Origin of the sequence: Advenella sp. S44 (genome assembly GCF_002810445.1) — a bacterium.
GTDB lineage: Bacteria > Pseudomonadota > Gammaproteobacteria > Burkholderiales > Burkholderiaceae_B > Advenella.
In genome coordinates this window covers 1-114,536 of sequence record NZ_NEXS01000010.1, presented here as the reverse complement: position 1 = coordinate 114,536, position 114,536 = coordinate 1, and the positions used below count along the sequence as shown (strand labels likewise).

105 protein-coding genes, 1 other RNA gene and 1 pseudogene (1 of these 107 running past the window's edge) are annotated in these 114,536 nt (G+C 54.7%); 49 read left to right on the top strand and 58 right to left on the bottom strand.

Translation table 11 applies throughout. The features are described 5' to 3' along the window. Window positions 1-505: the start of an FAD-dependent monooxygenase gene (locus CAP48_RS17025; RefSeq protein ID WP_100698920.1), read on the bottom strand. Its footprint begins 653 nt before the window's first position; 505 of the gene's 1,158 nt are visible here — the first part of the coding sequence; the start codon lies at window positions 503-505; its stop codon lies beyond the left edge, outside the window. A 590-nt stretch (window positions 506-1,095) separates the two neighbouring features. Between CAP48_RS17025 and CAP48_RS17020 the strand changes: the two genes are divergently transcribed. Further along, the gene (locus CAP48_RS17020) at window positions 1,096-1,578 is read left to right on the top strand and encodes a MarR family winged helix-turn-helix transcriptional regulator (protein WP_100698918.1); all 483 of its coding nucleotides are present in this window, start codon (window positions 1,096-1,098) and stop codon (window positions 1,576-1,578) included. Window positions 1,579-1,634: 56 nt separating this feature from the next. Here CAP48_RS17020 and CAP48_RS17015 read toward each other — a convergent pair whose 3' ends face one another. Beyond that, window positions 1,635-4,526: a c-type cytochrome gene (locus CAP48_RS17015; RefSeq protein ID WP_161495292.1), complete on the bottom strand. Its 2,892-nt coding sequence runs from the start codon at window positions 4,524-4,526 to the stop codon at window positions 1,635-1,637. Then, on the bottom strand, window positions 4,523-5,002 hold the full coding sequence (locus tag CAP48_RS17010) for a (2Fe-2S)-binding protein (protein WP_100698914.1): 480 nt from the start codon (window positions 5,000-5,002) through the stop codon (window positions 4,523-4,525). Before CAP48_RS17010 ends, CAP48_RS17015 begins: the two co-directional genes overlap by 4 nt. 279 nt (window positions 5,003-5,281) lie before the next feature. On the opposite strand from CAP48_RS17010, the gene CAP48_RS17005 reads away from it, so the two are divergent. From CAP48_RS17005 to CAP48_RS16990, 4 genes are read left to right on the top strand one after another with little or no spacing between them, the layout of a single operon-like run. Continuing rightward, window positions 5,282-7,561 carry a xanthine dehydrogenase family protein molybdopterin-binding subunit gene (locus CAP48_RS17005; protein ID WP_100698913.1) on the top strand — a complete coding sequence of 760 codons (2,280 nt, stop codon included), beginning with the start codon at window positions 5,282-5,284 and terminating at the stop codon, window positions 7,559-7,561. Window positions 7,562-7,582: 21 nt separating this feature from the next. Then, window positions 7,583-8,407: an alpha/beta fold hydrolase gene (locus tag CAP48_RS17000; RefSeq protein ID WP_100698911.1), complete on the top strand. Its 825-nt coding sequence runs from the start codon at window positions 7,583-7,585 to the stop codon at window positions 8,405-8,407. Window positions 8,408-8,465: 58 nt separating this feature from the next. Further along, window positions 8,466-9,512, top strand: a complete 1,047-nt coding sequence (locus CAP48_RS16995) for a 2,5-dihydroxypyridine 5,6-dioxygenase (protein WP_100698909.1) — start codon at window positions 8,466-8,468, stop codon at window positions 9,510-9,512. After that, window positions 9,505-10,125 (top strand): N-carbamoylsarcosine amidohydrolase, encoded by a 621-nt coding sequence (locus CAP48_RS16990; protein WP_100698907.1) that lies wholly within the window; start codon window positions 9,505-9,507, stop codon window positions 10,123-10,125. The genes CAP48_RS16995 and CAP48_RS16990 overlap by 8 nt, the downstream gene beginning before the upstream one ends. A 197-nt stretch (window positions 10,126-10,322) precedes the next feature. On the opposite strand, the gene CAP48_RS16985 is transcribed toward CAP48_RS16990, so the two are convergent. Genes CAP48_RS16985 through CAP48_RS16955 form a run of 7 tightly spaced genes read right to left on the bottom strand, consistent with a single transcriptional unit; the run spans window position 10,323 to window position 16,184 of the window. Further along, window positions 10,323-10,964 (bottom strand): CoA-transferase, encoded by a 642-nt coding sequence (locus CAP48_RS16985; RefSeq protein WP_242444540.1) that lies wholly within the window; start codon window positions 10,962-10,964, stop codon window positions 10,323-10,325. Window positions 10,965-10,993: 29 nt separating this feature from the next. After that, entirely contained in the window at window positions 10,994-11,668 is a 675-nt protein-coding gene (locus CAP48_RS16980) for a 3-oxoacid CoA-transferase subunit A (protein ID WP_100698903.1), read from the bottom strand. 27 nt (window positions 11,669-11,695) lie between these two features. Beyond that, window positions 11,696-12,910, bottom strand: coding sequence for a 3-oxoadipyl-CoA thiolase (pcaF, locus tag CAP48_RS16975; RefSeq protein WP_304529025.1), 1,215 nt, complete (start codon window positions 12,908-12,910; stop codon window positions 11,696-11,698). Window positions 12,911-12,947: 37 nt separating this feature from the next. Then, window positions 12,948-14,210, bottom strand: a complete 1,263-nt coding sequence (locus tag CAP48_RS16970) for a CaiB/BaiF CoA-transferase family protein (RefSeq protein ID WP_100698901.1) — start codon at window positions 14,208-14,210, stop codon at window positions 12,948-12,950. 29 nt (window positions 14,211-14,239) lie between these two features. Continuing rightward, the gene (locus tag CAP48_RS16965) at window positions 14,240-15,211 is read right to left on the bottom strand and encodes a tripartite tricarboxylate transporter substrate binding protein (protein WP_100698899.1); all 972 of its coding nucleotides are present in this window, start codon (window positions 15,209-15,211) and stop codon (window positions 14,240-14,242) included. 57 nt (window positions 15,212-15,268) lie between these two features. After that, the gene (locus CAP48_RS16960; protein WP_100698897.1) at window positions 15,269-15,703 is read right to left on the bottom strand and encodes a MaoC family dehydratase; all 435 of its coding nucleotides are present in this window, start codon (window positions 15,701-15,703) and stop codon (window positions 15,269-15,271) included. A gap of 10 nt (window positions 15,704-15,713) precedes the next feature. Beyond that, the gene (locus CAP48_RS16955; protein WP_100698895.1) at window positions 15,714-16,184 is read right to left on the bottom strand and encodes a MaoC family dehydratase; all 471 of its coding nucleotides are present in this window, start codon (window positions 16,182-16,184) and stop codon (window positions 15,714-15,716) included. Between the two features lie 260 nt (window positions 16,185-16,444). Here CAP48_RS16955 and CAP48_RS16950 point away from each other — a divergent pair, with 260 nt between their 5' ends. Continuing rightward, window positions 16,445-17,206 (top strand): IclR family transcriptional regulator C-terminal domain-containing protein, encoded by a 762-nt coding sequence (locus CAP48_RS16950; RefSeq protein ID WP_100698893.1) that lies wholly within the window; start codon window positions 16,445-16,447, stop codon window positions 17,204-17,206. Window positions 17,207-17,562: 356 nt separating this feature from the next. Here the strand turns inward: CAP48_RS16950 and CAP48_RS16945 are convergent, their stop codons facing one another. The 3 genes from CAP48_RS16945 to CAP48_RS16935 are packed head-to-tail and all read right to left on the bottom strand — an operon-like array spanning window position 17,563 to window position 20,482. Further along, the gene (locus CAP48_RS16945; RefSeq protein WP_100698891.1) at window positions 17,563-18,948 is read right to left on the bottom strand and encodes a saccharopine dehydrogenase family protein; all 1,386 of its coding nucleotides are present in this window, start codon (window positions 18,946-18,948) and stop codon (window positions 17,563-17,565) included. A gap of 40 nt (window positions 18,949-18,988) precedes the next feature. Next, window positions 18,989-20,092, bottom strand: coding sequence for a carboxynorspermidine decarboxylase (locus CAP48_RS16940; RefSeq protein WP_100698889.1), 1,104 nt, complete (start codon window positions 20,090-20,092; stop codon window positions 18,989-18,991). 6 nt (window positions 20,093-20,098) lie between these two features. After that, window positions 20,099-20,482 carry a helix-turn-helix domain-containing protein gene (locus CAP48_RS16935; RefSeq protein WP_100698887.1) on the bottom strand — a complete coding sequence of 128 codons (384 nt, stop codon included), beginning with the start codon at window positions 20,480-20,482 and terminating at the stop codon, window positions 20,099-20,101. 370 nt (window positions 20,483-20,852) lie between these two features. Between CAP48_RS16935 and CAP48_RS16930 the strand changes: the two genes are divergently transcribed. Further along, window positions 20,853-21,284, top strand: a complete 432-nt coding sequence (locus tag CAP48_RS16930) for a carboxymuconolactone decarboxylase family protein (protein WP_100698885.1) — start codon at window positions 20,853-20,855, stop codon at window positions 21,282-21,284. Between the two features lie 274 nt (window positions 21,285-21,558). Here CAP48_RS16930 and CAP48_RS16925 read toward each other — a convergent pair whose 3' ends face one another. Beyond that, window positions 21,559-22,269 (bottom strand): TerC family protein, encoded by a 711-nt coding sequence (locus CAP48_RS16925; RefSeq protein WP_100698883.1) that lies wholly within the window; start codon window positions 22,267-22,269, stop codon window positions 21,559-21,561. 475 nt (window positions 22,270-22,744) lie between these two features. Between CAP48_RS16925 and CAP48_RS16910 the strand changes: the two genes are divergently transcribed. Beyond that, window positions 22,745-23,380, top strand: a complete 636-nt coding sequence (locus tag CAP48_RS16910; protein WP_100698877.1) for a carbonic anhydrase — start codon at window positions 22,745-22,747, stop codon at window positions 23,378-23,380. A 217-nt stretch (window positions 23,381-23,597) separates the two neighbouring features. Here the strand turns inward: CAP48_RS16910 and CAP48_RS16905 are convergent, their stop codons facing one another. Together CAP48_RS16905 and CAP48_RS16900 are read right to left on the bottom strand one after the other, a co-directional pair. Beyond that, window positions 23,598-24,395, bottom strand: a complete 798-nt coding sequence (locus CAP48_RS16905) for a 2OG-Fe(II) oxygenase (protein WP_100698875.1) — start codon at window positions 24,393-24,395, stop codon at window positions 23,598-23,600. Between the two features lie 27 nt (window positions 24,396-24,422). Continuing rightward, window positions 24,423-25,160 (bottom strand): 2OG-Fe(II) oxygenase, encoded by a 738-nt coding sequence (locus CAP48_RS16900; RefSeq protein ID WP_100698873.1) that lies wholly within the window; start codon window positions 25,158-25,160, stop codon window positions 24,423-24,425. Between the two features lie 590 nt (window positions 25,161-25,750). Between CAP48_RS16900 and CAP48_RS16895 the strand changes: the two genes are divergently transcribed. The 6 genes from CAP48_RS16895 (at window position 25,751) to CAP48_RS16870 (ending at window position 34,182) form a co-directional block, all read left to right on the top strand. Further along, window positions 25,751-26,269, top strand: coding sequence for a sigma-70 family RNA polymerase sigma factor (locus CAP48_RS16895; RefSeq protein ID WP_100698871.1), 519 nt, complete (start codon window positions 25,751-25,753; stop codon window positions 26,267-26,269). Between the two features lies 1 nt (window position 26,270). Further along, the gene (locus CAP48_RS16890) at window positions 26,271-27,275 is read left to right on the top strand and encodes a FecR family protein (protein ID WP_161495291.1); all 1,005 of its coding nucleotides are present in this window, start codon (window positions 26,271-26,273) and stop codon (window positions 27,273-27,275) included. Between the two features lie 74 nt (window positions 27,276-27,349). Continuing rightward, on the top strand, window positions 27,350-29,785 hold the full coding sequence (locus CAP48_RS16885; RefSeq protein WP_100698867.1) for a TonB-dependent siderophore receptor: 2,436 nt from the start codon (window positions 27,350-27,352) through the stop codon (window positions 29,783-29,785). Window positions 29,786-30,235: 450 nt separating this feature from the next. Then, complete coding sequence (locus CAP48_RS16880; protein WP_100698865.1) at window positions 30,236-31,390, top strand: TRAP transporter substrate-binding protein; 1,155 nt, start codon at window positions 30,236-30,238, stop codon at window positions 31,388-31,390. Between the two features lie 204 nt (window positions 31,391-31,594). Beyond that, complete coding sequence (locus tag CAP48_RS16875; RefSeq protein ID WP_100698863.1) at window positions 31,595-32,218, top strand: TRAP transporter small permease subunit; 624 nt, start codon at window positions 31,595-31,597, stop codon at window positions 32,216-32,218. Further along, complete coding sequence (locus CAP48_RS16870) at window positions 32,215-34,182, top strand: TRAP transporter large permease subunit (RefSeq protein WP_100698862.1); 1,968 nt, start codon at window positions 32,215-32,217, stop codon at window positions 34,180-34,182. Before CAP48_RS16875 ends, CAP48_RS16870 begins: the two co-directional genes overlap by 4 nt. Window positions 34,183-34,233: 51 nt before the next feature. On the opposite strand, the gene CAP48_RS16865 is transcribed toward CAP48_RS16870, so the two are convergent. Genes CAP48_RS16865 through CAP48_RS16855 form a run of 3 tightly spaced genes read right to left on the bottom strand, consistent with a single transcriptional unit; the run spans window position 34,234 to window position 37,351 of the window. Further along, a complete protein-coding gene (locus tag CAP48_RS16865) occupies window positions 34,234-34,641 on the bottom strand; it encodes a TfoX/Sxy family protein (protein WP_100698860.1) in 408 nt (135 codons plus the stop codon). Continuing rightward, complete coding sequence (locus tag CAP48_RS16860) at window positions 34,638-35,522, bottom strand: ATP-binding cassette domain-containing protein (protein WP_242444539.1); 885 nt, start codon at window positions 35,520-35,522, stop codon at window positions 34,638-34,640. Before CAP48_RS16860 ends, CAP48_RS16865 begins: the two co-directional genes overlap by 4 nt. Continuing rightward, complete coding sequence (locus tag CAP48_RS16855; protein WP_100698858.1) at window positions 35,519-37,351, bottom strand: glycine betaine ABC transporter substrate-binding protein; 1,833 nt, start codon at window positions 37,349-37,351, stop codon at window positions 35,519-35,521. Before CAP48_RS16855 ends, CAP48_RS16860 begins: the two co-directional genes overlap by 4 nt. A gap of 416 nt (window positions 37,352-37,767) precedes the next feature. On the opposite strand from CAP48_RS16855, the gene CAP48_RS16850 reads away from it, so the two are divergent. The 9 genes from CAP48_RS16850 (at window position 37,768) to CAP48_RS16810 (ending at window position 49,037) form a co-directional block, all read left to right on the top strand. Next, complete coding sequence (locus CAP48_RS16850; RefSeq protein ID WP_100698856.1) at window positions 37,768-38,697, top strand: hypothetical protein; 930 nt, start codon at window positions 37,768-37,770, stop codon at window positions 38,695-38,697. Next, on the top strand, window positions 38,684-39,325 hold the full coding sequence (locus tag CAP48_RS16845) for a TetR/AcrR family transcriptional regulator (protein ID WP_100698854.1): 642 nt from the start codon (window positions 38,684-38,686) through the stop codon (window positions 39,323-39,325). Before CAP48_RS16850 ends, CAP48_RS16845 begins: the two co-directional genes overlap by 14 nt. Before the next feature lie 20 nt (window positions 39,326-39,345). Continuing rightward, window positions 39,346-41,019 (top strand): thiamine pyrophosphate-dependent enzyme, encoded by a 1,674-nt coding sequence (locus CAP48_RS16840; RefSeq protein WP_100698852.1) that lies wholly within the window; start codon window positions 39,346-39,348, stop codon window positions 41,017-41,019. A gap of 13 nt (window positions 41,020-41,032) precedes the next feature. Beyond that, complete coding sequence (locus tag CAP48_RS16835) at window positions 41,033-42,295, top strand: D-amino acid dehydrogenase (protein ID WP_100698850.1); 1,263 nt, start codon at window positions 41,033-41,035, stop codon at window positions 42,293-42,295. A gap of 70 nt (window positions 42,296-42,365) precedes the next feature. Next, window positions 42,366-43,961 carry an ABC transporter substrate-binding protein gene (locus CAP48_RS16830; protein WP_100698848.1) on the top strand — a complete coding sequence of 532 codons (1,596 nt, stop codon included), beginning with the start codon at window positions 42,366-42,368 and terminating at the stop codon, window positions 43,959-43,961. 7 nt (window positions 43,962-43,968) lie between these two features. Further along, window positions 43,969-44,910 carry an ABC transporter permease gene (locus tag CAP48_RS16825; protein ID WP_100698846.1) on the top strand — a complete coding sequence of 314 codons (942 nt, stop codon included), beginning with the start codon at window positions 43,969-43,971 and terminating at the stop codon, window positions 44,908-44,910. Window positions 44,911-44,919: 9 nt separating this feature from the next. Beyond that, complete coding sequence (locus CAP48_RS16820; protein ID WP_100698844.1) at window positions 44,920-45,828, top strand: ABC transporter permease; 909 nt, start codon at window positions 44,920-44,922, stop codon at window positions 45,826-45,828. Continuing rightward, a complete protein-coding gene (locus CAP48_RS16815; RefSeq protein ID WP_100698842.1) occupies window positions 45,825-47,507 on the top strand; it encodes an ABC transporter ATP-binding protein in 1,683 nt (560 codons plus the stop codon). The genes CAP48_RS16820 and CAP48_RS16815 overlap by 4 nt, the downstream gene beginning before the upstream one ends. 57 nt (window positions 47,508-47,564) lie before the next feature. Next, on the top strand, window positions 47,565-49,037 hold the full coding sequence (locus tag CAP48_RS16810; protein ID WP_100698840.1) for an amidohydrolase family protein: 1,473 nt from the start codon (window positions 47,565-47,567) through the stop codon (window positions 49,035-49,037). Window positions 49,038-49,100: 63 nt separating this feature from the next. On the opposite strand, the gene CAP48_RS16805 is transcribed toward CAP48_RS16810, so the two are convergent. From CAP48_RS16805 to CAP48_RS16790, 4 genes are all read right to left on the bottom strand, one after another. Further along, window positions 49,101-49,919 (bottom strand): sterol desaturase family protein, encoded by an 819-nt coding sequence (locus CAP48_RS16805; RefSeq protein ID WP_100698838.1) that lies wholly within the window; start codon window positions 49,917-49,919, stop codon window positions 49,101-49,103. Between the two features lie 49 nt (window positions 49,920-49,968). Beyond that, window positions 49,969-51,342, bottom strand: a complete 1,374-nt coding sequence (locus tag CAP48_RS16800) for an MFS transporter (protein WP_100698836.1) — start codon at window positions 51,340-51,342, stop codon at window positions 49,969-49,971. A 479-nt stretch (window positions 51,343-51,821) separates the two neighbouring features. Next, on the bottom strand, window positions 51,822-53,105 hold the full coding sequence (locus tag CAP48_RS16795) for an iron-containing alcohol dehydrogenase (RefSeq protein ID WP_100698834.1): 1,284 nt from the start codon (window positions 53,103-53,105) through the stop codon (window positions 51,822-51,824). Between the two features lie 3 nt (window positions 53,106-53,108). Continuing rightward, window positions 53,109-53,810 carry an alpha/beta fold hydrolase gene (locus tag CAP48_RS16790; RefSeq protein WP_161495290.1) on the bottom strand — a complete coding sequence of 234 codons (702 nt, stop codon included), beginning with the start codon at window positions 53,808-53,810 and terminating at the stop codon, window positions 53,109-53,111. A gap of 172 nt (window positions 53,811-53,982) precedes the next feature. Here CAP48_RS16790 and CAP48_RS16785 point away from each other — a divergent pair, with 172 nt between their 5' ends. After that, window positions 53,983-54,696 (top strand): GntR family transcriptional regulator, encoded by a 714-nt coding sequence (locus CAP48_RS16785; protein ID WP_100698830.1) that lies wholly within the window; start codon window positions 53,983-53,985, stop codon window positions 54,694-54,696. Window positions 54,697-54,829: 133 nt separating this feature from the next. On the opposite strand, the gene CAP48_RS16780 is transcribed toward CAP48_RS16785, so the two are convergent. Both CAP48_RS16780 and CAP48_RS16775 read right to left on the bottom strand, forming a co-directional pair. Next, window positions 54,830-55,441, bottom strand: a complete 612-nt coding sequence (locus CAP48_RS16780; protein ID WP_100698829.1) for a LysE family translocator — start codon at window positions 55,439-55,441, stop codon at window positions 54,830-54,832. Between the two features lie 97 nt (window positions 55,442-55,538). Then, entirely contained in the window at window positions 55,539-56,465 is a 927-nt protein-coding gene (locus CAP48_RS16775) for a DMT family transporter (protein WP_100698827.1), read from the bottom strand. 377 nt (window positions 56,466-56,842) lie between these two features. On the opposite strand from CAP48_RS16775, the gene CAP48_RS16765 reads away from it, so the two are divergent. The 4 genes from CAP48_RS16765 (at window position 56,843) to ligD (ending at window position 62,688) form a co-directional block, all read left to right on the top strand. Beyond that, the gene (locus tag CAP48_RS16765) at window positions 56,843-58,120 is read left to right on the top strand and encodes a bifunctional O-acetylhomoserine aminocarboxypropyltransferase/cysteine synthase (RefSeq protein WP_100698823.1); all 1,278 of its coding nucleotides are present in this window, start codon (window positions 56,843-56,845) and stop codon (window positions 58,118-58,120) included. Window positions 58,121-58,402: 282 nt separating this feature from the next. Then, window positions 58,403-58,831, top strand: a complete 429-nt coding sequence (gene arsC, locus CAP48_RS16760) for an arsenate reductase (glutaredoxin) (protein WP_100698820.1) — start codon at window positions 58,403-58,405, stop codon at window positions 58,829-58,831. 125 nt (window positions 58,832-58,956) lie between these two features. After that, a complete protein-coding gene (locus tag CAP48_RS16755; RefSeq protein ID WP_100698817.1) occupies window positions 58,957-60,072 on the top strand; it encodes a Ku protein in 1,116 nt (371 codons plus the stop codon). A gap of 33 nt (window positions 60,073-60,105) precedes the next feature. Then, complete coding sequence (gene ligD / locus CAP48_RS16750) at window positions 60,106-62,688, top strand: DNA ligase D (protein WP_100698815.1); 2,583 nt, start codon at window positions 60,106-60,108, stop codon at window positions 62,686-62,688. 10 nt (window positions 62,689-62,698) lie between these two features. On the opposite strand, the gene CAP48_RS16745 is transcribed toward ligD, so the two are convergent. The 5 genes from CAP48_RS16745 to CAP48_RS16725 form a co-directional block, all read right to left on the bottom strand. Further along, window positions 62,699-64,126 carry an efflux transporter outer membrane subunit gene (locus CAP48_RS16745; protein ID WP_100699204.1) on the bottom strand — a complete coding sequence of 476 codons (1,428 nt, stop codon included), beginning with the start codon at window positions 64,124-64,126 and terminating at the stop codon, window positions 62,699-62,701. A 93-nt stretch (window positions 64,127-64,219) separates the two neighbouring features. Continuing rightward, complete coding sequence (locus CAP48_RS16740; protein WP_100698813.1) at window positions 64,220-65,092, bottom strand: HlyD family secretion protein; 873 nt, start codon at window positions 65,090-65,092, stop codon at window positions 64,220-64,222. A gap of 3 nt (window positions 65,093-65,095) precedes the next feature. Beyond that, window positions 65,096-65,317 (bottom strand): DUF1656 domain-containing protein, encoded by a 222-nt coding sequence (locus tag CAP48_RS16735; RefSeq protein WP_100698811.1) that lies wholly within the window; start codon window positions 65,315-65,317, stop codon window positions 65,096-65,098. Then, a complete protein-coding gene (locus CAP48_RS16730) occupies window positions 65,301-67,343 on the bottom strand; it encodes an FUSC family protein (protein ID WP_100698808.1) in 2,043 nt (680 codons plus the stop codon). The genes CAP48_RS16735 and CAP48_RS16730 overlap by 17 nt, the downstream gene beginning before the upstream one ends. Then, window positions 67,340-67,831: a MarR family winged helix-turn-helix transcriptional regulator gene (locus CAP48_RS16725; RefSeq protein ID WP_369806371.1), complete on the bottom strand. Its 492-nt coding sequence runs from the start codon at window positions 67,829-67,831 to the stop codon at window positions 67,340-67,342. The genes CAP48_RS16730 and CAP48_RS16725 overlap by 4 nt, the downstream gene beginning before the upstream one ends. 192 nt (window positions 67,832-68,023) lie before the next feature. On the opposite strand from CAP48_RS16725, the gene CAP48_RS16720 reads away from it, so the two are divergent. Both CAP48_RS16720 and CAP48_RS16715 read left to right on the top strand, forming a co-directional pair. Beyond that, window positions 68,024-68,629 (top strand): SagB/ThcOx family dehydrogenase, encoded by a 606-nt coding sequence (locus CAP48_RS16720; RefSeq protein WP_100698806.1) that lies wholly within the window; start codon window positions 68,024-68,026, stop codon window positions 68,627-68,629. A 99-nt stretch (window positions 68,630-68,728) separates the two neighbouring features. Then, window positions 68,729-69,340 carry an NADPH-dependent FMN reductase gene (locus CAP48_RS16715; RefSeq protein ID WP_100698804.1) on the top strand — a complete coding sequence of 204 codons (612 nt, stop codon included), beginning with the start codon at window positions 68,729-68,731 and terminating at the stop codon, window positions 69,338-69,340. Between the two features lie 72 nt (window positions 69,341-69,412). Here CAP48_RS16715 and CAP48_RS16710 read toward each other — a convergent pair whose 3' ends face one another. Further along, window positions 69,413-69,745 (bottom strand): SMR family transporter, encoded by a 333-nt coding sequence (locus CAP48_RS16710; RefSeq protein ID WP_192871358.1) that lies wholly within the window; start codon window positions 69,743-69,745, stop codon window positions 69,413-69,415. A gap of 323 nt (window positions 69,746-70,068) precedes the next feature. On the opposite strand from CAP48_RS16710, the gene CAP48_RS16705 reads away from it, so the two are divergent. Further along, window positions 70,069-70,806, top strand: a complete 738-nt coding sequence (locus tag CAP48_RS16705; RefSeq protein ID WP_100698800.1) for an aldolase — start codon at window positions 70,069-70,071, stop codon at window positions 70,804-70,806. Window positions 70,807-70,922: 116 nt separating this feature from the next. On the opposite strand, the gene CAP48_RS16700 is transcribed toward CAP48_RS16705, so the two are convergent. Together CAP48_RS16700 and CAP48_RS16695 are read right to left on the bottom strand one after the other, a co-directional pair. Next, entirely contained in the window at window positions 70,923-71,906 is a 984-nt protein-coding gene (locus CAP48_RS16700) for an alpha/beta fold hydrolase (protein WP_100699202.1), read from the bottom strand. 52 nt (window positions 71,907-71,958) lie between these two features. Further along, the gene (locus CAP48_RS16695) at window positions 71,959-72,945 is read right to left on the bottom strand and encodes a tripartite tricarboxylate transporter substrate binding protein (RefSeq protein WP_100698798.1); all 987 of its coding nucleotides are present in this window, start codon (window positions 72,943-72,945) and stop codon (window positions 71,959-71,961) included. Between the two features lie 195 nt (window positions 72,946-73,140). Here CAP48_RS16695 and CAP48_RS16690 point away from each other — a divergent pair, with 195 nt between their 5' ends. From CAP48_RS16690 to CAP48_RS16670, 5 genes are all read left to right on the top strand, one after another. Then, window positions 73,141-74,094 (top strand): LysR substrate-binding domain-containing protein, encoded by a 954-nt coding sequence (locus tag CAP48_RS16690; protein ID WP_100699201.1) that lies wholly within the window; start codon window positions 73,141-73,143, stop codon window positions 74,092-74,094. A gap of 233 nt (window positions 74,095-74,327) precedes the next feature. Further along, window positions 74,328-75,773, top strand: coding sequence for a cytochrome ubiquinol oxidase subunit I (locus CAP48_RS16685; protein ID WP_100698796.1), 1,446 nt, complete (start codon window positions 74,328-74,330; stop codon window positions 75,771-75,773). Then, the gene (gene cydB, locus CAP48_RS16680; RefSeq protein WP_100698794.1) at window positions 75,763-76,770 is read left to right on the top strand and encodes a cytochrome d ubiquinol oxidase subunit II; all 1,008 of its coding nucleotides are present in this window, start codon (window positions 75,763-75,765) and stop codon (window positions 76,768-76,770) included. The genes CAP48_RS16685 and cydB overlap by 11 nt, the downstream gene beginning before the upstream one ends. A gap of 106 nt (window positions 76,771-76,876) precedes the next feature. After that, complete coding sequence (locus tag CAP48_RS16675; RefSeq protein ID WP_100698792.1) at window positions 76,877-77,035, top strand: DUF2474 family protein; 159 nt, start codon at window positions 76,877-76,879, stop codon at window positions 77,033-77,035. A 244-nt stretch (window positions 77,036-77,279) separates the two neighbouring features. Next, the gene (locus CAP48_RS16670) at window positions 77,280-78,272 is read left to right on the top strand and encodes an adenosine deaminase (RefSeq protein ID WP_100699200.1); all 993 of its coding nucleotides are present in this window, start codon (window positions 77,280-77,282) and stop codon (window positions 78,270-78,272) included. A gap of 74 nt (window positions 78,273-78,346) precedes the next feature. Here CAP48_RS16670 and CAP48_RS16665 read toward each other — a convergent pair whose 3' ends face one another. From CAP48_RS16665 to CAP48_RS16635, 7 genes are all read right to left on the bottom strand, one after another. Next, window positions 78,347-79,462 carry a PHB depolymerase family esterase gene (locus CAP48_RS16665; RefSeq protein WP_100698790.1) on the bottom strand — a complete coding sequence of 372 codons (1,116 nt, stop codon included), beginning with the start codon at window positions 79,460-79,462 and terminating at the stop codon, window positions 78,347-78,349. 241 nt (window positions 79,463-79,703) lie between these two features. Further along, the gene (locus CAP48_RS16660; protein WP_197707285.1) at window positions 79,704-81,551 is read right to left on the bottom strand and encodes a bifunctional chorismate-binding protein/class IV aminotransferase; all 1,848 of its coding nucleotides are present in this window, start codon (window positions 81,549-81,551) and stop codon (window positions 79,704-79,706) included. Between the two features lie 20 nt (window positions 81,552-81,571). Then, a complete protein-coding gene (locus tag CAP48_RS16655; RefSeq protein WP_100698788.1) occupies window positions 81,572-83,545 on the bottom strand; it encodes an iron ABC transporter permease in 1,974 nt (657 codons plus the stop codon). Further along, window positions 83,542-84,567: an iron-siderophore ABC transporter substrate-binding protein gene (locus CAP48_RS16650; protein WP_161495289.1), complete on the bottom strand. Its 1,026-nt coding sequence runs from the start codon at window positions 84,565-84,567 to the stop codon at window positions 83,542-83,544. Before CAP48_RS16650 ends, CAP48_RS16655 begins: the two co-directional genes overlap by 4 nt. A gap of 7 nt (window positions 84,568-84,574) precedes the next feature. Next, window positions 84,575-85,342: an ABC transporter ATP-binding protein gene (locus CAP48_RS16645; protein WP_100698784.1), complete on the bottom strand. Its 768-nt coding sequence runs from the start codon at window positions 85,340-85,342 to the stop codon at window positions 84,575-84,577. A gap of 284 nt (window positions 85,343-85,626) precedes the next feature. After that, complete coding sequence (locus CAP48_RS16640; protein ID WP_100698782.1) at window positions 85,627-86,649, bottom strand: amino acid ABC transporter substrate-binding protein; 1,023 nt, start codon at window positions 86,647-86,649, stop codon at window positions 85,627-85,629. 126 nt (window positions 86,650-86,775) lie between these two features. Further along, a complete protein-coding gene (locus CAP48_RS16635) occupies window positions 86,776-87,429 on the bottom strand; it encodes a VTT domain-containing protein (protein ID WP_100698780.1) in 654 nt (217 codons plus the stop codon). Between the two features lie 174 nt (window positions 87,430-87,603). Here CAP48_RS16635 and CAP48_RS16630 point away from each other — a divergent pair, with 174 nt between their 5' ends. The 4 genes from CAP48_RS16630 to CAP48_RS16620 all read left to right on the top strand — a co-directional run bounded on the left by CAP48_RS16630 (window position 87,604) and on the right by CAP48_RS16620 (window position 89,681). Continuing rightward, on the top strand, window positions 87,604-88,182 hold the full coding sequence (locus CAP48_RS16630) for a DJ-1/PfpI family protein (RefSeq protein ID WP_100698778.1): 579 nt from the start codon (window positions 87,604-87,606) through the stop codon (window positions 88,180-88,182). A gap of 137 nt (window positions 88,183-88,319) precedes the next feature. After that, window positions 88,320-88,751 (top strand): glutathione S-transferase N-terminal domain-containing protein, encoded by a 432-nt coding sequence (locus CAP48_RS20500; RefSeq protein WP_369806370.1) that lies wholly within the window; start codon window positions 88,320-88,322, stop codon window positions 88,749-88,751. Beyond that, window positions 88,666-89,016 carry a hypothetical protein gene (locus CAP48_RS20495; RefSeq protein WP_242444553.1) on the top strand — a complete coding sequence of 117 codons (351 nt, stop codon included), beginning with the start codon at window positions 88,666-88,668 and terminating at the stop codon, window positions 89,014-89,016. Before CAP48_RS20500 ends, CAP48_RS20495 begins: the two co-directional genes overlap by 86 nt. Before the next feature lie 122 nt (window positions 89,017-89,138). Then, the gene (locus tag CAP48_RS16620) at window positions 89,139-89,681 is read left to right on the top strand and encodes a copper chaperone PCu(A)C (RefSeq protein ID WP_161495288.1); all 543 of its coding nucleotides are present in this window, start codon (window positions 89,139-89,141) and stop codon (window positions 89,679-89,681) included. Here the strand turns inward: CAP48_RS16620 and CAP48_RS16615 are convergent. From CAP48_RS16615 to CAP48_RS16570, 10 genes are all read right to left on the bottom strand, one after another. Beyond that, window positions 89,668-91,062 carry a chloride channel protein gene (locus tag CAP48_RS16615; protein ID WP_242444537.1) on the bottom strand — a complete coding sequence of 465 codons (1,395 nt, stop codon included), beginning with the start codon at window positions 91,060-91,062 and terminating at the stop codon, window positions 89,668-89,670. The two genes, CAP48_RS16620 and CAP48_RS16615, sit on opposite strands and share 14 nt — an antisense overlap. A gap of 4 nt (window positions 91,063-91,066) precedes the next feature. Beyond that, window positions 91,067-91,921: an alpha/beta fold hydrolase gene (locus CAP48_RS16610; protein WP_100698772.1), complete on the bottom strand. Its 855-nt coding sequence runs from the start codon at window positions 91,919-91,921 to the stop codon at window positions 91,067-91,069. 53 nt (window positions 91,922-91,974) lie between these two features. Continuing rightward, entirely contained in the window at window positions 91,975-92,655 is a 681-nt protein-coding gene (ybgF, locus tag CAP48_RS16605) for a tol-pal system protein YbgF (protein ID WP_100698770.1), read from the bottom strand. A 76-nt stretch (window positions 92,656-92,731) separates the two neighbouring features. Then, a complete protein-coding gene (pal, locus tag CAP48_RS16600; protein WP_100698768.1) occupies window positions 92,732-93,220 on the bottom strand; it encodes a peptidoglycan-associated lipoprotein Pal in 489 nt (162 codons plus the stop codon). Window positions 93,221-93,252: 32 nt separating this feature from the next. Next, entirely contained in the window at window positions 93,253-94,533 is a 1,281-nt protein-coding gene (tolB, locus tag CAP48_RS16595) for a Tol-Pal system beta propeller repeat protein TolB (RefSeq protein ID WP_100698766.1), read from the bottom strand. A gap of 119 nt (window positions 94,534-94,652) precedes the next feature. Beyond that, window positions 94,653-95,855 (bottom strand): cell envelope integrity protein TolA, encoded by a 1,203-nt coding sequence (gene tolA / locus CAP48_RS16590; RefSeq protein WP_100698764.1) that lies wholly within the window; start codon window positions 95,853-95,855, stop codon window positions 94,653-94,655. Between the two features lie 46 nt (window positions 95,856-95,901). Next, window positions 95,902-96,339 (bottom strand): ExbD/TolR family protein, encoded by a 438-nt coding sequence (locus CAP48_RS16585; RefSeq protein ID WP_100698762.1) that lies wholly within the window; start codon window positions 96,337-96,339, stop codon window positions 95,902-95,904. Continuing rightward, window positions 96,339-97,022 carry a protein TolQ gene (gene tolQ / locus CAP48_RS16580; protein WP_100698760.1) on the bottom strand — a complete coding sequence of 228 codons (684 nt, stop codon included), beginning with the start codon at window positions 97,020-97,022 and terminating at the stop codon, window positions 96,339-96,341. The genes CAP48_RS16585 and tolQ overlap by 1 nt, the downstream gene beginning before the upstream one ends. Window positions 97,023-97,027: 5 nt before the next feature. Next, window positions 97,028-97,438, bottom strand: coding sequence for a tol-pal system-associated acyl-CoA thioesterase (ybgC, locus tag CAP48_RS16575; protein ID WP_100699197.1), 411 nt, complete (start codon window positions 97,436-97,438; stop codon window positions 97,028-97,030). 56 nt (window positions 97,439-97,494) lie between these two features. Beyond that, window positions 97,495-99,237, bottom strand: coding sequence for a proline--tRNA ligase (locus CAP48_RS16570; RefSeq protein ID WP_100698758.1), 1,743 nt, complete (start codon window positions 99,235-99,237; stop codon window positions 97,495-97,497). A gap of 63 nt (window positions 99,238-99,300) precedes the next feature. Between CAP48_RS16570 and CAP48_RS16565 the strand changes: the two are divergent. Further along, window positions 99,301-99,909: pseudogene (locus CAP48_RS16565) on the top strand (RNA pyrophosphohydrolase); the annotation flags it as partial. Between the two features lie 450 nt (window positions 99,910-100,359). Here CAP48_RS16565 and CAP48_RS16560 read toward each other — a convergent pair. Next, window positions 100,360-101,271 (bottom strand): NAD(P)-dependent oxidoreductase, encoded by a 912-nt coding sequence (locus CAP48_RS16560; protein ID WP_100698756.1) that lies wholly within the window; start codon window positions 101,269-101,271, stop codon window positions 100,360-100,362. Between the two features lie 171 nt (window positions 101,272-101,442). Between CAP48_RS16560 and CAP48_RS16555 the strand changes: the two genes are divergently transcribed. The 4 genes from CAP48_RS16555 to CAP48_RS16540 all read left to right on the top strand — a co-directional run bounded on the left by CAP48_RS16555 (window position 101,443) and on the right by CAP48_RS16540 (window position 103,261). Next, on the top strand, window positions 101,443-101,856 hold the full coding sequence (locus CAP48_RS16555) for a hypothetical protein (RefSeq protein WP_100698755.1): 414 nt from the start codon (window positions 101,443-101,445) through the stop codon (window positions 101,854-101,856). Next, complete coding sequence (locus CAP48_RS16550; protein WP_100698753.1) at window positions 101,856-102,170, top strand: cell division protein ZapA; 315 nt, start codon at window positions 101,856-101,858, stop codon at window positions 102,168-102,170. The genes CAP48_RS16555 and CAP48_RS16550 overlap by 1 nt, the downstream gene beginning before the upstream one ends. Before the next feature lie 54 nt (window positions 102,171-102,224). Continuing rightward, window positions 102,225-102,406: non-coding RNA, 6S RNA (gene ssrS / locus CAP48_RS16545), on the top strand. A gap of 51 nt (window positions 102,407-102,457) precedes the next feature. After that, entirely contained in the window at window positions 102,458-103,261 is an 804-nt protein-coding gene (locus tag CAP48_RS16540; protein WP_100698751.1) for an SIMPL domain-containing protein, read from the top strand. Here the strand turns inward: CAP48_RS16540 and lgt are convergent. Next, the gene (gene lgt, locus CAP48_RS16535; protein ID WP_100698749.1) at window positions 103,218-104,012 is read right to left on the bottom strand and encodes a prolipoprotein diacylglyceryl transferase; all 795 of its coding nucleotides are present in this window, start codon (window positions 104,010-104,012) and stop codon (window positions 103,218-103,220) included. The two genes, CAP48_RS16540 and lgt, sit on opposite strands and share 44 nt — an antisense overlap. 111 nt (window positions 104,013-104,123) lie before the next feature. Between lgt and CAP48_RS16530 the strand changes: the two genes are divergently transcribed. Together CAP48_RS16530 and msrA are read left to right on the top strand one after the other, a co-directional pair. Then, window positions 104,124-104,462, top strand: coding sequence for a c-type cytochrome (locus tag CAP48_RS16530; protein WP_100698747.1), 339 nt, complete (start codon window positions 104,124-104,126; stop codon window positions 104,460-104,462). A 271-nt stretch (window positions 104,463-104,733) separates the two neighbouring features. Next, window positions 104,734-105,270, top strand: coding sequence for a peptide-methionine (S)-S-oxide reductase MsrA (msrA, locus tag CAP48_RS16525; protein WP_242444536.1), 537 nt, complete (start codon window positions 104,734-104,736; stop codon window positions 105,268-105,270). A 208-nt stretch (window positions 105,271-105,478) separates the two neighbouring features. On the opposite strand, the gene hppD is transcribed toward msrA, so the two are convergent. Continuing rightward, on the bottom strand, window positions 105,479-106,594 hold the full coding sequence (gene hppD, locus CAP48_RS16520) for a 4-hydroxyphenylpyruvate dioxygenase (protein WP_100698743.1): 1,116 nt from the start codon (window positions 106,592-106,594) through the stop codon (window positions 105,479-105,481). A 137-nt stretch (window positions 106,595-106,731) separates the two neighbouring features. Between hppD and CAP48_RS16515 the strand changes: the two genes are divergently transcribed. Together CAP48_RS16515 and CAP48_RS16505 are read left to right on the top strand one after the other, a co-directional pair. Continuing rightward, on the top strand, window positions 106,732-107,208 hold the full coding sequence (locus CAP48_RS16515) for an Lrp/AsnC family transcriptional regulator (protein WP_100698741.1): 477 nt from the start codon (window positions 106,732-106,734) through the stop codon (window positions 107,206-107,208). A gap of 698 nt (window positions 107,209-107,906) precedes the next feature. After that, window positions 107,907-109,061, top strand: a complete 1,155-nt coding sequence (locus CAP48_RS16505) for a hypothetical protein (RefSeq protein ID WP_100698737.1) — start codon at window positions 107,907-107,909, stop codon at window positions 109,059-109,061. 92 nt (window positions 109,062-109,153) lie between these two features. Here CAP48_RS16505 and CAP48_RS16500 read toward each other — a convergent pair whose 3' ends face one another. The 5 genes from CAP48_RS16500 to CAP48_RS16480 form a co-directional block, all read right to left on the bottom strand. Then, window positions 109,154-110,509 carry an amidase gene (locus tag CAP48_RS16500; protein ID WP_100698735.1) on the bottom strand — a complete coding sequence of 452 codons (1,356 nt, stop codon included), beginning with the start codon at window positions 110,507-110,509 and terminating at the stop codon, window positions 109,154-109,156. Between the two features lie 55 nt (window positions 110,510-110,564). Beyond that, window positions 110,565-111,248: a DUF2848 domain-containing protein gene (locus CAP48_RS16495; RefSeq protein WP_100699195.1), complete on the bottom strand. Its 684-nt coding sequence runs from the start codon at window positions 111,246-111,248 to the stop codon at window positions 110,565-110,567. 80 nt (window positions 111,249-111,328) lie between these two features. Next, window positions 111,329-112,642, bottom strand: a complete 1,314-nt coding sequence (locus CAP48_RS16490; RefSeq protein WP_192871353.1) for an MFS transporter — start codon at window positions 112,640-112,642, stop codon at window positions 111,329-111,331. Between the two features lie 496 nt (window positions 112,643-113,138). Beyond that, window positions 113,139-114,065, bottom strand: coding sequence for a LysR family transcriptional regulator (locus CAP48_RS16485; protein ID WP_100698731.1), 927 nt, complete (start codon window positions 114,063-114,065; stop codon window positions 113,139-113,141). A 220-nt stretch (window positions 114,066-114,285) separates the two neighbouring features. After that, window positions 114,286-114,536, bottom strand: a 251-nt coding sequence (locus tag CAP48_RS16480; RefSeq protein WP_153045722.1) for an integrase core domain-containing protein, incomplete at its 5' end; no start/stop codon positions are given.

The window sequence follows — 114,536 nt, the reverse complement described above, 5'->3', positions numbered from 1 at the left end:
GCGTCTCGCGAATTTTTGAATAAATGCCATCGGCGCCGATCACAATGTCTGCCGTGACCCGCGTGCCGTCGGCAAAACCCAGTTGCACCTTGTCACCATCGTCGTCAAGCGTTTCCAGTTTTTTGCCAAAGTGGACCGTGCCTGGCTTAATGCTGGAAATCTGCAGGGCGTGCATGTCGCCACGGTGGATGGTGATATAAGAGGCGCCGTATTCTTTTTTCGCCCAGGCGCCCAGTGGAATGCGGGACAAATAGTCGCCACTCTGACCATCGCGGCTGAACCAGAAATCCGGATGCGAACCCATTTGCTCCAGCTGTTTTTCCAGTCCCATGCGGCGAAACACTTTCATGGCGTTGGGGCCGACATGGATGCCGGCACCCAATCGAGAAAATTCAGGTGCCTGTTCGTACACTTCAACGTCAAAACCTGCTTTTTGCAATAGGGTTGCTGCTGCTGCCCCGCCGAGACCTGCTCCGACGATGGCAATTTTCACTGTATCTTTCATTACTTTGCTCCTGACTATCCAATTCAACATCATTTCTAACAAATAAGAGTGTACACACTTAAGTTGGGAAATAAAACAGAATCGAATTGGGGTTTACGAGTATGCGAGCCAATTTGATGTAATAAAAATAAACAGGGCGTTGTCTGTCACAATATGAATTTAAGCAGGCGATGGTGCCTGTGCCCTCAGGTTCAATTCACAACTGAAATTTTCCGATGATTATCAATGGAAACAACAATACCCGTATTGAATTTGGCTGTTGATGCCGGCCGCGTGCAATGGCAATGGCGACCGCAGTGTCAATGACGTGTGCCCGCGTCACCGCCTCAAATATTGGCATTATTAACGCGCTTTATGTCCGGCTAATGATGATTGCTATATACTATTAAATAGTGTGTAAGCTACAAATGTGCATTCAAACCCGGCCATCGCTTGCGGTTTTTCGGACGCGATGGCTTCATGGGCCACCGGTCACGCTGCCAGGTGCATGTATCGCCAGCGGGTATACTTAATAATCAGTAATATCGAGTGACAGTTTTAGATGCACCAACATTACCGCTTAACTATGTCAATAAACGAGCAGCCGAACTATGTCCAAAAAACACGAGCAACCTGAAGCAGAAGCAGAGCGTTCCAGCGCGCCGTATGATGTAACCCAGCAGGTCGGACACTTATTGCGCAAGGCGGTGCAGCGTCACACGGCCATTTTTCAACAGAATGTGGGCGATGACCAGCTGACGGCCATTCAGTTTGTCACGCTGTGCGCCTTGCGGGACCGAGGGCGCAGTTCCCAGGCGGAGCTGGTAGAGGCCACAGCGATTGATCAGGCGACCATCAGGGGTATCATCAACCGCCTGAAAGCGCGCGGCCTGATTGCGCTCTCGCCTGGCAGGCTGGATAAACGCAAAGTGATCGCCAGCCTGACTACCGAAGGCGAAGCGTTGTTGTCGCGCACGATTCCGCGTGCTCGGGAAATCAGCCGGCTGACCATGGGAAGGCTCAATCCTGCCGAGCAGGTGGCTATTGTGTATTTATTGCAAAAGATGAACGCCAGCGGTCTACACGGCGAATAAGCGACCAGCCCGGAATGCCGCCTGGGTAAAGGCCTGGCGGCATATTTTGACCGCCGTCAACGGTGCCCGGGCTGTTGCCTGATATTCGCAATTTTTTCACGCAAATCATTCCAGGCTGGTTTGTCCGGCGCAAAGCGGGCGCGCATGTACTGCAATAGAGATTCCATTTGCGCATCACTCATGCTGTTTTTGAACCCAGGCATTGAGCTTAAGTTTGCCTGTGCCGGTTGGGTAATGCCATGCATCAGCACTTGGATCACATTGTCCGGGTGGTCGCTGTGCAGATTGCTGTTCAGGGCAAGCGAGGGCCGCGCGCCAAATAATACCGGTCCGCTGCCTGAATCGTGACAGACCGCACAGGCCCCGTTAAATAGCGTTTCGCCTGGCATCAGTCGCGTCTGTTCACTCGTCTGGCTGGCCGCCTCCAGCCTGGCGGCCATTGCAGCATGACTGCTTTGCGATTCGGCTGCCGCCGGATTCAGGCTGGCCAGGTAATGGGCCATGGCCTGCACATCGGCTTCGGGCAGTTGCGCCAGTCCCGCAACAACCGGTCCCATCGGCCCGGCGGCGACCCCATGCAACGGAGAATAGCCGGTGCGCAGATACTGAAACAGTTCCTGTTCTGTCCACGGGATCGGAGAGGACGACAGCTTGTTAAGCGCCGGCGCTTCCCAGTTGTCGGCAAAGCCACCGGCCAGAAAGTTATTCTTCCCTGATTTTTCGGCACCCAGCGCATTGCGTGGCGTATGACAGGCGGCGCAATGTCCACTGCTGTTTACCAGATAGGCGCCGCGGTTCCAGAGCGGACTTTTCTCGGGATCTGGCGCGTAGGCTTGCCGGTCCCGGTGAAACAGCATATTCCACCCTGCAATCAGGGGTCGCAGGTTCATGGGGAAGGGCAGTTGCGTTTGCTTATTTGGCGCCGCGATTGCCGGCTGGGTCATCAAATAGGCATAAAGCGATTGCAAGTCTTCATCGGACATTTTTGCGTAGGCGGTATAGGGAAAGGCCGGGTACAAATGCTTGCCGTCACGATGAATGCCTTCACGCATGGCGCGTTCGAACGCTTTATATGACCAGGCGCCGATACCGGTTTCCCGGTCTGGTGTTATGTTGGTTGTGTAGATGGTACCGAAGGGTGTCTCCAGCCCAAGGCCGCCGGCGTTAGTCTGTCCGTCCGGCGCCGTATGGCACACCATGCAGTCGCCGGCAATGGCGACCAGCCGGCCGCGCTCAATCGCCTGCGCGGAAAAAATGGAAGTGTCGACCCGACTCACGGGCGGGATGCTGGGACGCCACGCTGCGGCAACCACAAGGGTACTGGCAGCGGCAGTCATCAGGCCCCCCAGCCAGCTTTTACGCCAGCGTCCGCTGCGTTTTGATGGTTGCTGCGCGTCCAGAGACAGTGTGGGCAGGGTGAAGGGCGTTTCGCGGATGCGCAGCCCGGTCGCGCTATAGATGGCATTGGCAATGGCCGCCGCTGCGGGCAGTTCCACGCTAGGGCCCCAGGCAACGGGCTGATCCAGCGAGCGCGTGCTGTTGACAACCTGTACCTCCGGCAGCGCCACATCGCGTGGCTCATCTTGTGCATGCGATGCGGCGCTGTTGCTATATCCTGCCTGTCCTAAAAGCGATTGCGTCCATTTGCCCAGGCGGTCTTTGAGGGCACGCTGCGCTTGCGGGGTACTGGCAGACGGCGCTTGTGTGTGGTTGGCGTCATGACCCACCGTCAGCTTGCTTACCGAAAGCGCGCCGCTGCGCGAATCCACGGCCAGTTCAACGGCCCAAGCCGACCACATTTCCTGGGGTGGATTCCTGTCGTTATCAACGATGTGGCTATAGGCGATGCCGCGACCAAGGCCTGTTGCTTTCGCTGTCGGAACAGCCGGGGCCCCTGTGTCCCAGCCGGCCTGTTGTGCGACCCGCTTGATCAGTTGCTGCCCCCGGTCGCTGCTGATCTGTTCCAGGCGGGCTTGTACGGGATCCAGCTGATGAATCCCGCAGTATTCGTCGAAGTGCGATTCCTGCGCAAAAACCGTGGCCGCCATGTAGCTGTATGGATCGGTGGTGACCAGGTTGGTATCGCTTGTGGCGACGGGCGCGGTGCCATACTCGGTGAGCAATGTCATGCCGCCAATCGACGTATTGTCCAGACCGCATAAACGGCCGGCAATGGAAGGGCCGCGCGGGTCCAGGGCATTGATGCGCCATTGCTGCAGGTCGCGCGGGCGTTGTCGTTCGCCTGTGGCACCATGCTGTTCGTTAACGTCCAATGCTAGTGGGGCGGGAGCATGAGCGGCCTGAACGCGGACCGGGTGGTGCAGCCCCCAGGCCAGAAGCGCGGCTTCAACCGCCGTCTGCAGGCCATCGTGGGTTTGCTCGCCATGCTGCACAATCCTGACAGACTCGGGCGACAGTCCCAGCAGCGTCGCCAGTTCATGTTCAAGCGCCGCAGTGCGACAGGTGTTAACCCAAACTGTAATCTGATCGTTCTGATGCCATGCGATGGCCCAATCGGGAGTATCGTTTGCCTGATGGTTTTTCCATTCATAGCGGGTCGCAGACCGGACCGTGTCCGCTGTCGCTGCGGTGGCCGGTTGCTCTCTTGTTGTTTGCAACTGAGCACCGGACGCAAGCGGCGTAAGCCAGCTTGCGTCAAGCAATGCGCAGGCCTGCTGTGCCTGCGCGCGCTGGGCGGCCACGACGCCGACAAAGCTGCCTCGGGCGACGCAATGAACCACGCCCGGCACGCGGGCGGCGCGCTCGCTATCGAGCGACTGCAATTGAGCAACATGGTTTGTTTGAATGTCTTGTGCCCAGTTCGGCGGCCGCAGTACGACACCGTGTAGCAGTTGCGCGCCCGACGGTACTGTCAGATCCGTATAGCCATTGTTGTGCGGCAGGGGGCTGGCGCCCGAAGCGGCCGGCGTAGCCAGATCCTGGCTCATGGCTGCCTCCTGACCGCTGCAATTGCCGCTGCCATGATTTCCACATGGGTGCCGCAACGGCATAAATTATGACGCAGTTCGTTACGAATTTGTCCTTCACTGGCCTGGGGATTGCGGTTCAATAGGGCCTGCACCGTCATGATCATGCCGTTGAGGCAGTAACCGCATTGCGCAGCCTGGTTATCAATAAAAGCCTGTGCAACGGCATTGGGTCGGCCATTTTCGCTGAGTCCTTCAAGGGTGGTCACCTCGCGTTCTTCGATAACACTGACCGGAATCACGCAGGCGCGCGCAGCCACGCCATCGACCAGGACCGTACAGGCGCCGCATTCGCCCAGCCCACAGCCGAATTTGGGGCCGTTGAGTGCCAGGTCATTACGCAGGACATAAAGCAACGGGGAGTCAGGCTCGACTGACACGGTGTGGCTCTGGTTGTTGACCGATAGGATAAAGGGGCGGGCAGAGGTAGGATTCATATTCATTGCGCAAGAGGTGTCAAGCAATAATAAGTTTACACACTTTAATTATGAGATCAAACAAAGAATTTCGCGTTAGGGGGCAAGCATGTATCAACTTGTTATTTTCGCGGGTTTTCACTAGTTTTTCCGAAATATAACGAGAGTTTACACTGCGAATTATGCATTGTTCCCGATTTTTTGCAAGATCGGTGTTTCCTGTTTAATCATTTCTATATAGCGTGTACACTTTAGTTAACCCTTTTATCCAAACACGCATGATCCGGATACCTGCTAAAAATGTATAAGGCACCTCGCACAGAGCAACAACGGTTATTGGAGTCTGTCGGCACGTTGCTGATATTGCGTACACCTGCCGTGCCTGCGCCGCCTGCGCCGGGACAGCCCGGCGTTGTGTCTTCCTATTTGCAGGCGTATGACGATATATTCGTGGCGGTTTCCGAGCAGGGATGGATCAGGGCTTTCTGCGGACATGTTGATCTGGGGACTGGTATCCAGACTGCGCTGGCGCAAATTGTTGCCGATGAACTGGATGTGCCAATGGACGCGGTCCAGATGGTGCTGGGGCACACCGATGCCTCGCCCAACCAGGGGCCGACCATTGCCAGTGCTTCCATTCAGATTACTGCCCAGCCTTTGCGCCGTGCCGCAGCGCAGGCCCGCCATATTCTAGTGGATCTGGCGGCAAAGAGGTGGAATGTCAGTGCTGCGCAATTGTTTGTCGTTGATGGGCAAATCCGATCGGCCCACGGACATGCTATTGACTATTGGTGTTTGCTCAAAGGCAAAAAATACCGCGAGTATTTGCAGGACGAGGTCCGGGTCAAGCCGCCCGAGGCGCTGAAAATTGTCGGGCAATCGCAACCTCGCGTGGATATTCCTGCCAAAGCGATGGGCCTTTTCGAGTATGTGCATGATGTGCGCGTGCCGGGCATGTGGCATGCCCGTGTGGTGCGTCCTCCGTATGTCGGACGTGACACCGGCAGCTTCATCGGCCACAGTCTGATCGCCGTTGACACGGCTTCGGTGCAGCACATCAGTTCCGATATCAAAGTCATCGTCCAAGGCGATTTTATTGGCGTGGTGGCGCGCCGCGAAGAACATGCCATCCGTGCGGCGCAGGCGCTCAAAGTCCAATGGAAGCCGATTCCAGCGCTTGAAGATCTGCGCGACCTGCAGGCGGCCATCCGGCGCCAGCCTATGACCGAACGCATCTTGCAGGATACGCAAGCCGAGCACGTGCCACTGCCGTTGGCCAAAGCCGACTTGAAACGAACCTATGTGTGGCCGTACCAGATGCACGCATCCATTGGGCCTTCATGCGCTGTTGCAGATTACGGCGCCGGTCATGTCAGGGTCTGGTCCGGTTCGCAAAATCCGCATATGTTAAGAGTGCATCTGAGCCAGCTCAGTGGTCTTGACGAAGCGCAGATTGAGATTATCCGCCTGCAGGCTGCAGGCTGCTATGGCCGCAATTGTGCCGATGACGTTTGTGCCGACGCACTGCTTCTTTCACAGCACGCCGGTGTCCCGGTTCGTGTGCAGTTGAGCCGCGAGCAGGAGCATGGCTGGGAACCCAAGGGTGCTGCGCAGCTGATGGACGTGCAGGGCTCGATTGATTCACAAGGCAATCTGCGGCATTACGACTTCACTACGCATTACCCATCAAACGATGGACCGCTCCTGGCGCTGTTGCTTACGGGCAAAGAACCGGCGTTGCCACGCAGTCTGCAAATGGGTGATCGCACCGCAGTGCCGCCTTATGACTATCCGAGCCAGAAAATTGTCTGCAACGATATGGCAACCATTGTGCGCGCCTCCTGGCTTCGGGGGGTCTCGGCACTGCCCAATTCATTTGCCCATGACTGCTTTATTGATGAACTGGCGTTCGAGGCGCAGGCCGACCCGCTGGCATTTCGCGTGAAAAATCTATCGGCCGACAAGCGCGCCCAGGAGTTGCTGCTGGCTGTGGGCGAGCGGGCGCGCTGGCAGCCCGGTAAGCCCGGCAGCAGGGGAACGCCCGATGCTGATGGATGGCTGCACGGACGAGGTGTATCTTACGCCCGCTATATTCATTCCACGTTTCCCGGATTTGGTGCAGCCTGGTCAGCATGGGTTGCAGATATCAGCGTCAATGCCCGTACCGGTGAGATCCGGCTGAACCATATCGTGGTTGGTCAGGACACCGGGCAAATGGTCAATCCTGCGGGGGTACGTCACCAATTGCATGGCAATGTGATCCAGGCGCTCAGCCGGGCCCTGTATGAACAGGTCAGTTTCGATGCCAACGGCACCGTACAGGCAGAGTGGGGTGCCTACAAAATTATTGACTTTACTGCCGTTCCACCTATTGAGGTCGTATTGATGGACAGGCAGGATGAGCCGCCCATGGGGGCCGGTGAGTCGGCCTCGGTGCCCGGCGCATCCGCCGTGGCTAATGCCTTGTTCGATGCCTGTGGCTTGCGCTTTTACCAGGCGCCGTTTACGCCCCAGGTCGTACGCGAGGCGCTGCAACTGGCCGGTCTGAACGGCGCAATACCTGCGCTGGCCGGCACGTAATTTTTATTTAAGGGAGATTGAATGAGTCATTATCTATATGGCGCCAATATATCGGCCAATGGTATCCGGCAGCATTATCTGCGCTATGGCGGTAACGAAGGTGAAAGGGCGAATCGTCCTGCGGTCATCATTATTCCGGGCATTACCAGCCCGGCGGTGACCTGGGGGTTTGTTGGAGAGCGCTTTGCCCGCCAGTTCGACACATACATACTGGATGTCCGGGGCCGAGGCCTGAGCGAGGCGTCCGATACGCTGGATTACGGTCTGGACGCCCAGGCTGCCGATGTGGTTGAGTTTGCCAAAGCCCTGGGCCTGAGCCGTTATATCCTGATCGGTCACTCCATGGGCGGGCGTATCGGCGCACGTGCGGCCAGCAGTGCCCCTGCAGGTCTTGAGGCGTTGGTCATGGTAGACCCGCCGGTCTCGGGTCCGGGCCGCCGCGCCTATCCGGCCAAACTGCCCTGGTATGTCGATTCCATGGCCATGGCTCGCAAGGGGTGCGACGCCGAAGCGATGCGCGCCTTTTGCCCCACCTGGACGCAAGAACAACTGCAACTGCGGGCCCAATGGCTGCATACCTGCGATGAGCGAGCCATTATCCAAAGCTTCAATGATTTTCAGAATGATGACGTCCACGCCAACTTCCCGCAAATCAAGGTTCCGGTCATGTTAATGACGGCAGAGCGCGGCGATGTAGTCCTTGATGAAGACGTCCAGGAAATCTCGGCACTGATTCCAGGGCTGACGGTTTCCAGGGTCAATGATGCGGGACACATGATCCCCTGGGATAACGAGGCCGGCTTCTATGCCGCCTTTGGCGATTTCCTGGGAGCCCGGCTCGATTGAGCCTGCCGCACCCGTGCTGCGGGCCAGGCCGGCAGCACGCACTTTCATGAGGACTATTATGGCAGTAAGCGATTACCAACTTATCGAGGCATGGCAAAAGGTATTGACCCTGTCCAATCTTGAAGCCGGGCAGACCGTTACGATCCTGACCAGCACATCAACGCATCCGCAAACCCTCTCTTGCGCAACCATTGCAGCGCACTCGAAGGGCGCTATTGTTAATCGGCTGGATTTGCCGCCGGTCAACGCAGAAAAAGCATTAAGCCGCGACGCGCTGGCCTATTTGGGCACCACACCGCTGACCGGCAATAAGGCGGCCATTGCTGCGCTCAAGGCCAGCGATCTTGTGCTGGACCTGATGACCTTGCTGTTTTCACCAGAACAAAGTGAAATTCTTGAAAGCGGCACCAAAATCCTGCTGGCCGTGGAACCACCGGAAATTCTGGTTCGTACAGTGCCTATCGAAGCAGACCGCCAGCGCGTCAAAGCGGCCTCTGCGCTGATTGCCAAATCGCAGCAAATGCATATCACTTCCGAGGCTGGCACCGATTTGCGTTGCCCGCTGGGTGAGTTTCCGGCAATCAGCGAGTATGGTTATGTTGATGAGCCCGGGCGCTGGGACCACTGGCCCAGCGGCTTTACTTTGACCTGGCCGAACGAAGGCGGGGCCACAGGGCGTATTGTGATTGATAAAGGCGATATCTTATTGCCCCAGAAAAAATACGTTGCCGATCCCATTATCCTGACGGTGGAACAGGGTTACGCCACCCGTATAGAAGGCGGCATCGATGCCCAGTTGCTGGATGAATACATGAAGTCCTTCAACGATCCGGAAGGCTACGCCATTTCCCATATCGGCTGGGGACTGCAACCGCGTGCGTATTGGTCCACACTGGGTCTGTATGACCGCGAAAACACGATAGGCATGGATGCACGCGCCTTCGAGGGGAATTTCTTGTTCTCCCTGGGCCCCAACAACGAGGCGGGCGGCAGCCGAACCACGGCATGCCATATTGATATTCCCTTGCGTCACTGCACGGTCAAACTGGATGGCGTGGATGTCGTGCGTAACGGCAAGGTACTGGACGGGGGCGGTAATGAGTAAGGACGATTCGGTCTATCAGCAACAGGGCTTTGGCGCAGAGCTTCAACCCATTGCGCCCTATGGTCTGCTCATCATCGACCTGGTCAACGGCTTTGCTGATCCCGACGTGTTTGGCGGCGGCAATATTCCCGAGGCGATCGAGAACACGCAGAAGCTGCTGCAAACAGCGCGCGAGCAAGGCTGGCCTGTGGCTCACAGTCGCATTGTGTATGCAGACGATGGCGCCGACAATAATATTTTCAGTATTAAAGTTCCCGGCATGCTGGGCTTACTTGAAAATGAACCCAATAGCCAGATTGTGCCGCAACTGACACCGGCGCAGGGCGAGCTGATCGTACGCAAGAATGTGCCATCGGCGTTTTTCGGCACGTCGCTGGCCGCCTGGTTGACTCAGCGCGGCGTCAAAACCCTGCTGGTTGCAGGTGCTGTCACCAGTGGTTGCGTACGTGCTTCGGTGGTGGATGCCATGCAACTGGGATTTCGCCCGTTGGTGGTCGCCGATTGCGTGGGCGATCGTGCCCTGGCACCGCATGAGGCGAACCTGTTTGATATGAAGCAGAAGTATGCCACCGTAGCGGATCGGGAGCAGGCGATGCGGCTGGTAGGGGTGTAATAGTTCACCAGCCCGCCGTCGTGTGGCACTTGACTACTGATCCTGTTGATCAGGCTCTATAAAGAAAAAGGCTGAATATCAGCCTTTTTCTATGTGTCGGGGTATTTGCTCTTCATGCCGGCAGGGGGTGGAAGCTGAGTTTTCATATCAAGCGCATTCTGGCGCTCAACCCCGGCATCGGCAGTCGTCTGCCTGCTTCAGCAGCTATAATTCCCGATGCCAGCGGGCGCTGGCTGCAGTGCAAAACCCAATCGCCTCGATAGCTCATCCAGGCTTGTTCCTGGAGCCAGTTCCAGCACGGTGGGAGCAGCGCCTGAAAGCGCAAAGACAGCAAGATCTGTGTAAAGACGTTTTACAACGCGTGCGCCTGTTAATGGCAGTGAGCATTGCTCAACGAGCCTCGGTTGCTGGTTCTTTCCAAAAAGATTCATCATGACAAATACACTACGCGCGCCCACGACCAGATCCATCGCCCCGCCAGGGGACGGCAAATTTGCGTCTGCGCCAGTGGACCAGTTTGCCAGATCTCCCGCAGCGGACACCTCAAAGGCGCCAAGTATGGTGATGTCAAGATGTCCGCCGCGCACCAGCGCAAATGAATCCACATGATCCACAAAATGGCCACCGGAAGCGAGACTGACTGTCTTGCGTCCTGCATTGATCAGGTCAAAGTCTTGCAGGCTGCCATCAACAATCGGGCCGGATCCGATAATGCCGTTTTCAGTATGGACGATGATCTCGTCCTGCGCCATAAAATAGTTTCCCACCAGTTCAGGCATTCCAATACCGAGATTGACCACTGCGCCGGGGAAAACGTCTTGCGCGACACGTCTTGCCATATGTTCTCGAGAAACAGTTTGCCACTCGCTCATTGTGTTGCCTTTTTAATATTGATCACTCTTTGAACAAAAACGCCCGATGTCACAATGGTCTCGGGGTCCATCATGCCCAACGGAACCACATCGTCGACTTCTACGATGGTGGTTTTTGCTGCCATGCACATGACCGGGCCAAAGTTGCGTGCAGTCATGCGGTATTGGAGATTGCCCCACCGGTCGGCATGACGTGCCTTGACCAAAGAAAAGTCGCCAGTTAAGGCGTGTTCAAAAATGTAGCCACGGTCTCCGATCACACGGGTCTCTTTGCCGTGTGCTAAATCAGTACCGAAGCCAGCCGGTGTGAATATTCCACCCAGGCCTGAGCCGCCCGCACGAAGCCGTTCAGCGAGCGTGCCTTGTGGAACGCACTCCAGCTCAACTTTTCCCTCTCGATGCAGGCCCTCGAAAACATGAGATTCCCAGGAGCGGGGGAATGAACATATCATTTTTCTGACACGACCCGCGGCCAGGAGCCTGGCCACGCCCAGCAGAGCGTTGCCGGCATTGTTGTGGACCAGTGTGAGGTCTGTCGCGCCATGCTCGAGTAACGCGCTGATAAGCAGGTCCGGTACGCCTGCGCCACTGAATCCCCCCACCAGGATCGTCGCCCCATCGGGAATGTCATTGACAGCTTCAAGCGCGCTGTCGCATATTTTATTAATCACGGCCTGCTCCCATGTCGCTGCGATCGTTCACACTCGTTCCAGCACGAGTGCAATACCTTGCCCCACGCCGATGCACATGGTGCAAAGTGCATAGCGTCCGCCGCTCCGGTGTAGCTGGTTGACTGCCGTCATTGCCAATCTGGCGCCGGACGCGCCTAGCGGATGGCCCAGGGCAATGGCGCCGCCGTTTGGATTGACATGTGCCGCATCGTCAGCCAAGCCGAGATCACGTGTCACGGCCAGCGCCTGCGCGGCAAATGCTTCATTGAGTTCGATCACATCAATATCGTTTATATGCAGACCGGTCAGGGCAAGCACCTTGCGTACGGCAGGCGCAGGACCAAAGCCCATGATTCTGGGTTCAACACCTGCGAAAGCCATGCCAACGACACGGGCTCTGGGCTCAAGGCCATATTTTATTGATGCATCGCCAGAGGCAAGCAGCACGGCACATGCGCCGTCATTGACTCCGGATGCATTTCCGGCGGTGATGGTGCCATCGTTCCTGACAATTGGCTTGAGTTGTGCAAGCTTGTCCAAACTTGTTTCACGTGGGTGTTCATCGCGAGTGACAATGGTCTGTTCAGATTTTTTGTTGGAAATGGTAACGGGTATAATCTCCTTGTCGAACAGGCCGGCAATGATCGCCTGGGTTGCTCGTTGTTGACTGCGAAAGGCAAACGCGTCCTGGTCCTGACGGGAGATGCCAAATTGCGTTGCAACGTTTTCGGCAGTTTCAGGCATTGAGTCGATGCCAAAGTTCTGTTTCATCAGCGGATTGACGAATCGCCAGCCCAGCGTGGTGTCGAACATGTGTTGCTGACGGGAAAACGGGGTAGACGCCTTGCCCACGACATACGGTGAACGCGACATGCTCTCGACACCCCCGGCAATCATCATATGTGCATCCCCGCTTTTGATCGCGCGAGCCGCTGTACCAATGGCGTCCAGCCCGGAAGCGCATAGGCGATTCAGTGTAGAGGCGGGCACCTGGACCGGAAGGCCTGCCAATAATGTGGCCATGCGGGCGACATTGCGATTGTCTTCGCCGGCCTGGTTGGCACATCCTAAGATGACATCATCGATTGCCGACCAGTCAATCTGCTCATTTTTCTGCATCAGGGCCGCAATGGGCATGGCGGCCAGGTCATCGGTGCGCACCGTGGACAGTGCTCCGCCATAGCGTCCAAAGGGCGTGCGAATAGCGTCGCAAATAAAGGCGTCTTGCATCAGATTGCTCATGAAATCTCTCTTTTCAAAAATTGGATTTACGCGCTGCTCATATCACGCATGATTTGCGTAATTGAGCCAGCTCCTCATCGTCGACATTCAATAGCTGTTGCAATATCTCATCTGTATGTTGGCCAACGATAGGAGGAGGCAGGTCGTAAGTCGGGGGTGTACTCGTCAATCGCAGCGGGGAAGCGGCGGCACTGATACGGGCGCCATCTTCGCGTTCCAGATCGACTTTTAACTTGCGATGGATGACCTGTTCGTTCTGGAATACCTGCTCATAGTTGTTGATGGGACCGCAAGGTACACCGTTTTTCTCAAGCTCTTCCAGCCAGTCGGCTGAGCTGCGGGTTTGCATGGTTTGATTCAGATTGACGTCAAGGCGCTCCCGGTTGACTATGCGGCCCGTGACTTTGGTGAAACCGTCGTCGCTGGCAAGATCAGGACGATCGATGACGGAGCAGTAGCGTTGCCACTGCTCGTCATTGCCGATAGCGATGATGATGTGGCCGTCATGTGTGGGATAAACACCATAGGGGACCAGGCTCATGTGGGCGTTTCCCATTCTTGCAGGCACATTGCCACTGGAAAAATAGCCCGTAATCTGGTTGCTGCCCAGGGCCACAATGCAATCGAGCAGTGACATATCGATATATTGACCCTGACCCGATTTGTTTCGGTGATTGATCGCCGCTAGCACCGCAATAGTGGAATACATACCGGTCATGATATCGGCCAGGGCGATGCCCACTTTCTGAGGGCCCCCGCCCGGAAGACTGTCTTTTTCTCCGGTGATGCTCATCATTCCGCCCATGCCTTGGAATACAAAATCGTAACCGGGTCGATGCGAATAGGGGCCATCCTGACCAAAGCCTGTTATAGAGCAATAAATGATTTGGGGATTTTCCTTACGTATGGATTCGTAATCCAGCCCGTATTTTTTTAAGTTTCCGACTTTAAAATTTTCTATAAATACGTCGCTTATTTTGGCCAGCCGTTTGATCAGTGCCTGGCCTTGCTCAGTAGTGATATCAAGTGTCAATGAACGCTTTCCGCGGTTGGCTGCAGAATAGTAAGATGAGTCTGCAGGCCTATCCGTTTGTTGACCAGGTAGCCAAGGAGGGCCCCAGGCTCGGGTATCGTCGCCGTTTCCCGGCCGTTCGATCTTGATTATCTCGGCCCCGAGGTCGGCTAAATTTTGTGTACACCAAGGCCCGGCAAGAATACGCGTCAGATCGAGCACACGGATATTTGATAGGGCCTTATCGTCGCTGCCTTTTCCAGACTGATTAAGAATATTCTTCAACATGGTGTTTTATCCTGTTAATACTAATTCTGTTATTTCGGAAGGGTGATATTGGCCTGCTGGATGACTTCCGACCATTTATCGATTTCCTTATTTATATAAGCATCAAATTCTGGCTGTGGCATGTTTCCCGGTGTTGCGCCCAGCGTGGCAAATTGCTTTTTGATGTTTTCAGATTGAAGAGCAGTCCTGACATCGCTTGAAATTTGCTCCAGCACAGCGCCCGGGATGTCTTTTGGTCCATATAAGCCGAAAATTGAGACGGCTTCAAAGCCTTTCACCCCAGCCTCGGCAATCGTGGGCGTATCCTCAAGTTGAGGGACCCGCTCTTTTGAGGTCACGCCAAGTGCACGCAAGGCCCCGGACTGGATATGGGCCAGGACACCTGGCACCGAATCGAACATCACCGGTATCTGGCCGGCCAGCAGATCGTTCAGGGAAGGGGCAGCGCCGCGGTACGGGATATGGGTTAACTTAATTCCCGCCATGTGTGCAAACAGCTCACCGGATAAATGGTTGGCGCCACCTATTCCGGCGGAACCAAAATTGATCGACCCCGGCTTTTCTTTGGCTATCTTGATCAGGTCCTGTACGGTTTTTGCCTCGAAATTTTTATTGACGACCAATACATTAGGCACTGACGCTACCATGGCGATATTGCTGAATGCCGCCTTGGTGTCATAAGGAATCGTGTCCTTGAGCAAGGTGGGGTTAATGATATGGTGTGTGGCAGTAACCATTAATCTATATCCATTTGGCTTACTACGGGCAACATCCGCAGATCCAATCGTGCCGCTGGCACCACTTTTGTTTTCAATAACGACTGGCTGATCCCATTTTTCGGACAACGCTTTGCCCAAGTGCCTGGCAAGCACGTCTGTGGTGCCGCCGGCAGGAAACGGAACAACGATGGTCACAGCTCTATCGGGATAGCTGGCTGCCGCTGCGGCGGTACACGCTAAAGCAGCAAATACCCAGCCGACTATATAAATTATTTGTTTCATGACGTGTCTCCAGAATAAGAATAGGGCCGTCAGGTAGACGGCACGGGTTTTACGCTTCTAAGCGTCAGAAAATTCCACCATGGCTTCTCCTTCAGCCACGAGCGTATTTTGCTGGTTTGTTACTGCAACTGAGACAACAACCCAGTGGGCTTTTTCCGTTTTCTTAATAATTTTGACTACCCCATTGGGAGTGATCGTGTCGCCTGGTTTCACTGGAGACTTCCAGCGTGTTTCCAAACGGCGATGAGTGCCGCCAAGTGGCAATGCCCAATCGGTCATCATTTTGGTGATCAGGCTGAAGTTGGACATGCCATGCATGATGATTCCGCCGAAATTTGTCTTGCCAAAGTCCGACTCCATGTATTTATCATCCCAGTGCAGGGGGTTGTAATCCAGAGATGCTTCGCAGAATTCCCAGATTGTTTCACGGGTCGGTGCAAAGGGCGTTCCTTTGATTTGCAGGCCTTCTTTGATGTCGAATGTATTTTCCATGTCTTGTTCCTTACATCGGTCGGATAGTCCAGCCACGGCCGGAGCAAATAACTTCGTTGTTGTGGTTAAAGAAAACGTTGTCATGAATGGCAAATAAACGATTTCCTTTGATGAACTTGTCTAGCGCGCGGGCTTGCAACGTAATGACGTCTCCCGGACGGGCCGGCACGTTGTAGCTCCAAGACTGGCCTGCGTTAATCGTTCCCGGGCTGCGCATCCAGTCGTCGTTGGGCGTGCATGAAAACATGAGCAATACATGAATGGAGGGTGGTGCGATCAGACCTCCCCATTTGGTTGTTTTGGCGTAGTCCTCATCCACATACAAAGGATTCATGTCGCCTGTTGCTTTACATAATTTGTGGATCGCTTCCTTTGTCAGGGTGTACGGGATTGTCTCGCGTGGGGCACCGGGGACGATATCGTCCCAGATCTTCCGGGCTGTATTGCCTGCCCAAAAATCGGTGTCGTACTTATATTCCATATATGCCTCCGGTATGAATGAACGAAATATGCTGTTATTTAAAACAACCGCTAGGCGGTTGTTGATAACCGCTGTACGAACTATTCTAGATAGCTTTATCGGACGTGTCAATGGTATAAATACACATTTGTTTTGCATTTCAAGAAAAAAGTGGACGATACGATGCCCGATATGACCATACAGATGGGCCTATTGCTTCTATTGGGCGGGGCTGTCGGGTATGCTAGACGGCTTTAAATGAATGAGCAGGAGAGTGGAATATGGCGAGTCCGGATAGTGAGTCATTCGTGCGCACCTTTGCACGGGGATTGCAGGTGATTGAGTCGTTGGGTCGCAGCAAACTGGGGATGAATATCGCGGGTGTTGCCGAAGATACCGGATTGAGTCGGTCAGTTGTCAAACGCTACCTGCTTACGCTGACAGATCTCGGCTATACCAGTACCGTGGGGCGAGGGTACGCACTCACGCCCAAAGCGCTCAATCTAGGGCTTTCTTATTTTTACTCTTTGCCGTTTTGGCGGCAGGCACAATTGGAGCTGGAGGAGTTGTCCCAATCCATTCAGCAATCATGCGCGATGTCGATCCTAGATGGAAACGAGATAGTCTATGTAGTCAGAATCCCGACCTATAAAATTCTTCGATCCAGTCCGACGCTGGGCAGCCGTCTGCCGGCCAATGCGGTTTCCATGGGGCGGGCGCTGCTGGCCGAATCGGAGCAGGAAGTTATCGACGGTTTTCTTGATACCGCACCACTTAAGCGACTGACGAACCAGACTATTACCGACCGTGAAAAGCTGCGCGCTGAAATCGAGCGGACTAGAGAGCAGGGATATGCGTGGGTCGATGCAGAGCTAGATGAAGCGATTTGCGGTTTGGCTATTACCGTGAAAGATCTGGAAGGCAAGGCACTGGCCGCGATCAATATAAGTCTTCCTGCTGGCCAGATTACCCAGGCACAGGCTGTCGAAAAATATTTGGGACCATTGCGGCGCACTGGGTCTACGATCCGCTCGGCCTTGTGAGCGTCATTATGGCTCTCCCCCGCCCCCGTACGCCATCTATAGCCGGTGGCCTGAGGAGGAGAGCTGCGCGTACCAGCGTATCGTCAATCGATAACGATGTGTTTAGCTATCAGATTGACCTCTACGAAAGACAAAAGCGGGGCGGGATATCTGGAATCGGCTCAAAAAAATCGGAGCCCATTGTGCGTCAACTGGCGCTGTTACAGCGGTCACTTCCGGACGCGTATGAAGCGTTGAGGATTGAACTGACCCTTCATTCGAATGAGCAATGCGTCCCGCGAATCACGGCGTCAACCCCGGCATGGGTGGTTGGGGGTCGACGCTTTCTTTACTGAATGGATATTATTGCCAAATAATCAGCCGGTCAGGCTTTGGCGCCCTGTCATCATGTCATGTTGATGGGATGCCGGGTTTTTTGCAAGCACGGCCTGCTCTTCGGAAAAATAGTCAAACGCTACCGCATCGTCTGCCGCTGCTTCTTTGTCCAGCATCAACAGCTCCTTTTGCGGCTCCAGCACCCGATCGCCTTTGGCGTCACACACCCGCGTCACAAGTCCCATCCGGTTCATCAGCTCAATGAACGGCGCCGGGTCAAGCTCTTCTACATTGACCATGTGTCCGACATCCCATATGCCATCTGCAATCAACATGGCGGCTGCAACAACGGGCACGCCTGCTGTGTACGAAATAGCCTGACTGCCGACTTCTTCGTAGCTTTCTTCATGATCACAAATATTATAGACAAGTACTTCCTGGGCCACACCATTTTTCGTGCCCTTGACCAGGTCACCAATGCAGGTTTTTCCCGTGTATCCCGGGGCCAGAGATGCGGGATCCGGCAGCACCGCCTTGACCACTTTGAGGGGAACAATCTCGTCCCCTTCCGCAGTACGTATCGGTTTTTCCGACAGCAAACCCAGGTTTTTCAGGACGTTGAAAACATTGATGTAGTGGTCGCCAAAGCCCATCCAGAAGCGGATGTTGGGAACGCCCAGGTGTTTTGACATCGAATGCAGCTCATCATGTCCGGTCAGGTATGTCGTGTGCGTGCCAACCACGGGCATCTCCCACTGCTTGCTGTGCTCGAACATATGGTTGGCTTTCCAGCGGTTCTGCTCCCATGACCAGACGGTAGAGGTGAACTCACGGAAATTGATCTCCGGATCGAAATTGGTTGCAAAGTATCGACCGTGGCTGCCGGCGTTAATATCGATAATGTCGATCGAGTCAACCTGATCAAAATAGGTGTCCAGCGCGAAACGGCCATAGGCGTTGACAACGCCGGGATCGAACCCAACGCCCAGCAATGCGGTGACGCCGGCATTTTTGCAGGCATCGCGTCGTTTCCATTCATGATTACCGTACCAGGGAGGCGTTTCACATACTTTATCGGGATCCTCGTGAATGGCGGTATCCAGATAGGCTGCGCCCGTTTCTATGCAGGCGCTCATGACTGACATGTTCAGAAAAGGCGAGCCAACATTGATGACAATCTGGCTGCCGGTTTCGCGGATCAACCTTTTGGTCGCTTCAATGTCCAGGGCATCCAGCGCGTGCGCCTGCAGGCGGCCCGGACCATGCTTGCTGCCTTTGTCGCGGATAGAGGTAATAATAGCTTCACATTTGGCCACGGTGCGCGATGCGATATGAATGTCGCCAAGTAAAATATTATTCTGTGCGCATTTGTGTGCTGCGACGTGGGCGACGCCGCCGGCGCCGATGATAAGTACGTTGCGTTTCATTGGATAATCCCCCAGTTTTTTAATGACAGACAGCGCTGGCCTAGGACAGGCTGCTGACGTAGTCGTCAAAGGAAAAGTCGCGCACTACGCGCACGGAACCATCTTTATCCTTGATGGCAATGGAAGGCATATGAATGCCGTTGAACCAGTTTTTCTTCACCATAGTGTAGCCACCGGCATCGCCAATCGCGATGCGATCGCCGATTTTCAGGGGCTGGGCAAAGCGGCCTTCGCCGAAAATATCTCCCGCAAGGCAGGTTTTACCGCAGATTGTGTATTCATGCTCGCCGTTGCCATCGCCGACTGGCGCGGTTTCCCGGTAAATCAGCAGATCCAGCATATGCGCTTCGGTAGAGCTGTCAACAATTGCTAGATGCTTTTCATTGAAGACAATATCCAGAACGCTCACCTGTAGCGTCGTGCTGTGACGCACAGCAGCCTCTCCGGGCTCCAGGTATACCTGAACGTTATACTGCTGCGCAAATTGGCGCAGCCGCTCGCAAAACGCGTCCAGCGGATAGCCTGCTGCCGTAAAGCTGATACCGCCGCCCAGACTGACCCACTTAAGATGAGGCAGGATGGCGCCATAATTGTTTTCCACCTGCGTGAGCAATTGGTCGAATCGTGCAAAGTCACCGTTTTCACAATTGTTATGAATCATCACTCCATCGATTTGATCGAGCACCGACAGAATACGCGCCGGGTCGGTCTCGCCTAGTCGACTGAACTGGCGGGCCGGATCGGCCAGGTCAAAGCCGGCGCAACTGACACCCGGATTCAGACGCAGACCGACAGGCTTGCCGGCTGCAGCTGACGCAAAGCGTGTCAGCTGACTTATTGAGTTGAAAATGATTTTGTCGCAATTGGCAATCACTTCATCTATTTCATGGTCTGCAAACGCCACACTGTAGGCATGCGTCTCGCCGCCAAATTTCTGAAACCCGAGCTTGACTTCATACAATGATGACGATGTCGTGCCGTCCATATGTTCGCGCATCAGATCGAACACTGACCAGGTGGCAAAGCATTTGAGCGCCAGCAGTACTTTGGCGCCGGATTGCTCACGAATGTAATCAATAACCTGGAGGTTGCGCAGCAGGGCAGATTTATCGATCAGGTAATAAGGAGTAGAAAGCGTTTGCATGGTGTATCAGGTGTCAGCAGCTGTCATAGCTTGTGAATTCATAGAAGTCCCTTTTTGATGGGGTGGTATTTTCTTGCCCAGCCGTTCCACCAAAATGGGGGGCCGGTCGGTAAATGTGGCCACGATCTGCAGCTTCCCGCCAAGGCTTTCGATGTAGTGCTGCAAAGTGGACACCAGCATGTCGCTGCGTTTCTCTATGCGCGAGATCGTGCCCTGACCGATATCCAGTGCGATGGCCAGGTCTTCCTGGGTGTGTCCGGTTGCCTTGCGCAAGTCTTTGAGCGTTCCAACAACCCGCGCCGGCAGTTGTTCCGGTCGTGAACGCTTTTGGTCTTTGCCTGCCTGGCGATCAGAACAAGGCATCGACTCTTTGCAGGATTTTTTGGGCATGGTTTGGCCTTTGCATAAAGAAACGTGCATGGGTGCGGTATCGGGCCCGATCTTGCGTATCGGGATTCCCCCAGCAATAGCATCATAGTGTGGCAATCTTAAAAATGCCTGTTGCGTGCATCTTAAGGGGCTCAATGATATATGCTTTCAAGTGAATATGCAACCGGAGGCATATTTAGTCATCGAAAGTACGTGGCCTGGGCACATTCATGGCCTATTGCATTTGTTGATTCTTGACCCTGTGCGCCGGGCCACCGCTTCGCTATAGTGCTCACTTTACTTGCTGGCCCGGCGCGAGCGCATTTCGCAGGCCTTTAGGCATGGGATGTGATTGCCAGCGTCGGTCGGCCCTTATCCGGAGATTGTTTATATGAATACCCTTCGCTTGTCGTACTGGACGCTGTCACCCGAGGCTTACCAAGGCCTGCAGGCTACCAAAAAGGCGGTGGAAAAGAGCAGCCTTGGCAAGCAACTGATCGGGTTGGTATGGTTACGCATGTCACAGATCAATGGCTGCGCTTTTTGTCTGGAAATGCATACCCGGGAACTGCGAACCGGGGATATCACCGATGCCAAGCTCGATAGCGTGGCCGGATGGCGTGCCAGCCATCGCTTCAATGATCGCGAACGTGCGGCGCTGGCATGGACCGAGGCGCTCACGCATGTGGATCGCACGGGCGCGCCAGATGATGATTTTGAGCGGCTCAAGTTGCATTTTAGCGATGCGCAAATTTCCGATTTGAGTTTTGCCATTGCCTTGATGAGCGCATTCAACCGTCTGGCCATTAGCATGCGCCAATAGAGCAAGGCTTCAGGCAAAAAAATGACATCTGAAGTCATGCAGATGTCACTGAGTGCATTCAACCGTTTGGTCATCGACATGGGCCAGAAATGCAGGTTTTATGCAAAAAAATGACATCTGAACTAATGCAGATGTCATAGTAGAAAACGGCCGTGATTTGCCGAAGCACTTAGCGCTATCGGCCTGGTTATTGGATTGCGGCCGGTCTTAATGGCCGAGATCCGTTGTGCGTGATCAGGCTTGTAAAACAAGCCCTTGCGCGCACAACGCAGTATCAGATGCTGCTAAGGGCCGCTGCTTTTTTACGTTTGGCGATTGTGCGTCCCACCACCACGATCAGCACTGCGCCGATAATTTCCGCAGCCAGCTTGACCGTTGCCGAAGGCTCACCAAAACGTTCCACAATGAAGATATCGGTAATTAGCATGCCGCCGGCAATCCAGCCCAGCAGTGCGGCGCCAAGCAGCACGACGCTTGGGAAACGGTCAATCAGCTTCAGAACAATTGTGCTACCCCAGATAATGATAGGCACGCTGACGATCAGGCCGAAAATCACCAATCCGATCTGGTGCTCCGGATTCGCGCCCTGGGCCGCACCGGCAATGGCGATGACATTGTCCAGGCTCATTACAAAATCGGCAATGAGTATCGTCTTGAAAGCAGAGAAAACTGTTGTGCCGCCCTGGATATTGCCATGCGCATCCTCTTCCGGAATCAGCAATTTGATGCCGATCCATAGTAGCAGCAGGGCACCGACGATTTTCAGGAAGGGTATAGTCAGCAATGTCAGCGCGAAAGCAATGAGGGCGACCCGAAGGACAATGGCGCCGGCGGTGCCCCAAAGAATACCGCGCATGCGTTGTTTGGCCGGCAGGTTGCGGCAAGCCAGCGCAATGACGACGGCATTGTCGCCGCCAAGCAGAATATCGATCATGATAATCTGGAAGACTGCTGTCCAGCTTAGTGTCTGTAATAGTTCAAGCATAATTCACCATGAATCCGTCTAATTGAATGTTGGAATGGAACGGATCGGGCGCCTGCCATGCCGGTGAAACCCAAAGGCACACCGGAAGACTGAGAGGAGCATCAGACAAAACAAAACGGCCTGATCCGCAAGGACACAGGCCATTCACTATCAGAAGATGGACCTTGCCCTTGATGGCAAGGTCTTGCTGCAACATGGATGTTGCCCGGGCACCGGGCGTCTGCGAATAATTGCATGACAGCCGTAATGACGATGCGGCGGAAGAAGCTACTCCCCTTGATGATTCAAAGTATAGCCGCGATAACGGTGCTGTCAAGTTTTTTTTTCGTGGTTTTTTGTGCTTTGACCGGCATTTTTTTCGCGTTCATTCGGGATATTCATGGTTTCTGATGAACCGATAGGGCATTTGGCACCCTGGGAGCAAAAAAAATAAGAGTAAAATAATCACACTTTTAATTTTGAACGCAGGATGAATATGTTCCCCCCACGATTGACCGACGGCTATGTTTCTTTTCTTCATGGCCGGCTTGAACGCGAGCGCGCCCGATATGAACAGCTTGGACAAAGTGGCCAGCATCCCGAAATCATGGTCATCGGCTGCGGGGACTCACGGGTGGCTCCCGAGACCATTTTTGATGCAGGTCCGGGTGAAATGTTCGTGGTGCGTAATATTGCCAATCTGGTGCCGCCCTGTGAGCCCGATGTCGAAACGTCGTATCACGGCACCAGTGCCGCCATTGAATTTGGCGTCAATGCGCTACAGGTCAAACATATTGTCGTATTGGGTCATGCCAGTTGTGGCGGTGTCGCAGCCTTTGCCAACAAGGCAGCTCCTTTGACCAAGCGCAATTTCATCGGTAAATGGATGTCGCAGATTGCACCGGTTGTAGACCGGCTCGGGCCACCCACGCCAGATAGCCAGGGCTGGATCCGGCAGCTGGAGTGGGCTGTCGTCGAGTACAGTCTGGCTAACCTGATGACATTCCCGGCGGTAAGCGAACGCGTAGAGGCCGGGACCCTGCAACTGCACGGTGCTTATTTCGGTGTCGCTACAGGCGTGCTGTTTATACGCGATGCCGAATCAGGCGAGTTCGTGCCTTATTCAGAATAATAAGACCCAGGGGGATCCCGACCGAAGCGGTTGAATACTCCTGACTGTGGCACAATTGAACACAGTCGCCCTTTGATACGCCGAACCTTCAACCACGCTCGTCTTCGACGACGCCATCATCAGTAAAGCTCATCATCAGTAAAGCTCATCGCCAACAGCGGTCTATATCAATCAGGCCTATCGTTTGCCGGCACGGTTGCTTTGCCTTGGTTTGCCATCAGGACAGATCGCCGTCAAGTCGTGTGCCCTGAATATGCAGTTGCCCATGGTCGTTATCGGGCGCATGATGGAAAAAAAGCGCCAGCCCAATGCGTTGGCCGCTGCGTACACGACTGACGCCATGTTTCATATTGACGCGGTAAAAGCCCTTGCTTCCCTTGAAGGGACGGTGCCCTGTGCTCATGATGACGACATCACCCTGCCGTAGCGACAGGACAATGGGGCGTGACTGCATGCGTGGACGCTGTTCTGTCATGACCAGCTCGCCACCACGAAAATCCCGCTGCGGATCGCTCAGCAGCAGTGCTGCTTGAAACGGGAACACGAGCTTGCCGTTGTTGCGTTGATGCAGGGCGATATACTCTGATTCCTGTAATCGGTGCAGATGCGACAGTTGCTTGTTCTGATCGGCATTGCTGTTAGACTGAAGAAAGCGCGCCAGTGTGTCGGGATAGTGGTGGCCGTGCCCCAGTATGTTGTTCCATCGACTAGCGATGGGTGCCAGATGGTGATAGAGCTGCTTGCGCAAAATAGCGAGCACCTCTGGCATTGGGTCATTAAAAAAGCACAGCCGGCCGCCGCCCGGTGCGCACGGTGTCAACAAAATGTGGTGTCGCGCCAGGTCATTTATCTGTCTATTTAACGGCTCGCTGATCTGGTCGCTTAATGGGTTGGCCAGGGTCTGAACCTGAGCCCTGGACAACAATCCGGGCAGCAGGGCGTAGCCTTCGTCGTCCAGGTCAGTCGCGATGCGAGCCCAGTCCAGCTGATTTATTCTGTGTGTGAGGGTAGTCATGGGAACGCCTTTGAGGAAGCGATTCGCCTAACAGGCATCATGGAAAATGACTCCCAATGTGTTACGCCTGCCGCTGTGCACGACGCTCACGCCGTGACGCATCATGACTTTGCGAAAGCCACCGCGCTTGCCGGGCGCAGGTCGGTGATTAACAGTGAAAATAAGCGCATCGCCTTGCTGCAGCGGAATGACTTCTGCTCGCTGGCTGGCTGCGGCGGTTTCCGTCATGACGAACTGGCCGCCGGTAAAATCCCGTTCTGGTGCAGACAGCAGAATCGCCACCTGCAAAGGAAAAACATGGTCGCCATATAAGTCCTGATGCAGGCAGTTATAGTCGCCTGGCCCATATTGTAGTATCAGCGGGGTGGGCCGGGTCTGGCCGGCAGCATGGCATTGCGCCAGGAACGTATCCAGCGCTGGTGGGTAATGCACATTTAATTTGAGTTGCTGGCTCCAGCGATTGGCGATTGGGGCAAGATGCGGATAGAGTCGTTGACGCAATTGGTCCAGCACGGCGGGTAGCGGGTAGGCAAAGTACTTGTATTCACCGCGGCCAAATCCATGACGGGCCATAACGATACGACTTCGATAGGCTTGTTCGCGGTCATAGCCGGCAGCGAGCGCTTCACATTGGTCAGCGGCCAGCAGGCCTGGCAAGATCGCATTGCCGTATTGGTTTAGTGAATACTCAAGTGCGCACCAGTCTGCGTTCTCGATCGTGGCAGCGCAGCTTGCTTGAAGTTTATTGGATCCGCGTCCGTTCATTGTGTCCTTATCCAGTTCGTTTCTATCTTGGCCGATCCAGTTCCGTTCGTCCCTGGCCCGTTCCTTCCTATATTGTTGCTTCCTATACTGTCCGTTCTGACTTGTCCGTCTCAGTCCTGTCCCGTTCCCTTTCCCCCTTTTCCGTTAGCTGCACCAATACTCATACGCGCTGGCGAACCAGGAGCCCCGATAGGGCTGTTCGTGCCGGGCTGGGTAGGCCGCTTGCGTGGGAGCGACGGCAATATACAGAGTGTAGACAGCGCGTTGCAACCCGACAATCCGCTACTTGCGATTGAAATAGGAATAAGACAAAAGACAAAATCAGGGGTAAACATATGACACTTGACGTTATTCCGTATGAAATAAGTGTCGATAATAGGTGGTTTTCATGCCTGCCATCTTAACCGCATGATTTGAGGCCAAGCGCAAGTCCCGGAGCCATTTTATCGGTACTCATAAGAGTGTCGTATAAATGTATATGGTATGTAGGCAACACAAATCGCTTTCATTAACGATAAAATTCAATCTATAATGAGAATCATTATTATTTAATCCGATGTTGCCAACGCCATTGCTGGAGCCGATTCCCAATGTCCAATTTGCTTTCGACCGATGATATCGGCCTGCTTTATGTACAGCACTATCCATGGCTGGTACGGTGGCTGCACCGTAAGCTGGGCAGTTCCCATGACGCTGCAGATTTTGCTCAGGATACGTTCTGTCGTTTGCTAGGCAGCCCGGTTCCTGTCCTGCGCGAGCCTCGTGCCTGGTTGACGACCACAGCCGTGCGCCTGATGATCGATGATTCGCGCAGCCGTATGGTAGCCCGGTTGTTTTGCGAGTCCTGGGTTCATGTGCATGGGACGGATACGGCGCCTTCGGCAGAAACAATAGTCCAGGCGGCGCAGACACTGGCGCTGGTCAGTCAGTGGCTGGAGACCTTGCCGCCGAAGGCGCGAATGGCGTTTCTCATGGTGCGGCTCGAAGGTCAGACACATGCGCAGGTCGCTGCACACCTTGGTGTGTCTGTCAGCCGCGTGCGTCAGTATCTGTCTGCTGCACTTTTGCAATGTTACACACTGGTTTTTAGCGATGCGGGCGTTGCGTAGCATGGGAAATTCGGTCGCTGATCTTTTGGCGCGGGACTGTGAACCATCTGCCGAAGTTGTCGCGGTTGCAGCGCAATGGTTCGTACGGCTACAGGAAGCGGATGTGAGCGAGCAGGAGCGCGCGCAGTGCCGCCAATGGCGACAGGCAGATGCCACCCACGATCTGGCCTGGCGACGGCTGGAGACATTGTGGCGCAATTTCGACGATCTGGAAGGAAAGGCTGCCGAGCCGGCTCAGGCCGCCATGGCAAATCTGGCTGCACAAAAGCGCGGCAAACGTCGGGTAAAGCGAACACTTGGCGCAGCTATTTGCTGCGCTGGCGTGGCAGTGTTGCTGTCTGAAGTGATGCATCTGCATTTGCTGGCCGACCACCACACCGGTCTGGCCCAGCGTGAGATAGTGACGCTTGCGGACGGCAGCGAACTGACACTGGATGCCCGCACTGCCGTGGACGTGCGATATAGCAGCACCGAACGCAGGATCGTGTTGCGGGACGGTCAGATTCTGGCTCAGGTCAATCATGATCGTGATAACAGACCTTTTATCATTCAAACAGAGCAAGGGACGGCGACAGCTTTGGGCACCCGTTATACCGTGTCGTTGCTGGGTAACAAAACACAAGTTAGCGTAATCGAATCCAATGTCAGAGCTTGCCCGCAGAGCAAGCTGCCTCCAGCATGTGCAGATTTGAAGCGGGGCCAGAGCGCTACGCTGAGTGCTGACACCGTATCTCGGATGGAAACGTCGGGGTACAGCGATCCGGCATCATGGGCACAGGGTTATCTCGCTCTGGATAATCAGCCGCTGAGCCGGGTGCTGTATGTGCTCAAGGCGTATCACATGGGGGTGATGTGGTATGACGAGAGAAAACTGGAAGGTATTCGGGTTTCGGGCGTAATCCCGATTGATGACAGCGGACAGGCGCTCAATATTCTGGGTCGGACGCTGCCAATTGAGGTTCGCCAATATATGCCATGGGCCGTGACCATAACAAAGAAAGAATAATGCCGATTCGGCCTGTCACTTTGCGATTGTGATCCGTCATAACTTATACACAACGCAAAAACAGTGAGGGGTCTATGAGTTTCAAAAACAGAAGTTCTCGGCTGGTGGGCAGCTGCGCAGGCGTGCTGGCGCTTTTATGCCTGGGCACACAGGTGGTTTTAGCACAAGATGGTTCAACAGAAGTGTTGCAGGAGTACCGAATTGCTGCGGGGCCCCTGACCCGGTCAATTAACCAGTTTGTGCTGCAGTCTGGCGTAGCGATGGTTTTTCCTTCCTCCTTGACGGCGGGCAGACAGGCGCCTGCACTCCATGGCCGCTATACTCTTGACGAAGGCTTCAGCCGACTACTGCAGGGTACGGGCTTGCGGGCAATCCGGCAAGATAACAACACGTATAACCTGGTGGCAAGACCCCGGCAGCACAGTTCGGTGGGGGCCGAGCCTGCTGTGGCGACATTGGACTTGGTGTATGCCATTGACGAAATGTACAGCCGTACGGTGGACGGCTATATCGCAGTGAACGATGCGACGGCCATGAAAACCCCTGTGTCTTTGCTCGAGACTCCACAAACCGTCAACGTGGTGACCAAAGACCTGATTGCCGCCCAGGGGGCGCAAAGCGTGACTGATGCCGTACGTTATACGCCTGGTGTGCTCGCCTCCTTTGGCGATAGCGATACACGTAATGATGTACTTCACAGCCGTGGTTTTTATCTGAAACAGAATTTGAATGGGTCAAAGCTGCCTTTCGGCGCGTACAGTGCCGCGATGTTGCGCATTGAACCGTATGGGCTGGAACGGATTGATATCCTCAAGGGCCCGGCGTCTGTCATGTACGGACAAAACACACCTGGCGGTATCGTGAACATGATGACCAAACAGCCGCTGGATACGCCCATGCATGAGATCACTGCTAGCGTTGGCAGTCATGACCGCAAGCAGGGCGCCTTTGACTTTACCGGCCCTATTGACGAGGAGGGGCGGTTTTCTTATCGCCTGACCGGACTCGCACGCGATGGCAACGGCCAGGTAGATGAAGGGTTTGACCGTCGTGTCTTTATTGCGCCATCCCTGAGCTGGAAGCTGGGTGAAGGCACGCGCCTGACAGTGTTTTCTCATTATCAGCAGGACAAGACGCTGACCGATTACATGGCGCTGCCGGCTGTCGGTACCCTTTATGACAGCCCTTACGGCAGGATTTCACGGACCGAGAACCTGGGGCAGCCGAATTTTGATGGGTATGAGCGCAAGCAAATGGCGCTGGGCTATGAATTCGAACATGTAATCAATGATATTTTCACGCTGCGTCAGAATCTGCAGTACAACAAGGTCGATGTGACAATGCAGGCCAGCCCTGGATACATGCTGGATCCGACATCGCGCTATCTGAGCCGAGTGGGAACGCGTGGGCGGGCCCGGGCCAACGTGCTCTCGGTCGATACGCATCTGCAGGCAGATTTTTATATGGGCGCGGCGCGACATACGGTCCTGGCCGGCGTTGACTATATGAACCTGGATGATGCATACAAATTTTCCTCTGGTCCATATGACCGGCCCCTGGATATTTTGGATCCCGACTACAACGTGGCGTCTCCCGACCTCATCCCACGTATTGATTACAGACAGACCCGAGAACAACTGGGCGCGTACCTTCAGGACCAGATACGGTGGAACCGTTGGGTTGCCACCCTGGGCGCCCGTTATGACTCCGCACATTCGCGTACGTTAAACCAGATACCCGCCAATGTTCGGGCCAAACAGCAGGAAACGGCTTGGACGGCAAGGGTAGGGCTGGCTTACCTGTTCGATAACGGCATGGCGCCCTACGTCAGCTACAGTACCTCTTTTGAACCAGAAGATGGTACCGACTTTTCGGGGGCCCAGTTCAAAGCGATGCGTGGCAAGCAGATCGAAGCGGGAATCAAGTACCAACCGACAGGGCGCAAGAGTTTTATTACCCTGTCGGCGTTCGAAATCAGGCAACGCAATATGACCACGCCCGATCCGGAGCCAATGCATTCCGGTTTCCTGGTGCAGTCAGGTGAGGCACGTGTGCGCGGGATCGAACTCGAAGCCAAAGCCAATATTAATGAGTCTCTGGATATGATTGCTTCGTATGCCTATCTGAATTCGAAGATGGTCAACGCAAATCAGGACGCTACGGGCCGCACGCTTCAGGGTAAATCACTGGAACGAGTGCCGCGTCACCAGGCGGCGTTATGGATGGAGTACAGCCCATTTTCAGCATTGCATTTGGCAACCGGCTTGCGATACCAGGGATCAAATTTTGGGGATGCTGATAACACGCTGGCACTGCCGGCAAGAACGCTGGTCGATGCATCTATCCGTTATGATGCCGAGCATTTTTCTCCCAGCCTGAAGGGCATGACGCTGCAGTTGACCGCCTCCAATCTGTTCAACAAAACGTATATTGGCTATTGCCTCAATTCCCTTCAATGCTTTTATGGCCAGGGGCGTAAAGTGCATGCGTCTGTACGCTATAAATGGTAGGTAACCTACCAATCTGACGGTTAAGGGCTTGGCAGGTTATCCGTGCTTTTTTAAATCTGCGCGGGAAATTCATGCTCCGTTGACAATGACGCTTTTGGGCAGAGCAGACGACGGTTCAGTTGCTGTTCAAAAATGATCTGCAATCGTCCAGCGCCGTGTGCAGGCATGGACGAGGGGCATGGGGTTTTCCTGGGGATATTGCAATTGTAATCGCATTGCCGGACCGCCAGGGCTGCTCTTGTAGCCCGTGTCAGGAATCGGCAGCGCGTATGGCGAGCTGACGTCAGCGGCGCACACCGAAAGTCAGCAAATTACAAGTGTGCTTACAGCTAACTGAATTTTCTTGACAACGCTGGATTCTGTGCGTATAAACTTCATTGCAGTCGCAGTTTGTAACATGTATGAAAAACGATAAACAATGAATAGATTACAGGTACAAAGGAGACAATTATGATAAATCGCATCGCGAAAAAACGTCAGACAGCAACGCCAAAATCATCACGTCGCAGGTTTCTGGGAGGAGCAGCAGCCGGTTCGGTCGCCGCGGCGGGGATGGGATTTCCAGCCATTGTGAGTGCACAGACACCCATTAATTTCCGTTTTCAGAGTACCTGGCCGACTGTCGATATTTTCCATGAGTATGCCAATGATTTTGCAAAAAAAGTCAATGACATGACCGGTGGTGAACTTAAGATTGAAGTGCTGCCTGCGGGGGCGGTGGTGCCTGCTTTTGCCTTGCTGGATGCGGTGTCCAAAGGCACGCTGGATGGCGGACACGGTGTATTGGGTTACAGCTACGGCAAGCAGAACGCACTGGCCCTCTTTTCGTCAGGGCCGGCATTTGGCATGGACGCCAATATGCTGTTGTCCTGGCATAAATACGGTGGGGGCAAGGAACTGCTGGCCAAGTTGTATGAATCGATTGGCGGCAATGTCGTATCTTTTCTGAGTGGCCCTATGCCAACGCAAGCGCTGGGCTGGTTCAAAAAACCCATCGCGAAAGCAGATGACTTGAAGGGCCTGAAGTTTCGTACCAATGGGCTGGCCATTGATTTGTTTACAGCCATGGGGGCGGCCGTGAATGCGTTGCCCGGCGGGGAAATTGTACCAGCACTGGATCGCGGCCTGCTGGACGGTGCCGAGTTCAATAACGCATCGTCAGACCGGCTGCTGGGTTTTCCGGATGTGTCGAAGGTCTGCATGTTGCAAAGCTTTCACCAATCTTCCGAGACATTTGAAATTACCTTCAACAAGGACAAATACAATAGCTTGCCCGACAAAATGAAGGCCATTATTCAGAACGCAGTCGAAGCGGCCTCGGCTGATATGTCGTGGAAAGCGATTGACCGTTATTCCCAGGACTATATCAAGCTCAAAACGGAGGACAACGTCAAGTTCTACAAGACGCCGGACGCCATCCTGCAACAGCAATTGACGACCTGGGACGACATCATCGCCAAGAAAGCGGAAAACAATGCGCTGTTCAAGGAGATTGAACAGTCGCAGCGTAAGTTTGCCGAGCGGGCGGTGGCCTGGGATATGGATACCAACAACAATCGCCGTATGGCCTACAACCATTACTTTGTGAAGAAGGCAGCGGGCTAGCCACCCGACAGATCGCGCCGGCCAGACGTGCCGGCGCCGGTTCCTGTCGCGTCGGGGGCTGGCCGCTATGACCGGATGATGTCTGGATTTGCTTGCTCTATGGCAGATGCAGTGCGATCGTTGGAAATTGCCTCAGCCGCCCATGAATGACAACCCGTATTCGGCGCGAGGGATTGTTCATTGCTCTGTCCCAGGAGTTTGTTCATGAAAAGAGTTCTCCACCGTATTGATCAGGTCAATACCTGGATCGGACAGCTGTTCGGTTGGTGTGCACTGATCCTCACGCTGTTTGTCACTTACGAAGTTTTCTCCCGCTATGCCTTCAAAAATCCGCACGCCTGGGCATTTGATGTCATGAATATGTTGTATGGCGCCTTGTTCATGATGGCGGGCGCCTATACATTGGGCAAGAACGGCCACGTGCGCGGTGATGTGCTCTACGGATTCTTTCCACCACGCCTGCAGGCACTGCTTGATCTCCTTCTGTATATCTTATTTTTCTTCCCCGGCGTCATTGCCCTGGTGTGGGCTGGATATAACTATGCGTCCGAGTCTTTTGCCATCAATGAGCATTCCACGATTACAGCAGACGGCCCGCCTATTTATCCATTCAAGGCAATCATCCCCATTGCCGGTTTTGCGCTGATCACACAGGGCATCGTCGAGGTTGTACGTTGTGTGCAGTGCCTGCGTGATGGCGACTGGCCCTCCCGGGATATTGACGTTGAAGAGGTCGATGTCGATAAACTGAAAGACATGGTCAATGTGACAGATGCCGATATCCAGGAAGCCGACAGGTACATCGCAAAACAAGGGGATAAAACATGAGAAAAGAGGCCTGGTTTGGTATCAGTATTCTGATTGCGATTGTGGCGGCCCTGGTTATCTTTATGCCCGCCCCTGCCGATATTACCAATGGTCATCTGGGGCTGTTGATGCTGGCATTAATTGTGGTCACCATCATGCTGGGTTTTCCCACGGCATTCACGCTGATGGGCATGGGCGTCATATTCACGCTTTTTGCCTATCGGGCCATGGGGCCCAAGCTTGCCATAGAGCAGACACTCGACTTGATGGTGCTGCGCACTTACGCCGTCATGACAAATGATGTACTGATTGCCGTTCCGCTGTTCATTTTCATGGGCTATCTGGTTGAACGCGCAAATCTGATCGAAAAGCTATTCAAAAGCCTGCACTTGGTAATGGCCAAAATTCCCGGTTCGCTTGCTGTGGCAACTGTGATTACCTGCGCTGTGTTTGCAACAGCTACCGGTATCGTTGGGGCCGTGGTCACGCTCATGGGTCTGCTGGCTTTGCCGGCTATGCTCAAGGCAGGGTATGACGTCAAACTGTCGGCGGGTGTGATTACTGCAGGCGGCTGCCTCGGAATTATGATCCCGCCTTCGGTATTGTTGATTGTGTATGGCGCCGTGGCGGGGGTATCGGTCGTCAAATTATATGCGGCGGCGTTTTTCCCGGGTCTCATGCTTGCCGGCATGTACGTGTTGTACATTATTATGGTGGCAAAAATAAAACCTGCCTGGGCGCCTCCCTTGTCAGAGGAAGACCGCCGGATCCCGTTGCCCCAACTTGCTGACACCATCAAAAACAGTATCAGCAACAAGGCGCTCCCGGGCTTGCTGCATGCCCTGAAGGGCGAGCGCAATAGCGGCATTCCGGTCTCTGCCATACTGAAGCAACTGTTTATTACCCTGATTCCCGCCCTCATGTTTGCCTGCGCGATTGGGCTTAGCTACAAACTGTCACTGCCCACCACACAACAGGCCAGCACGTTGACGGAGCTAGGCTCGCTTGATGCGCCGTCAACGGTACAGTATGCGGGTTCGTTGCAGGAGCCGGAAGGTTCAGGGCTGACCGAACCACCAGAGTCTCTTGCAGAGCCGCCTGGTGCCTCACAGGCTGAACCCTCGGCAGGCGTTTCCGAGCCGCCGGGGACGGTAGCGGAACCTCCGGGCGTCACGCCCGCCAATTCTGAACAGAGCGCAGTAGCGCCTTCCAGCGAGACGGGGGCAGACGCGCCAACGGTGCCGCCCACTTTCTGGATGGTGTTTGCCGCCGGGCTAGTGCTGATGATTGCTTTCTACGCCTGGTTCACTTTTGTCCGGCTGGAAATTTTCAAAATGCTGCTGGCGTCGTTTTTCCCGCTGGCAATTATGATTATGGCGGTACTGGGCAGTATTGTCTTTGGCTTTGCTACGCCTTCGGAAGCAGCGGCCATGGGAGCTTTTGGCGGCATCCTGCTGGCCCTGTGCTACCGACGGTTGAATATGCCCATGCTCAAGGAATCGGTCTATCTGGCGGCAAGAACCAGCGCCATGGTGTGCTGGCTGTTTGTCGGCTCCAGTATTTTCTCTGCCGCTTTTGCGTTGCTGGGTGGCCAGGAAATCATCAACACCTGGGTCGTGTCCATGGATCTGACGCCACTGGAGTTTATGATACTTGCGCAAATCGTGATATTTTTGTTGGGCTGGCCGCTGGAGTGGACAGAAATTATCGTTATTTTCATGCCGATATTCCTGCCGTTGCTGGCGCATTACAATATTGATCCGCTCTTTTTCGGTATTCTGGTTGCGCTGAATCTGCAGACTGCATTTCTTTCACCGCCCGTTGCCATGTCGGCATTTTATCTCAAAGGCGTCGCGCCCCCTCATGTGACGCTGAACCAGATATTTATGGGAATGTTGCCCTTTATGGGGATACAGATATTGGCATTGATTCTATTGTATATATTCCCAAAAATAGGTCTGTGGCTGCCGGAAGTACTGTATTGACAATGGTGTGCTGACCCAGGGCTGTCGTTGATCCGGGTCAGCAAGTCTGCCTCACTTGCGTCGCCGGTATTGAGCCGCTGGTGAGCCTGCTGACGGCTTGCTCTGCTTCTTTTGCGGCACGCGTGCCGCCGCTTGCAGCCCCAGTTGCGCCCATTCCAGTATTTGTTGTCGATCATCCAGTATCGGTTCAGGCGGCGCGTAAAATGAAAGCGCGATTGTCTTGCTGTCGCCGTTTGATTTTTGCCTGGTATAGGTCAGTGGCGGGCAATCGGATTTGTCGAATTGTGCCTGGGTATGGCTGTCGGACTTGACATAGAATCGGTTCTCGCTACTGACGATCGCAAACATCTGTCCCTCAAAGTACAGCCCGACACTGCCGAACATTTTGCGGGTGGTAATGGGCCCCAGGGGTGTCAGCATATCAAGCACATACTCAAGGAAGTCTCTGGAAACGCTCATGGTGTTTCGGCGTCAGTCGTAAAAAAACTGGCGACATATTCGTCTGCGGGATTTTCCGCCATCTCTTGCAGGCTGCCGCTTTGAATCAGACTGCCCTGATTTAGCAGGGCAACGGTCCCGCCCAGCGTCCGAGCTTCATCCACATCATGGGTAATAAACACAATTGTCTTGTTCAGTCGGTCTTGCAACTCCAGCAGCAGAGCCTGCAGCTTGCGCCGAATCAGGGGATCGAGTGCCGAGAAGGGTTCATCCATCAGTAGAATGTCGGTGCCTGCAGCGAGCGCACGCGCCAGGCCGACACGCTGACGCATGCCGCCTGAAAGCTCATCATAATAATGCGTTTCGTAACCGGACAGTTCCATTTCGTTCAACCAGTAGCGCGCCTGCTCTGCGCGCTCCCGCTTGGGCACGCCACGTACCCGCAAGGCAAATTCGGCGTTCTGCTGTACGGTGAAATGAGGCAGCAGACCGAAATGCTGAAAGACCATGGCGATGCGCTTTTGTCGGAATTTCTGCAGGTCGGGAATCGAAAGTGCCGTCACGTCCACATCCTGAATCTGGACCGTTCCTGTGTCCGGATCAATCAGGCGATTGATATGGCGCAAGAGCGTGGACTTGCCCGAACCGGATAAACCCATGATGCAATAAATGCCGTTTGAAGGGATTTCCAGGTTGATATTTCTTAATGCAACATGACAGCCGGTTTTCGCGGTAATTTCTTCATTGTCCGAACCTTGTTGCAGCATCGTCATGGCTTTGCTGTGGCGGTCGCCGAATACCTTGTTGATATTCTGAAGACGAATAAAATGTTTGTCTATGCCGGGACTGCCTGCTCCGGTTGGCACGGTGGCTGCGGTATTGTCAATGGTTTCCGTACTCATCGCGTTCTCCTGCGGTTGCCGTAAGCCTGGGTTATCCGATCAATAATGACGGCAAGAATCACAATGGCGCTGCCAGCCTGCACCCCCTGGCCGACATTGAGGGTCTGCACGGCCTCCAGCACTTGTTCGCCAAGGCCCGGGGCGCCAATCATGGATGCCAGCACCACCATGGAGAGCGACATCATGACCGCCTGGTTAATACCCGCCATGATGCTGGGCTTGGCCAGTGGCAGAATAACCCAGCGCAGCATCTGCCAGCGGTTGGTGCCGAACGCCGTACCTGTCTCATGCATTTCGCGACTGATTTGCAGGATGCCCAGGGCGGTCAATCGGATCAGCGGTGCAATGGCATAAATGACAGTTGCGAACAGCGCAGGCACATTGCCAAGGCCAAACAGCATCAGCACCGGGATCAGATAGACAAAGCTCGGCATCGTCTGCATCACGTCCAGTACCGGCTGCAACACGCGGTAGAAGCGCGGGCGCCCGGCAACAAAAATCCCTATAGGTATTCCTATAACGACTGTAATAATGACAGCGCATATCAACAGCGCCAGCGTTTGCAGCAACGCAATCCATAAACCGAAAGCACCAATGACGTAAAGCCCGATAGCGCACAATGCCGCGAAAATGATAGAGCGTGTGCTGTGCCAGGCGAGCACGGCAGTTAGCACAATCAGCAGCCATGCCGGAATTGCCGAGAGCGCCTGTACCGTAGGACTGAGCAAGTAACGGGTTAAAAAACCGCTAACCTGCCGAAATGATTCCCCGTAGGTTCCCACGACCGACTTGAGTCCGCTGTTCAGTTTGTTCTGGATGGACCAGTCAGGAAAAATGCTGCTTGCCGCCGCCGTCTGTCCGGTCCATGCGTGTAATCGGGATGCCGCCTCGGGGCTGACCCATTGCTCCCATACTTGCGGGTTTTCTTTCAGGAATCGTTCCGCCTGCTGCGTGCCGTCGCGCTTGTTTTCGGTCATTTGCAAAATGGCGCCGTTAAGCTGATCGGCAGAAAACTGTATTTTTTCAAAGAACTGCATCAGCTGCGGATTTTGCTCCTTGAACGGTGTGGAAACGGCAATAGACAGATTCGATATGGGAAAACCGGTAACGCAATTTTTATCGCTGTCTTTCTCAAGCAGGCTCTCCCAGCATTCCGATTCGTTTTCGGGAAACTGCAGCGCCTTAAATTTGTACTTGGCCATCAGCCCTGTCGGCTGCCAGTAATAAAAGAGCAGAGGTTTTTTCTGCTCATAAGCCGAGGAAATTTCTGCATCCAGCGCGGCGCCGGTGCCGGGATGGACATTATCGAAAGTACGATCCAGGCCGGTTGTGCGCAGCAGGCGGGTGTTGAATATTTCACACGTCCAGCCAGAAGGGCAATTCATAAAGCGAGGCTTGGGACCGCTTGCGGAATCCAGAAACAGCTTGGAAAACTTTTCAAGGTCCTTGTAGGAGCGAAGCTGCGGATTTTCCTCCCAGACATAATCTGGCACATACCAGCCCTGCTGGGCTCCGTCTTTGAGCGTATCGCCCACCATGGCGGCCTTATTCTCCTGCAGGGCCTTGTTCATGATGTCGGAGCGGCCAACCCACACTTCTCCAATAACCTGAATATCATTCTGCGACAGCGCATTTTCCTGAGCCGGGCCAGAACCGGGTATTTCGCTTGTCTGGCATTGATAACCCCGTTCGGCAATCAGACGCAAAACAGCGCTTGTGAACTGGCCGCTTTCCCAGGTCAGCGACGCAAATTTGATCGGACTATCGCACGCAGCAAGGGCAGGAGCAGAAATAAAGAGCAAAAAGACAAAAACGATGTGCTGTAACATTGGCCGAACCCTTGCAGTTTGCTTGACTTCTTAATTACAACTGGCATTTGCGGATGGCGCAAGGCTTTAGCGGCATATTGACGTAAATTGGCATCATTTGTCTGCGTTGCTTTTGCTCTATTTTGTCAGATCCGACTGTAAGTCGAGAACAAAGAGCATGGCGGCTTTTGATCCAAATCAGGGGGTAATCGGAAGCAGTTTTTTGCGTAAGGGTTTTCCGAATTTGCACGAGATTTTTCCTTTTTTATCTCGTTCTGTTTTGCATCTATTCAACGTTTTCATGCGGGTATTTCCCTAGAAAAATACGCTTGTTATTTCGATTGTCATGGTGTTAGTATTTTAATATGACCACCCGGTCACATTTTGCCAGGCGTGCCTTTTATTGCCGCCAAATGACACCAAGCAATGGATCTTTTATGACAATTGGAATAGCCGCCAGCGGTACCAATGCGGGCGAATCAGTGCTTGCTGCAGTGCGTGCCGCAGAATTGCTCGGTAGAGGTGCTATCGGCGGCTTTGCCGTATTTTCCGTGATGCTGGACGATGGAAAAGTTCACCACTGTACAACCCAAACCGGTGGGGTGACCCAATTGACGATTCCGGATGAGTGGCTGCTTGCTACACGCGCTGCGGCGATCTCCAGCGGCCCTCATAGGCCGGAGCCGCTGCAACAATTCCTTCCGGGCATTGATGACATCGGTCTGGTTACTGGACATCGCCTGCCCAATCTCGCGGGAGGCGATGGCGAGCCCTTGAATCAGTCTGTGCTGCGCAGAATGGCGGACGGACAGACGCCGCAGCATTCGGTCGATGTCGTGCTCAAAGCCAATAGCGAAAGCGATGCCGGTCTGATCGCAGTTGATGCGCAAGGGTGTATAGGTTGGGGAAACAGCCAGCGGGTCGCAGCCAGGGCGGATCTTGGCTGCGTTCATCGCCGCGAAGGCGACAGGCAACTGGCGTTACAGCATAACTCAATTTACTTTATGCACGGAACAAAGGATGCCGTGGGCAGTCTTGCCTGGGAATGCCTGGGGGGCGCCGCGGGCCGATATCAACTTCTGTCGATGGGGCAAAGGGTATCTTTGCGAACGGCACAAAACGATGCAATCCATCTGGATGCCGACGGAAAGATACGTCTGATCGAAACGGCCAACCCGCAGGCGTCCTATTTGGCCGGTCGTTTTACGGCCATTTACCTTGGTACGCCAGTCTGGCGTGCCGGCTGCGTCATCGGTCATGCCATCAGCGAGCTGATCGCACAAGTAGAGGATGGCATCGTCCTTGAGAGTCTGGAGCCGGTCTCTGCCATGGTCGTCATAAGAAGGTCAGCGAATGTCTCGTCGTAAAAATACCGAGAGAAGACTGTTGAATGCGCTGGAAGAACAGATTACGGAAACTGGCATGGTGGGGGTGGGAATCAATGCAGTCGCCAAACGCGCAGGAGTCAGCAAGGAGCTGATCTATCGCTACTTTGACGGTATGCCGGGACTGTTGCTTGCCTGGATGCAGGAGCAGGACTTCTGGACAGCCAGGGCTGGCCTTCTCAAGGATGAGGAGTCCAGCCAGCAAACGCCTGCGGCGCTGATTCTGTCAATGCTTCATGCCCAGATCGAAGCGCTTGCCCACAATGAAAGCCTGAGGGAAATTCGGCGCTGGGAGCTCATTGAACTAAACGAGGTTACTGAACAGCTGGCGCAGCGGCGCGAGAAGGCGGCAAGGTCGTTCATTGATCGGGTAGACGGTTTGACGCAGGATCTGGACGTGCCGGCGGTCGTCAGCATTATGTTGGCAGGCGTGTTGTACATGATGTTGCGATCCAGAACAGAAAGCCATTTCCTGGGTGTGTCGTTAAGGACAAACGCGGGCTGGCAGCGGCTATATGCTGCACTTGAGCAGATCATTCAGGCCGGTTTTCCTGAAAATCTGCGTACTCAGGCTTTGGCCGATCTTGAGCGTGTTAAAGGTTCAACGTAAATTCAGGGAAGCAGAAAATAATGCAAAGAGCAGCGGATGTATTGATTGAGGTTTTGAAGGCGCATGAGATAGACAGGGTATTTTGCGTACCCGGCGAGAGCTATTTGAATGTATTGGATGCGCTGGCGGACTATGTCGGCATTGACGTGGTGACATGTCGCCATGAAGGAGGCGCCGGTTTCATGGCGATCGCTGACGCACGCTTGACTGGCCGTGCTGGTGTCGCAATGGTCAGTCGGGGTCCCGGGGCAATGAATGCGGCGATTGCGGTACATACCGCGCAACAGGATGCGGTACCGCTGGTGCTCTTTGTCGGACAGGTCGAAAGGGCACATCGCCATATGGCCGCCTTTCAGGAAGTTGACTATGGACAGGTGTTTGGAAGCATGGCCAAATGGGTCATTGAAGTCAATGACGCGGACCAACTGGCCGATCGTGTTGCCAGCGCGTTTCATTACGCCTGCAGCGGCACGCCGGGGCCTGTTATTGTTGCGTTGCCAGAGGATATGCTGGAAGACATGGTAGAGGGCGAAAGGGGCTATCGCCTTCCCTTACCGGCAGCCGCGGCTTCGGATTCATCGCTCAAACAGGTTGCCAGTATGATCGCCAAGGCACGCCGGCCGCTGATTATTGCCGGCGGATTGCTTAAGAACGAGGAAGGCCAAAGGGCGCTGCAGTCCGCAGCCGAGGCTTTTGGCATTCCCGTTGCGACAGCAGTAAGGCACGCCGACCTGCTAGCCAACGATCATCCGCTGTTTGCCGGGCACTTGGCCTATGGCGCGCCGGCTGCTCTGGCCCAGGCGGTCGGTCAGGCAGATCTGGTCATCGCGGTCGGTACCCGACTGGGCGACGTGACAACTCAGGGATACGTTTTCCCAGCGGCGCCGCATCCGGCCCAGCCATTGGTTCATGTATGGCCGGACGCATCTGCATTGGGGGCGTTGCGCAAGACAGACGCAGGCTTGGTGGCTGACCCGGACACCTTTCTCATGGACTTGCGCAAATTCGCGCCCGCAAGCAGAGATCCGGACCATGAGGCCTGGAGCAGGAAACTGCATCAGGTGGCGCAGTCGCTGGCCGATTGGCACGGGCCCGGCGATGCCGAAGACGGTGTGGTATTTTCCAGTGTCGTGCAGGCGGCCAATCGTTTGCTGGCCGATGACGCGATTATTACGATCGACGCAGGCAATTTTGGTGGATGGGTGCAACGTTTATTGCGTTTCGGAGGAGGCAGGAAAATGGTAGCACCGTCTTCCGGAGCGATGGGATATGGCGTACCGGCCGCCGTTGCGGCGAGCCTGCGATATCCGGAGCGGCAGGTTGTCTGTTTCGTCGGCGACGGCGGATTTATGATGACAGGCAATGAGCTGGCCACCGCCATTCAGTACGGCGTCAATCCAATACTTGTCATATCCGATAACAGTGCCTACGGCACTATTCGCATGCATCAGGAAAAACATTTTCCTGAGCGTGTGAGCGCCACGGGGTTGCGCAATCCGGATTTCGCGGCACTGGCACGAGATTTCGGCGCATTGGGCATTAGTGTCAATGATAGCTCGCAAGTTGACGAGGCGTTGCGCACCGCGCTTGCAGCCAGGCAGCCGACTGTTGTTTCGGTCCGAACCAGCCTGCAATATATTTCTGCGTCAGCGACGATTGAGAAATTGCGCGAACGTGCAAACTCAACGCGATGATGGCGGAGTCAGCATGCATATTATTGTGATTGGTGCGGGTATCATCGGCATGACAAGCGCCTATTATCTGGCAAAAAAAGGTCATCGAGTTACGGTGGTCGACGCCAACGCTGGGCCAGGCCTGGCCACGAGCAACGCCAACGGCGCCCAGTTGAGCTACAGCTTTGTGGCACCGCTGGCTGAGCCGGCGGTTCTGCCCAAATTGCCGGTATGGCTGTTCGATGCCGAATCCCCGTTGTCATTTCGTCTGCGTGCCGATCCACAGCAGTGGAGCTGGGCCATGGCATTTTTGGCTGCCTGTCGTAGGAAAACAAGCCAAAAGACGACAGAGGAGTTATTGGCGCTGGGCCTGTACAGCAAGCAAATGGTGCACCAGCTGATTGCAGACGAAATGCTGCAGTTTAACTTCAGCAACTGCGGAAAACTGCTGGTGTATCAGGATCCCGGTTCGTATGAGTCAGCCAGAAAGCAGATGGACTATCAGGCCAGCCTGGGGTCTGTCCAAGTCGCGCTGGACCGAAATGGGTGTCTGGAGCTTGAACCGGCGCTGCGGGGTATTCAGGACAGAATTGCTGGCGGTATTTTCACACGCAGCGAAGATGCCGGCGATTGCCAGGCACTGTGCCTTGAGCTGGAACGGACGTTGCGTGGCGGGGCGGCCAAAGTGGACTTCGTCTACGATACGCAGGTATTGCGAGTGCAGCACAAAGGCGCCCGCGTCGTGGGGCTGGAAACACCGGCAGGCGATATGACAGCAGACGCCTACGTAATCGCCAATGGGATTGGTGCGCAAACACTGGCCCGGCAGGTGGGATTCAATCCCCATATTTATCCGCTCAAGGGTTATAGCCTGACTTACCAATTGACAGAGAAAAGTGAGGCGCCTCTCGTTAGTGTCAGTGACGTGCATAACAAAGTGGTATACGCAAGACTGGGTAACCACCTGCGTGTTGCCGGAATGGTGGACATTGGCGAGAACTCCTCGCAGATCAGTCCCCGGCGTATTGCCAGCCTCAAATTGGCAGTAGGCCACTATTTACCCGCATTGCGCCCGGCTGGCGAGCCACAGGCATGGGCAGGCTTGCGACCAGCGCGTCCCGATAGCAAGCCGTTGATCGGGCAGACCGCATTGCAAAATTTATGGATCAATGCAGGCCATGGTGCGCTCGGCTTCACACTGGCCGCAGGAAGCGCTGCATTGCTTGCGGACCGGCTCTCAGGCGACCCACCAAAACTCTCGAACACGCTTTTCGAACCTTTACGCAGGACGCAGTAGCTTGTACTGGCTACAGATGACTTATGTGTCAGATGCGCCAGCCCTTTATATTTAGTACAGGAGAAATATCATGATGTACAAGGCCAAGGAATTGACCACTTTAAAGAAGATGGCATTGGGCATAGCACTGTCGACTATCTTGTCTTGTGTGCCGGCCGTTCAGGCACAAACAGTCACTGCCGTGATGCAATCAGGTTTGCGGGTCATGGATCCCGTAGTCAGTACCGCATTCATGACTCGTGACCACGGCTACATGATTTATGACACCTTACTGGGTACCGACTCCAGTTTCAAGATCCAGCCGCAAATGGCCGATTGGAGTGAGTCGGACGACGGGAAAACCTATACCTTTACATTGCGGGACGGCCTCAAGTGGCATGATGGCACACCGGTGACATCGGAAGACTGCGTGGCCTCTATCAAGCGTTGGGCCGAAAAAGACTCTACCGGCCAGGTATTGATGACGATGGTGGCAGAGATTAAGGCCATCGACAGCAAAGTATTTGAGATCAGTCTGAAGGAACCGACCACATTGCTGCTCTCCGGGCTGGCCAAGCTCAGTTCGCGCCCGGCGTTCATGATGCCGAAACGCATCGCTCAGACACCATCGTCCACGCCGATTACGGAATACATCGGGTCGGGTCCATTCAAATTTGTGCAGTCGGAATTCAGGCCGGGACTAAAAGTCGTGTATGAACGCAATAATGAATACAAGCCTCGCAACGAGCCTGCCAGCTGGACCGCTGGAGGCAAAGTGGTTAACGTCGATCGCGTGCAATGGGTTGCCATGCCGGATCAGATGACTCCGATCAATGCCTTGATGAATGAGGAAATCGATTTTATTCAGCAAGTGCCTTTCGACCTGCTGCCCATGGTCCAGGATCAGGACAATATCAAGGTAGAGGTACTGGATAAACTAGGGGCCTGGACGTACTTCCGCTTCAATCACCTGCATGCGCCGTTCAACAACCGGTTAATCCGTCAGGCAGCCATGTACGCAGTGGGTCAGGAAAATGTGCTTAAAGCGCTGGTCGGCAATCCGGAATACTACAAACCGTGTGCTGCGGTTTTCGGTTGTGGCAATCCCTATGAAAACGACTATGGAAAAGACATGGTCGAGCAGAGCAATATAGAAAAGGCACAGGAGTTGCTCAAACAGGCTAACTATGATGGCACACCGGTTGTCATTTTGCAGCCAACCGATATTGCTATGCTGTCTGCACAACCGATAGTCATTGGCGACGCGTTGCGCAAGGCTGGTTTCAAAGTCGATATGAAGACCATGGATTGGCAGACAGTAGCAACTCAGCAAAGTAACCAAAAAGCGCCGGCCGAGGGTGGCTGGAATATCTTTTCCACGTACAGCATTCTGGCGACCAGCGGCGATCCGTTCGGCAACACAACGATCGCGGCAAATGGAACAAAAGCCTGGGCAGGCTGGCCGGATGTCCCGGAAATTGAATCATTGCGGCTGGAATTTGCCCGTGCCAAGGATGATGCTGAGCGCAAGAAGATCACGGCCCAGTTACAAAAGCTGGTTATTGACGAAGGGGTGGTCGCACCATTGGGGCAGTTCCTTATTCCAGCCGCATACAGCACCAAACTGTCCGACGTCTTGCCTTCTCCGGTAACGGTGTTCTGGAACATGAAGAAGTCGGGCGAGTGAGTACGTTATGCTAACTTACATTGCCCGTCGACTCGTAGCCACACTGCCGGTTATCTTTATGGTTGCCATCGTCATTTTCGCGATTCTGCGACTGACGCCCGGTGATCCTGCGGCCATTATTGCGGGAGACGATGCAACTGCGGCGCAACTTGCGCAAATTCGCCAAGCTATGGGGCTAGATCAACCGATATACACGCAATTTATTGTTTGGGTGGGGCGCCTGCTCCAGGGGGATCTGGGCGTTTCGCTGTTGTCCGGCACACCAGTCCTGGATATGATCGCGGGAAGAATGGGGCCAACGCTGGCGCTGGCGATCTCAACAATTGTTCTGACGGTGGTCATCGCGATACCACTGGGCGTCATTGCCGCCTGGCGTCAGGGAAAAATACTGGATCGGTTGATCATGAGCCTGTCTGTGCTGGGGTTTTCGATTCCCACCTTTGTCGTTGGCTATTTACTTATTTACTTTTTCGCCATACAGCTGGACTGGTTGCCAGTACAGGGTTATAAGCCGTTGTCAGCGGGGTTGCTGCCGTTTGCGCAGCGACTGATTCTGCCGACGCTGGCGCTCAGTGCCATTTATGTGGCGCTGATCGCTCGCATCACACGCAGCAGCATCATTGAAGTCATGGGCGACGATTATATCCGTACGGCACGTGCCAAGGGCCTGAAAGAAAAATCGGTATTGATGCGGCATGCTTTGCGCAACGCAGCTGTACCGATTGTCACCGTGATAGGCATTGGCATTGCATCTCTGATCAGCGGCGTTGTGGTTACCGAATCCGTTTTCAACCTGCCCGGGCTGGGACGACTGGTTGTCGAGGCGGTGCTGGCCCGTGATTACCCCGTCATTCAGGGATTAATACTGCTTTTTTCCTTCGTGTACATTCTGATCAATCTCGTTGTTGACCTGCTGTATACGGTCTTTGATCCCAGAATCCGTTATTAAAGGACTATCATGACAGTTCCACTCTCGTCAGACCCGCTGTCCGCTTCGGGCCCTGGCCAGCCTCTTGCTGAACTTCATTCCACTTTAGCGGGACAGCTGCGCGCAGCGCTTAGAAGTATTCCAGTGCTAATTGCATTTGTATTGTTCTTGCTTATCATTGTTGTGGCCGTGTTTGCCCCGATGCTGGGTACCGTTGATCCCGTGGCCATTAATCCGGCCGAGCGACTGGCCAAACTCTCGTCGGCACACTGGCTGGGAACCGATGCTTTCGGACGTGATACCTATTCGCGCGCGCTTTACGGCGCCCGGGTATCGCTGATTGTCGGGATCGGCGCCACTGTGATGAGCCTGATCGCCGGGCTGCTGATTGGCGTGATCGCGGGCTATTTTCGCTTTGCCGACGGCATTATCATGCGGGTCATGGATGGGATTATGGCGATCCCAGGCATTTTACTGGCCATTGCTCTGGTGTCCCTCACCGGAGGCAGTTTGATCACTGTTCTGGTGGCCATTACCATCCCCGAGATTCCACGCGTTGTACGCCTGGTGCGTGGCGTGATTCTTTCGGTTCGTTCTGAGCCATATGTTGAAGCGGCTGTTTCTCTTGGAACAAGAGTTCGGACAATTTTGTGGCGCCATATGATTCCCAATACGATTGCGCCGCTGATCGTTCAGGGTACGTATATTTTTGCGGCGGCCATCCTTACCGAAGCGACACTCAGTTTCCTGGGGGCCGGGCTGCCGCCCGAAATTCCATCGTGGGGCAACATGATGTCCGAGGGGCGCATGTATTTTCGCATGCTGCCGGGGCTGATTCTGTATCCCGGTATTCTGCTCGCGCTGACATTGCTTTGCGTCAATGTTCTGGGTGATGTATTGCGTGATGTACTGGATCCAAGAATGGCGAAAAAATCATGAACCAAGACACCATGAAAAACAGGGGAAGCACTGCCCAACCAGTGCTGCAGGTACGCGGTCTGTCTGTGCGCGTTGCGCATGCGGGTACCGCTACGCCAAAGCGGATCGTCAATAACATTAGCTTCGATGTATCGGCCGGAGAAACGCTCTGTGTCGTCGGTGAGTCCGGCTCAGGAAAATCAGTATCTTCCTATTCCGTGATGGGTCTGCTGGACAGAGAGAGTCTGCAAGTGTGTGACGGCAGCATACTGTTGGATGGCGAAGATGTGCTCAAGGCAGATGCGAAGCGCTTGCGCGAACTGCGAGCTACCAAGATGTCAATGATTTTCCAGGAGCCGATGACCGCACTGAATCCAGTGCAGAAGATTGGTCGTCAAATTGATGAGGTACTGCGCATCCATAGCAATATGTTGGCAAAACAGCGGCGCCAGGCAGTATTGCTGATGCTCGAATCGGTTCACATGCCGGATCCACAGCGCATCTACGAAGCATATCCACATCAGTTGTCAGGCGGGCAGCGCCAGCGGGTGATCATCTCTATGGCACTTATTTTGCAGCCGCGGTTGCTGATCGCCGATGAACCGACCACGGCACTGGATGTCACTACGCAAAAGCAAATCCTGACGCTCATACGTGAACTGCAGGTCAAGAATAATATGGCGGTGCTATTTATTACGCATGACTTTGGCGTTGTTGCAGAGATCGCCGACAGGATTGTGGTGATGAATAAGGGCGAAATCATGGAGACAGGAACACGTGACGATATCCTGAGAAACCCCGCTAATGCATACAGTCGCATGCTTGTGTCGTCGGTGCCCAGTCTGGTTCCCAGGCTGCGCGAGGAGCACACTGGAGAAGCGGTGCTGGAAGTATCCGGCTTGTCCAAGACCTATTCCGAGAAGCGACTCTTGGGGACTGGACGCCATATCACTGCGGCAGACAATATTAATTTGACTTTAAATCGTGGCCAGATTGTTGGCATTGTGGGCGAATCAGGCTCCGGAAAGTCAACGGTTGCTCGCTGTATTGTCCGGCTGCTGCAACCGACATCCGGACAAATTTGCATTAAGGATCAGAACATCGCACAGCTCTCGGGGAGCCAATTGCGGCCAATGCGTCAGCGCATCCAGATTGTGTTTCAGGATCCCTATCGTTCCCTGAATCCGCGTATGACCGTAGGCGATTCAATTATCGAGGGACTGCTCAATTTCGGGCTCTCGAAAGGAGCAGCGATGGATAAGGCGGCTGGGCTGCTGCAACTGGTGGGACTGGGCAATGATTCGTTACAGCGCTATCCCCATCAATTTTCCGGCGGGCAGCGACAACGTATCTGTATTGCCAGGGCGCTGGCGCTGGAGCCTGATATCCTCGTAGCCGACGAGGCGGTGTCTGCGCTCGATGTGTCGGTTCAGGCTCAGGTGCTTGAACTACTGGACCAGGTCCGGCAACGCACGGGTGTGGGCGTGCTGTTTATTACCCATGACTTGCGGGTCGCCGCCCAGATTTGCGATTCCATTATCGTCATGCAGCGGGGAACAATTGTCGAATCCGGCACAGCCCATACCGTGTTGACAGCGCCCACGCAGCCGTATACCCGATCGCTTATCGATGCCGCGCCTGGAAGACACTGGGACTTCCAGAACTTTCGGGCCGTGTCTGAAGCGGCAAATCCGGCGTGATTTTTTGCGTGGGGTGATGTCCGTCGCGCCGCGCAGCGACTCTTGTAGAGGTCAGAAATGAATACACATTATGATGTTTTGATTATCAATGGCGACGTAGTCGATGGTACCGGCAGCGCGCGTTTTTCCGCTGACGTTGCCATCTCGGGTGAGCGCATCGCGCACGTTGGCGATTTGTCGCGGGCGACGGCTGACAAGGTGATTGATGCCAGCGGCCTGATAGTATCCCCGGGATTCATCGACGCCCATACCCACGATGACAGGTTAATGTTGTCAGATGGTGATATGTCGCCGAAAGTAAGCCAGGGAATCACAACCGTTATTGGCGGAAATTGTGGTATTTCCCTGGCACCAATGCCCCGCAACATTCCCGACCCGGTAACGCCTCCGTTGAATCTGCTGGATGAGCAGGGAGGCTGGTTCCGGTTTCGCAGCTTTGCGCAATATGTGGATGCGCTGAGCGCTCGACCGGCTGCCACCAATTGCGCCATGCTGGTCGGTCATTCGACCCTGCGCGTCGCTACCATGGACGATGTCACCAAAGCGGCGACCGCAAGCGAAATAGCAGCGATGCGGGAACTGGTCATCGAAGCCATGGAGGCCGGGGCAATTGGCGTGTCCACGGGCCTGGTCTATCCTCCAGCGGTGGCAGCGCCTACGCAGGAGGTAATCGAGGTGTGCGAACCGCTAGCGCGCTATGGCGGCATTTATTGCACGCATATGCGCGACGAAGGGGATCGTGTTATCGAGTCACTGGATGAGTCGTTTCTTATCGGCAGGCAGGTTGGCGTGCCCGTTGTTATTTCACACCATAAGGTAGTGGGCGTTCAAAATCATGGCCGCTCGGCCGAAACGCTGGCGCACATTGCCGACCATATGACACGGCAACCTATTTGCCTGGATTGCTATCCATATGATGCCTCGTCTACGATTTTATCGGCAAAGCTGGTAGCCAACTCGACACGGGTGACGGTGACCTGGTCAAAAAGCCTGCCTGAGATGGCCGGACTTGATTTGTCGGAAATTGCACGTAGGATGAACCTCAGCACTGAACAGGCCATCGAGAAACTGTTGCCCGCAGGTGCCATTTACTATCGAATGGATGATGCCGATGTGCAACGGATACTACGCTTTGACGATACGATGATCGGCACCGACGGGCTGCCTCATGATGAAAAACCCCATCCGCGCTTATGGGGGAGTTTTCCTCGGGTATTGGGTCATTACAGCCGGGGCCTGGGGTTGTTTTCCCTGGAAAAGGCGCTGCATAAGATGACCGGCTTGACTGCTGGCAAGTTTGGACTGATCGATCGAGGCGTCATTCGACAGGGCGCATTTGCTGATCTGACCATTTTCAACGAGCAAACAGTGGGCGAGGCAGCAACTTTTGCCCAACCCGTAGCCGCGTCCATCGGTATTGCAGGCGTTCTGGTCAATGGGAGCGTTGTGTGGGAAGAGGGTAGGCCGAGCGGACAGCGCCCCGGAAAAGTGCTGCGCCGGGAACATCTGCCCGCCGATACCGTGCAATAAAAAGCCCTGTCGGTCAGGACAGGGCACAAGCCGAACAGGCAGGCTGGCTCGTCTGCGCGGGCCTTAGCGCGCCATTGCCCGATTCAATGTTTTCTGTTCGTCCGACGTCAGATTGGGTCCGTCAAGGCTGACACTGGCATCATCGTTGCGATATTTCTTGATGATAGGCTTGAGCTCTTCCTTGATATGTTTTTCGCTATAGCCATTGAACAGGTGGCCCAGCAGTCCGCGGTCCAGATCACTGGTTTTCATGAACCAGTCTGCGATCGGGAAGGTCAGGTTCATGTTGTAATGCATCATCAATCCCATATTGTGATGGGCGGTATGATGGCGCCGGATGGTGTTGATAAACGGCACATTCCGGACGAACCAGTTATCGTGCACATGGCAGCAATAGTGGAACGTTTCATAGATCATATATTGCATGACCATGGTCAGGAAAACAATATATCCGGCGTTGGGATTGATAATGACTGAAGCCAGGTAACCCAGAACCAGGCCGCCGACCCCAAGGGTCAGCAGCACGCGCCATGGGAAAAATACAATCCTGAACTCCTTGCTCGAATCAATCGTGATGTCATTGTCTGTAAAATACTGATGATGCTGCCGGGTGTGTCTTTCGTAAATGGCCCGCAGGGCGAACACATTGATGCGCTTGTGCATCACACAGGTGTGCATGGCCCATTCCACGAAATTGCCCGCCAGAAAGACGGGAATAATCAATAGGTATTCCCAGGTTGCTGTTGTCAATTGCGACAGGCAATAGATGACTGCCGCAATGCCCACCACATACATCACACCGATATGCACCAGTCCGTTATACAAGGGGCTGATATCGCTTTTATACTGTTCGCGAAATTTTCGCTGTCTTTCGGTCATCATAATAATTACTCCTCAAATAAAATCTGAATCGCCAGGCTATGCGCCGGCCTTATCCGGAAATGTCTTCGAGCGCCCGTCCACGGGTCTCTACGCCCAGCAGGATTACAATCGCAGCCGCAATTACAAAGGAGACAGCGCCCAATGTGAATACACCGGTCTGGCCGGTGACAGGCAGCAGTAATCCCACGGCAAATGGGCCAACGAACGAGCCCAGCCGGCCGATAGCTGACGCAAAGCCGGCGCCCGTTGCGCGAATGCGGGTTGGATAAAGTTCAGGGGTGTAGGCATAGAGAACCGACCACATGCCGAAAAGGCAGAACTGCATGAACATGCCGGACATCATCAAATAGTGCAGTTCGCCCTTGACGCTGGCCACGTGTCCGTATATGTACACGGAGAGCGCACTGCCAAGCAGCAACAGCACGCAAGTGGGCTTGCGACCGATTTTTTCAATGATCCACGAAGCGAAGATAAAACCCGGTATGCCCGCGAGCGAAATCGTGACGGTGTATTGCACCGATTTAGTGATTTCGTATCCCGCCTGCTGTAGCAATGCGCCAAGCCAACTTGTCAGGCCATAGTAGCCCATGAGCGCAAAGAACCACAGGATCCACAACATCAGCGTGCGACGGCCGTATTCGCCTTTCCACAGTTCAGAGAAACTATTGCCGCTATTGGACTGGGCGGCGCTGGGAGGCAGCGTGACCACGGGCGGCAATTCCTTGTTATCAAGCGTTTTGCGGACATGATTTTCCATGGTCGTCATGACGGTGTCGGCTTTTTCACTTTGTCCCGAGTCTGAAAGCCAGCGGGGTGATTCGGGCACATGGCGACGAATATAGAACACAAAGACGGCAGGAACGGCCAGTACAAAGAAGATGCCACGCCAGCCAATGGAATCGAGCAGCAGATAACTGAGCAGACCGGAGCAGATAAAGCCGATGGGCCAGAAACCTTCGAGTATTGCCAAGTATTTGCCGCGGCGATTGGAGGGCACAATTTCCGACACAATCGACAGGCCTACCGGAAACTCCATGCCCATGCCAAATCCGAGCACGATACGACTGGCAATCAGCATATTGGCGTCAGGGGAAAGCGCACAGAACAGGCTGCCCAGCCCCCAGAAAACCATGCTGACCTGAAATACGGGCTTGCGGCCGAATTTGTCTGCCAGCACGCCAGCGACCGCCGCACCGAGCAGCATGCCAAGAAAACTGGCGCTGGCCACGACGCCTGTTTGCGCGACGGTCAGCCCGAATTCGGCTTTGATCGAGCCCAGGATAAAGGTCATAACGCCCAGATCCATCGAATCAAAAAACCAGGCCGTCGCAATAATACAGAAAAGCTTGGTCTGATAGCTGGTCATCGGCAGCCGCTCCATACGGCCTGAAATATCCGATGGCGTAATAGGTATTGATGCCATTGTCCGTCTCCTTGTCGAATATATTTTTCTTGAATTTAACTGATATATCACTGAAATGCAATATAAATATATGACTGATGTGATATTACAATTGTTGTAGCGTTGGGTGTTTCATGATCAGCGACCAGGGCGTTGAGCCTGCTCATGCATTGGAAAAATGCGATCTTCTGCAGCGGGAGCCAGACGTGGCGTTCCCAGCAATTGGCCCCGCTCAGGGAAGACTGAACTGGCCGAAGGCAGCCGCATTAAGCGATTGCCGCGGCGTTAAACGATATTGATACGGGCACATTGGTAATGACACATGTGCTTGCGACCGCGGTGAGTTTTGCGCAGCGCACTCGCATGATAGTCAAGTGTGAAGTGTCAAGTGCGCCTGCGGCTGCAGCAAATCGTAAGCCCGGTGGTTTTGGCCGTATGTATGGTCCGGCAGTTCGCGACCACCGGGCAGGCAGTCCGCTACGACCCGGCGAATTGACGGATTATTCCGATGTATATTCAAGCGGGCTGTCCTGGACAAGTGACAGTGCCGGCGTGTCCGAGAAAGTGCCGTCCCATGCATTTGCAATAATACGCCGGTACGCATCGGCAGTATCAGGAACCGGAAACGCATGTCGCAAGCGGGTCACGCTCATGGCGTCCGAATACAGGCGCGGCAGATCGGCCTCACTGATGCCGAAATCCTTCAGGTTATTGGGAATGCCCAGTTCGCCGACCAGTGTCTGAAGTTCCTGCACCAGTTGCAGTATCGTCTCAGGCTGTTCTGTCGCAATGCCGCAAATGCCGGCAATGTCATTGAGCTCCTGTGCACGGGTTTCGCGCAATTCATATAGCACATAAGGCAGGATGACAGCGTTTGTACGGCCATGAGTCTCATGCGTTAGCCCGGCTATGCTGTATGCAATCCCATGCACCGCATTTAATCCGGCGCTGCCATAAGACAGACCGGCAAACACGCTGGCATAACTCATGCCAATGCGCGCTTGTGTGTCGGTGCCATTACGGTAGGCTTGTCGCAAGTGCTGGGCACACAGGCGGATGGATTCGCGGGCAAACATTTTGCTCAAATGAGTACGTCCGCTATAGCCGGGATCCGGATTGTTGCCGCGTTCGAATCCGTTCGAATCCATGGTGACATACGATTCAATGCCATGGATCATCGCGTCGATGCCGGCGTCGGCTGTGACCCGCGGCGGACAGGTGTATGTGAACTGCGGATCGACAAGTGCAATAAACGGTCGTAAGCGATTGTCCATAAGCGCAATTTTTGTGGCATTGTCAGGATCTATCAAAATCGCCCCGGGCGTGACCTCCGATGCCGTGCCTGAAGTCGTTGGCATGGCGATGAATGGCAAAGGTTCATCATTGCCGATGCCATCCTTATAATGGGCCACCGGTTTTTTGCTGCGCAGCGTGACTGTAAGCGCTTTGGCCAGGTCCATATTGCTGCCGCCGCCTAGCGCAATAACGTGATCCGGCGTGACCTCTTGCAACTGTGCCAGAATGTGTTGCGTTGCCTGGTCACACAGCGTCGTTGACGGGTCAGGTTCTCCGCCGCTGTAAACATAAGTGGCGATCCCGCATTCCTGGGCGGCCCGAACATATTCCTTCACCCAGGCGGTTTGTTCCGCGAAGTAGCTGTCGGTAACAAGTATGCCGCTGCGATAGCCTAGCTTGGCCAGCAGCGGTGCCAGATCATGTCTGGCGCCTTCTCGAATAATGAGGCGAGAAGGCGCGCAAAAAAACAGATGATCATCAAAATTCATGCTTTACTCCAAGTTCAGAAAGTCAGTAACTCCGGCCGATACCGTGTCGGTGTTTTCAGTCAGAAGCGAATGCCCGGCATTCTCTATCGTAAGAACAGTTGCGTCTGCAATAAGATCGCTAAACTGCGTAACCAGCAGCAAGGGCGAGTCTTCGTCCCGGGCGCCGGACATGACCAGGCACGGCATCGTCACCGATTGACATTGGTCGCGCAATGAGCGCTGCGCAATGGATTGCCAGGTCCACATGACGGCATGATGGTCCGCCGCGTCCTGCAGTTTCAGGCGCTGTTCGCGTTCTTGTATTTCGCTCAGCAGGCCAGCTGGCGTCGTTTGTGTAAACCAGGATACCTGGCTGATATCGGGCACGCCCGAGAGCAAAATCAACTTGTCGGGCAGGGCCGCCCGCTTTCGACCAAGAAAGGCAAGGGCAACGCTGACGCCCATGCTCCAGCCTGCAAGAATATAAGGCTGCCCATCATTGATATACTGGTGCACAGTGTCTTCAATGACAGTTGCAAACGCTTCCAGCGTCATGTCCGATTCACTACATGACTGTCGCTCGCCGCGGCCTGGAAGATTCGGCAGAATAAACGTACAGTGGGATGCCAATTGACGAGCCAGCGGCAACCAGACCCGATTGGTTCCCTGGATGCCGTGAATGGCAATGATTTTGACCGGACCGGTGCCGTGGATCAGTGTATCCATAGGTGAATAATGACGATTCAATAGTTGTGATTGATGACGATTGAAATGAAAAAACAAGTTGACTGAATTGATGTGAGCAACAAATATATTAGTTGTATAATACTTACGCTTGAGATTTTTCACAATAGCTGGCAGCAAAATGGCTGTTTCCGGCTCACTTTTTCGTGACATCATGGCCTCAGATAACGCATCAAACCTTCAGAACGATCCAGATCCGGTCGGCGAACTCGTTTCGCTGCAGCCTAAAGTTAAACTTACCGACATTGCCTATCAAAAACTCGAAAAGGCCATCACCATGCTCGTGCTGGAGCCGGGGTGTTCGGTTTCGGAACAGCAACTGTGCGAACTGACGCAAATCGGTCGCACGCCGGTGCGTGAAGCTGTCCAAAGGCTTGCCCGGGAGCATTTGATTGTTGTTTTGCCGCAGCGCGGCTTGTTTATTCCCGAAATCAATATACGCAAGCAACTGAAGCTGCTGGAGACGCGCCGGGAAGTTGAGCGGCTTATCTGCCGGATGTCGGCAAAGCGCTGCACCCCACAAGAGCGGCTTGCCTTTGTGCAATTGCATAAGCAATTCAAGGACTCGGCCAGGCTGGCCGATGTGAACCAGTTTCTGAAAGCCGACAGAATGTTGAATGAATTAACGCTGAAAGCAGCCAGGAATGAATTTGCCGAAGGCGCCATGCGCCTGATGCATGGGCTGTCGCGCCGGTTCTGGTATTTTTATTTCAAAAAATCGAACGACCTGGAAACCATGGCCCGGTTGCACGCCGATGTTGCTCACGCCATCAGCGAGCAGGATCCTGACAAGGCTGCCGAGGCATCAGACAAGCTGCTCGATTACATCGAGTTCTACACCAAAGAAAGCGTTTCTGATTTTATGTAGCTGACAGCGGGGACTGCATGACGGTCCCTGCCAAATATAGACCTATTGTGCGTCCTGATTCCAGTACTGGGTAAAAGTCCTGCGCGGGCAGGTGTGCACCCGGCACACCCTCATATTGAGGGTGTTCGAGCGACTATCTATCGGTTAAGGCAAGTTTGGCGCCCAGCGCAACGAAGGCGGCGGCAAAGCTGCGACGCAACCAGGTCATGACCGAGGGCCGGGAAATCACGTGGTGGCGAACCGCTGCGGCAAAGAGGCCATAGCTGGTAAAAACGACAAATGTCATCGCCATGAATACGGCAGACAACTCCAGCATGATCGGTAGTGGACTGCCGGCCTGGTTGCCGACAAACTGCGGCAAAAAGGCGAAGAAAAAGATAGACAGCTTGGGATTGAGCACATTGACGGCAATAGCGGAACGAATGACTTCCATATTGGAGCGGGGTGTGGCGCCGGTCTCGATTTTCAGCGCGCCATGCTCGCGCAACGTGGTCAATGCCATGTATAGCAGATAGGCGACACCCGCATACCGGACCACTTCAAAAGCAAGGGCACTGGAATGCAATAACGCAGCCAGACCCGTAACGGCCGCAAACATGTGCGGCAAAATACCTAACGTGCAGCCGAAAGCGCTGATGACAGCGGCGCGGCGTCCGCGCGACAGGCCGGCAGCGATGGTGATAATGACGCCCGTGCCGGGCGTGATCACCACGATCAGGGATGTGAATAAAAACTCCAAACTCATACTGTCTCTCCGGTAAAAGGTTCTGCGGGCAGGCAAAGACGCGCTAGTCCTCCCGGCTTATATCAGTCTGCGCCAGACAAACAAATTATAAATGCGATCACTTGCGACGGCGGGCACTGATTTGTCGTATCCACTCATAACCGCTGACCAGCAATATACCAATCAGAACCATCAGCGAGCCGGCTACGAAATTGGGTTCCAGCGGCTCGTTTAGCAGCCATACGCCAAAAGCAATCCCGAAAAGTGGCGTCATGAACGACAGGACGCCAAGCCGGGACGCCAAATACTGCCGCAGCAGCCAGAACCACAGGAGCAGGCTGCCGAAGGACACCACCAGTATCTGAAATGCCATGGCGGCAAAGGCACGCGGGGTAGGATTGAAATAAGTCTGGTCCATGAGGACGGCGGCCACCATCAGGACTGCGAAACCGGCAATCAGCTGATACAGCAGGGTGTGCGTGCTTGGGCAGTTGTTCAGGCGGGTGGTGCGTATGACGACGGTGGTCGCGCCCCAGGCGATGGCTGCGCAGATGCCAAGCAAATCGCCCAGCAGCGGATTGGCGCCGCCGGTATCGGCCAAACTGCTACGGCCGGTAAAGGTCACGACAATGCCGGCAAAAGCCAGGGCGATGCCCAGCCACTGGACCCGGTTCAGACGTTCGGCCGGCACCTTCCAGAAAAGCCCCAGGGCGGCAAATACCGGGGCCGTGTAAAGGAAGATCACCATATGAGATGCGGTCGTGTATCGCAAGCCCTCGGCCACCAGCAGAAACTCCAGCGCGAAAAGCAGGCCGGCAGCCATGCCGGGTTTCCAGGTTCCATCGGAAAGCACAATGCGACCGCCGCGAGCGTAGATGAGGACGTAAACCATGACGGCTGAGATGCCAGAACGCAGGGCAATCTGGAAAACGGGCGCGACGTCTGGCGCGGCGCCCTTCAGAACCACCTGCTGCAGGCCCCAGATTGCGCAGGTCAGTAGCATCAGACCGGTGGCCTTGTGGTCAATTGCCTTGCGTTGTTCCATATTGTGTTCCTGTACGAGGTATAACGGATTTGAAGCTGGATTATCTCATTGACGGAGAATCACCCTATAGTGTAAATATGACAATTGATGCCGGGATTAGGTCACTTTTGCCGTCCGCGCCATTTACTCGTCCGGCTGACGGGCACGACGCCCGAGGGTTACCGCAAGCACAGACGTTCTGCCCGAAACAGGCGGCGCTGCTGCGTAAAAACGGAGGGCTGTGTGATAAAAAGGCATATTTCCCTGATATATATGTAAAGAAGAATAGTAAAGCTGACAGAATCAGTCTGGTCGGGTATAAAGCGGGATCAGTGTGTTATGTCATAAAGAACATATGATATGCGCTGTCTGATTCGATTTGGAAAAAAGGTGAAGAAATGAAACTAGAGACATTGGCCATTCACGCAGGCTATACGCCGGAACCCACCACCAAGGCGGTGGCTGTGCCCATATACCAGACTTCCTCATTTGCGTTTGACAATACGCAGCATGGCGCCGACCTGTTTGACCTTAAGGTTGCCGGCAATATCTACACGCGTATCATGAATCCGACCAATGCCGTGCTCGAAGAGCGTGTGGCCGCGCTCGAAGGCGGCATTGCCGCGTTGGCTGTTGCCTCGGGCATGGCTGCAATTACATATGCCATTCAAACCATTACGCAGGCCGGCGATAATATTGTTTCGGTCAGCAAACTGTACGGCGGCACCTATAATCTCTTTGCCCATGCTTTTCCGCGCCAGGGAATTGAAGTCAAAATGGCGCCGCACAATGATATTGCGGCGCTGGAGGCGCTGATCGATGATAAAACCAAAGCGGTGTTTTGTGAATCCATCGGCAATCCAGCCGGCAATCTGGTCGATCTGCGCGCATTGGCCGATGCCGCCCACCGACGCGGCGTCCCGCTGATTGTTGACAATACCGTGGCAACGCCAGCCTTGTGCCGCCCCTTTGAGCACGGCGCCGATATCATCGTGCATTCGCTCACAAAATATATGGGGGGGCACGGCACAACCATCGCCGGCGCCGTGGTCGATTCCGGCAAATTCCCATGGGCACAATACAAGGAGCGGTTTGCCGTTCTCAATGAACCTGATCCTGCCTACCATGGCGTCGTGTATACAGAAGCGTTTGGCGAAGCCGCATTTATCGGACGCTGTCGTGTCGGTCCATTGCGCAATACCGGCTCGGCACTGGCGCCGTTGTCTGCCTTCCAGATTCTGCAGGGGATTGAAACGCTGGCGTTGCGTGTAGAGCGTCATTGCGAGAACGCACTGAAGGTGGCGCAATTTCTGCAGAAGCACGAACAGGTCAGCTGGGTGAAATACGCAGGGCTGCCCGATCACCCCGAGCATGAGCTGGCACGCAAATATATGGACGGTAAACCATCGGCCATTCTGTGTTTCGGTGTGCGTGGAGACGCCCAGGCCGGAGCCCGCTTTATCGATGCTCTCAAACTGATTACGCGTCTTGTTAATATTGGCGATGCCAAATCCCTGGCATGCCATCCGGCCACGACGACTCACCGTCAGTTGAACGAAGAGGAACTGGAGAAGGCTGGCGTTAGCCAGGATATGGTCAGACTCTCTATCGGTATTGAACACATTGACGATATTGTGGCGGATCTTGACCAGGCATTGCAACAAAGCAAGGGCTGAACGCCCTCGGGCTACTGCTGTCAGAGTCCGGTCTGGATCCTGGTCCTTACCCTGGTCCTTACCCTGATCCTTACCCTGATCCTTACCCTGATCCTTATCCCGGCTGCGGAGGCGGGCGGCGGCGCAGGCTCGCAAGCGCCATTGTGCTCGCCACGAGATTAAGGCCCGGTTGCGTTCGCCGCCGGTGATCCGGCCCGACACCGGCTTATGCAGCGAATCGTTACACGTAACGGATTGGCGAGATGCTATGATTGAGCCATTATCGGTACAGGAGACCCCGTCATGGATATCACGATTTATCACAATACCCGTTGCGGTACCTCACGCACGACCCTGGCGCTCATTCGTAATACGGGTGTGGAACCCAATGTCATCGAATATCTGCATAATCCGCCTACTCGGGAAGAGTTGGCTGCGATCATTGACAAGGCGGGAATCAGCGTACGCGATGCCGTGCGCCAGAAAGAAACGCTGTTCAAGGAACTTGGCCTTGATGATCCTGCAGTGACCGACTCCCGGCTGCTGGATGCCATGATCGAATACCCCATTTTAATCAATCGCCCCTTTGTAATTACGTCCAAGGGCGTGCGTCTGTGCCGTCCTTCGGAGCAGGTGCTGGAGATTTTGCCTTTGCCGCAAAAAGGCGCCTTAAACCGCGAAGACGGCACGCCGCTGATCGACGCACTGGGTCAAAAAGTCATGCAGGCCTGAACAATACAGGCGATACATCTGCGGTTTCGTTGCATTTGATAGCGAGGCGCATTTTGCGCCGACTCTGATTGTTGCAGGACTCGCGCTGCGTTTGGCGCATTGATGATCTTGAATAAGGACCTGATATGGCACGCCCGATCTGGAATGGCACGCTTTCTTTCGGACTTTTAAATATTCCTGTTGCGCTCATGCCCGGCGAGCGTCGCGTTGACTTGCATTTTCGAATGCTGGACGCGCGCAATAAGGCACCGGTGCGCTACGAAAGGGTCAATGCCGACACGGGCGAAGAAGTGCCGTGGAAAGACATAGTCAAGGCGTTCGAATATAGCAAAGGCAATTATGTAGTTCTGGAGCCGGACGACATCCGCGATGCGGCCCCGCAAAGCAAGGAGTCGGTCGATGTCGAAGCCTTTGTCGATGCGAGCGATATCGGACCCGCCTATTTTGAAAAACCCTATGTGCTGGTGCCCGGAAAAAAAGCGGAAAAGGGCTACGTGCTGCTGCGCGAAACGTTGCGAGATGCCGGAAAAATCGGCATCGCGCGGGTGGTCATTCGCACCCGGGAATACCTGTGTGCGGTTATGCCGCAAGGCCGAGCCCTGATGCTGATTCTGTTGCGTTACCCGCAAGAGTTGATTGATGTGCAAGACTATCGGATCCCGGAAGGCGAGCTCAGTGACTACCGGATTTCCAGGCAGGAAATGGAAATGGCCGGACAATTGATCGCGTCCATGGGCGCCGAATGGAAGCCGCAAGAGTACAAAGATGAGTTTAGGCAGCGCTTGTCAGATGTGATTAAAAAGCGGATGAAAGCCAATAAAGTGAGCCACCGTCCGGATGATGAGTTGGACGAGGCGGTGCCGGAGAACGCGGCAACCAACGTGGTCGATTTTATGTCGTTGCTCAAGCAAAGCCTGGCAACCAACAAGAGAACGCCTCCCAAGGCTGCGCCCCAATCCAAGAATGGCGCCGCATCGGACGATGCTCCGGCCAAAAAGACAAGCAAAAAGACAAGCAAAAAGGCGCCAGCCAAATCGGCTGCCAAAGGCGCGCAGCGAAAAGCCGTAGCCAAGAAAGAGAAACCCGCCGCCAGCGAAAGCCGCAAGGGCAAGACAGCAAAGTCGGCTGCTGCGAGCAAGAAAACCTCCAGGACAGCGGCCAAGAAAACGGCCAAGAAAGCGGCAGGCCTATCTGCCTCGCGCGCACGCAAAAGTGCAGCCAGCAGCAAAAAGGCAGCCTGAGCCGAAACCCAGACCCACTGACCGGGAGTGTCCATGAGTCTTGCCGACTATCAGCGCAAACGTAGGTTTGACCGAACGCCGGAACCACAGGATGATCCGATCGATGGCGCACGCGCCATCTTTGTTGTCCAGCTGCATCACGCCAGCCATCGCCATTATGATTTTCGCCTGCAGGTTGCAGGCGTGCTTAAAAGCTGGGCGGTGCCCAAGGGCCCCAGCCTGGATCCTTCGGTCAAACGCCTGGCCGTAGAGGTAGAAGATCATCCGGTCAGCTATGCCAGTTTCGAAGGTGATATTCCCAAAGGGGAATACGGAGGCGGCAATGTCAAAATATTCGACAACGGCATTTGGAGCACCCCCGAAGATGCCGAGGCACAGCTGGCTAAAGGCCATTTGAAGTTTGAGCTTTTCGGTGAGATTTTGCAGGGCGCGTGGCACCTGATCCGAAGCCATGGGCGCAGTCGCCAGCGCCAGTGGTTGCTGATTAAGCAGGACGATGCCTTTGCCAGCCATAGTGAGGCCGACGATTTTCTGGACGCCGAAGGCGTGCCCCATTCTAGGGGCAAATCGGCGGCAACAACCCGGCAGGACGGGTCGCCGCCCCCTGCGCATGACGCAAAGCGCACGGGGGGCAAAGCATCCGGTTCCGTCGGATCCGGACGCGCCGCTGCAGAGGCGGTATCGGCCAAAACGCCAGCGGCAGGCCGCGCTAAGAAGACAACAAAGAAGGGAACAACAAAAATGCCGGCAGCCGATGCCTGGCGCGCTCAGATAGACGCATACAAGGGGGCGCGCAAACAGCAACTGCAGCAAGCACCATTTGCGCCACAATTATGTGACACAGCCAACAAAGCGCCGGCCGGCGACAATTGGTTGCACGAAGTCAAATGGGATGGTTATCGACTGATGTGTACCATTGTGGACGGGGTCCCGGCCTTGTGGTCGCGCAACGGGCTGGACTGGACGGCGCGGCTGCCAGATGTCGCTCGTGATATGGCGGCGCTGGGGCTTGGGCAGGCCGCCTTTGATGGTGAGCTGGTCGTTCTTAATGGAATGCGCAGCGATTTTTCGGCACTGCAGGCGACGCTGTCCGGCGAGAAACAGGCGTACTTGAGTTACTTGTTGTTCGACCTGATTCACCTGGAAGGATTGGACCTGTGCGATGTGCCGCTGCAGGCTCGCAAGGCCTTGCTCGAAACGGTACTACAAGGCGCGCCATCACGACTGCGATACAGCACGCATCTGGTCGGATCAGGCCCTCAGGTGTTCGAACGGGTGACCGCCGAAAAGCTGGAAGGCATTATTTCCAAAAAAGTGGATGCGCCGTATCATGCCGGCCGCAGCAGAAGTTGGCAGAAAGTCAAATTGGAACTTAGCGATGAATTTGCCATTGCCGGTTTCATTGAGCCCAAAGGAAGTCGTACCGGCATTGGTTCTTTATTGCTGGCCGCTCCTGAAGGAAAAGCCGGCTGGCGGCTTGCCGGGCGCGTCGGCACTGGCATGAACGACGCGATGTTAAAAACGCTTTCGACAAAGCTGCGCCCACGTGCCGTGGGCGAACCGACGATCAGGGTCGAGGGAATTGATTCGGATTTGCGGCGTGCCAAATGGGTCAAGCCCCAGCAGGTGGTCGAGGTGTTTTACCGTGGACTCAGCAGCCAGGGGTTGTTGCGCCACACGGCGTTCAAAACCTTGAGACAAGACAAGTCTGTTGCCGATCTGCGCAACAGCCACGGCAGCGAGGAGCCTATGGAAAAAGAAGATGTTCAGATCAGCAGTCCGCAGCGCCAGGTATATCCGGAGATGAAGATTACCAAGCAGGATGTGGCCGACTATTACGAACGTGTTATGGACTGGCTGTTGCCGGAGATAGTGGGACGGCCGTTGTCCGTCCTGCGCTGTCCGGATGGGACGCACAAGGCCTGCTTCTTTCAGAAGCACCACACGGCGGGCATGGACGTCAGTACCGTTAACCTGGAAGAAGAAAAAGGTGGCCGGCAGGATTATCTGATGGTTTGCAACAGGACAGATCTCATGCAATTGGTGCAATTTAATTCGCTTGAGTTTCATCCGTGGGGCGCGCAGGCCGGCAATCCGGACGACTGCGATCGTCTGGTGTTTGATCTTGATCCTTCTGCCGAGGTGGCGTGGCCGGATGTAAAAAAGGCGGCGCGCCAGATTCGTGAACTGCTGGAGCAATTGCAGTTGCAATCGTTCATACGCACCACCGGCGGTAAAGGGCTACATGTTGTCGTGCCGCTAAATCCGCCGGCTCCGTGGGAGCGGGCCCGACAGTTTGCCCGCGCCTTTGCCGAGTCGCTGGCTGGAGCGCATCCGGACAAGTACATTGCCACCGCCTCGAAAAAACAACGCAAGGGATTGATATTTGTTGATTACCTGCGCAACGGGCGTGGCGCGACCAGCATCTGTTCATACTCATTGCGTGCCCGCCCAGGTGCTGCGGTGGCAACCCCGTTGCGCTGGGAAGAACTGGGACGGATCAAATCGTCCGATGCCTTCAATATCCGTACGTTGCCCAAGCGCCTGGCGCGGCTTGGCAACGACCCCTGGCAGGATTTAACCAAGGTGAAGCAGTCACTGCCCGAACTGTCCTAGGCAGGGTCGATTATTCCCAGCCCCCGCCCAATGCCAGGAATACATCGACCTGCATATTGGACAACTGCGCCACGGATGTGGCCAGCGCGCTGTCGGCATTGGCCAGGGTGCGTTGCGCATCCAGCACCGGCAGGTAATCCGTTTTACCGGCCCGATACAGGGCCGATGCCTCACGTGCTGCCTGTGCCACTGTATCGCGTGCGGCCTTGAGTGTGACGTGGCGCTCCAGTTGACGGGCATAATGGACCAGCGCACTCTCGGTTTCCTGCAGGGCATTAAGTACTGTTGCATCAAAGTGTGCATATTCGGCATCTGCCGTTGCCCGGGCCTGGGCGATTGCAGCCTGGGCTGCGCCGGTATTGGGCACTGTCCATGAGATCAGTGGGCCAATACTTACGCTCGACGTGCTTTTGGCGCCGAGTAGACTCATGGGGCCGGCCGATCCGCTCGCCAGACCCAAGGTGATCGTCGGATACAGCTGACTCACGGCAACCCCGATTCTGGCGGTGGCAGCGGCCAGCTTGCGTTCGGCTGCACGGATGTCTGGCCTGCGGCGCAATAGCTGTTTTCCATTGCCCACCGGAATCGAACCGGTAAACCGGGGTGGCGTAGTACATTTCAATAGTGATGCGGGCATGGCCGACGGCGTCTGGCCGGTCAGGGTCGCCAGCCGGAACAGGGCAACATGCTGTTGTGCTTGCAATGTCGGGATGCTGGCGCTCAACTGCTGAACCAGACCGCGGGCACGTGTAATATCCAGCTGCGTGCCACGTCCTGCCTGCCACAATTGTTTTGCGATATCGCTCGATTCCTGTTGAATGCGCACTGATTTTTTTGCTGAAGCCAGTTGCATGCCGGTGGCGCAGATGGCGGCATAGGACCTGGCGGTTTCGGCCGCGACAGTCACGCGTGCAGCCTCGTAGGCGGCGACTGCCGCTTGCGCATCCTGTTGGGACGCCTCGATTGCGCGATGGATTTGTCCGAAAAGGTCTGCCTGATACGCAATATTCAGACCGCTGCTGTATGACCAGCGGTCTGGCGGACGCAGGTCCGGCTGCAGTTGCTGGATTCCGGAGCTGTGACCGTACGAGGCAGCGGCATTGACGTCGATGACCGGTGATTGCTGCGCCCGGGCGCCGGCAACGGCGGCGCGTGCACGGGCCAGATTGGCCTGGGCGGCACGCAGGTCGGCGTTGGCCGCCAATGCCTGAGCGACCAGCCGATCAAGGACCGGATCATGATTGAGCCGCCACCAGTGCGCAGGCAAGGGCGCATCAGAATAGACGTGGGTCGCAGCGCGTGCGCTGGCAAATGCCCCTTGCGCGGATGATCGCTCTATCACTGCGTTCTGCGGCCTCTTGTAATCGGGCCCCACGACAGTGCACCCGGCCACCAGCAAGGAGGAACAAAAGACAAGCGTTGATAAGCGGTAATTCATAATCAGATCTTCAAAAAAAGGTTCTGCGCAGTGGCGTTGCGCTTGCGCATATGCCGGTTGCTGCAAGCGCGGGCTGGCGCACGGCTGACCCCTTCACTGGCCGATATTTACCGTTGCCGTCTGGCCTGCGACAAGCAGCATGTTCGCATCCTTATCGTCTATGGCAATGCGCACGGGCACGCGCTGGGCCAGCCGGATCCAGTTAAAGGTGGGATTGACATTGGGCAGCAGGTCGCTGCCGATGCTGCGTTCGCGATCGGCAATGCCCAGGGCAATGCTTTGCACATGCCCCTTGATCAGGCCGCTATTGCCCATCAGTGTGATGGTGGCCGGATCATTGATATGGATGTTGCCCAGCTTGCCTTCTTCGAAATAACCTTCAACATAGAACGAGGCGCTATCGATAAGGGCCAGTACCGGTTTGCCGACCGTGACGTAGTCGCCCATGCGCAAGCTCAGATTGGTTATACGGCCGTCGGTGACAGCGTGCACGCGGCTGCGCGACAGATCCAGCTCTGCGCTGGCCAGTTGTGTTTTTGCCTGGGCCAAAGCCGCCTGCGCCTGATGCAGGCGCAGGCGGCTTTGTTCGACCGCTTCGGTGGCCACCAATTTGCCCAGCGAGCGGTTGCGTTTTACGTCACGCTGCGCTTGCGCACGGGCTGCAGTAGCGGCCTGGACAACAGCCTGAGCCTGATCATAAGCCAGTCGATAGCGCGCCGGATCGATTTCGAACAGCACGTCGCCAATCTTGACGTCCTGGTTGTCGTGCACGGCCACATTCATGACAAGCCCTGAAACGTCTGGCGCGACCTGAACGACGTTGGCCTTGACCCTGCCGTCACGTGTCCACGGCTCAACTTCATAGTGCAGCCAGAGCAGCCAGCCGGCGCAAATCGCCAGGGCAAGAACGAACATCGTAAGCAGGAACCGGCCGATAGCGGCCAGCGAAGACATCGGTAATTTCATTTGTCAAACCATCAGCAATTTCAAAATAGAAGGAAACATGCGCTGTACTGTGAAAAGCAGAATCACGTACAGCCCCAGGTCGAACAGGGCAGGGTGCCACACCATTCGATAAAAGCCCAGGCGAGAGAGCAGTGTGCTTACGGCTTTGGCAATCACAAATGTCACAAGAGCCAGTACCAGCAGCCACGGTATATAAAGCCCTTGAACGTCAATTTCTCCGATCATGGTCTGCTCCCTCGATGTGTGCGTTGACCGGATAAGGCGCCATTTCAGGGAACAGGCCCCGGCGCAGGCCCACCACGGCGACAACCGCGCGGTGTTGTGATGGACCGATAGCTGGAGTAAGAAGTAAGTTTGTCAGCGCATCGTCCAGTTGTCGCAGCAATTGATGGTCCGGCGCTTTCCTTGGCGAGCGAAAAAAGGTCGCCAGGTAATCAAGCAGCCGTTGTACCGAGTGACTGGCGCGCGGCACCGACCGCAGCGCGCTTTGCAATACCGCAATATCGTTGCCGACGCGCAGGGCCAGCAACGGATCAGGTGTTTCCTGCAGTTTGCGGTTTTCGGCGGGCAGACGGGTCTGCAACAAGCCAACGCGATCGAGCATGCGCGAAGTCAGGTGGGGCGTGATTCGCATCCGGCGTGTGGATGCCAAAGCAGCCAGATCCTGCCGATTGGCATTTTGAATCCGCGCAACCGCACGCTCGGCACTGATTGTTCGACACAGGCTGGCAACAAGCGCGGCCACGGCAGTGCCGGCCAATTGCCCAGTGATGCTATTGAGATAAATGTCCAGCGTCGCCTGGTTGACATCCATGAGCGCGAATGTTCCCAGAACGCCAAAGAGCAAGGCCATTGCCTTGAGCGCGTAGGCAGGCCGTATGGCCAGCGCCGACAGTACGAATACCACCGGAAAAATAACCATCGCCAGCATTTCAAATGTGTGTACAGACGGCAGGGCGACCAGCAGATAGAACGCAGAAATGGGGATAGAGTAAATCGTATAGCGCAGGAACACGCGCATGGGCGCAGCCGGATTATCCAGTGTAGAAAAAAAACAGCTGAAAACGGCGGCCATCATGGCTGCAGTACTGCCTTGCGGCCATGCCGTGATAATCCAGAAAGCGCAGCAAATACCAATGGCGATCGCGGCAGCCAGCGCCGATTGCAACGCAATGCCCCGATCAATATGCAAGTCGGACTTGCGTCGGTTTGTGCTTGCCTCGCCGCTGGCGTTCTGGATACCGGCGTCCAGATCGACTCGCATTTGGAGACACTTGGCATAAGTGTTGACCAGTTCGTGCAGGCGTGTAGCCAGGCTGGCCGACAACAGCGTATGCCATTGCATGTCGGGCACAATGGCAGGCGTCAGCGTGTCAATCGCGCTATGCATTGCGTTTAGTTGTCCGGGGTCGGGCTGTTTACCTGACTCGACCCAGTCGCTGATGTCTTTCATGACCGCTAGCGTGGCGCCAGGCAACGGCCGATTGGCCGATCGCAAAGCATTGATCCTGTCCTCCACAGAGGAAATAGTCGGTGTCAGGCTGATGATTCGGTTCAGCAATGCGCGCAACAGGTGTGAGGACCAGCGGATATTGCTGGTGTCGAACGGAATATGCGTCGCGGTCAGGCGCAGTTGGGTAATGTCATTGGCCAGCTTGCGGCGATTTTGCCTGTCTTGTTCAGGTGCGGCGCAACGCAGCGTAGAGACTATCCAGGTGCGGGCATGCGCCAGTGTCTGGTCCAGACCCTTGATCACCACCGGGGCAATACTGCGTGGCAGCACAAGCGTATGGACCAGTGCGGCACACATGATGCCCAGGCTGATCTCCTCAACACGGGAGATCCCTTTGTCAAAGAGCCCGATCGGATCGTCGACAGCGGGGAAACCGATAAGCGCGGCTGTATATCCGGCCAGCATGAAGACATAGGAGCGAGGGGTGCGGTCCAGTAAGGAAATATATAGACAGCCGCCGACCCACAGCGACATGGCCACGGTGGTCAGTAAAGGGCTTTGATTGAGGTTTGGAATAATGGCAATGGCACCGCCTGACCCCAATACGGTGCCGGCCAGCCTGTACAAGGCTTTTGAGCGAATGCTGCCGGCCCATGGCTGGGTGGTTACCACGTAGGCGGTCATCATTGCCCAGAATGGGTTGCTCAGGCCGATGCTGTATGAAATATAAAGCGCCAACATGGCGCTTATATAACATTTGAATGAAAACAGCGTCTCGTCGCGGGTAAACAGCTTCATTTGTGATTACCGGAAGGTTTTCGGCAAGAGCGGCTCATTGTGCCGGTGCTGTTTTTGATCGTATCGAGCACGCGTAAAAAGGCTTCGGCATCGTCTGTTGATACACCACTGAAGATTTTGCGGCGAAAACTTGACAGACGCTGCTCAATATCCTTGGCGATACGTCGGCCGGCGTCGGTCAGGTATAGTGTTTTGCTGCGTCCGTCTTCCGGGTCCAGCTTGCGTACGGCCAGGCCCGCGGCCTCAAGCTGATCAAGCAGGCGAACCAGAGAAGGGGCTTCGATACCAAGCTCTTCGGCGATGTCCTTTTGTCGTACACCATCCCCAAGGCGTCGAATGATAACAATGGGCCACGCCGTGGCCTGGGATACGCCCAGTTCAGCAAGCAATTGATCGGCCGCGCCGCGATACGCGCGCGCCATATGCAGCATGCCCTGGCTCATGGCCATACGCGTGGCGTCGGATGGGGGATCAGATTTGATTGTCATGTCGGGTATGGCTCGCGTCATTCAATTAGTTAGCTACCTAACTATTATAGGGCGCGAAGCTTAAGATAGCCTGAACCGGGGTATTTGCCTTCTTATTTGCGTCGACCGCCCAGTTCAGAACCACTTTATTGCTACACTTGTTCAGTCATTTATCCAAATTCCAGTCTTTTGAATCCCAAACGGAGGTCCCACATGGCGGTGACAACAACAGCTGAAGAACGGGATGTACTCTATTCACTGATTTCGCGTCGCCGCTCCGTGCGCCAGTTTAGCGACGCACCAATTGATCAGCAGGCGCTGATCCGGATCCTTAACTGCGCACAGGGCGTCACGGGTAGCGATGGCAAGCGCGGTGTACCCTCTGCACATGCGCTGTATCCGCTAGGCTTGGTGGTCGTGGCGCGATGCGTGCAAGACGTGGCGCCAGCCAGCTATGTGTTTGATCCTGAGCGAACATGTCTTGACCGGCTGGCTAGCGCGCCAGCTGCCGGCAGTTTGCTGTCGGTCTCTCTTGCCGACGATCTCTGGCTTGAGACGTCAGCAGCCGTCATTGTCATTACTGCCGATTATGCCTCAGCGTTGCAGCACTTCTGCGACCAGCAGGCTGATGGTCTGCGCGGCGCCCGCTATGTAGACGTAGAGGCTGGCGCAGTGGCACAGAATCTTTATCTTGCCACGTTGGTCGAGAATCTGGGCGGCGTACTGGTCATGGGCGTTGATGATGCAGCGCTTGCCAAACAACTTGGCTTGCCCGCAGAACACCAGCCGGTAGCGCTTTTTTGCCTGGGTCAGTATTGAACATTGTGGTGGGCACCCAGGGAACACCATAGCGGGCCAACCAGGCCGGCCAACACTTTGTTATGATGAATATCATAGCGATACAGAGGAAGACCTGCGATGAGCCCAATTGAGAACGAGCCAACAACCGACAAACCCCGCATTCTGCTGCTTTCGGGCAGCACTCGTCGACAGTCCTACAATACCCGCCTGGCCCGGCACATGGCGCGGTCGGTAGAGCAAGCCGGGGGTATTTCAACCTTGATCAGTCTGGCCGATTACCCGATGGCGATTTATCATGGGGACGACGAGGCGCAGTCTGGATTGCCCGAGTCGGCACGCCAGTTGCGATCGCTATTCAAATCCCATCACGGTGTGTTCTTTGCCTCGCCAGAGGAAAATTCGTCGATGTCGGCGTTGCTGAAAAATACGCTGGATTGGTTATCGCGCGCTGATGGCGACGAGCCGGGCAAAGTGCCTTATATTGGCAAGGTTGCTGCCATCGGGGGCGCCACGACGGGCGCCTCGGGCACCCGCCTTGGTCTGCTGCATTTGCGTACTGTCCTGTCAGGATTGGGGATGTTGGTGTTGCCGTCGATCATGACGATTCCTTTTGCCGCCAACGCTTTCGATGACGCTGGTGATTTGCAAAGCGAAGAGCAACGGACCGCAGCAGAAGCCGTTGCGCTGGCACTGGTCAGGACAGCGGCTGCCGTCGGCGTGACCTCCTGACAACCATCGTAACGGGTCAGCTGCCTCTGCTTCAGGCGTTGAATATGATTGAAATTGTGTCGTCTTCGTGACCTAATGCGACACGCTGTTGGAAAATACGTTAATGACGACCACGCCGGCGACAATCAACCCCATGCCAAGCAATGCCGCGCCATCGAGAGATTGGCCGAGCCAGATCCAGCCGATCAACGATATCAGGACGATGCCGACGCCAGACCATATTGCGTACGCAATACCGGTGGGCATCGTTCGCAGGCTGAGCGACAAAAAGTAGAAGGCAGCAGCGTATCCTGCAATGGTGATGATTGAAGGAACAAGTCGTGTGAAGCTATTGGACGATTTGAGAAAGGAAGTTGCGATCACTTCCATGACAATGGCGGCGGCCAGATACAAATAGGTTGATATAGGCATTTATTTAAAAGCTCCATCGGTGGCAGCGGCGATTTTGTTCTCTGGCAGGGTATTAAAGCCGATCGCATCGCCATAGTACCGTTTGTGTGCCAGCCTTTCGAGATAGTATATGTACTGCAGTATGATTTTCATGGTGAGGGTCTGTTGAATTCGTGACAAATTCCTGTACGGCCAAAATTAACACAAATTATCCAATTGGCACTAGACTAGGCATTCGGTGCTCGCGCCGGCAGCATAAGTGAGTGCTTGAGCGATTGACTCTCATTGGCGGCGTGCTATTTGAGGTTCGAGAAAATAATATGATCAGGGAGAGCAAGATGGATACGATACACAACCAATATGAAGCCGTTTATCACTCGGAAGAGACAACCCGTTTGCGCCAGGACCTGGCGCTGGCCCTGCGGGCTGCCGCTTTTCACGACTTGTCAGAAGGGGTATGCAATCACTTCAGCGCCGAGGTGCCCGCCTGTGCCGACTGGTTTTTGCTGAATCCGCGCGGCTTCCAGTGGTCCGAAATCCAGGCCGAAGATATTGTCATGGTAGATGCCGATGGTAATAAGTTATGTGGCAAGCATGAAATCGAGCCAACGGCATTGTTTATTCATGCTGCGGTGCATCGCATCGCCCGAAAAAAATGTGTTCTGCATACTCACATGCCTTACGCGACGGCATTGACGCTTACCGAGAATGGGGGGCTGGATCCACTGCTTTCGCAGAATGCAATGCGGTTCTACAAACGCATCGCCGTTGATCGTACCTATAATGGGCTTGCGTTGGATCATGCAGAAGGGGAACGTATTGCACATGCCATGAATGGCGCAGATGTTGCATTTCTGACGAATCACGGACCGATAGTCTGTGGCGACAGCGTGGCCTATGCATACGATGATTTGTACTATCTGGAGCGCGCGGCGCGTGTTGAGGTTCTGGCGCATTCATCGGGCTTGCCGTTGAAACCGGTGCAAGAGGAACTGGCTGCCTTGGCAGCCGAACAGATTCAGCAGGAACGACTGCAATCTACGCTGTTTTTTGAGTCCCTGCGTCGCTTGCTGTAAGCATCCGGTCTACCCTGGGTGCCCCGCCTGCCGTGATAGCGCCTGCGGTATCGGCTGGTGCGGGGCGCCCGCAATGCATAACGCAGCGCTGTGAATGGCTTAGTGCAAGACGCGTGTCATGATGCCTGGCCGGTAAATGAGGCTAGTCTTCTTGCCAGCCATCCGTTGACAAGCTGGGCAATGTCCCGGTTGTTGGTATCCATCATCATGACATGTGAATTGCCCCTGAGGCCCACTTCCGGCAAGGAAAGCACATGGGCCTCGGGTACCACGCTGGAAAAAGTCAGGATCTTTTCCCTGAGCCGTTGCCATCGGCTGTCGGTGTCAATATTGTCACCAAGAACAATCAGTGTGGGTGTGCGGTATTCATTCGTATTGATATCGGGTATGCCGGCAGGTTCAATGGCGACCAATGTCCTGATCTGTTCCGGATGGCCAGCGGCAAGTTGCAGCGCAAGCGGTCCGGCCTGGGAATGGCACACGATACTGGCCGAACCGAGCCGGTCCAACAGTGCCTTGAATGCATTCACGATGGCGTCATTGGTATGGGTCCAGCGCGGAACCATTTGTTTTGCAAACTGATCAAAAGCTGCTAGCGGAAAGCGCGAGTTCAGATAGGCCGTCCTTTGCGCCGGATCGCGATCATAGCCTTGTGCATGTTTACCGATGCGGAACCTGCTGTAAATGTCATCAACGGTTTGAATGACGGGTTTATCCGGCCAGATTTGCGGCCAGGGGGCAAATCCTGACCTGCCGCGTTCCACCGCATCGCACAAATAGACGTCCCACCCATGGCGAATAAAATAGTTGACCCAGCCTTCGCGCCCGTCAGGTGTGGTCTCCCAGGCCGCGCCGGTCATGCCGCCACCGTGCCAGAATACCAGCGGCCCCTTCCCGTTGGGTCGTTCAGCAAGAAAATACTGCACGTACATTTGTTCGATCGCGTACGAGCCATTCAGATTGAGTCTGACCGGCTCTCCACCGGCGCTCATTACACGCTCATATTCGGGCTGATCGCGCAGCTGGACTGTGCGCCCGCCAATATGAAACGAGCCCATGTCTCTAAGGCGGATCGCACTGTAGTCTGTTTCTTTGTTCATATTGAATTGCTCGTCGTGCCAGCTGCAATCTTGCATTTGGGCGTCCAAAGGGCTAGTTGGCCGTAATATTATTTTCCTCGATCAGTGTCGCAATCTTGGCGGTTTCCGATTTAATAAATTCGGCAAGCGCTTGAGAACTGCCGCCGGCAATATTGACGCCCAGGTCTGTAAATTTTTTCTGGACTTCCGGATCCTTGAATGCGGCGTTGAAGGCAGCATTCAATTTGCTGATATTCTGCTCGGGTGTACCGGCAGGCGCCAACAGGCCGAACCACGGCGTGATCAGCATATCGGGATAGCCGGACTCGGCGAAGGTGGGCACGTCTGGGATGGCGGCTGAGCGCTGCGAGCTGGCGACGGCAATGGCATTGAGCCGGCCGTTCTGGATGCTTGCCAGGGAAGCGGGCAGGTTATCGAAATACATGTCTATCTGGCCGCCCAGCAGATCGCCGGCTACCTGGCCGGCCCCCTTGTACGGAATGTGAGCGATATCGATATCAGCTTCGCGCTTGATCATTTCAATGCCGATATGCGCCGATCCGCCGATTCCGGACGAGGCCGCATTGATCTTACCGGGATTGTCTCTGGCGTAGCTCACAAACTCCTGCACGGTTTTTGCCGGGACATTTTTCGGATTGGTGACCAGCACGCTGGGTACTGTGCCTACCATCACGACCGGTGCAAATTGTGTCTCTATATTGTAAGGTGCCGGCTTGTACAGAGAAGGCGCCACTGCACAGCCATAGGCGCACATTACAAGTGTGTATCCGTCATTTTTGGAACGGGCAGTGGCCTGTATGCCAATGGAACCGCCGGCGCCTGCTTTATTTTCAACGACAATTGTTTGTTTAAGCTGGGCCGAAGCCTTCTCTCCCATGATGCGGGCCAGAATATCGGGTGTACCGCCGGCAGGGAAGGGAACAACGATGGTAATCGTGCGCGCTGGAAAGGATTCGGCGTGGGCCTGGTTGATAGCAAGCGCTGAGACGACAAGCGCGGTTGCCATTGTGATGCCAGTTTTAATCCTGGGGTGTCTCATGTCTGGTTCCTTTGGTGATCGTTGAAATCGAACAGCAGATCCGGGGCGGGGCGCGCGATGCGACTTGTCAGAACGGCGTGGCGAGCCGAGCCGACATGTCGCACAGTGTTCGACGTTTATTGCCGTCAACATTCTAGCAACAGGGGTAATATTTATATAATGATTTATTATCATGATTTGCATATCATAAATGGTATGGATAATTTTCCTTCGCACCTGAAAAACCCGTATCCGGCATTGCGCCGGCTCAATCTAAGCCTTTTGCTCACTTTCGACTCCCTTATGCAGACACTTAGCGTGACCGAGTCTGCGCTGCGGCTTCACAAAAGTCAGCCCGCAATCAGTCGCGAACTGGGCCGCTTGCGCATGCTGCTGGATGATCCGCTGTTCGTGGTGGTCAAAAAGCGACTGGTACCAACAGAGCGTGCCGTCGATCTGTATCGTGCTGCACACGAGGCGTTGACTGCACTGGAAATAGCGGCAGGCAGCGGGCAGCCGTTCAGCCCGGCATCGCTTACGGGCGTAATTAGTATTGGCGCTGCTGCCCATATTGAGCTGCTGCTGGCCGCGCCGTTGACGCTTGCCCTGCAGAAGGCAGCGCCGGGTCTCACTGTCCGATTCCAGCCGGTGCATGGCGATTTTGTACCCGATGATCTGGACTCAGACAACATGGATCTGGCCATTGGCCTGTTCCAGACGCCAGGCACCCGGTTCAGGCACAAAACGCTTTTTGAAGATGAGCAGGTTTGTGTGGTCTCTTCAGCCCATCCGCTGGCACAGCGCGATCAATTGACGTTGGCCGATCTTGCGAAGGTCAAATGGCTGGCGTTTTCCCATATGTATGGCCGGCAAACGAACTTCACCCGGGCGCTCAATGACATCGATTGTGATATGCCCTTTACCGCTTATGTATCAAATTTCGGGCTGGCTCCTCATTTTCTGCTGGAAACAGATTATGCGACCACGATGCCCAGACGGATCGCGCGCAAGTACCAGCAATATTACGACCTGACGCAAATTGGCCTGCCGCCGGTACTCAGGCGGGCCAATATGATTATGGTTTGGAGTGAAAAGAACGAATATTCGCAACTGAACCGGTGGCTGCGGGATAGTACGGATCATATTATTGCCGGCTTGCCGGCTACATGAAAATTGCAGACCAGATTTTCTTCAGGGTTGTGATAGACCGCGCTGCGCTGCTGCATTTGTGGCGTTATTGCACAGTTGGGCCAGTTCCTGTGTAAACGCAAGTACAATAAGACATCTGTAATGTGAGCAGTACAAAGCAGTACGAATGTGGGCTCTCTGATTACCGGCGGAACTTTCCACAACAGCAGATGTCCATAGCGTGCGCGTATGTTTCATTCCTCCAGGAGCAGCAAATGGAGCTGGACACTCTGACTCTGGCCCGAATACAGTTCGGGTTCACGATCTCTTTTCATATTATTTTCCCTGCCATTACGATCGGGCTGGCCAGTTATATGGCCGTTCTCGAAGGGCTATGGCTTAAAACCTCCAATACTGTTTACCGTGACCTGTACCATTTCTGGTTGCGGGTTTTTGCGCTTAACTTCGGTATGGGCGTGGTATCCGGCTTAGTGATGGCTTATCAGTTCGGCACAAATTGGAGTTATTTCTCCGATTTTGCCGGCGGGGTGACCGGGCCGTTGCTAACCTATGAGGTTCTGACAGCGTTCTTCCTGGAGGCGGGCTTTCTGGGTGTGATGATGTTCGGCTGGCATAAAGTGGGACCAAGGCTGCATTGGTGTTCCACTATTCTGGTCGCGTTAGGCACCCTGATTTCCGCCACCTGGATTCTGGCTTCCAATAGCTGGATGCAGACTCCCCAGGGACATGAAATTATCGACGGTCGTGTGGTTCCGGTAGACTGGTTTGCCGTTATTTTTAATCCCTCCTTTCCCTATCGCCTGATACACATGGTCATTGCAGCGTTTCTCGCGACCGCATTGATTGTAGGGGCCGTGGCGGCCTGGCACATGTTGCGCCGGAATACGCAGCCAGCGGTCAAGAAAATGTATTCCATGGCAATGTGGATGCTTATTGTGGTGGCCCCAATTCAAATCCTGGTTGGAGACTTTCACGGCCTCAATACACTGAAACATCAGCCGGCCAAACTGGCGGCGATGGAAGGGCACTGGGAAAGCGGGCCGGAGGGCGAAGGCGTGCCACTGGTGCTGTTTGGCTGGCCCGATATGGAGCGGGAAGAGACGCGCTTCAAGGTTGAGGTGCCGCGCCTGGGCAGTCTGATTTTGACCCATAGCCTGGATGGCACGATTCCCGGACTCAAGGAGTTTGCACCCGAGGACAGGCCTAATTCCACCATCGTGTTCTGGACGTTTCGGATTATGGTGGGGCTGGGTTTCCTGATGCTGCTATTGGGCGCATGGGCGTTGTATGCGCGACGAAAGGGCACACTTTACAGCAATCCGCGATTACATCGCTTTTCTTTGTACATGGGGGTGAGCGGCCTGGTGGCGATGCTGGCCGGTTGGTATACAACTGAAATAGGACGCCAGCCCTGGGTGGTTTATAACGTGATGCGTACGGCCGATGCGGTCACCCCACATAGCGCACTGGAACTGGGCATAACGCTGATACTTTTTATTGTGGTGTACTTTTTGCTGTTCGGTGCCGGCGTGGTCTATATGTTCCATATCATGGCACAGGGACCGCAGCCGACCACGCACCTGGAAATCGATGGTGGTGGCCCGGGTGAAGCGCGCACACCGGCACGACCGATTTCGGCCGCAACCAACACCGACGAAGAACCTCGCACACCAACACCGGGAGACCGACATGGGAATTGATATTTCGCTCTTGTGGGCTGTGATTATCCTTTTCGGTATCATGATGTACGTGATTATGGATGGGTTTGATCTGGGTGTCGGCATTTTGTTTCCACTCATGCCCGGTCGCCAAGACCGTGATGTCATGATGAATACCGTGGCGCCGGTCTGGGATGGCAATGAGACTTGGCTTGTGCTGGGCGGAGCAGGCCTTTTGGCCGCGTTTCCGCTGGCATATGCTGTGATTCTGAGTGCGTTTGCCATGCCGCTGATCCTGATGTTGCTGGCGTTGATTTTCCGCGGGGTGGCGTTTGAGTTTCGCTTTCGCGCCAGTGACGAACGTCGCCGCTGGTGGGACGCCGCGTTTATTGGCGGTTCTGTGCTGGCCACTTTTTTCCAGGGTGTGACGCTGGGTGCTTATATTGATGGTATTACAGTCGTCAATCGCGCTTATGTAGGTGGTGCGCTGGACTGGCTTACGCCGTTTTCCGTGTTTACCGGCATTGGCCTGATTGTTGCCTATGCGTTGCTGGGGTGCACCTGGCTGGTGCTCAAAACAGCCGGACCATTGCAGGAACGAATGATTGAACTGGCCAAACCGCTTACGCTTCTGTTATTGGTCATCATCGGTATTTTGAGTATCTGGACGCCGATGGGTAACGCGCTGATTTACGAGCGCTGGTTTACCTTGCCCAATCTGTTCTGGTTTGCGCCCGTGCCCATTCTGGTTGTGCTGGTCGCATGGGGGCTGATACGCAGCCTGGGTCGCGACCCGCACGCCGAGCCGTTTATATTTACCCTGTGCATGGTGTTTTTGGGTTACAGCGGGCTGGGCATCAGTGTCTGGCCCAATATTATCCCCCCCAATATTTCCATCTGGGATGCAGCCGGCCCGCCGGAAAGTCAGGGCTTTGCACTGGTGGGTGCGCTCTTTATTATCCCGTTCATTCTTATGTATACATCTTGGGCGTATTATGTGTTCCGCGGGAAAGTGACGGCTGATGCCGGCTATCACTAAGCGCATCTGAATCTTGCAGGCCGCAATCTGGTGGTTTCGGTCTTGCAACGCGCTTTTGTCAACTGGATCGACTACGACAGAACCTATCACATTGGAAGTGTTTGATATGACGCAGCAAGAACCCGGCAATACCACCCGTAAGGCGACAGGCAGGCGTAGTCGCCTGCTGTGGTTTGTCGGCTTGTGGGCGGCCGGAACCCTGGCGCTGTTGCTGGCGGCTTATCTGTTGCGCGGTATTATGTCTGCTGTCGGCATGACGTCATAGTCAACGGGGGCGACGCGACACCGCCTGCGCCAATTGCTGGTGTCGTATTGCTGCAGTTAAAAGCCACAATGGATTGTGGCTTTTTTATTGGACGCGCGATATTGTCCACACTCTGCTGACGACGTGCCTGATTCGGGTTGACGCCAGCACCGTCGCCGGCTGTATGCTGGCCCGCGCTACAATAGCGTCTTTGCACATGCGCCAGAGGGCGTCGTGCTCACTTGCCCAACCAACAGACAACGCAATGAATGCTGAACGTTTAGAATTTATCCGCCGGTTGCCCAAGGCCGAATTACATTTGCACATTGAAGGAACGCTGGAGCCGGAACTGATTTTCCGGCTGGCGCAGCGCAATGGTGTGATCTTGCCGTACCCGTCAATACAGGCTTTGCGCGACGCGTACGAGTTCACCGACTTGCAGTCGTTTCTGGACTTGTACTATGCCGGCGCGGCGGTATTGATGACCGAAGCCGATTTCTATGACATGACCATGGCTTATCTTGCCCGCATCGCACAGGATGGCGTGGTGCATACGGAAATCATGTTCGATCCGCAAACGCATACCGAGCGGGGCGTGCCGATTGCAACTGTGTTTGCAGGCATTGCACGCGCCTTGCGCGAGGGATATGACACGTGGGGCATTACTTCCTGTCTGATCATGAGCTTCCTGCGACATTTGTCAGAGGAGGCGGCATTTGAAACCCTGGAACAGGCGCTGCCATTGCGCGAACAATATGCCGATCTGTGGCTGGGGATTGGCCTGGATTCCGGCGAGCAGGGCAATCCACCGGAAAAGTTCGAGCGCGTCTATGCGCGTTGTCGCGAACTTGGCTTTTATCTGGTCGCGCATGCAGGAGAAGAAGGGCCGGCCGCGTATGTGAGCAGTGCGCTAAACAGACTGAACGTGATTCGCATTGACCACGGTGTGCGCAGTGAGGAAGATCCCGAGTTATTGAAAACGCTGGCTGCCAGGAAAATACCGCTGACTGTGTGTCCGCTGTCGAATCTCAAACTCAAAGTCGTCAACAATATGCGCGAGCATAATCTGAAACGCCTGCTGGATCAGGGCCTGTGCGTGACCATCAATTCGGACGATCCGGCCTATTTCGGCGGGTATCTCCTGGACAACTATATTGCAGTTGCCGATGCGTTTGCACTGAGTGATGAAGATCTGATCACACTTGCCACCAACAGCATGCAATCGCGTTTCCCGGTATTTTTGGATCGGCGCTCCTGACCGTATTCTGAGCGATGGCGATCCTTGCGGTTTGCTGGTCGCCAGCAAATTGTCTGCGTCGAAAAATCCCTGCCCTACGATTCGTTGTTGCCGCGCCGGTGCATACGGAAAAACTGCATGATCAGGCTCGATGCATTGGGTCCGTCGGTCGAGTTGAAATCCAGACGGCTGTCGCCGCCGCTCCAGGCATGACCTACGTTTCTGATCTGGCACAGGCGAACAATGCTCTTGCGGGCGCGCCTGAAATCGAGCTGGGTGTACTCGCGCCGGCTATGCTCAGCCACTTTTTTTTCTTCGGGCAGGGCATTGTCTTCAAAGCCGTTGAGCCAGGCAAACTGACGTGCCAGCTGCTCGCCGTTGTTGGCGGCAACGACTCTGTCCTGCTGGCCCTGCAGGATCAGGGCCGGCAGGTAGTCCTGGCGAGCGTCCAAGGGCTCATCAGCATCCTTCAGGACGTTTAGTGGATCATTCAGGGTGCCGCGGCGCATGGTTTGCAAGCCGCTAGTCAGATTGCTTGCGTTGCCCATGACTGGGCCAGAGTGCAGCGCGATCGCCGCAAAAAGTGCCGGATGACGCAGGGCCAGAAGGCCGCTCATGCCGGCGCCGGCAGACATTCCGGCCAGGTAAATTCTTGTTGGGTCCACGTTGTGCCGTTTTATCAGATTGCGCACAAGCGCGGCAATCGCATCGGCTTCTGCGGAACCATGCTGATCATCGGGCTGATACCAGCGCCAGCAGCGCAGGGTCTGCAGCTGCCGCGATTGCTGGGGATATACGACGACCATGCCTGACTTTGCGGCATGCAGGTTCATCCGGGTTCCCTGTGCAAATTCCGTGGCAGTCTGTTTGCAGCCATGGAGCATGACCAGCATGGCGCTGCCATTTATTTCCTGTGATGGCGGCACTGGCGGCGCATACAGGAAATAGCTCAGTCGACGAAGGAATAAGGACGCCGCTGTGGGTACCTTGAATTGTTTTTCGGTCCATGAACCATGCCGAAACGGGGGCGGGACGGCTTTTTTTACAGCTCGTCGCAAGGCGGCCGGCGGGGGCGGGAACAGCGTGTTGTGGTCGAAGGCCGATGCGGCTAGCTTCATATTGGACTGCGTAGCCTTGATCAGCGCGTTGCGCTGCTGTCGCGCAATCTTGCGGGCGGCTTTCAGAAAGATGGAACCCATGCTGCGAGCCATAGTTTGGTATCCCTGCGGTAAAGAAGCAAAAGCACGCGGTGAAAGCCGGCATTCATTTTGCAATGGCTGTCAACGACGGCATTCTTGTATGACATACTAAGACATCTATGTGAAGATATCACGTAAATGGGTGTTTTTGTATTTTCCTGCTTCACGTATCCCATGGGATTGGAATGTAGCAGCATGAGTTTCCAAACCAGGGCAAGTAAGCATACACCAGCGCGGCTTTGGCACTTGAGATTTATTTGAGCCGAACAGGGACACATCCGCGCAGGGCATTGGTCAGGACGATCGCATCTGCGTTTTCGAGCATGACCTGGGTGATATGCGCTACGGCGACATGGCTGGCATGCAGGTAGCGCTCCGGGCTGGACAACACCTGCGCGCGCATCACGCCAGGCAAAATATCCAGCGTCAGTTTTGGTGTCAGCCACTGCCCACGGTAGTGCACAAATACCGAGGTGCGTGCGCCTTCAAGCAGATGGCCATCATGATTGAAGTATAAAACGTCGAAATATCCTGATTGTATAGCCTGTTTCAGCTCCTCGTCATAATGAGCGCGCCAGGTCGTTTTGAAACGACGCAGCGGATCGCTTACCGGTAACCGGCGTTGCGCAATGTTCACCACCGGCAGGTTTTGGTCGGGGCAAGCGGTCGGATCATCCAGCGGGAAAGCCTGGCAATCACAAGTGCCATCCTGGGCCAATACCGCTCGCATGCGCAGGCGGGTGTGTGACGCCTGGCCATTCATAAATTGCTGTAGTTGCTGCTTCAATGCATCAGAATCAAGGGTAAAGTTAAGCGCAAGGGCAGAAGTCTGCAATCGTTCAATGTGACGTGCCAGCAATGAACACCGGCCATGTTCGAGCAACATGGTTTCAAACAGCGCGAAGCCGGCAGCAATGCCATGCAGAAAGCGTGATTTCCAATGGATTTCCTCGTACTCCGATTGCGCCGTACTGTCGTAGACGATGCCACTGCCCACGCCCATGACACCTGTGCATGCCAGGGATTGACTGCCTACCGGCTGCAGGCTTAATGTGCGGATCGCGACGTTGAAACAGCCCTGGGCGCCCATGGCATTATCGCCAGGCCGCAGATAACCGATGCTGCCGGTGTAAAGATGACGCGGTGCAATTTCACTTTTTGCGATAAATTGCATGCTCATTTTTTTGGGGGCTCCGGTAATCGAGCCGCAGGGAAACAGCGCCGCAATTACATCGGCGATCGTGGTTTGTGGCCTTGTATGGCATTCAATGGGGGTGGTCATCTGCAGCACCTGGCCAAAGCGGGTCACCTTGAACAGTTCCGGTACTCTTATCCCTTTCGGTTGCGCCAGAATCGATAGATCATTGCGCAGCAGATCGACGATCATCAGGTTTTCTGCGCGGTTCTTGCTGTCGTTGCGTAATTGCTCGGCAAGCCTGTTCGCATCATCGCCTTCCTGATACGGTAAAGTCCCCTTCATAGGTTCTGCATGAATCACGCCGGCGTGGTCAATGCGCAAGAACAGTTCAGGGGACAGGCATAGTGTCCAGGCAGAATCAGGCTGATGCGGCAACCAGGCGAGCACCCCATAGGGCACGGGCTGTTTTGCGCGTAATTCGCGATACAGCGCGATGGGAGAGCCATAAGTCTCGAAGCACTGTCGCGCTGTGTAATTGATTTGATAGAAGTCGCCGCGCGCAATCGCCTCACGCAATTGGTTGAACCGCTCCTGATAACGGTCAAACTCCGGACGCAATTGCAGATTGCATAGTCCGGCAGGCTGCTGTTGCGGATCATGGCTGTTCGCCTGCTGCCCGATCCTGTGATCGATTTGCCCGTCGGCCAATGTGGTGGCCTGGGAAAACCAGTGGATCCGCATCGGCTCGGCACCCGAGTCGGACGCGCCTGCGTGGCTGCTGCCAAATTCATAGGGCAGGAAAATGGCCGGATGCCATTGCTGGTCCCAGCCGCGTTTGAGCAATGAGTCCAGATCGGCCAGTTGCGCGGGCATGACCGCGTCCGTGCGTACGAAGCCTTCCAGCAGCGTCGCCTGTCGGGCGACGGCATCATCAAATAGTACAAAAGCAGGCAGCGTGTTCATGGAACGCAATGATACCGGAATTACACCTTCTGTCTGCGCGTAAACTGCCAAAGAAAATACACGGAGCCGATAAAGGCGGCAATGAGGCCTGTGGGGATCTCATACGGGAACATGATATGTCTGCCCAGCAGATCGGCACACAGCATAATAATGATTGCGATCACCGATGAGGCCAGCATTTGCGTGCGCAAACCGTGAAAGCCCATGGTGCGCGCCAGGTGCGGTGCGATCAAACCGACAAAGCTGGTGGGCCCCACCGTAATGGAGGCCAGTGTTGTCAGCGCCGCGATTAGCAAAAACAGCAGTGTGCGCGTGAGCATGGGGCGCTGGCCGGCGGCGCGGGCAATGGGGTCGCCCAGCCGCAGCAGATTCAGCGGTCGCCAGGTCATGCAGGCCAGCAGGATCAGCAGCGCTCCAATGCCATAACGAATGGGCAGGTCATTTTGCAGCAAGCTCATATAGGTGTCGCCGGAAATCCATACCAGCAGTTGCTGGACCTGTTGCATGCCGCTGGCCAGCGTCAGTGTAAGCAGGGAGCTGAATAATTGCGTCAAAGCCATGCCGGTAAGCAGAATTTTTTCGGGCTGAAACTGACTGCGCGCGTTGATGAGCATGACAAAAAGCAGGCTGACAAACGCGCCGACAATGCCGCAGACAAGATATAGCAGGGGCGAGGGTGCAGGCACCAGCATCATGAGCCCGATCAGGCCCAGTCCTGTGCCGGAGGTGACCCCCAGAAACTCCGGGGACGCCATGCTGTTGTTGGTCATGTTCTGGATCAGTGTGCCGGCGCAGGCAATGGCAATGCCAAACAGTATTGCGGTTTGCTTGCGGCTTGCTGTGAACTGCGAGATGGTCGGTTCAGTATCGGCGACCCAGGCCCAGTTGCCCGCGACGTCGTGGGTGATATGGGGCAACAGAAAGAAGCAGGCGATAGCCACCGTCATCAGCAGCAGCAAACGTTTTCTGAGCACCGGGGTGGGCGCGCGCTCACCCCCATGCAGCGGTGCGACTTCCTGGCGCGTGTGACTGCGTTGTTTCATAAGCAGGAATAACAGCACCGGCACGCCAAGCAGCGCCGCGACGGTGCCTGTCATGATGCTGTTGGGCCAGGCATATGACACCAGTTGCAAGGTTGAATCAGTAATGGATAGCAGCGAGGCGCCAAATAACATCGCATAGCCCCATTGCTTTCGTATGTCCGTCACGCCCAGGGAACGCGCAATAACGGGAGCCGCCAGGCCGACGAACGCGATAACGCCGACGCTACTGACCACAATTGCAATCAGAAACGAGACCAGGATAAAGCCTGCCACACGCACCAGGCGGACATTGACGCCAACGCTTTTGGCAAATGTGCCCTGCAGTGAAAAAGCCCGCAGCGATGGCAATAGAAACCATGACAGCGGCAGGCACAGCAGGGTTTGCCAACCGGTGCGCAATGCAGGCCACCAGGAGTCCTGACTCAGCGATCCGGCTCCCCATATGATGAGCCCGTAGAGTCGGTCAGGATTGAGGATGAGATACATATTGCTCAGCGTGGTGAGCAATAGCGTGAGCATCAGCCCGATCAGAATTAGTGTATTGCCCGCGCTTCCAGCCCGCCGGATGAAGAGCACGATAATCAGGCTGCTGGCTATGCTGCCGGCCATAGCCAGCAGTGTCGAGTCGAACAATTGCGCCTGCGGGAAATACATCATGCCCAGCAGCAGCGCAAACTGGGCGCCGCTACTGATAGCCAGCGTATCGGGAGCGGCCAGGGTGTTTTGCGTCACATGCTGCAGGATGAAGCCGGCCAGGCCCAGGCAGATGCCGCAAAGCAGCGCCATGGCAATTCTGGGCAGCGTACCGTGCCAGAACACCAGTTGTTGCATGTATGCATTCGGGCTCGAACTGTCGCCGGTCGCAGCAAGCAGGATGACAGCTGTTGCCAGCGCCAGGGCGATAACGCAGGCGATAAGTGCAAATGCTTTGGCTGAACGAAGGTATTTCATTTGTTATATTCTGGAAAACGGAAGGCGGCTTGGGCGTGGGCCGGGCTATCTTGTGCGAGCAGGGCATCGCGCACCGCGTGCGCAAATCGCAATACCGTACTTAGGCCGCCGAGTGTCCAGGTGGGTTTGACAAGAACAATGCGGTTCTTGCGCACGGCAGGCAGCGCCTGCCAGAGCACATTTTCTTGGAGCTTTTTGGGCAGATCGGCAGGGTAGGGCTCGATGATAAAGATCGTCGTGTCCTGGGGCAATGTGGCCAGATGCGTCAGGTCGGCACTTTGAAATCCCCATTGATTAACCGCGGCCTTCCATGCATTATTGATGCCGATTTTTTCCAATGCAGTAGAAAAGATGCTCGGCTTGCCATACACACGAACGTTGCGTGCATCAATGAACTGTATGACCGCTACCGGCTGGCCGCGATGCTGCACAAGCTGGCGGTTCAGCGTATCAAGATTGCTGTCTATCTGGGCAATATACTTGGCGGCCTTATCCGGGTAGCCTGTGATCTGCCCGATGCGCGTGGCCAGTTCGCTCAGGTTTTGATAGATATCCTGGCCCGGTGTGTACACGTCTAGCAGCGTCGTAGGGCCGATGCGCTCAAGCATGCCTTTGACAAAGGCATAGTCTTGTGAGGCCAGAATCAGGTCGGGCGCCAGACGGATCATCCGGTCAGGATTGGGTTGTGCCCGCATTCCCAGATCCAGCGTGGCAGCAGGCATGGCCGGTGAGCGGCTCCAGACCTCGTAACTGTTTTTTTCGGCGATCGCGGCGGGGAAAATTCCCATGGCAGCCATGGTCTCAGCAATCGTCCAGTCCAGTACGGCAATCCGTTCGGGAGCGACTTTTGTGAGATCTTTTCGGGTGGGCGGCTTCGGCGTTGCGGGGACAGACGTTGCCGCAACGGTGGCAGACGCGGCGGAAGACTCCCTTGCAATGGAGGCAGAACCAGCCATTGCCCCGGTTGCCAGCAGGCAGGCGCCGGCGAGCGCGCAGCGGCCGATCATTAAAGTCATTGTCATGGCAGACTCAATTGAACGCCAGTTGTACGCCTGCATGGACAGGGTGCCCTATCAGTTGCAAGTCCACATCGTAGATATGTCTGAGCTTTTGCTGGTCCAGCAGGGCAGAAGGCGGTTCGGCATAGATCAGCCTGCCGTGACGCAAGGCCAGCAACTGGTCGCAATAGCGTGTAGCCAGATTGATGTCGTGTATGACGGCAATCACGCATTGGTTTTCCTGACTTGCCAATTGGTGCAGCAATTGCATGACTTCAAGCTGGTGTTTAAGATCGAGTGCGGCCAGCGGCTCATCCAGCAGAATATAGGGCGTGTTCTGGGCAAGCAGCATGGCAATCCACACGCGCTGGCGCTCTCCACCCGACAGTGAGTCCAGTAGTGAAGGCATGAATGCTTCGGTGTCAGTCAGCGCAATGGCTCGCTGGATTGCAGATTCGTTTTCCGGATTTGTGTTGCGCCAGACACTGTTCCAGGAGTAGCGACCCAGTTCGACCAGCTCGCGGGCGCTCATATCGGGAATAACCGGCGTATATTGTGGCAGATAGGCCAGTTTGCGAGCGTACTGGCGATTGGACAGCGAATCAATGCGCGTCTTGTCCAGCAAAATGGAACCTTGTGACGGAATATATTCGCGTGCCAGCAACTTGAGCAAGGTAGACTTGCCCGAACCATTGTGGCCGATCAGTCCGTAGAACTTGCCCCGCTCGAACTGGGTTGTGAGCGGATGCAGAAGGGTTTTCGTTGACGTTTGAAAACCGGCGTTTTCAATCTGGATCATCGCGTATCCGGAAGAATAAAACAGAATGATTATTGTAAATGATTCGCAATATCTGGTCGGGTGTTTTGCTGATTTGGATGCGATCGCCGTGATATCGGTATCGACAGATAAAACGGCAAGGCCCGGACACAGCGGTCAGACGCCGATGTGCAAAAAGCCTGGGCCCGGTGCAATACCGGGCCCAGGCGTCAGATACTTCATTTTTCCCGTTCACCGGGTTTGCGGGCAGCTTATCGGCTGCGACCGCTTTGAGCTGAACCGAGGGGCAATGACCCTTTGTGCGGTCAGCGAATCGGCAGGCCGTATTGCAGGCCGCCGTCCGTCCACAAGGCGTTGAGGCCGCGCTTGATTTTCAATGGGCTGTCCTGGCCGACATTGCGCTCGAAACTCTCGCCGTAGTTGCCGACCTGCTTGATAACGTTATAGGCCCACTTTTCATCCAGCCCCAGGTTTTTACCGGCCCCGGCCGTGACGCCGAGCAGGCGCTGGATATTAGGATTGTCGCTTTTGAGTTGTTCCTCGACATTGGCCGTTGTCACGCCCAGTTCCTCGGCATTGACTGTGGCCTGAAAGACCCACTTGACGATATTGAGCCAGGCATCATCACCCTGGCGAACGAACGGGCCCAGGGGCTCCTTGGAAATAATTTCCGGCAGCACTTCGTAATCATCCGGCGAGGACAGTTTGGATATGCGTATGGAGGCCAGTCCCGAAGCGTCGGTAGAGAATACGTCGCAACGGTTGGTGGCAAAGGCGTTGACCACTTCGTTGAATTGGTCAAAGACAACCGGCTTGTATTCCACCTTATTGGCACGGGCCCAGTCTGCCAGTGTGTTTTCATTTGAAGTGCCGGTTTGCAGGCAAATGGTCGCGCCGTTGAGCTCCTTGGCGCTTTTTACGCCCAGTTGCTTGGAAACCAGAAAGCCTTGTCCATCATAGAAATTGACCCCTGCCGAAATGAGCCCCAGCGCCGTATCGCGCTGTTGCGTGACACTGGTATTGCGTGTCAGCACGTCAACTTCGCCCGATTGCAGTGCGGTAAAGCGTTGCTGAGAATTGAGCGGCACGATTTTGAACTTGTTGGCATCGCCAAAAACAGCAGCGGCGATACTTTTGCACAAATCAACATCCAGTCCCTGCCACTGGCCTTTGGCATCGGGGGCAGAAAAACCGGCAAAGCCAGTGGTGGCACCGCATACAACGGCACCACGCTGTTTGACATTATCCAGTGTTGCCGCATGCGCTACACCAGGGACAGTCGTAGCAATCGCCAGGGTAGCAAGTGAGGCTTTCAATAGGGCAGACATAGCAGACTCCAGTTTTAGGGTTACAGCACAAAGCCAGAAGATAGACGGATTTGCAGATATCGAAAAACAACCATTTCTTTGAATCTTATTACGAAATGTAATAAAAGAAAAGGCGACGCCACGCGCCTATTCGTCCGGCTGCTGCTTTTGCTGACGACTTTCTTTCCAAAGCTTGATAACATGCCAGGCCATGGGCACCACCGAGATAATTACAATCCCAAGGGTGAACAGCGACAGGTTCTCCCGAACAAAGGAAATGCGGCCCAGAAAGTAGCCTGCCAGCACTAGCAGGAAGATCCACAAAAAGCCGCCCAGCACATTATAAAATGCGAAGTGGCGACGATCCATGCCCGACAGCCCCGCCAGAAAGGGAGCCACGGTGCGTACGATCGGAATGAAGCGGGCCAGGGTAATTGTGGAACCACCATATTTTTCGAAATAGGTGTGCGTTTTATCGATGTGGCTTTGCTTGACCCAACCCTTGCGAACGAGTGTCTGCCCCAGGGCAGAACGGCCGATGGTGTAATTGACGTAGTCGCCAAGCACGGCTGCTGAAAAGAGCAAGACCATATACCAGAATGGGGCGATACCGCTGACGCCCATGAAGGCGCCGACGGCAAAAAGTAGTGAATCGCCAGGCAGAAACGGCATGATGACCAGGCCGGTTTCCAGAAAGAGGATGAGCGCAACCATGACGATACCCCAGCTCCAGTGATCATGCAGCATGGCCATCAGGGCCTGGTTATCGTGAAGCCAGCCAAAGAGCGAAGAAAAGTCCATAAATTTCAGTTGTAAACAGGTGTGGCCATTGCGCAGCGTGGGCAGGCCGTTAAAAAGAGTCAGCTAATAGTAATATGGAATGGGTGTTTATACCGTTTGTTCACGAAATTATCATAATTTTTTACGAGCAGCACGCTATCATAAGGATTCGATCACACAACCGGGAGTATTGCGATGTCTCTGAAAATTCTGATGTTAGTGGGTGATTACGCCGAAGATTATGAAACGATGGTGCCGTTTCAGTTTCTACTTGGCGTGGGGTACGAGGTGCATGCCGTGTGTCCCGATAAAAAGGCCGGCGATAAAATTGCAACTGCTATTCACGATTTTGAAGGCGACCAGACTTACTCGGAAAAGCGCGGACACAATTTTGCCATCAATTACGATTTTTCCCAGGTCAATACCGGCCATTATGTGGGTCTGGTGATCCCGGGCGGCCGAGCGCCCGAGTACCTGCGCAATACCCCTCGTGTCCTGGAAATTGTGCGCGAGTTCGATGCGCAGAAAAAGCCGATAGCAGCCGTCTGCCATGGTGCGCAAATCCTGGCCGCTGCCGATATAATCAGGGGCAAGAAGTGTTCGGCTTACCCGGCCTGCGCCGCAGAGGTCACGCTTGCCGGCGGGCACTACCAGGACATCGCGGTCGATAGCGCCGTCACTGACGGGCATTTAGTGACGGCTCCCGCCTGGCCTGCGCATCCGGCATGGATGGCGCAGTTCATCAAGGCACTGGGCGCCACCGTGACACTCTGACCCTGGTCATAGCCATGGCTAATCATGACTAATCTGCCGTAGTGTCTGGCGCAGTCGCAGGCGGTACGCGGATGCGCCGCACGGGGCGCGGCGGCGCGGTTTAATTTCGTTTGTGTTTGTTATCAGCCCCCAGTGGGATGTTCATGTATACCCTTCATATCGCCAATAAAAACTATTCGTCGTGGTCGTTAAGGCCTTGGATCCTGCTGCGCCAGCTTGATATTGCCTTTGACGAAGCGTTGCACCCGTTTCAGGCAGACATCGTGGCGCAACGGGAACAATTTGCGGCGTTTTCTCCCAGTGGCAAGGTTCCTGCGCTGCAAGATGAAGACACGACTGTCTGGGACAGACTGGCCATTGTAGAATACCTGGCTGAAAAAGCATGCCGGCGTCTGGCCCCGGGACCGGGTGGCGCGTGCCTGGGCCCGTTGCGCCTGCAGCGAAATGCATTCAGGGTTTTCGCATCTGCGCGAATACTGTGCCATGAATTGCGCAGTTCGCGCCCGCTTAAAAACCGTGCCGGCACAGCTGCAGGTCGAGATCGAGCGCATCAACGAGCTGTCCAATGAGGGCATATCACGCTTTGGCGGACCATTCCTGGCTGGTGTGGCGCTGACGGCCGTCGACGCTATGTTTGCGCCCGTGATATTCCGGATTCAGAGTTACGATCTGCCAATGCAAGGCGTGGCAAGCGATTATGTGTCTTGCATGCTGGCCTTGCCGGCGATGCAGCAATGGTATGCGCAGGCGTTGCAGGAGTGTGATATGGACTCGGCTCGTGCACAGGAAGTCACTCGCTATAGCGATATCATTCGTGATGAAAGACAGCGTTGAGTGCGATACGGCAGCGGCGGCTGATTTAAATCAAGCAGTTCCCGATTGTCACCGTTGCGTCAGTGCGGCGTTGCCGGTTCTGGCGTAATATGGTTCTTTTAATGTGTTTGCAGGAAAGACTGATGAACAAAATAATTCTGATGAGTGCGCTATTGAGCGCATCGGTGTTGACTTCCCAGGCCCTGGCTCATCACGATGGTACCGACCATGACGGGCATCATGCCAATCACGATATGCACGCCAAGTCCGACCGGGCGCCAAGCACCGAAAAGGGCACAGAGAACTTGCGCATCGAAGATTGCTGGATACGCCTGTTGCCCAACGTGGCGCCGTCTGGCGGATTCTTTGTGCTGCACAATCAGGATAAATCCGAACCTGTGGTGCTCAAGGGTATTGAAACCGAGTCTTTCGGTATGAGCATGTTGCACGAGACCAGCGAGAAAAACGGGATGTCTGCCATGGCGATGGTGCCGGACGTTACCGTCGAGCCCGGACAGTCCTTGTCGTTCAAGCCGGGATCCTATCACGCGATGCTGGAAAAACCGGTTGCTGACCTGAAGGTGGGACAGCAAATCACGGTCCATTTCGAACTGGGCACAGGTAAAAAAATGCCGGTGCAGTGTACGCTCAAGTCGCCCGGCGCCCGCAAGTTCAGCGATCAGTAGCGCTTTTACCAGGCGCGGCAGCCTGCCGCGCATCTTCGCTTAGCGCCAATTGCCGGAAGCGTCCGGCAGAAAAATGATAAAACGCATGCGGACAAATTTGCTTTGATACGACCGTGGCAACCAGGCTGGCCAGCAGCATCCAGAATAGCATGGCCTGGCTGGCTGCCATTTCCATGACAATCACAGAGGCGGTGACCGGCGATTGAGTAGAGGCCGCTAGAAACGCCGCCATGCAAATCAGGACAAACACACTCTGCGCTTCGTGCATGTTGGCAGAACGGGCCAGTTCTACACCGATACCGGCGCCGGTTGTCAGGGCCGGTGTAAAAATGCCGCCCGGGATGCCGGCCCAGTATGAGGCGACGGTGGCAAGCAGTTTTGCGACACTGAAATGTTCAGAATCTTGCGGCATCATCATGAGCGCATTTTTGGCTACTTCGTAACTGGTGCCAAAAACGCCACCAGCCGTCAGATAGCCCAGCAACGCCACGACCAGCCCCATTGTTGCCGCCACCCACAGCGGATGGTTGTGTATGTAATGCCGCAAGGCCCTCGGGGCGCAACCGACCAGCCCCTTGCTTAACAGGCGCGCGAAAATGCCGCCTGACACCCCGCAAACGACCGCACAAAGCAAGACCCAGGCGAACATGTTTTCTTGTAGTGGCGACGAATGGAAAGTGCCGAAATAGGGGTTGCCACCGGTGAGCGCAACAACAATAAAACCGGCGGCTAGCACACCCAGCAATACCAGTCGTTGCCAGCGCAGGTCCAGCCCTTTGCCGATTTCTTCGATGGCAAAAATCACGCCGGCCAGCGGCGCGTTGAATGCGGCGGCCAGTCCGCCAGCTGCGCCGGCTGCAATCCACTCGCGCGTATTGAACCCTTTGAGGGGCAAGCCGATTTTCTGGCACCATTGTCCCCAGGCCAGCATGGCGGCAGCACCAATTTGTACGGAAGGCCCTTCGCGACCAATAGAGGCGCCAGCCAACAGACCCAAAAAGGTGAGGGGGATTTTCCAGATCGCCTGCGCCAGCGAAACAAGGCGCAATTTGCCCGGTGATTCGCGGTTCAATGACAGGCTGGCAATGATCTGTGGAATGCCGCTACCGGCTGAATACGGGGCATAGCGCATGACACACCAGCGCAACAACACAAAGGACAGTGGCATGACCACCCAGATCAGATAGGGATAGGCGCGGGTCCATTCTGTGTTTTTGTCTAGCGCATAATCGGCCAGCATTGCAAACCCGATGGAAATGAGTGCCACCAGCGTTGCGCCACAAAGCATCAAAATCAATTGCAGCGATTTCTTGGACAGGCGAAGTGCCTGTCTTGTTTTTCGTTTGATGGAACGGCGTATTCTGGGAGCAGGAGATCGCATGTGCCTATGGAAGAGACGGTTTTTTTCCGAGCGCCTGAAGAATGACTTGGTTAAAGGCATGCGGCAGGGCTAGATTCAAACCGTGGGATGCCGGTGTCAGCGTATGGCGCGAGACATGCCAGAATTGCTGCTCGAGCGCGTCCATAATTGCAGGAAAGGGCGCCGGACTATTGGATCCGCCTATCAAGGTAACCGGAAGGCCATACTCGTTGATGCTTGAAGGATTCAGCTCATAAAGCGGTTCTCGGATGATCAGTGGCAGTGTATCTGCCTGATCCCGGGTCATCGACTTGAACCAGGAGACCATGCGTTTCCACGTGCCGGCGCCGCTGACGCCGTCAATAAAAATTTCCAGTGCTGCGTCGGTTTCACCGCGCTCATGGGCAGCCAGCGCCCGGTCCCGATAGGGCAGCGCGGGCATGCTGTCTTCGGGCAGCACTGAACCGAGCCCGGGATCTGCCAGCAGCAGGTGCGTAACGCGTTCAGGACGGCGACAAGCCATTTCAGCAGCGATGCGCCCGCCTCGCGAATGCCCCAATACAGCAAAGTGGTTCACACCCAGGTGGTCCATCAGGGCAAACAGATCTGTCGTATGTTGCTCGATGGAAAACGGTACACGGCTGCCTGGTGACAGGGATGCGGCGGACAGATAGTCGGGCAGGCTGGGAGCGATGACGCGCAGCGATGCGCATAGCTCTGGCAATTGCCAGCGCCAGAAACGAAAATCACACAACGACCCATGGACCAGCAGCAGACAGGTGGGCGACTGCCCGGCGTCCTGGTAGGCGAGTGTGGCGTTGGCTAGCGTTAGCGTATGTTGCGGATAGTCGTTCTGCATCGTTATCAAATAAAAAAGCATCCTGTGATTTCCGGATGCCTTTGGGTAAAAAACGGAATCAGTGGCACCACAGCCTAGCGGAAGAGCTCCAGGCGGTTCTTGGCGGTGTCGGCAGCCGGGGTATTCGGATATTCGTTGACTACGCGCTGCAATGTCGTTTTGGCGCCTGCAATATTGTTCAATTCTACTTGACTGCCAGCGATGACAAGAAGCGCATCTGCGGCTTTCGGATCACGAGGATAGGCCGCCACCATTGCCTGCAGTCCCTGAATGGAGCCGTTGAAGTCTTTGTTTGCGTAGCGGCTACTGCCTTCGTAGAAGCGCGCGCTCGGTGCCAGCGGACTATTCGGGTATTGCTGGGCGAAGCGGTTCAGCGCCGTGCTGGCTTGCGCGTAATTGCCCTGGCGGAAAAGATCCAGTGCGTCGTCGTAGCTTTGCTGTTCGTTGGGATCCCCCACTTGTGGCGAAGGAGGTACATCCGAATCTGCGGCCTGCTCACCGGACTGCTGGGCCAGACGCAACTGATGATTAGCGGTTTCAATGCTGCCGCGCAGTTGTGAGATCTGTTGTTGCAGGGTGTTGATTTTGTTGGTCAGGTCAGCATTGTTCTGCTGCGTTTGTCTTAACTGGGAGCGCAGGTCAAGAATGGCACGCCGAGCATCTTCGTCTTCAAACGCACACGCGTAGTTGGCACTCAGGCTGAGTACAAGGGCAGATGAGGCAATGAGCAGGGGATGTGTTTTCTTCAGTTTCATGTGGACTCCGTTAAAACAGCAACGCCGCAACGGCATAACCGTTTGCGGCGCAGTGAGCATAACCTACAAAGCAGGATTAACGCTGATAGTTAATGTCTGCGCGACGGTTTTCAGCATAGGCTTCTTCTGTAGAACCTTCTGCTTTTGGACGCTCTTTACCGAAGCTGACTGCTTCGATTTGGTTAGGACTTACACCTTGTTGTGTCAGTTGGTTGGCAACTGCAACAGAGCGACGCTGGCCCAGTGCAAGGTTGTACTCGGCGCTGCCACGTGCGTCGGTGTTACCTTCGATGCGAACGCGCTGGTTGGCGTTAGCAGCCAGGTATTGGGCGTGCATTTGAACAACGGGCTGGTATTGCTGTTCTACAACATAGCTGTCATAAGCAAAGTAAACAGAGCGTTGCTGCGCAAGTGGGCTGTTAGGGTTGAATGGATCCATAACGGCGCTGGAAGTGCCTGTGCCTGTGCCTGCTCCAGCAGTGCCGTCTACAGGAGTAGAGCTACACGCTGCCAAAGTGGCAGCCAAACTAGCAATGGCAAATGTTTTTGCAATGCGAGAACCCATGGTAATTTCCTTTATCAAAGTCAAAAATAAACTTATTTTGTAAACGGCCCCCAAGCCGCACCAGTCACATTGCCAGACGAGGGTATTGAGGCCTGGAACGAACCGTCAGCATTGACGAGTCCGAGACCGCCACCTGCTGCGTAGAGCACTTGCATTCCGTTAGGTGCGAAACTTGGAGAAAGATCATTGCCGCCAGAAGTAAGTACCTGATCAGATCCAGAGCCAAGACTACTTATAGCAATAACATATGACCCACCTCGTAAGCTAGAATATACCAGTTTTGACCCATCTGGTGAAATTTTTGGCGAAACATTTTGTGATCCACTGAAGGTCAGGCGGCTGGCTGCACCCCCTCCGAGGCCCGTGCGATAGACCTGTGCGCTACCCCCACGGTCACTGGTAAAAACGATTCCGCTGCCATTGGGGAAAAAGAACGGTTCGGTGTCAATTTCCGCTGAGTTGGTCAGACGTTGCTGGCCGGTGCCGCCCCCGGCGCCAACCAGATAAATCTGGGAAATACCGCCTTGACTTAACGCCACGGCCAGTTGACTTCCATTCGGAGACCACGCAGGGGCGCTGTTGTTGCCCTTGAAGTTGGCTGCTACCGTGCGTGCGCCGGTACTCAGGTTCTGTACGTACACTATTGGTTTGCCACCTTCAAAACTCACGTAAGCCAGGCGCGTACCGTCGGGCGACCAGGCCGGAGAAATCAGAGAAGAAGATGAGCTGGCAACAACCCTTTGGTTCTCGCCATCGGCATCTGCAACCACCAGTTGGCGACCGGTTGTGTAGGCAATGCGTGTTGCAAAAATACCACGAACGCCTGTGGTTTTTTCGTAGATTGCGTCAGCTACCCTGTGAGCAAGACGGCGCATTTGCGCTTCTGAGATGTTTTGGGCATCCAGTTGCGCCTGTTGCGCGGCATCGGCCAGGCGGTAATCGACGCTGTTGCCGTTAACCGTGCCGTAGGCAATTGACGTGGCGCCTGCCTCGGAGATGGCTGCCCAGTCTGGTGCGCCACTGGCGCCCAGTGTCAGATTTCCGGTGCTTTTGACTTCGAACTGACCGGAACGGGTCAGGTCTGCGCGAATGATATTGGCAATTTCCGCGCCATTGGGGCCTTCGAAATTGGCCACCACGATCGGGAATTTGTTGGCAGAACCCGAGCCGCGCAGCTCGACGTTTACCTGAGCCTGCGCGCTGGCGTAAAACATCACGGCGAGAAACAGTGCCCAGGTCATCAGAATGCCGATATAGCGCTGTACAGCACGGGCCGGAAGGGCAGCCGTTCCCTTTTTGATTGAGGCAGTCATGACTGCGATCTCCTTACAGAATGTAATAACGACAGTGTATCAATAAAGCCTGCCAGGCCAAGGCGAAGCAGGGGAATGTTGTTTCACGTATTTTCGAGCCGCCGCTACAGCTGCCGGTGTTAATTCGGGATGTAGCGGTACGGGCCGGTCACGTAGGAGTTGCCGCCAGGCGGTTTGGGAAACGGTTTGCAGGCCATGAGCGCGGCCTGTACCGCACGGTCGAATGCCGGATTGCCTGAACGCACCAGGATCTTTGCGCCTGTCGGAGTAAAACTGCTGTCAAAGTCAACGCGGTAAGTCACTTGCAGGCGCTGGTTGCCGCTAAATCTCAGGCGAGGCTCCACGCATTGCTGGACGCGCCGCGCATAGCCCGAAGTGCCACCGCCGCCGCCGACCTGGTTGCGATCACTCTGACCGCCGCGGATACCGGCAGTGCTACTGATATCGCCGCGCATGGCGGCACGCAGGGCATCGCCTTTGGATTCGGCTTTTGCCTTTGCCTGCGCTGCTTTTTTGGCATCCGCTTTTGCTTTTGCGGCAGCTTTGGCTTTGGCTTCGGCAGCAGCTTTGGCCTTGGCCTGTGCAGCAGCTTTGGCTTTAGCCTCGGCAGCCTCTTTGGCTTTGGCAGAGGCCTCTTCTTTGGCTTTTTCTTTTGCTTCGGCCTCTTCGCGAGCCTGTGCTTCGGCACGTGCTTTCGCTTCGGCTTTGGCCTTGGCTTCGGCCCGCGCTTTAGCCTGTGCCTCAGCTTTGGCTTGGGCTTCAGCTTTTTCCTTGGCCTGGGCCTTGGCCTGTGCTTCGGCTTCTGCTTTGGCTTCCAGCTGCGCCTTGCGCCTTGCCTCATCCCGGGCTTTGGCCGCTTCCCTGGCTTGCTCTTGTGCTTTGGCCTTCGCTTCTGCCAGTTCCTTGGCCTTTTGGTCGGCTTGTTCCTTGCGTTTCTTTTCCAGCGCAATATCCGGGTCTTCCTGCTCGCTGGCTTCTGGCTGGGACTGCTCGGCACGCGCCTGCTGTGCAGCCGCCGCGGCGGCTGCTGCCGCTGCTGCCTGCGATGGTGGAGGAGGCGGCGATGCGGCTTCCTCTTCTTCGTTCTGCGTATCTTCTTCGGCCGGATCAGGCGTGCGCGTTTGTGCGGGCGGCTCCAGCACCTGGTTCTCGCCTTCGGTCCACAATTCAAGTTGCACCGGTCCGGTTGGCGCTTCCGTAGCCTGGAACAGGCCGGCAATAAGCGCGATCACTAACAAAGCGTGAAGGATAATCGCGCCAATCAGGCCTTTGCGATTATCTCCTTCATCATAAAATTCGTTAGGATTCTCGAAGTGCTTCATTAAATTGTGAGTTTATGACGGTGATAGGGTGGGCGAAACGGCAGACTTATTGGCCGTCAGGGGATTTCTGGTTGACCAGCAGGCCCAGGCGAGTTAGCCCGCTGCTTCGCAGCGTATCCATCACTTTCATGACTTCTTCGTAGGGCACTTTGCCGTCGGCTGCTATGACCACGGGACTGTCTGGCTCAACGAGTGCCTTGACTTCCTCCACGATATTGGTCTTGTCTACCGTTTGAAAGTTCTTGCCTGCAGTGCGCTGGCGCACTTTGACTTCGCCATTTTCCGACATTTGGATTTCCACCGGCGTGGCCGGCACGGCCGACGCCTGGCCGACCGAGGGCAGGTTGATGAGCCCGGGCGTGATCATGGGCGCGGTCACCATGAAAATGACCAGCAACACGAGCATCACGTCGATATAAGGCACAACGTTCATCTCGTTTTTCAAGCGACGGCCGCGGCTGCGGCGGTTATTTATTCGGACCATTAGCGAACCTGACGTTGCAAGATATTCAGAAATTCGTCAATAAAGCTGTCAAAACGGCTGGCCATTTTGTCGATGTCGTTCGAAAAATGGTTGTAGGCCAATACTGCCGGGATTGCGGCGAACAGACCGATGGCCGTTGCGATCAAAGCCTCGGCAATGCCCGGCGCCACGGCTGCCAGGGTCGCCTGGGCAGTGCCGGACAGGCCGATGAACGAGTGCATAATTCCCCATACGGTTCCCAGCAGACCGATGTACGGGCTTACGGAACCCGCAGAGGCCAGAAAATTCAAATTGGAGTCCAGGGCATCGAGCTCACGCTGATAAGTGGCGCGCATGGCCCGGCTTGGCCCGTCCAGCAGCGCATTGACTTCTTTGACGCCATTGCGTCGTGCCTTGAGGAACTCGTCCATGCCGGATTCGAAGATTCGGGCCAGTGGACCTTCTTGTTCGCTGTTCTGGGCAATGGATTGGTGCAGGGTGGTCAGGTCACCGCCTTTCCAGAAGGAATCTTCGAAATCCCGTGTCTGATTGCGTGCGCGTTTGAGCGCAATCCGCTTGCTGATGATATAGGTCCATGAGAGGACCGAAATGATCACCAGGATCAGCATGATGATCTGCACGGGTAAGCTCGCATTGATGATCAGCGAGATAATCGACATCTCTTCAGGGGTGGTAGGTTGCATAAAATCTAGTCCTGCACGAAAGGAAATAGTTGTCGGATAGGCGTCGGAATGGATGCGGGACGAAATGTGTCCGCATTTACACAGCATACCTGAATCTGGCTTTCTACCAGCCGGATGCCATCGCGTTCTGCTACTTGCTCAAAATGGACTGACGCAGCGCCCATTTTGGTTATTCGGCTGTTTATTGCCAACAGGTCGTCCAGACGCGCCGGCAACCGGTAACGCAATTGTGTGCTGACCACGATGAATATCAACCTGTCGCTGTCTGCCAGCGCAGTCTGACTGACGCCGAGATGGCGGAGCCACTCGGTGCGTGCGCGTTCGAAGAATTTCAGGTAATTGGCATAAAAAACCACGCCACCCGCGTCGGTATCTTCGTAATAAACGCGAACGGGAAAATGAAATGAATTTTCCAACAAATCAGACCTTGCAATACAACCGGAAAATGTAAAAACCCAGGAAAATCACGAAATCATAACGTGTTTTTCAATTCGCCATAAAGGGATTTGATCCTTGTTAACATTTCTGCAACAGGGACTCTCTGTCCTTGGGCCCAACTGCGCGACTGTAATTCCACGATACCATCTTTGAGGCCGCGGTCGCCAATTGTGATACGAATTGGAACACCTATCAGTTCCCACTCAGAAAACATGACCCCCGGACGAACATCTCTATCATCCAGAATGACGTCCATGCCGGCCTGGCACAGCGTGTCGTATAGTTGCTGTGCTTCTTGTTGGACGGCTTCGCTCTTGTTCCAGCCGATAGGGCAGATGACCACTTCAAACGGAGCCATGGCAATCGGCCAAATGATGCCCTTGTCGTCGTGGTTCTGTTCAATTGCAGCGGCGATAATGCGGCTGATGCCGATACCGTAGCAACCCATTTGCAATGGTTCAGGTTTCCCTTGCTCGTTCAAGAAAGTGGCTTTGAGCGTTTCGGAGTACTTGTCGCCCAGAAAGAACACGTGACCGACTTCGATGCCGCGCTGGATCGCCAGTTTGCCCGGACCGTCGGTGGCAGGATCACCTTCGACAACGTTACGCAGGTCTGCAACCTCGGGCTCGGGCAAGTCACGTCCCCAGTTGACGCCGGCGTAGTGGTAATCTTCGCGATTGGCACCACAGATGAAATCGGACATATTGGCAACGGTCAGATCGGCAAGCAGGTGAATGTCCTTGACGGGTTTGACCGGTCCCAGGAAACCTGGCTTGGAGCCGAAATATTCCATGATTTCTTCTTCGGTCGCCATCCGGTAACCGTGCTTGAACGCAGGCAGTTTGCCGATTTTGATCTCATTGACTTCATGATCGCCACGAACCATCAGTAGCCATAACTGGCCGGCACCCTCTTTGGGTGTGGTCATAAATACTACTGACTTGACGGTCTTTTCCAGGCTGACATTTAACTGCTGCGCCACAATCTCGCATTTATTGGCGTTGGGCGTGGCCACTTCCCGCAATTGTTCGGCGGGAGCGGCGCGCGAAGCCAGCAGGCAAGGAGCGTCGGCCAGTTCAATATTGGCTGCGTACTGGGACTCGGGATTAAAGACAATCAAGTCTTCGCCGGTATCGGCAATAACCTGGAATTCGTGGCTGCGGTCGCCGCCGATCGAGCCTGTGTCGGCAGCCACCGCACGGAAGGTCAGGCCCAGTCGGGAAAAAATTCGCACATAAGCGTCATACATGGCGTCGTAGCTGGCCTGAGCCGAGACGGCGTCGCGGTCAAACGAATAGGCGTCCTTCATGGTAAATTCGCGACCGCGCATCAGGCCGAATCGGGGCCGGCGTTCGTCCCGGAATTTTGTCTGAATGTGATAGAAATTCACGGGTAGCTGGCGCCAACTGTGAATTTCATTGCGGGCGATATCGGTGACCACTTCCTCGGAGGTGGGCTGAAGCACGAAATCGCGCTGGTGCCGGTCCTTTATGCGCATCAATTCGGCGCCATATTGGACCCAGCGGCCGGATTCCATCCAGAGCTCGGCAGGCTGAACTACCGGCATGAGCAGCTCGATGGCGCCGGCGTTGTTCATTTCTTCGCGCACGATGTTCTCGACCTTGCGCAGGGTTTTGAGGGCCAGCGGCATATAAGTGTAGATACCACCGGCGTGCTTACGGATCATGCCGGCACGTGTCATGAGCTGATGACTGATGATTTCTGCTTCTGCAGGGGCTTCTTTTAAAGTATTTAGATGAAATTTTGAGGCTAACATGGCTACCGGTTCAATTGATACGTATAATCAAAGACAATTGTATTTAAAAATGGGAGTGGCCGCATGCTTGATCGCGAAGGCTACCGTCCTAATGTTGGTATTATCCTCGTAAACCAGAAGAATGAGGTCTTTTGGGGCAAAAGAATTCGAGAACATTCCTGGCAGTTTCCGCAAGGTGGTATCAAATATGGCGAAACGCCTGTTCAGGCCATGTATCGAGAACTTCAGGAGGAAGTGGGTCTTAAGCCCGAGCATGTACGAATATTAGGTCGAACACGAGATTGGTTACGCTACAACGTACCTGATAACTTTGTCAGACGAGACTCACGTGGGCATTATAAGGGACAGAAGCAGATCTGGTTCCTGTTGCGCCTGGTGGGTAAGGATACTGATGTCAGCCTGCGGGCCACGCATCACCCGGAATTTGACGCTTGGCGCTGGCATACCTATTGGGTGCCGCTCGATGTTGTCATCGAATTCAAGCGTGATGTATACCATCGTGCGCTAAAGGAATTGTCCGATATCCTGTTTCGCCGTCCGGGAGAGTCGCGTTTTCTGCGCCAGCGTAACGGGGGCGGGTCCGTGCCGCGCAAAAATACGCACGCAAAAGAGGCGGCAAACATTAACAAGGGCAAGATCGCTAACCAGGTTCGCGGCGACGCTACGGCCCTGGTCACCGCCAACGGCGATTTTCCGCAGGGAGCCCGACCTGTTGTTTCGGGCAGACCCAATGGCAATTCCGGCGCCAAGCGCAGCTTTGACGCCGGCCAGCCCCGTGCCGCGCAAGCGACAGCGAAAAAGCAGGCGCCACGCCATGGCCGCAAGGGTCGTGTCCGCAACGCCGACAGCAGCGTTCAGACCGATCGCGTCAAGACGTTGCTCGTCACCCGTTAGTTAATTTACTGCGTCAATTCACTGTGCATGCCAGGCGCCCCGGCAGAAAGACGGGCGCACTAGGCTCTCGCCTGACTGCTTGCGACCGTTATCTAACGGCGGATCAGAGGCTGGCGAGGTGAGCAGAAAAGGGCCGACATGGGAATGGGCCCGCATATTTAAGCCTGGCGGGCCAGCCTGGCAGATTTTGCATCTTGGCCCGACTCCCTGAAAGTGCGAAATTATTGTCTATTTGCGCGGTGTCAGTCGGGTGATCAAGCTGGAGGTATCCCAGCGCTGGCCGCCGTTTTGCTGCACTTCGGCATAGAATTGGTCGACCAGGGCGGTAACGGGCAGTAGCGACCCGTTGCGCTTGGCCTCGTCCAGGACCAGGCCAAGATCCTTGCGCATCCAGTCGACGGCGAAACCAAAGTCAAATTGTCCCTCCACCATGGTTTTGCCACGGTTTTCCATTTGCCAGCTCTGGGCGGCGCCCTTGCTGATGACATCCAGAACGGCATTCATATCCAGGTTGGCGCGCAGGCCAAAAGCAATGGCTTCAGACAGCCCCTGTACCAGCCCGGCAATGCAGATCTGGTTGACCATCTTGGCCAGTTGCCCGGCGCCATGTTCTCCCAATAGCGTGACGGCGCGCGCAAAATGACCAGCTACAGGCTTGATTCTTTCAAATACTTCGGGTTCGCCACCACACATGACGGTCAGCACGCCGCCTACCGCTCCGGCCTGGCCGCCGGATACCGGTGCGTCAATAAAGTTGAATTGACCTGCTTGGGCGGCCGCCGCCAGCTCCCGCGCCACGTCGGCAGAGGCAGTGGTGTGATCGACAAAGACTGCGCCCGGTTCCATGCCATGGAAGGCACCGTCGGCAGCGGTGGTGACGCTGCGCAAATCGTTGTCGTTACCGACGCAGCAAAACACAATGTCGGCGCCCTTTGCTGCCGCTGCCGGCGTAGCGGCGCTGCGGCCGCCAAATTCACTGACCCAGTTATCGCTTTTGCTGGCGGTACGGTTATACACGGTGACATCATGGCCGGCACGGGCCAGATGGCCCGCCATCGGAAAACCCATCACACCTAAACCAATAAATGCGACTTTTTTTGCCGGGACCGAATCGTACTGTTTATCTGTAATTGAAGCCATGCGTGCACCTGAACGAAAAGGAAGTGAATGGTAATAGAACGTAAATAGTACCTGTTTGTGTCTATTTTTTGGAAATATGGCTCAGAACAGGTAAAATTCAATCTCATTTAATTAAATCCGTGTGCACTGCATCGTAAGCGTGCCCGCATATTTTGAGAACGTGATACCACTATGCTTCAGGATTTAGATCAAGTAGCTGTCCGTATCGGGCAGCTGGTTCAGCTTACGAAACAGCTTGCTTCAGAACGGGAATCCCTGGCGGCCAGACTTAAACAGGCCGAAGGCGGCCGGGCTGAGTTGCAAACCCTGCTGCAAGAGCGGGAAGAGCAATTCAAGTCAATCAGCGAGCGTCTCGCCAATCACGAGACCGAAGTCAATGGTATCCGGGAACAGGCTCAGGCCGAAAACGTCCAGTTGCGTCAGACACTGGAAGGCACGACGGCCGAACTGCAAAGTGTCAAGCAGCAACTGGCTTCAGCCAAGAATGAGGCCAACGCCCTGAAAGAAAGTGCCCGGACCGCGCGCGAAAAAGTGGAACGCGTCCTGGCAAATCTGCCCGGCAATGCGTCAGAAGGAGTAAACTAATGGAACGCATAGATGTCTCTATTTTAGGGCGCGATTTTTCCCTGGCATGCAATCCTGAAGAAAAACAGAAGCTGCTTGCTGCCGTCAAGCTTGCAGATCACCTCATGCTTAAAATCAAGGGTTCAGGCGGCATGACCTCTGCCAGCAACGAACGAATTGCTGTCATGGCCTGCATTCAAATGGCATCTGATCTTCTATCTGTTAAATCTAGCGATGAAGGCTTCGGTGGCATGCAATATGGAGATTTCAAGAGTAAGATAGAGGAACTCAATACGTTACTGGACTCCGGCCTTAACGAATTGAAAAAACTTTAACGCATTCGGGGTTTAACTGTCTCTTATTTTTCTGTACAGTTGAGCCTAACCAGTTTGTCCCTGCTGTATACGTGACTTGGCTTTACATCTCTTACCTATGCTTATGGCATCGGTCGCTGGATTACGGAGTGGGTGTGATCGTCTCTAGTCAGATGAACCCGAAGCTCTGTTGAAGGCAACCAACTTTGAACTGAAAGGTTCGAGGTGCCAGCCTAGACGGTACAAGCGGGGCCATTATTTCCTACAAAACGAGCTGTGATGGCTCGTTTTTTTTTTGGAGTCGCGCAATGCAACGCACTTTTCCCCAGGCATTTTTATCCAAAGCAACCTTGATCGCGATACTTGCGCTCGGTGGCGCAGCGATGTCGGCCACCGCCGTACACGCGCAGACGGCAACGAATACAAACACGGCACAGTCAAGCGATCCAACGTTGGCGCTAAGCGCGTCTGCATCCGAGACAGTGGCTCAGGATACGGTCACGCTGACGCTGACCCGCGAATTGCGGGGCGAAAACCAGGTTGAATTGTCGCGCAGTGTCAATGAAGCCATGAACAAGGTTCGGGATAAAGCCAAGGCCGACAAGGCGCTGGAAGTGCGTACCGGTTCTTACCAGGTGTGGTTTGAGCGGGACAATGACCGCCCCAAACAGCCAGTAACAGCCAGAGGGGGCGATGCCAAAGATGACAACACAGCGGACGATGCTGGCGGTATCTGGGTTGCCCGCGGCCAATTGCTCATCACTTCCAAGGAGATGGAAAAAGCCAGTCAGTTTGCCGCTGAGGTTGATCAGGATATGGCGCTGGATGGCATTCGCTTTTCGCTATCGCGCCAAGCGCGCGAAGTCATAGAAAAACGATTGCTTGCCGCCACCACCAATGCGTTCAAAACCCGTGCCCGAGAGGCGGTGGCCGCTTTGGAATTTGGCGACTACCGTATCAAGTCCTTGCGGCTGGGAGATGTGGGACGACCCGAGAGCTACCAGCCACGCGTGATGGCGATGAGTGCGGGCAAAGCCGGCCCCGCCATTGAGGCCGGCAAGGAAACCGTTACGTTGTCGATGGAGGGAGAGATCTTTTTGTTGCCCAAATAAAGATCGCGATACCCGCTAAGATCATGGGCAATGACAGCCATTGACCCATGGACAGTCCCAGACTGAGGGTGCCCAGGAAGCTGTCCGGTTCACGTGTGTACTCCACGAAGAACCGGGCCAGGCCATAGCCCACCATAAAGACAGCGCTGGTTTGACCGACCCAGCGTTTCCGGGACGAAAATATCCATACAACAGCAAACAGAAGCACGCCTTCGGCCAGCATTTCGTAAAGCTGGGACGGATGCCGTGCAATGGGTCCGCCTTGCGGGAATATCATGGCCCAGGGCAGATCGGACGGGCGTCCCCACAGTTCGCCATTAATAAAGTTACCGATGCGGCCCATGGCCAGCCCAGGGGGCACCAGCGGCGCAATAAAGTCGGACACCTCGAAAAACGTCATGCCTTTTTTGCGTGCGAAGAGGTAAAGCACAACCAGCACGCCAAGCAGCCCGCCATGGAATGACATGCCGCCATCCCACACTGAAAAAATATGCAGGGGGTTGGAAAAATAATAGGCCGGCTGATAGAACAGTACATAGCCCAGGCGCCCGCCTGCCACCACGCCCATCACGCCGTAGAAAATCAGGTCTTCAAATTCGCTAACGGTTAGCCGGTGCATTCCTTTCTTGATCCGATACCTGCCAAGGATCCACAGCAATGCGAACGCGGCCACATACATCAGGCCGTACCAATGAATCTTAACGGGGCCGATTTCGAGTGCAATCGGATTGAATTGGGGATAAGCGATCATAAATACCAAAAAGCGACAATGAAATGGAAAGTATAAAGGCGCGCCAACGCTTTGTGCTTGGTCGGGTAAAATAAACGCAAGTTAATTGTTAATACTAAAAAGGTTACCGTGGTGTCAGGGAAACAGATTCTCGCCTGTTTGGCATTTATTGCAGTCAACATAACATCTGCCAGCGCTCAGGCCTTGACCGACGGACCGCAATTGGCAAAGGAAAATATCTGCATGGGCTGTCACCAGGTGGACAGAACGCGGGTGGGGCCGCCGTTTGTTGCAATCGCCGACAGGTACAAGGCTGGCGGCGATGAAATGGTCGGGTACTTGGCCAATAGTATCCGCAATGGGGGCCGGGGCCGGTGGGGAGCTGTGCCTATGCCCGCCCAGCCGCAAGTGACCGAAGAGGAGGCGACAGCCATGGCCTCCTGGATACTGTCCCTGGCCAGCCAGCAGTAAGACAAGTGAGCCGGAATCGGGGTGAGGGCTTGAAATTTTTACTGCTTGTTTGCGCATTGTGTGTGGCCAATTAAATATTGCAGTTGAAAAGTACAGATATGCGCCGTATGACTTTTTTTGCGCACATTGCTCGGGGGAAATGACCTGATGAAAATCAGGGTCTGGTCCACAACCGTTTGTTCGGTGAATGCCAGACATGGGCGCGGCGCTGCCCACCACCATACCGGCAGCGTGCAGCCTTTCTGGACGGCTTTTTTTAAAGGTGAATATTGTGGCAAATCAAACTGAAATCGCGGTACTGGGCAGTGGTTGCTTCTGGTGCTCAGAGGCTGTGTTCCAGCAATTGCGTGGCGTTCTGTCGGTGCAGTCGGGCTATAGCGGCGGCCATGTGCAAAATCCCACTTACGAACAGGTATGTGGTAAAGACACCGGCCATATTGAAGTCATACGGATCGAGTTTGACCCGATTGTCATCAGCTACCAGGATCTGCTTGAGATTTTCTTTGATACCCATGATCCGACCACCCCTGACCGCCAAGGGAACGATGTCGGTCCGCAGTACGCCTCTGCCATTTTTTGGCAGTCAGACGAGCAAAAAGAAACCGCAACGCGCGTAGTTGGCGAGCGACAGGCTGATTTTGCTGATCCTATCGTGACGAAATTGCTGCCGGCGGCGCCGTTCTGGCCAGCGGAGAGCTATCACGACGATTACTTCAGCCAGCATCCGAACCAGTCGTATTGCGCATTTGTGATCTCGCCCAAAGTGGAAAAATTCAAAAAACGTCATTCGGACAAGCTTAATTCTTAGATTGAACGCCAGTGGCTGATTAGTAAGCGGGCTATTGCTATGAGCAATGAGGCGTCATTTATTGACGCCTCATTCAACAGCGCTAATCGCACTGCGTTTTTAGATCATGTTTATTTTGCGGTATTTATTCCGCGGTATTTATTCCACAGCGTCTATTTCACTGCTTTTGATTCAACAGCGCTGATCCGACCGCACTATTGCCTCACGCTTATTCAACAGCGCGCACCACACCGCGACGCATCTGATCCAGTTCGATGGATTCGAAAAGTGCCTTGAAGTTGCCTTCGCCGAAGCCTTCATTGCCTTTGCGCTGGATAATTTCAAAGAAAATTGGACCAATCTGGTTTTCGGTGAAAATTTGCAGCAGCAGGTCATTATTGGGGCCACCATCGAGCAGAATGCGGTTTTTCTTCAGGCGATCAACATCTTCGCCGTGCCCGGGCAAGCGGGTTTCCAGCAATTCGTAATAGGTATCGGGGGTGTCCAGAAAGTGCAGCCCGCGTTTGGCCAGGTTCTCGACAGTGTCGTAAATAGTGCTGGTGCCCAGCGCAATATGCTGGATGCCTTCTCCACGATACATATCCAGATACTCCTGAATCTGCCCTTTCTCTTCGGTGCCTTCCTCATTGATCGGGATACGGATCTTGCCGCAAGGCGAGGTCATGGCCTTGGACTTGACGCCGGTCACCTTGCCCTCGATGTCGAAATAGCGCACTTCGCGGAAGTTGAACAGCCTTTCGTAAAACTCGGCCCATTCGGCCATGCGGCCCTTGTGCACATTATGGGTCAGGTGATCGATGATCTCCAGGCCCGCGCCGGTGTAGTGAGAATCCTCTTCTGCAGTGGACGCATCGATTGCGACAAAGTCGACGTCGTAGATGCTGATGTCGCCGATCCCGCCAGTGGCGCTCTTGCCTTTCCAGCGGTCAACCAGATAGATTAGTGAATCTCCGATACCCTTGATGGCAGGGATATTGAGTTCCATCGGGCCGCTGCCCGAGTCAAAGCCCCATGCGCCAAGCTCCAGGGCGCGCTTATACGCCTTTGTCGCATCGTCCACCCGGAACGCGATGGCACAGATCGAAGGCCCGTGCAGGCGGGCAAAGCGCTGGGCAAAAGAGTCTTTTTCAGCATTAATCAAGAAGTTGATTTGACCCTGGCGGTACAGCGTGACGTCTTTATGGCGATGTTTGGCAATGGCTTTAAAACCCAAACTCTCAAACACTTTTCCGAGTGCCACCGGGTCGGGTGCGGTATATTCAACAAATTCAAAGCCATTTGTGCCCATGGGGTTTTCCCAAGGGGTAAACGTTGTTGTAGTCATAGCATTCCTCCTGAAGCGTTTTGTTCTGATAAAACCCCTATTCTATGCAAAAAGTGGGGGCAGACAATTGCAAAAATGCTGCAAATGAACGCTGTATTGCATTATTATTTTAATTTTTGTCCTTTTTGGGAAAGATTATGTCACTAAATGCGCTCGATAAAACAGACCGGCAAATTCTTAACCTTCTGCAGAAAAATGGCCGCCTGAGCAATCAGGACCTGGCCGATAAAATTGCGCTCTCTCCAAGCCCCTGTCTGCGCCGCGTAAAACGGCTGGAAGAAGAAGGGTATATCAAAGGGTATGCTGCCCGGGTCGATGCGGACAGAATCGGGCGCGGCCTGATCGCCTTTGTCTCTATCCGGCTCAATAAGCACAGCGGATCCAGCCATGCCCCCATGCAGGACTTCAATCGTGATGTCCAGCTCTGGCCCGAAGTTGTCGAGTGCCATTCCATGTCGGGAGATATGGATTACCTGCTGCGTGTGCAAGTACAGGACCTGGCCGCTTTCTCGGCATTTGCCATGAACGTACTTATGCAGCACCCATCTGTGGTGGATATGAAATCCAGCTTCGCCTTGGGGAAGATCAAGGAAAGTGGGGCGCTTGTCGTCTAGTGCCAATGCGAGTAGCAGCGCCGGATCCCCTGCGCTATTGGCCAGGAGCTCGAAAGTTTGCTGATGCTATTGGCAGATAACGAAGCACTCATCAAATGGTGTTCATACTTCGAGAGCATTCTTATTCATGAAATGCCGAAGATCATCATTTATATGATTATCAAATCCAGAATTTCTTTATTGCGATGCGGGGAGAATGACATTTATTGGAATAACGTAGCCGAAGGGACATGGCAGATCCACGCCCCAAGCCTCGTAATTGTTGGGTTATGGACATCGATGAATCTATTTGGGATTGGATATGGGCGATATTGCGCGAACGGAAAAAGCGCTTGCTGAGTTTATTAAGCCGAGGTTTCTGAGAAAGTCGAGCAGATGTAGAGAGCGGGTATACAGCGTCGTATATTATCAGTAGCGAGGCCGTAATATTTGCACAACTGGCCTGGAGAAATGGCTACGAAGTCAGCATTGCCAGTCCCTGTGTCCCTAAGAAGTGGCTGCCTGTAAAATCTTTGGGTCATTACGAATTCAACTTATTGAAGGCTTATACCGTTGATCGCCCCTGTGGTAGTAAGTTTTCATGAGAGCTTCAGAGTACTGTTACAAGAGTACGTTACAGGGATCAGTAAACCTGATGTCGGATTGCGGCTTGGGATCAACTAGATTAGGGCTCAGGTTGATTTTAAATATGGGATAGCATGAATCAACAGACTAACGAAAATGTGAACGAACTTTCAGACTTGGAACGGAGTAACGCGCTGTTCGGCCAGCAAATGCAACTATTCTTTCGTCAACTGATAGCACAACTTAAATTAATGCATGATTGTGCCTGGCCATTGACAGCGCTTGGGTTGGCTTGTTCCGTCATGGTGTTTACTAACTACGCACGGGTGTATCAGCTTCCGCTGAACGCGTTATCTTCTGGATTGATTTCTGTTTTCCCAGTTGTGTTTGCTTATTGCGTATTGAGTGTTATTGCTGTGGCGATAATCGTGTTTTTACCAATGGTCGTTTTTTTCGTTTCGCCAGACGAGAACAATGTACCTTTGATCGGTAGATTTGAAATTGGCAAGGCTGAGGCACGTAAAGGTACCCGTAGAACACTAGCATGTTTATGGGTCGTGTGCGGCGTAATGAATGCAATGGTTTTATGGGGATTTATTTGGTGGTTGGCCGATAACAATCTCACTGGTATGTGCTGGGCAGTGCTGTTGGCTTTCAGTCAAATTCTGGTCGCGTTCGGCACGCTGAGAATTATTTGCTACTCGGCCGGAATTTCAGCAAAACAGATAAAGCCCGTATTCTATGTTCAAGTGTTTGTCGTAGGGATTGCGCACGTCACACTTATGATGGTGCTTTATACATTGGCCATTTCTGTGGCTGATCAGCTTTGGGCCAACCAATTTGGCTTACTGGTCACGCTAGCTGCGGTTGTCGTTGTTGTGCTATTCCTTCAACTAATCTTTGCGAGTTTCTTTTACGATACAAAGCTTTACCGATGGTCATTTAAGTCGCTGATAGTGGTAATTTTTTTATTCACCGGGTTAGCCGCTGCTATTCCACCAATTAGTGCGAAATTGGCTGTAATTGCCTTTCAGATCAAAAGCCCTAGCGGCAACCCTTGCTTGGTACTGAATGTAGATCGTGGACAAAAGATATCTTTGCCCAGCGTGCTGCAGAGCTCCGTGCCCAGTAAGAGTATAGGATTGCGAGTGTTTATTGAGCTTGACGGCAAATACTATGCCAGGCCGTTTGATCTAACTAAGATTCCGAAATATATACGCGCAGATGTCCATTTAATCCCTGTTGCCAGTGTTTCAACCATTTCCGACTGCCGTGACAAGAATGAATAAGGACGATACTGTGTGACGTCAGAACGACGCGGGGCAAGTTTTGACGGTCGGTAATAGACAAAGTTTGCGATTGTATTGCCGACCTGTCAACCCTATCTTTGCAGCAAGGTCTCCACTGCTTTGGCTATCGCCAGGACAGTGCGATCCTGTCCGCCTGCCGCCGCTATGCTAACGCCCACGGGCGCCGTTCCTGGGGCATGGCAGGGTAAGGATAACGCGCAGCCGTCCAGGAAGTTGATGAAGGTGGGATTGCGCAAAAGCAGCAAATTGGTTTTGTGGTAAACCTCTTCATCCCGCAACTCGGCTATCGTGGGCGCAATGACCGGAACGGTAGGCATGATCATGGCATCAAAATCGGCCAATTGCGTTTGCAATTGCTGTATCCACTCCTCGCGTCGGTGCAGCAGGTCAATATAATCGGCGGCGCTAATCTGCTTGCCGCGCAACATGCGTGAGACCACCCGTGGATCATAGGCGTCAGCCTTGTCCGCGATCAATTGGCGATGCCATGCCCATGCCTCGGCAGCAATGAAACCGCCCTGGGCGTTGATGTCGGGCAACTGGTCAAATGGCGGCACGGCCTGTTCCACAATGCTGACGCCAGCAGCCGACAGTAGCGAAAGCGCGTGTGCATAGCTTGCCGCGACATGATCGTCAGCGCCATCAAGCACGGCATTGCTGGGAAATAGCAGACGCAGGCTCTCAAGGGGCTTGGGCGCGATCGGTGTGTAATGTTCACCTGTCATAAGGGCGTCCAATATGGCACAACACTCGACGCTGGCGGCCAGTGGGCCGATAGAATCCAGGGTTGAGGACAGCGGCAATATACCTTCTTTTGGGATCCGGCGGGCAGTTGGTTTGAAGCCGGTTAGTCCGCAAAGCGCAGAGGGTATGCGTACAGACCCGCCCGTATCCGAGCCGATAGCCGCCACCGCCATCGCGTCTGTGACCGATACCGCGGCGCCGGACGAGGAGCCACCTGGAATGCGTCCTTCGCCGATGGTGCGTTCCCAAGGATTGCGGGGCGTGCCGTAATGCGGGTTCACGCCGAGGCCGGAGTAGGCAAACTCGGTCATATTGGTTGTGCCGATAATGATGGCGCCCGCATTGATCAGCCGCTGTACGACCCTGGCGTTGTCTAAGGCGGCGGGAGCATCATTCAATATGACCGAGCCGGCTCGTGTGGGCCTGCCTTTGATATCAAACAAATCCTTGACCGATATGGGCAAACCGTCGACCGCAGAGCGCCGCACACCCGCCTGGCGCAGAGCATCGGCAGCCGCTGCGGCGGCCAGCGCTTGCTCGTCAAATACCTGGGTATAGACTTGGGGGCCTTCGCCGCTGTTGGCGCGTGCCAGAGCCTGTTGTGTCAGTTGGACCGAAGTCGTGGAGCCAGCATCAAGCGCGTGAGACAGCGAGGTCAGGCTGGGAAAAGCAAAATTGTTCATGGGACAACCGTTAATGACAAATGAAATTGACGGAAAACTTGCGATACCGGTGTGTTCAGGCCACCACAGGCAGCGTTTCGACATGGTATGTGTGTTGCAGGCTACGGTTCTTGACCGGATCGTGCAGCTCCATCACAAATGTGTTGGAGGGGCGGATGCCGCCAATCGCACCAACCGTGCCGCAAATCATGCCATGTCCTTCGGGCAGCACGCTCTGGTTTCCGGTATACCCTTCGATCAATTCCTGTGGCAGACGCAGACTGTCCAGCTTGCCTTCCTGATACAGTACTTTCTTGCCATTTTCCTCGATCCAGGAGCGGATGACCAGTTGATCCCAATGTTCAACCACCTCGTCAAAGCGCCAGGCTGACGTTGCTACCGGTTTGACGCAAGCCTGTTTGGATTCGGCCACGCCATAGGCTTCCAGTTTACGGTCAGTATGGTCTGAGGCCAGGCTGACATACATGGTGCCATCCACAGTGAATACAAAGACTTCAACCTCGCCAGACGATTCAGTGCCCAGCGCCTGAATATTGTCTGCCTGCGTCAACTGGTTGTTGGCTACCCTGTAATACAGCGGCACGGCGCTGGGACGGGGTACGCCCAGGGCGGCCAGCTCTTCGATATGGTGTTCTATGGCTTTGATGTCGCGTCCGGCCCAGCCCGCAACAATCAGGGCGTGGATATCTGCAACAACGGTTGCTGAAGGGTCTTGGGCAAGTGAGAATTTAAGTTTCATGGCAATACTCTTGATAAACAGATAGGGAGCAAGCATGCGTGATGTACCACACATGCCTGCGAAAGAAGGGGGGAGCCGGGTCAGCGTTTTTTGATGAACAGAATAACCAGGAGTGAGGCCAGAATTTCCAGCGCCGCAACGAAATACAGTCCCGACGACAGCGAGCCCGTGCTGGTTTTCAATGAGCCGATCATATATGGCGCAACGAATCCGGCCAGATTACCAATGGAGTTAATCAGTGCGATACCCCCGGCTGCGGCGGTGCCGGCCAGAAAAGCTGCAGGAATGGACCAGAACACCGGAAAGGCGGCCAGGATACCAATAGAAGCAACAGTCAGGGCGATCAGCGCAAACAGCGCATTGTGCAGCAGCATGCCGGTGGCGATCAGGCCCACGCACGCGACCAGGGTCGCGATGGCGCAGTGCAGCCGACGTTCGCCGGTTTTGTCGGAGTGGGCACCATTCCAGACCATCGCTATGGTTCCGGCAATGAACGGTATGGCCGACAGCACACCGATCATCAGATCGTTGTTGATGCCGATATCTTTAATGATGGAAGGGCTCCAGAACGCGATCGTGGCGTTGCCGCTGACAATGCAAAAATACACCGCAGCGCAGAGCCAGATGCCATAGTTGCGATAGGCATCTTTGAAAGACAGGTGTTTATTGCCTGTTTGGCTGTTCTCAATTTCCAGCGCCCGCGTGACAGCCTGCTGCTCTTGTGGTGTCAGCCATTTGGCGTTGACCGGCTTTTCCGGCAGATACTTGAGCACGAACAACCCGGCAATCACAGATGGAATACCTTCAATAATGAACAACCACTGCCAGTTGGCCAAGTGCCCAACTCCCTGCATGCCGTTCAGAATCAGGCCCGCAAGCGGCCCACCCACCACACCGGCGAGCGCAAACGAAGTCATGAACAGTCCGTTGACGCGCGCGCGGTACTCGGCCGGAAACCAATAGGTCAGATAAAGCACCACGCCCGGAAAGAAGCCGGCTTCAAATACGCCAAGCAGAAACCGCATAATATAGAACTGCGTGGGGGTGGTGACATACGCCATACCAATGGAAGCGGCGCCCCACAGTATGGTGATACGGGCCAGCGTTTTGCGGGCGCCGATCTTTTCCAGCAGCAAATTACTGGGAACTTCGAATAGAAAATAGCCGATAAAGAAAATCCCCGCTCCGAGTCCATATACGGCTTCGCTAAATTGCAGGTCTTGCAGCATGTGCAGTTTGGCAAAACCGACATTCACGCGATCCAGCCAGGCCAGTATGAATAGAAAGACCAGAAAAGGGATCAGTCGCCAGGCAATTTTGGTATAGGTTGCCTTCAATTCGTTCGCGTCGGCGCCCACGCTTGGGCTTGCCGCAATGCTTGATTTATTCATCATGTTTCCAACTACAGTTGCGTGTTGAATGGGGCTTACCGGCGGAACTGGCCGGTTAGCGGTTGGCAGAGTATGGCCTGGGATGATGCCCCAACAGGGGCGTGGCCGGGGATAAGACTGCACGTTGCGGCCAGATGATGGTTACCACCATCGGATTGTCCAAAGGCATGTCCCGCTTAATGTGGTGCAACGTCCTTGCTGTGCCAGGTCTTATATGTGGGCAGTGTAGGTAGCGGGTTTTTGACTGTCCAACAAGAAAATATGCGAGGTATTGATCGCAAAATCTTATTGCTGCCTGGTGTGCCGCGGCAAAGCTTTGAAATGGTGATGAATATCAAAGCGTTATGCTCATATGGCCAGAAACTCTGAGCCCCGTAGAGACACCGCCCACGACACATAGGCTGGATTCATCCTAGGGTAAACACTTAGATCTGGGATGCGGGCAGAGGATGTCAGAGACAAGGCATCGGGCTTGTGTCCGAAGATATGTGGGCGGCCTTCAGGTTTGCAGTGGCGCGCATGCGATGCGCTGGCCCCGGTTGTTTGCAAATGCGATCGCGACATCCTGGGCAATCAGGCCAACGGTCTCGGCCAGCGGGTTTTCCTGGTTGTGGCGGAATGCAGCCTGCAATTCAAGTGGCGGCAAGACCGTATCTGCTCGCAGCAGTTGTAATGTCTGTGCATTCAACTCCTGCTGGATAATGGCTGGCGGCAGCGCGGCGACGCCGAACCCATCCCGTACCAGTCTGATCATGGTAGCCACAGAGGAAATACCGTTAAGGTGCAGGGAGATATCGCCCGCTGTCGCAAACATTCTTTCGATGGCGGCGTAAGGTTCCGATTCACGGGCAAAGCTCACGATGGGAAATGCAGCCAGATCGGCCAGACTGAGTACATCATTGCCAATTTCCAGCATTGGACTGGCTACCCAGCGCATGGGCAATTGCCCCAAGGCGATAGCGTCGACCTGAGAACCATGGATGGCGTTGCCTTGCAGTACCAGATCCAGGCCTCCTTTATTGAGCTGTTCGGTCAAATGAGCCGTGGTGTCGCTGGCAATTTCAATTCTCAGGCGTGGGTAGCTTTGATGCAGACGGGCCAGAAATTCGGGAAACCAGCTGTGCACAATGGATTCAATCACGCCAATGCGAATGACACCCGCATAGGTATGCTTATCCAGCATGTCTTCTTTCATTTCGCGCAAAAGCTTGACCATGCGCTCGGCATGAACCAGGGCTTTGCTGCCGTCCGGCGTCAGGGACACTTCACGGGCGTTGCGATCAAACAAACGCACGCCGAACTCCTGCTCCAGAGAAGCAATGCGACTGGAGATGGCAGCCTGCGTCGTATGCAAGCGTTCTGCGGTCATACGGAAATTGCGCATTTCAGCCAGCAATACGAAGGTTTCCAGAAATCGAATATTCATCGGATAATTATAGCCCGCGAGACAACAATGTACGTGATATGGCAAGGGCTCCTGAAGACCATTTGTGACATGCTGGCGCGGGTCTGGACGCGCAAATCCCAAGCCTATGGGCGGGTTTACCTGCGGTCGCGCAACGCATCCTCGTGTTGTGCGTGTGAGTCACTGTGTTATGCAGGTGTATTGTAAATACCCCATCTTTAATACACCACACACATAGAATTTATAATGTTAATTTATAGTCAATGGGTGTCATGTCATTGAGTGAATCGTGCGGTCTTTCGGTGTTGTAAATCGTTGTCCAGTGTTCCGTGATGTGTTGAACTTGCTTCAACGACGTAAAAAGATATAAATCTAATACCTCTTGGCGGTACGTACGATTGAAGCGCTCAATATAGGCGTTTTGATAGGGGCAACCGGGCTGCGTATAATCAATATAAACGCCATGTTGATGTGCCCACTGAACGAACTCCG

What these genes read in the sequence shown, in the direction of transcription:
- CAP48_RS17020 (WP_100698918.1), top strand. Translation starts at nt 1,096, where the DNA reads ATGTCCAAAAAACACGAGCAACCTGAAGCAGAAGCAGAGCGTTCCAGC.
- CAP48_RS17015 (WP_161495292.1), bottom strand. Translation starts at nt 4,526, where the DNA reads ATGAGCCAGGATCTGGCTACGCCGGCCGCTTCGGGCGCCAGCCCCCTG.
- CAP48_RS17010 (WP_100698914.1), bottom strand. Translation starts at nt 5,002, where the DNA reads ATGAATCCTACCTCTGCCCGCCCCTTTATCCTATCGGTCAACAACCAG.
- CAP48_RS17005 (WP_100698913.1), top strand. Translation starts at nt 5,282, where the DNA reads ATGTATAAGGCACCTCGCACAGAGCAACAACGGTTATTGGAGTCTGTC.
- CAP48_RS17000 (WP_100698911.1), top strand. Translation starts at nt 7,583, where the DNA reads ATGAGTCATTATCTATATGGCGCCAATATATCGGCCAATGGTATCCGG.
- CAP48_RS16995 (WP_100698909.1), top strand. Translation starts at nt 8,466, where the DNA reads ATGGCAGTAAGCGATTACCAACTTATCGAGGCATGGCAAAAGGTATTG.
- CAP48_RS16990 (WP_100698907.1), top strand. Translation starts at nt 9,505, where the DNA reads ATGAGTAAGGACGATTCGGTCTATCAGCAACAGGGCTTTGGCGCAGAG.
- CAP48_RS16985 (WP_242444540.1), bottom strand. Translation starts at nt 10,964, where the DNA reads ATGGCAAGACGTGTCGCGCAAGACGTTTTCCCCGGCGCAGTGGTCAAT.
- pcaF (WP_304529025.1), bottom strand. Translation starts at nt 12,910, where the DNA reads ATGAGCAATCTGATGCAAGACGCCTTTATTTGCGACGCTATTCGCACG.
- CAP48_RS16970 (WP_100698901.1), bottom strand. Translation starts at nt 14,210, where the DNA reads ATGTTGAAGAATATTCTTAATCAGTCTGGAAAAGGCAGCGACGATAAG.
- CAP48_RS16965 (WP_100698899.1), bottom strand. Translation starts at nt 15,211, where the DNA reads ATGAAACAAATAATTTATATAGTCGGCTGGGTATTTGCTGCTTTAGCG.
- CAP48_RS16960 (WP_100698897.1), bottom strand. Translation starts at nt 15,703, where the DNA reads ATGGAAAATACATTCGACATCAAAGAAGGCCTGCAAATCAAAGGAACG.
- CAP48_RS16955 (WP_100698895.1), bottom strand. Translation starts at nt 16,184, where the DNA reads ATGGAATATAAGTACGACACCGATTTTTGGGCAGGCAATACAGCCCGG.
- CAP48_RS16950 (WP_100698893.1), top strand. Translation starts at nt 16,445, where the DNA reads ATGGCGAGTCCGGATAGTGAGTCATTCGTGCGCACCTTTGCACGGGGA.
- CAP48_RS16945 (WP_100698891.1), bottom strand. Translation starts at nt 18,948, where the DNA reads ATGAAACGCAACGTACTTATCATCGGCGCCGGCGGCGTCGCCCACGTC.
- CAP48_RS16940 (WP_100698889.1), bottom strand. Translation starts at nt 20,092, where the DNA reads ATGCAAACGCTTTCTACTCCTTATTACCTGATCGATAAATCTGCCCTG.
- CAP48_RS16935 (WP_100698887.1), bottom strand. Translation starts at nt 20,482, where the DNA reads ATGCCCAAAAAATCCTGCAAAGAGTCGATGCCTTGTTCTGATCGCCAG.
- CAP48_RS16930 (WP_100698885.1), top strand. Translation starts at nt 20,853, where the DNA reads ATGAATACCCTTCGCTTGTCGTACTGGACGCTGTCACCCGAGGCTTAC.
- CAP48_RS16925 (WP_100698883.1), bottom strand. Translation starts at nt 22,269, where the DNA reads ATGCTTGAACTATTACAGACACTAAGCTGGACAGCAGTCTTCCAGATT.
- CAP48_RS16910 (WP_100698877.1), top strand. Translation starts at nt 22,745, where the DNA reads ATGTTCCCCCCACGATTGACCGACGGCTATGTTTCTTTTCTTCATGGC.
- CAP48_RS16905 (WP_100698875.1), bottom strand. Translation starts at nt 24,395, where the DNA reads ATGACTACCCTCACACACAGAATAAATCAGCTGGACTGGGCTCGCATC.
- CAP48_RS16900 (WP_100698873.1), bottom strand. Translation starts at nt 25,160, where the DNA reads ATGAACGGACGCGGATCCAATAAACTTCAAGCAAGCTGCGCTGCCACG.
- CAP48_RS16895 (WP_100698871.1), top strand. Translation starts at nt 25,751, where the DNA reads ATGTCCAATTTGCTTTCGACCGATGATATCGGCCTGCTTTATGTACAG.
- CAP48_RS16890 (WP_161495291.1), top strand. Translation starts at nt 26,271, where the DNA reads ATGGGAAATTCGGTCGCTGATCTTTTGGCGCGGGACTGTGAACCATCT.
- CAP48_RS16885 (WP_100698867.1), top strand. Translation starts at nt 27,350, where the DNA reads ATGAGTTTCAAAAACAGAAGTTCTCGGCTGGTGGGCAGCTGCGCAGGC.
- CAP48_RS16880 (WP_100698865.1), top strand. Translation starts at nt 30,236, where the DNA reads ATGATAAATCGCATCGCGAAAAAACGTCAGACAGCAACGCCAAAATCA.
- CAP48_RS16875 (WP_100698863.1), top strand. Translation starts at nt 31,595, where the DNA reads ATGAAAAGAGTTCTCCACCGTATTGATCAGGTCAATACCTGGATCGGA.
- CAP48_RS16870 (WP_100698862.1), top strand. Translation starts at nt 32,215, where the DNA reads ATGAGAAAAGAGGCCTGGTTTGGTATCAGTATTCTGATTGCGATTGTG.
- CAP48_RS16865 (WP_100698860.1), bottom strand. Translation starts at nt 34,641, where the DNA reads ATGAGCGTTTCCAGAGACTTCCTTGAGTATGTGCTTGATATGCTGACA.
- CAP48_RS16860 (WP_242444539.1), bottom strand. Translation starts at nt 35,522, where the DNA reads ATGAGTACGGAAACCATTGACAATACCGCAGCCACCGTGCCAACCGGA.
- CAP48_RS16855 (WP_100698858.1), bottom strand. Translation starts at nt 37,351, where the DNA reads ATGTTACAGCACATCGTTTTTGTCTTTTTGCTCTTTATTTCTGCTCCT.
- CAP48_RS16850 (WP_100698856.1), top strand. Translation starts at nt 37,768, where the DNA reads ATGACAATTGGAATAGCCGCCAGCGGTACCAATGCGGGCGAATCAGTG.
- CAP48_RS16845 (WP_100698854.1), top strand. Translation starts at nt 38,684, where the DNA reads ATGTCTCGTCGTAAAAATACCGAGAGAAGACTGTTGAATGCGCTGGAA.
- CAP48_RS16840 (WP_100698852.1), top strand. Translation starts at nt 39,346, where the DNA reads ATGCAAAGAGCAGCGGATGTATTGATTGAGGTTTTGAAGGCGCATGAG.
- CAP48_RS16835 (WP_100698850.1), top strand. Translation starts at nt 41,033, where the DNA reads ATGCATATTATTGTGATTGGTGCGGGTATCATCGGCATGACAAGCGCC.
- CAP48_RS16830 (WP_100698848.1), top strand. Translation starts at nt 42,366, where the DNA reads ATGATGTACAAGGCCAAGGAATTGACCACTTTAAAGAAGATGGCATTG.
- CAP48_RS16825 (WP_100698846.1), top strand. Translation starts at nt 43,969, where the DNA reads ATGCTAACTTACATTGCCCGTCGACTCGTAGCCACACTGCCGGTTATC.
- CAP48_RS16820 (WP_100698844.1), top strand. Translation starts at nt 44,920, where the DNA reads ATGACAGTTCCACTCTCGTCAGACCCGCTGTCCGCTTCGGGCCCTGGC.
- CAP48_RS16815 (WP_100698842.1), top strand. Translation starts at nt 45,825, where the DNA reads ATGAACCAAGACACCATGAAAAACAGGGGAAGCACTGCCCAACCAGTG.
- CAP48_RS16810 (WP_100698840.1), top strand. Translation starts at nt 47,565, where the DNA reads ATGAATACACATTATGATGTTTTGATTATCAATGGCGACGTAGTCGAT.
- CAP48_RS16805 (WP_100698838.1), bottom strand. Translation starts at nt 49,919, where the DNA reads ATGATGACCGAAAGACAGCGAAAATTTCGCGAACAGTATAAAAGCGAT.
- CAP48_RS16800 (WP_100698836.1), bottom strand. Translation starts at nt 51,342, where the DNA reads ATGGCATCAATACCTATTACGCCATCGGATATTTCAGGCCGTATGGAG.
- CAP48_RS16795 (WP_100698834.1), bottom strand. Translation starts at nt 53,105, where the DNA reads ATGAATTTTGATGATCATCTGTTTTTTTGCGCGCCTTCTCGCCTCATT.
- CAP48_RS16790 (WP_161495290.1), bottom strand. Translation starts at nt 53,810, where the DNA reads ATGGATACACTGATCCACGGCACCGGTCCGGTCAAAATCATTGCCATT.
- CAP48_RS16785 (WP_100698830.1), top strand. Translation starts at nt 53,983, where the DNA reads ATGGCCTCAGATAACGCATCAAACCTTCAGAACGATCCAGATCCGGTC.
- CAP48_RS16780 (WP_100698829.1), bottom strand. Translation starts at nt 55,441, where the DNA reads ATGAGTTTGGAGTTTTTATTCACATCCCTGATCGTGGTGATCACGCCC.
- CAP48_RS16775 (WP_100698827.1), bottom strand. Translation starts at nt 56,465, where the DNA reads ATGGAACAACGCAAGGCAATTGACCACAAGGCCACCGGTCTGATGCTA.
- CAP48_RS16765 (WP_100698823.1), top strand. Translation starts at nt 56,843, where the DNA reads ATGAAACTAGAGACATTGGCCATTCACGCAGGCTATACGCCGGAACCC.
- arsC (WP_100698820.1), top strand. Translation starts at nt 58,403, where the DNA reads ATGGATATCACGATTTATCACAATACCCGTTGCGGTACCTCACGCACG.
- CAP48_RS16755 (WP_100698817.1), top strand. Translation starts at nt 58,957, where the DNA reads ATGGCACGCCCGATCTGGAATGGCACGCTTTCTTTCGGACTTTTAAAT.
- ligD (WP_100698815.1), top strand. Translation starts at nt 60,106, where the DNA reads ATGAGTCTTGCCGACTATCAGCGCAAACGTAGGTTTGACCGAACGCCG.
- CAP48_RS16745 (WP_100699204.1), bottom strand. Translation starts at nt 64,126, where the DNA reads ATGAATTACCGCTTATCAACGCTTGTCTTTTGTTCCTCCTTGCTGGTG.
- CAP48_RS16740 (WP_100698813.1), bottom strand. Translation starts at nt 65,092, where the DNA reads ATGAAATTACCGATGTCTTCGCTGGCCGCTATCGGCCGGTTCCTGCTT.
- CAP48_RS16735 (WP_100698811.1), bottom strand. Translation starts at nt 65,317, where the DNA reads ATGATCGGAGAAATTGACGTTCAAGGGCTTTATATACCGTGGCTGCTG.
- CAP48_RS16730 (WP_100698808.1), bottom strand. Translation starts at nt 67,343, where the DNA reads ATGAAGCTGTTTACCCGCGACGAGACGCTGTTTTCATTCAAATGTTAT.
- CAP48_RS16725 (WP_369806371.1), bottom strand. Translation starts at nt 67,831, where the DNA reads ATGACAATCAAATCTGATCCCCCATCCGACGCCACGCGTATGGCCATG.
- CAP48_RS16720 (WP_100698806.1), top strand. Translation starts at nt 68,024, where the DNA reads ATGGCGGTGACAACAACAGCTGAAGAACGGGATGTACTCTATTCACTG.
- CAP48_RS16715 (WP_100698804.1), top strand. Translation starts at nt 68,729, where the DNA reads ATGAGCCCAATTGAGAACGAGCCAACAACCGACAAACCCCGCATTCTG.
- CAP48_RS16705 (WP_100698800.1), top strand. Translation starts at nt 70,069, where the DNA reads ATGGATACGATACACAACCAATATGAAGCCGTTTATCACTCGGAAGAG.
- CAP48_RS16700 (WP_100699202.1), bottom strand. Translation starts at nt 71,906, where the DNA reads ATGAACAAAGAAACAGACTACAGTGCGATCCGCCTTAGAGACATGGGC.
- CAP48_RS16695 (WP_100698798.1), bottom strand. Translation starts at nt 72,945, where the DNA reads ATGAGACACCCCAGGATTAAAACTGGCATCACAATGGCAACCGCGCTT.
- CAP48_RS16690 (WP_100699201.1), top strand. Translation starts at nt 73,141, where the DNA reads ATGGATAATTTTCCTTCGCACCTGAAAAACCCGTATCCGGCATTGCGC.
- CAP48_RS16685 (WP_100698796.1), top strand. Translation starts at nt 74,328, where the DNA reads ATGGAGCTGGACACTCTGACTCTGGCCCGAATACAGTTCGGGTTCACG.
- cydB (WP_100698794.1), top strand. Translation starts at nt 75,763, where the DNA reads ATGGGAATTGATATTTCGCTCTTGTGGGCTGTGATTATCCTTTTCGGT.
- CAP48_RS16675 (WP_100698792.1), top strand. Translation starts at nt 76,877, where the DNA reads ATGACGCAGCAAGAACCCGGCAATACCACCCGTAAGGCGACAGGCAGG.
- CAP48_RS16670 (WP_100699200.1), top strand. Translation starts at nt 77,280, where the DNA reads ATGAATGCTGAACGTTTAGAATTTATCCGCCGGTTGCCCAAGGCCGAA.
- CAP48_RS16665 (WP_100698790.1), bottom strand. Translation starts at nt 79,462, where the DNA reads ATGGCTCGCAGCATGGGTTCCATCTTTCTGAAAGCCGCCCGCAAGATT.
- CAP48_RS16660 (WP_197707285.1), bottom strand. Translation starts at nt 81,551, where the DNA reads ATGAACACGCTGCCTGCTTTTGTACTATTTGATGATGCCGTCGCCCGA.
- CAP48_RS16655 (WP_100698788.1), bottom strand. Translation starts at nt 83,545, where the DNA reads ATGAAATACCTTCGTTCAGCCAAAGCATTTGCACTTATCGCCTGCGTT.
- CAP48_RS16650 (WP_161495289.1), bottom strand. Translation starts at nt 84,567, where the DNA reads ATGACAATGACTTTAATGATCGGCCGCTGCGCGCTCGCCGGCGCCTGC.
- CAP48_RS16645 (WP_100698784.1), bottom strand. Translation starts at nt 85,342, where the DNA reads ATGATCCAGATTGAAAACGCCGGTTTTCAAACGTCAACGAAAACCCTT.
- CAP48_RS16640 (WP_100698782.1), bottom strand. Translation starts at nt 86,649, where the DNA reads ATGTCTGCCCTATTGAAAGCCTCACTTGCTACCCTGGCGATTGCTACG.
- CAP48_RS16635 (WP_100698780.1), bottom strand. Translation starts at nt 87,429, where the DNA reads ATGGACTTTTCTTCGCTCTTTGGCTGGCTTCACGATAACCAGGCCCTG.
- CAP48_RS16630 (WP_100698778.1), top strand. Translation starts at nt 87,604, where the DNA reads ATGTCTCTGAAAATTCTGATGTTAGTGGGTGATTACGCCGAAGATTAT.
- CAP48_RS20500 (WP_369806370.1), top strand. Translation starts at nt 88,320, where the DNA reads ATGTTCATGTATACCCTTCATATCGCCAATAAAAACTATTCGTCGTGG.
- CAP48_RS20495 (WP_242444553.1), top strand. Translation starts at nt 88,666, where the DNA reads ATGAATTGCGCAGTTCGCGCCCGCTTAAAAACCGTGCCGGCACAGCTG.
- CAP48_RS16620 (WP_161495288.1), top strand. Translation starts at nt 89,139, where the DNA reads ATGAACAAAATAATTCTGATGAGTGCGCTATTGAGCGCATCGGTGTTG.
- CAP48_RS16615 (WP_242444537.1), bottom strand. Translation starts at nt 91,062, where the DNA reads ATGCGATCTCCTGCTCCCAGAATACGCCGTTCCATCAAACGAAAAACA.
- CAP48_RS16610 (WP_100698772.1), bottom strand. Translation starts at nt 91,921, where the DNA reads ATGCTTTTTTATTTGATAACGATGCAGAACGACTATCCGCAACATACG.
- ybgF (WP_100698770.1), bottom strand. Translation starts at nt 92,655, where the DNA reads ATGAAACTGAAGAAAACACATCCCCTGCTCATTGCCTCATCTGCCCTT.
- pal (WP_100698768.1), bottom strand. Translation starts at nt 93,220, where the DNA reads ATGGGTTCTCGCATTGCAAAAACATTTGCCATTGCTAGTTTGGCTGCC.
- tolB (WP_100698766.1), bottom strand. Translation starts at nt 94,533, where the DNA reads ATGACTGCCTCAATCAAAAAGGGAACGGCTGCCCTTCCGGCCCGTGCT.
- tolA (WP_100698764.1), bottom strand. Translation starts at nt 95,855, where the DNA reads ATGAAGCACTTCGAGAATCCTAACGAATTTTATGATGAAGGAGATAAT.
- CAP48_RS16585 (WP_100698762.1), bottom strand. Translation starts at nt 96,339, where the DNA reads ATGGTCCGAATAAATAACCGCCGCAGCCGCGGCCGTCGCTTGAAAAAC.
- tolQ (WP_100698760.1), bottom strand. Translation starts at nt 97,022, where the DNA reads ATGCAACCTACCACCCCTGAAGAGATGTCGATTATCTCGCTGATCATC.
- CAP48_RS16570 (WP_100698758.1), bottom strand. Translation starts at nt 99,237, where the DNA reads ATGTTAGCCTCAAAATTTCATCTAAATACTTTAAAAGAAGCCCCTGCA.
- CAP48_RS16560 (WP_100698756.1), bottom strand. Translation starts at nt 101,271, where the DNA reads ATGGCTTCAATTACAGATAAACAGTACGATTCGGTCCCGGCAAAAAAA.
- CAP48_RS16555 (WP_100698755.1), top strand. Translation starts at nt 101,443, where the DNA reads ATGCTTCAGGATTTAGATCAAGTAGCTGTCCGTATCGGGCAGCTGGTT.
- CAP48_RS16550 (WP_100698753.1), top strand. Translation starts at nt 101,856, where the DNA reads ATGGAACGCATAGATGTCTCTATTTTAGGGCGCGATTTTTCCCTGGCA.
- CAP48_RS16540 (WP_100698751.1), top strand. Translation starts at nt 102,458, where the DNA reads ATGCAACGCACTTTTCCCCAGGCATTTTTATCCAAAGCAACCTTGATC.
- lgt (WP_100698749.1), bottom strand. Translation starts at nt 104,012, where the DNA reads ATGATCGCTTATCCCCAATTCAATCCGATTGCACTCGAAATCGGCCCC.
- hppD (WP_100698743.1), bottom strand. Translation starts at nt 106,594, where the DNA reads ATGACTACAACAACGTTTACCCCTTGGGAAAACCCCATGGGCACAAAT.
- CAP48_RS16515 (WP_100698741.1), top strand. Translation starts at nt 106,732, where the DNA reads ATGTCACTAAATGCGCTCGATAAAACAGACCGGCAAATTCTTAACCTT.
- CAP48_RS16505 (WP_100698737.1), top strand. Translation starts at nt 107,907, where the DNA reads ATGAATCAACAGACTAACGAAAATGTGAACGAACTTTCAGACTTGGAA.
- CAP48_RS16500 (WP_100698735.1), bottom strand. Translation starts at nt 110,509, where the DNA reads ATGAACAATTTTGCTTTTCCCAGCCTGACCTCGCTGTCTCACGCGCTT.
- CAP48_RS16495 (WP_100699195.1), bottom strand. Translation starts at nt 111,248, where the DNA reads ATGAAACTTAAATTCTCACTTGCCCAAGACCCTTCAGCAACCGTTGTT.
- CAP48_RS16490 (WP_192871353.1), bottom strand. Translation starts at nt 112,642, where the DNA reads ATGATGAATAAATCAAGCATTGCGGCAAGCCCAAGCGTGGGCGCCGAC.
- CAP48_RS16485 (WP_100698731.1), bottom strand. Translation starts at nt 114,065, where the DNA reads ATGAATATTCGATTTCTGGAAACCTTCGTATTGCTGGCTGAAATGCGC.